This is a genomic window from uncultured Stenotrophomonas sp., assembly GCF_963519125.1.
Classification (GTDB): domain Bacteria; phylum Pseudomonadota; class Gammaproteobacteria; order Xanthomonadales; family Xanthomonadaceae; genus Stenotrophomonas.
On record NZ_CAUQLJ010000013.1, the window covers coordinates 1 to 114,022 of the forward strand.

Here is a 114,022-nt window from a genome sequence, read left to right on the forward strand (position 1 = left end):
TCTTGTACAGCTCCATCATCGCGGTCTGGAACTTCTGGCGGTCATCGCCATAGCGCTCCTTGAGCTGCGCGATGCGCGGCTGGAAGCGACGCATCTTCGCGCCGCTCTTGTACTGCACCGCCGACAGCGGGTACAGGACCAGCTTCAGCAGCACCACCAGGCCCACGATGGCCCAGCCCCAGTTGTTGACGACCTTGTGGACCTGGTTCAGTACCCAGAACAGGCCCTGGCCGATCACGGCCATGATCGAGAAGCGGCTGTAGTCGACAACGCGGTCCAGGCCCGGCACGTCTTCCTTGGCGATCTGGTTGACCAGCTTCGGACCCACCCACAGGCGCGCCTCGGTGCTGGCCGTGCTGCCCGGGGCCACGGTGAACGCCGGGCCGGTGGCCTGGATCTGGTCGCGACCGTCATGCTGGGACAGCTGGTAGTTCGCGGCCTGGTCCTTCTGCGGCACCCACGCGGTGAAGAAGTGGTGCTGCAGCATCGCCACCCAGCCACCGGTTACCTGCTGGTTCAGCGGGCCGTCTTCCAGGAAGTCTTTGAACGCACGACGCTGGTACTTGCCGTCGTTGTCGAACCAGGTCGCGCCGTTGAAGCTGAACGAGTCCGGGTTGGTCATGCTGCGCGAGAGGATGGTCGGGGTACGGTCCAGGGTGCGGTACACGTAGCCGCTCCACGGGGTGGTACCGGCATTGACGACCTCGTCCTTGACCTTTACCGCGTACTCGTTGCGGTTGACGGTGAAGGTACGGCGGATGGTCACGCCGTTCGGGCCGTTCCAAACGAACGGGATCTGCAGCTCGTTCTGACCCTTGGCCAGCACGAAGTCCTTGGCATCGCCAACCAGAGTGAAGCCGCTGGCTTCCGGCACCGGCATGCTCTTGTCCTGGCTGGTCCAGCCGGTCACCGCGCGGTACGGGTGGGCCGGGTCTTCGGTCAGCAGGCGGACCGGCGGGCTGCCGTCAGCCTTGGTCTGCGGGAACTGCAGCAGCTCGGCGTCGAGCACGTTGCCGCCATCGAGCACCAGGCGCAGCACGTCGGTGGTCACGGTCACGCGCGGAGCGCCGGCGGCGGCGGCGGCCGGCGCGGTGGCCTGCACGGCCGGGGCGCTGCCCGGGGCCTGCGGCACGTTGGCGCTGGGCACGGTGCCGGCAGCGCCCGGGACGGTGCCCTGGGTCTGGGCGGCCACCGGGGCGGTCGGGGCCGGCGCGGTCTTGTCGCGCCCCCACTCCATCCACAACAGGATGGCCACCATCAGCCAGGCAACAATCAGGAAAACGCGGGTCTGGTTCATCAGCGTGCAGGCTCGACGGGGCTGGCACCAGGTGCCGGCTCGGACTGGGAAGGGGGTAGCGGCGGCATTGTGCCGTCCGCGCCTGGCATGGGCAATGCGCCCAGCCGGCGCAACAGGCGCTCGAAGGCCTGGCGGATCTCGGTATTGCTTGCGGTACGGGCCGCGCTGCGGGCTACCACGACGTAATCGCCGGCAGTCATCCACGGTCGCAGGTGGCGTGTGGCCTCGCGCAGCACACGCTTGATACGGTTGCGACCCACAGCTCGGGGATCGACTTTGCGCGAAACGGCAAGACCCAGCCTGGCCGGCGTGTCGCTCTTCAGCCAGTGCAGGGTCATCAGCGGTTCGGACACACGGCGGGCGCCGTCGAAGACCGTTGTATATTCGGCACGCGTACGAACCCGCGCCGAGCGAGGGAATCGCTTGCGCGGGTCGGAACTGCTCACAGTCAGGATTGCGTCTGCCGCGGGAAGCGGCATCGCAATCAAGCGCTCAGGACTTTACGGCCCTTGGCGCGGCGACGCGACAGGATCTTGCGGCCGTCAGCGGTCTTCATACGGGCACGGAAGCCGTGGTCGCGCTTACGCTTGAGGTTGCTGGGCTGGTAGGTGCGCTTCGTGGCCATTGGGGGCCTCTCGTATGAATGGGACGGAAAGAACCGGAAATTCTAGAGAGGTACCCCGCCCCAAGTCAACCCCTGGCAGCTACGCGAATTCACTGGGCTGTGCAATAGCTGTGGATGTTTTTGTGAATAAGTAGGGGACAAGCATTCCGAAGGCGGGCGCTCGGTGGTAGTCTGAGCCATCCATTTCCCCCCTTTCCGGCCTGTGTTTGGGCGCCTTGTCGCGTCCATGCCCCGGCCACCGGACGATTATTGCTGATGGATGCTTGGTCCCGTAGTCTCGAGCGCCTCGAAGCGGAGTTCCCGCCGGAAGACGTTCATACCTGGTTGAAGCCACTGCAGGCCGATCTGCGCGTGGACAGCCTGGTGCTGTATGCACCGAATGCCTTCATTGTCGACCAGGTCCGCGAGCTGTACCTGGCCCGGATCCGCGAACTGCTGGCGCATTTCGCCGGTTTCAGCGACGTTTTTCTTGAAATCGGCTCGCGCCCGCGTCCCGTGGAGGCGCAGAACGCGCCGGTTTCCACGCCCTCGGCGCATGTGTCCAGTGAACCGCAGGTACCGTTCGCCGGCAACCTGGACAATCACTACACGTTCGCCAACTTCGTCGAAGGCCGCAGCAACCAGCTGGGCCTGGCCGCCGCCTTCCAGGCAGCGCAGAAGCCGGGCGACCGCGCGCACAATCCACTGCTGCTGTACGGAGGCACCGGCCTGGGCAAGACCCACCTGATGTTCGCCGCCGGCAACGCCATGCGCCAGGCCAATCCGGGCGCGAAGGTGCTGTACCTGCGTTCGGAACAGTTCTTCAGCGCGATGATCCGGGCCCTGCAGGAAAAGACCATGGATCAGTTCAAGCGCCAGTTCCAGCAGGTGGACGCGCTGCTGATCGATGACATCCAGTTCTTCGCGGGCAAGGACCGCACCCAGGAAGAGTTCTTCCACACCTTCAACGCGTTGTTCGATGGCAAGCAGCAGATCATCCTGACCTGCGACCGCTATCCGCGCGAGGTCGAAGGCCTGGAAGCGCGCCTGAAGTCGCGGCTTGCCTGGGGCCTGTCGGTCGCGATCGAACCGCCGGACTTCGAGACCCGCGCCGCGATCGTGCTGGCCAAGGCACGCGAACGCGGTGCCGAGATTCCCGATGATGTTGCGTTCCTGATCGCCAAGAAGATGCGCTCCAACGTGCGCGACCTCGAAGGTGCGCTCAATACCCTGACCGCCCGCGCCAATTTCACCGGCCGCGCGATCACCACCGAGTTCGCCCAGGAAACCCTGCGCGACCTGCTGCGCGCCCAGCAGCAGGCGATCAGCATTCCCAACATCCAGAAAACCGTTGCCGACTACTACGGCCTGCAGATCAAGGATCTGCTGTCGAAGCGTCGGACCCGTTCGCTGGCACGTCCGCGCCAGGTCGCCATGGCCCTGACCAAGGAACTGACTGAGCACAGCCTGCCCGAGATCGGCGATGCCTTTGCCGGTCGCGATCACACCACGGTGCTGCATGCCTGCCGTCAGATCCGGACCCTGATGGAAACCGACGGCAAGCTCCGCGAGGACTGGGACAAGCTGATCCGGAAGCTGAGCGAATGATGCACGGATGCCGATGAGGCGTCATCGCACAAAACGGTGCAGAATCCGGTAGCAAGCGCGGGACACGTTGTGGATAAAAATGGCGTTTGAAATCGCGCCGAATTTATCCACAGCTTTCCCCACCCCCTGGGGGTCGGTAATACAGAGGGTTTCGATGTCTGAAATTCTTTTATTTACAAAGACTTAGCGTTGTTTTCCAGCGATTCTGTCTCTACCAGCACCACCAAGCTTTTGATTTATTCCACATTTTTTAAAGCATAGGGGCACGGAACCACATGCGTTTCACACTGCAGCGCGAAGCCTTTCTCAAGCCGTTGGCACAAGTCGTCAACGTGGTCGAACGCCGCCAGACCCTGCCGGTTCTGGCTAATTTCCTCGTCCAGGTCCAGAACGGCCAGCTCTCGCTGACCGGTACCGACCTGGAAGTGGAAATGGTGTCGCGGATCGCGGTGGAAGATGCCCAGGACGGCGAGACCACCATCCCGGCACGCAAGCTGTTCGAGATCATCCGCGCCCTGCCCGACGGCAGCCGGATCACCGTCTCGCAGACCGGCGACAAGATCACCGTCCACGCCGGGCGTAGTCGTTTCACCCTGGCGACCCTGCCGGCCAACGACTTCCCGTCGGTTGACGAGGTGGAAGCCACCGAGCGCGTGGCCATTGGCGAAGCGACCCTGAAGGAGCTGATCGAACGCACCGCGTTTGCGATGGCCCAGCAGGACGTCCGCTACTACCTCAACGGTCTGCTGTTCGACCTGCGCGGTGATGCCCTGCGCACCGTGGCCACCGATGGCCATCGCTTGGCGCTGTGCGAGACCGATCTGGAGAAGGCCAGTGGCGCCAAGCGCCAGATCATCGTGCCGCGCAAGGGTGTGACCGAGCTGCAGCGCCTGCTGGAAAGCGGTGATCGTGAGATCGAGCTGGAAGTCGGCCGCAGCCATGTGCGGGTCAAGCGCGACGATGTGACCTTCACCTCCAAGCTGATCGACGGCCGCTTCCCGGATTACGAGGCCGTGATCCCGATCGGTGCCGACCGCGAAGTGAAGGTGGATCGCGAAGCCCTACGTGCCTCGCTGCAGCGCGCCGCGATTCTGTCCAACGAGAAGTACCGCGGCATCCGCGTAGAGGTCTCGCCGGGCAACCTGAAGATCAGCGCGCACAACCCCGAGCAGGAAGAAGCCCAGGAAGAGATCGAAGCGGACACCACCGTCAGCGATCTGGCCATTGGCTTCAACGTGAACTACCTGCTGGACGCGCTGTCCGCCCTGCGCGACGAGCACGTGGTCATCCAGCTGCGCGACTCCAACTCCTCGGCCCTGGTGCGTGAAGCCAGCAGCGAGAAGTCGCGTCACGTGGTGATGCCGCTGCGCCTCTGACCTGTTCCACGTGGAACAGCGTTGAAAAGAACCCGGCCATGTGTCGGGTTTTTTTTCGCGCACGTTCCACGTGGAGCATCGCCACTCAGGAACGAGGCAAAGCTATCTCGCGTAGAGACACCCATGCGTGTCTGGCGCCCAACCTCAGAAAGCGCACCCCGGTAGAGCCACGCCCTGCGTGGCTGCCCTTCCCGCTTTGGGTTGCCTGGCCCAACGCAGACACGCATGGCGTGTCTCTACGCGACCGGGCTTTCTCACGTCCTTGGATCACAGCTCTATGCTTTAAAAACTGTATATAAATCTAAAGCTAGGTGGTGATGGTAGAGCCAGATTTGGTTGAAAACTACCTTATGTCATTGAATTTAAAGGTAAATGTTGGGTTGAAACCCCCTGTAAAAAGGCCCCTGAAGGTGGGGGTCAGCCTGTGGATATGTTTTCAGGTTCGATTTGGAGCCTTTTTTATCCACAGCCTGCCCAGCGCTTGTGCATAAGTCATACAGAGCGGGTGTGGGTAAGTGCGCGGGCATGCGCCTGGATGTTTCACGATCTGTGGAACCTGGCCTCAGTGAGCGCCGCAGATTTGAACAATCCCGAGCTGCTGCCAATCGGCGCGCCTCGGAGCAGGCCGGCGAAGCCTGAAATTCTTTGAAATCTGCAAGGCAGAGGCCCTGCACAGCTTCCAGATTTCAAGGAATTCGGGCTGTGTCGCACACGCATGGCGTCTCCCTACCCTCATCCTGGGCGTAGTGACACGCCATGCGTGTCTGCATGAACCAAGGTGGCCCGCAACGCCAAGCGCACCCGGGCAGAGATCACCCACGCCGATCGGCCAAGCGCTGCATGCATCCACGTGGAACAGCGGCCACGCGGGGCGTGGCTCTACAATGGTGGGATGCATATCCGCCGTCTCTCCCTGCACAACGTTCGTCGCTTCAACAACGTGGAACTTGCTCCACAACCCGGCATCAACCTGATCACGGGCGACAACGGCGCCGGCAAGACCAGCGTGTTGGAGGCCCTGCATGTGATGGCCTATGGGCGAAGCTTCCGTGGTCGGGTGCGCGACGGCCTGGTGCGTCAAGGGTGTGAGGCGCTGGACGTTTTCGTCGAATGGGACGAACAACGTGTTGGTGCCGACTCCCCCACCCGCCGCAAGGCCGGCCTGCGGCACAGCGGCCAGGACTGGAAAGGCCGGCTGGATGGCGAAGATGTGGCCCAACTGGGAAATCTTTGCGCAGCCCTTGCGGTGGTTACGTTCGAACCTGGCAGCCACGCACTGGTAAGTGGCGGCGGTGAGCCACGTCGGCGTTTCCTCGATTGGGGACTGTTCCACGTGGAACCAGACTTTCTGGCGCTGTGGCGGCGTTACTCGCGCGCGCTCAAACAGCGCAATGCCCTGCTCAAGCAGGGAGGACACCCGCACGCGCTGGACGCATGGGATCATGAGCTCGCCGAGGCCGGCGAACCGCTCACCAGCCGCCGCCAGCACTATCTGGACAGGCTGCAGGACCGGGCGGTCAGCTTGGCGCAGGAACTGGCCCCGAACCTGGGCATCCAGTCGCTCAACCTCAGCCCCGGCTGGCGGAAACAGGATCTTTCACTGTCCGACGCGCTGCTGTTGGCCCGCGACCGTGATCGTTTGGCGGGGTACACCTCAGTAGGTCCGCATCGCGCGGACTGGAGCGTGGGGTTCGCCAGCATTCCCGGCCGGGATGCGCTCTCGCGTGGGCAGGCGAAGCTCACCGCGCTTACCTGCCTGCTGGCCCAGGCCGAGGATTACGCCGAGCAGCGCGGCGAATGGCCGGTGATTGCCCTCGACGACATCGCTTCGGAGCTCGACCGCACCCACCAGGCTCGGGTCCTGGAGCGTTTACGCACCGGCCCGGCGCAGATATTCATCACCGCTACCGAAACCCCCGCTGCGTTGGAGGGACCTACCGATATCACCCGGTTCCACGTGGAACATGGGCAGGTTCAGCCTGTGCCATAGTGCGGACAGGGGCGGAAGCCCCCTACTGGTATAATTGCTTCTGCAACCCCTAATCCATCGGTGCCCCGCCCCACGGCGGCGGCCCGACCTGCGGAGCCTATGGCAAGCGCGATGACTGAAGAACAGAACACTCCGGCACCTACCGGCAATTACGACGCCAACAGCATCACCGCACTGGAAGGCCTGGAGGCGGTCCGCAAGCGCCCCGGCATGTACATCGGCGACGTCCATGACGGCACCGGTCTGCACCACATGGTGTTCGAAGTCGTCGACAACTCGATCGACGAAGCGCTGGCCGGCCATGCCGACCACGTGGCGGTGACGATCCACGCCGACGGTTCGGTCTCAGTATCCGACAACGGTCGCGGCATCCCCACCGGCAAGCACGCGCAGATGAGCCAGAAGCTCGGTCGCGAGGTCTCTGCTGCCGAAGTGGTCATGACCGTGCTGCACGCCGGCGGCAAGTTCGACGACAACAGCTACAAGGTTTCCGGCGGCCTGCATGGCGTGGGCGTCAGCGTGGTCAACGCGCTGTCGCAGAAGCTCACCCTGGACATCTTCCAGGGTGGCTTCCACTACCACCAGGAATACGCCGATGGCGCGGCGGTCAGCCCGCTCGCCCAGGTGGAAGCCAGCAGCAAGCGCGGTACCACCCTGCGCTTCTGGCCGTCGGTCACCGCGTTCCACGACAACGTCGAGTTCCACTACGAGATCCTGGCGCGCCGCCTGCGCGAACTCTCGTTCCTGAACTCCGGGGTCAAGATCGTCCTGGTCGACGAGCGCGGCGATGGCCGTCGCGACGACTTCCACTACGAAGGCGGCATCCGCAGCTTCGTGGAGCATCTGGCGCAGCTGAAGACCCCGCTGCATCCCAACGTGATCTCGGTAGTGGGCGAATCCAACGGCATCACCGTGGACGTGGCGCTGCAGTGGACCGATTCCTACCAGGAAACGATGTACTGCTTCACCAACAACATCCCGCAGAAGGACGGCGGCACCCACCTTGCCGGCTTCCGCGGCGCGCTCACGCGCGTGCTCAACAACTACATCGAACAGAACGGCATCGCCAAGCAGGCCAAGATCAACCTGACCGGCGATGACATGCGCGAAGGCATGATCGCGGTGCTGTCGGTGAAGGTTCCTGATCCCAGCTTCTCCAGCCAGACCAAGGAAAAGCTGGTCAGCTCGGACGTGCGCCCGGCCGTGGAAAGCGCGTTCGGCACCCGCCTGGAAGAGTTCCTGCAGGAAAATCCGAACGAAGCCAAGGCCATCGCCGGCAAGATCGTCGACGCCGCCCGTGCCCGTGAAGCGGCGCGCAAGGCGCGCGACCTGACCCGCCGCAAGGGCGCGCTGGACATCGCCGGCCTGCCCGGCAAGCTGGCCGACTGCCAGGAAAAGGATCCGGCGCTGTCCGAACTGTTCATCGTCGAGGGTGACTCCGCAGGTGGTTCTGCCAAGCAGGGCCGCAACCGCAAGAACCAGGCGGTGCTGCCGCTGCGCGGCAAGATCCTCAACGTGGAACGCGCGCGTTTCGACCGCATGCTGTCCTCCGACCAGGTCGGTACGCTGATCACCGCGCTGGGCACCGGCATCGGCCGTGACGAGTACAACCCGGACAAGCTGCGTTACCACAAGATCATCATCATGACCGACGCCGACGTCGACGGCGCCCACATCCGCACCCTGCTGCTGACGTTCTTCTACCGTCAGATGCCGGAGCTGATCGAGCGCGGTTACGTCTACATCGGCCTGCCGCCGCTGTACAAGATCAAGCAGGGCAAGCAGGAGCTGTACCTGAAGGACGACCCCGCGCTGGACGCCTACCTGGCCAGCAACGCGGTGGAAAACGCCTCGTTGGTTCCGGCTGAAAACGAGCCGGCCATCGAAGGCGTGGCGCTGGAAAAGCTGCTGCTGGCCTACGCCTCGGCGCAGGAAGCGATCGGCCGCAATGCCCATCGCTATGACCGCCAGCTGCTCGAAGCGCTGGTCGACTTCACCCCGATGGACCTTGAGCACCTGCGCAAGGCCGGCGAAGGCGAAGGCCTTGCCGCACTGGCTGCGCGTCTCAACCAGGGCAGCCTGGGCTCGCCGCGCTTCAGCCTGGAACTGCAGGAACCTACCGAAGAGCGCCCCGCCGCCGTGCTTGTCACCCGTCGCCACATGGGCGAGGTGCTGATCCAGGTGCTGCCGTTGGCCGCCTTCGAAACCGGCGAGCTGCGTGCCCTGCACCAGTCGTCGCTGCTGCTGCATGGCCTGATCCGCAGTGGTGCGAAGATCGTGCGTGGCGCCAAGTCGTCGGAGATCACCGGCTTTGCCGACGCGCGCAACTGGCTGCTGGACGAAGCCAAGAAGGGTCGCCAGATCCAGCGCTTCAAGGGCCTGGGCGAAATGAATCCCGAGCAGCTGTGGGACACCACCGTGAATCCGGATACGCGTCGCCTGCTGCAGGTCCGCATCGAAGATGCCGTGGCCGCCGACCAGATCTTCAGCACCCTGATGGGCGATGTGGTGGAGCCGCGCCGCGACTTCATCGAAGACAACGCCCTGCGGGTTGCCAACCTGGATATCTGACACAATCGGTTCAAGGCCGGCCGGTTGCGACCTGCAACCGGCCTGGCCACCGCCTTTTGCTGCCAGGAACCCGATGTCCGCTACTGCCCCGGCGTCCACGACGCCTCCGCTGCCCCCTGCCGTTCCCAAGGCGCCTCAACGGAAGCCCGGTTCCCCGATCGCGGGGTTCCTGATCGATCTCGGTATCGGCACGCTTGCGCTGCTCGGGTTGAGCATGGCCAGCGGCCTGCTGTGGGGCATGTACCGCGCCATCATCGTAGTGCGCGACACCGGCGCACAGCCCGCGGAAGCGCTCGCCCAGCACGTGGGCCAGCCCGGCGCACTCGCGCAGATCCTGATGGCCCTGTTCGCTACCGGTGGTGCGGCGGTGTTCCTGTATTTCCTGCGCCGGCGCGCCGATGCCGCCGAACGCAGCGCCTCGTTCGAGGCCGCGCGCCGTCCCTCGACCTGGGGCTGGACCCTGCTCGTGGCCACGTGCGTGGTGATCGGCAGCAATGGCATTGCCTGGTTGGCCCGGCAGGCCGGCATCGAACCGGTGCCCACCAACCTGGCCCTGATGGAACAGGCGCTGGCCCGCTTCCCGTGGTTCCTGGCCCTGTTCGCGATCGTGCTGGCACCGGCCTACGAAGAGCTGCTGTTCCGCCGCGTGCTGTTCGGTCGCCTGTGGAAGGCCGGTCGGCCGTGGCTGGGCATGCTGCTCAGCAGCCTGGCGTTCGCACTGGTGCATGAAGTGCCGGGCACCAGCGCAAATGGCCCCTGGGAAATTGCCCAGTTGTGGCTGGTATACGGCGGAATGGGCGCCGCGTTTGCCTGGCTGTACCAACGTACCGGCACCCTGTGGGCGCCAATCGCAGCACATGCACTGAACAACGCGATCGCCTTGGCTGCGCTGGTTTTCCTGGGCATTCACTGACATGACACCGGCTTGACGAAACCTTACGTACGGTCAGCGACACTGCTGACATGAACACGGGAGTTCCGCCTTGAAACCGTTGCTGCTTGGACTGGTCATTACCCTCCTGGCCACCGCCTGCGCCACTACCACCTCGCCTACAGGGCGCAGGCAGATGGTGGGCGGTGTTTCCCAGGCCGACTTGGACCAGCTCGGCGCCAAGGCGTTCGCGGAAACCAAGCAGAAAGAAAAAATCAGCACCGACGGCCGCCAGAACGGTTACGTGCAGTGCGTGGTCAATGCGCTGGTTGCGCAGTTGCCCCCTCAGTACCAGGGCGTACGGTGGGAAACCGCCGTGTTCGTCGATGCCGAGCCAAACGCGTTTGCGTTGCCCGGCGGCAAGGTCGGGGTGAACACCGGCATCTTTACCGTAGCCAAGAACCAGGACCAGCTCGCGGCCGTCATCGGGCACGAGATCGGCCATGTCATCTCGCGCCACCACGAAGAGCGCCTGACCCGCCAGATGGGCGCGCAGACCGGCCTGGCCGTGCTCGGCGCGCTGGCCGGAGCCGCCTACGGCGACGGCGCCGCCAGCACGGTCAACCAGCTCGGTGGTGCAGGTGCCCAGGCGGCGTTCCTGCTGCCCGGCTCACGGACCCAGGAAAGCGAAGCCGACGTGGTCGGCCAGCGGCTGATGGCCGAGGCGGGCTTCGACCCGGCGCAGGCGGTCAACCTGTGGCAGAACATGATGGCGGCCAGCGGTGGTCGTTCCCCACAGTGGCTGTCCACCCACCCCGACCCGGCCAACCGGATCCGTGAACTCCAGCGCGACGCACCGGCGTTGACCGGCGTATTCCAGCAGGCGCAGGCCGCGGGACGGCGCCCCAAGTGCGGGTGATTAGACCAAAGGATGCTGTGCTGCAGCATCGGAAACGATTTCTCACGCCAGCGGTTTCTGATACGTTTGGCGGCTCAGATTTTTCTGACAGTCCGTTTTGATGCCGCCACGGCGGTTTGACCGAGGTGAAAGATGATTCTCCGCAACCCAAAGCAAGCCGTGCTTACCGTACTCATCGCGACCGCCCTCGGTGGCGTCGTGGTTACTGACGCCATCGCGCAGTCCCGCGGCACCGACCGCAGCGCCGATCGTCGGGGTGGCAAGAAGGACCAGGCCAAGGCCGAAGTCCTGTATCCCAACGCGACGCGCGAAGAGCCGAGCGTCAAGGCCTCGCCGAAGCTGGGCAAGCAGCTGCAGAAGCTGATCGACAGCTACAACGATCAGAAGTTCCCGGAGACCCTGGCTGCGGCCAATGAAGTCCTGGCCAACAGCGCCGCCAACACCTATGACAAGTCGCTGGCTGCGCAGCTCGCCTCGCAGGCGGCGTACCAGTCCGACGACAGCGCCGCCGCCATCGGCTACCTGAAGCAGGTTCTGGAATTCAACGGCCTGGACAACAACGGCCACTTCCAGTCGATGCTCATGCTGGGCCAGCTGCAGATCCAGGACGACAAGACCGCCGAAGGCCTGGCCACCTTGGACAAGTACTTTGCCGAGTCCAAGTCCAACAAGCCGGAAGAACTGATCATCAAGGGCCAGGCCCTGTATCAGCTCGAGCGCTACCAGGAAGCCATCCCGGTGATCAAGGCGGCCATCGCCGGCAGCACCGCGCCGAAGGACAACTGGAACCAGCTGCTGATGGGCGCCATGGCCGAAGCCGGCCAGACCGGTGAAGCGGTCAAGGAAGCCGAAGCGCTGGCAGCCAAGAACCCGAACGACAAGAAGGCCCAGATGAACCTGGCCAGCATGTACCTGCAGGCCGACCAGATGGCCCAGGCGGCCACGGTCATGGACAAGCTGCTGGCGGCCGGTCAGCTCAGCGAAGAACGTGAGTACAAGCAGGCCTACTCGATCTACGCCAACACCGAAAACCAGGAAAAGAAGGTCATCCAGGTGATCGACGACGGCCTGGCCAAGGGCGTGCTGAAGCCGGATTACCAGGTCTACCTGGCCCTGGCGCAGGCCAACTACTACATGGACCCGCCGCAGGTGGAAAAGGCGATCGACGCGTGGCAGAAGGCCGCCCCGCTTTCCAAGGACGGTGAAACCTACTTGAACCTGGCACGCGTCTTGCATTCTGAAGGTCGTGTTGCAGAGGCCAAGCAGGCCGCCCAGCAGGCGCTGGCGAAGGGTGTGAAGAATCAGGCCGATGCGAAGAAAATCATCAACCTGAAGTAAGTAGGAATAACGCCTGAACGCCTGCGACAGTGATGCGCAGGCGCTCAGGATTGGTATAAGCTTGGAGGTTCCTGCGGTGTCATGCACCGCTGATCAGGGATTCCGCCCCCGGCATCCCGGCCCCACTATTGAGCTCTTGGCGCATGACGGAACAACTAGTCGTTCACCGGTACGAACAACCCGATGACAAGGGGCTGAGCTGGCCTCGCATCGTCGGCATCGCGTTTGTAATTGCCCTGCATCTGGCCGCGTTCATGATGCTCCTGATCCCCGCCGTGGCTCCCAAGGCCGTGGCTGAGAAGGAGCGCAACGTCATGGTGACGATCGTCGACGCCCCGCCGCCGCCGGTGAAGAATCTGTCGCCGCCGAAGCCGTCGCCGGTCCCGCCGCCGCCGCAGGCGCCGGTCGTGGACGTGCCGGAACCGCGCCCGAACGACATCGTCACCCCGCCGTCGCCTCCGGCGCCGCCGGCACCGCCGACCTCGATCGAGGCCAGCGTGGACATCTCGTCGAAGGCCATGAATCCGCCGCGCTACCCGCCGGCAGCCTTCCGCGCGGGTATCCAGGGCGAAGTGATCCTGATCATTGATGTCGATGCCAGCGGCAACGTCACCAATGTCACGGTGGAAAAGTCCAGCCGTAACCGCGACCTGGACCGTGCTGCGATGGAAGCGGCTCGCAAGTGGCGCTTCAACGCCGCTGAAGCAGGCGGTAAGAAGACGGCAGGTCGCGTTCGCGTTCCGGTCAACTTTGCGCTGAACTGATGCGCCCGGGTGGCCGCCGGCCACCCCCGCTCCCGGTTCGATTGTTTAGCTTAGCTACACCCTTTATCACCACACACAACAAAGGTAAGCGTCATGCTGCAGGAAATTTTCATCGCCGCTGCTGCCGGGGGCAATCCGTCCAACGCCCTGTCGCAGATGGGCTTCGAGCACCTGATCCACGAAATGACCACCAAGCCGGGTGATTTCGCGGTTTCCTGGGTCGTGCTGCTGACCCTGGTCGTCATGTCGGCCATGTCCTGGTACTGGACCGTCATCAACATCTTCCGTGCTACCCGCCTGAAGAGCGCCGCCGATCGCGTCGTCAGCCTGTTCTGGGACACCCCGAACGCGCAGGACGCCATCCGTGCGATGGAAGAACAGCCGGCTTCCGAGCCGTTCTCGAAGATCGCCCTGGACGCTGCCCAGGCGGCTGCCCACCACCAGCGCGCTGAAGGCGGCGCCACCGGCGGCGTGGGTGAGAACCTGAGCCGTTCGGAGTTCGTCGACCGCGCCCTGCGTCAGGCCGTGACCCGCGAAAGCAACAAGCTGCAGTCGGGCATGACCCTGCTGGCCACCGTCGGTGCAACCGCTCCGTTCGTCGGTCTGCTGGGTACCGTGTGGGGCATCTACGGCGCGCTGATCAAGATCGGTGCCACCGGCTCCGCTTCGATCGACGCCGTTGCCGGCCCGGTGGGTGAAGCGCTGATCATGACCGCGATCGGTCTGTTCGTCGCGATCCCGGCCGTGTTCGCCTTCAACTTCTTCAGCAAGATCAACAGCGCGACCATCAGCAAGTTCGATACCTTCGCGCACGACCTGCACGACTTCTTCGCCACCGGCTCGCGCGTCCGCTAATTGCGGCGCGCGTCACCCAGCGACGAACGTAAGTAGTCACCAAGATCTAGACGGAGCCCGTTATGGCTTTCAGTAGTGGTAACAGCGGCGGCCCCATGGCCGACATCAACGTTACGCCCCTCGTGGACGTGATGCTGGTGCTGCTGATCATCTTCATCATCACGGCGCCCCTGATGTCCCACAAGGTCAAGGTGGATCTGCCGGAAGCCAACCTGATCCAGAAGCCGGAAGATGCTGAAAAGCGTTCCGGACCGATCACGCTGGCAGTCAAGGAAGACGGCTCGATCTACTGGAACGACGAAGAAATCAACAAGCAGACTCTCGAGTCCCGCTTGGCGACCGCCGCACAGCAGACCCCGCAGCCGCCGCTGAACCTGCGTGGTGACCGCACCACCAAGATGCGCGTCATCAACGACCTGACCAAGGTCGCGCAGGAACAGGGCATGCTGGACGTCGGCTTCGTCGCGACCAAAGAAAAGGGGCAATAAGCCATGGCATTCAGTAGTGGTGGTGGCAAGGGCCCCATGGCAGACATCAACGTCACGCCCCTCGTGGACGTGATGCTGGTTCTGCTGATCATCTTCATCGTGACCGCGCCGATCATGACGTACCCGATCGCCGTGGACCTGCCGCAGCGCGTGCTCAACCCACCGCCGCAGCTGGTCGAGCCGCCGCCGCCGATCGAGCTGCGGGTGGACGCCAGCAACCAGGTGTTCTGGAACAACAGCCCGGTTGCAGTGGGCGAACTCCAGCAGCGCATGGAGCAGGAAGTGCAGCGTGACCCGACCAACCAGCCCGAGCTGCGCATCGACGCCAGCCCGGACTCCGAGTACGACGTGATGGCCAAGGTTCTGGCCGCCGCGAAGAACGCGCAGATGAAGAAGATCGGGTTCCAGCAGCAGCAGTAATACGCAACACCAAGTCATGACGCGACTGGAAAGCGCCCCTGGAAACAGGGGCGCTTTTTTTATGCGCGCACCGGACACCCGCGTCCGGCTATGATCCGCGCATGCTTCCTACCTACCCCGCACTGGCCGACTGGCTCCACTGGATGGACGCGATTCCCAACCTGCGTCCGTGGATGATTGCAGCCTACGTGTTGTACCTGCTTTGGCTGATCGGCTGGATCATGCTGCAGAAACGCGAGCCGGTGGCCACGCTGAGCTGGATCCTGTCGCTGGCCGCCCTGCCCTACCTGGGCCTCTTCATCTATTACCTGCTGGGCCCGCAGAAAGTGAAGCGGCAGCGCCTGCGGCGCGGTCGCGCACGCTCGGGCATGGAGCACTACAACAGCGTCTGTCCACCGGATGCGGACTGCACCGAGCTGGCCAAGATCGGCCAGGCCACCACCGGGCTGGCGCCGAGTTCGGCCACCGAAGTCGAATGGCTGGTCGACGGCGCGCAGACCTACGCCGCGCTGCTGAAGGCGGTCGCACAGGCACGCGACCACCTCCATGTGGAGTACTACATTTTCAACCCCGACCATGCCGGCACCGCGTTGCGCGATGCACTGGTCGAACGCGCCCGCGCCGGTGTACGCGTGCGCCTGCTGCTGGACGCGGTCGGTTCGTCGTCGATCCGCAAGCGCTTCCTCAAACCGCTGCTCGAGGCGGGCGCGGAAGTGGCATGGTTCCACCCGCGGCAACTCCTCAAGCCGTTCAAGCGGCCATGGATGAACATGCGCACGCACCGCAAGCTGGTGGTGATCGACGGCCGTGTTGCGTTCACCGGTGGTATCAACATCACCGATGAGGAAGACGAAAGCCGCAACCCGAATGCCTACCGCGACCTGCACATGCGCCTGGCCGGGCATGTGGTGCGCAGCCTGCAGCTGGTGTTCGTCGAGGACTGGATCTACGCCACCGGCGAGCCCAAGGACCGCTTCAACATCGCGCAGCTGTGGCCCAACGACATGCCGACGCGCCAGGATGGAACGATCACCACGCAGGTGCTGGTGTCCGGGCCGGATTCTTCGTGGGAAACCATCCATCGCCTGCAGGTTGCAGCCATCCACGAAGCGCGCGAACGCGTGTGGCTGGTCACCCCGTACTTCGTACCGGGCGAAGCCGCGCGCATGGCGCTGACCTCGGCCGCGCTGGGTGGCCTGGACGTGCGCCTGCTGGTACCGAAGATGAGCGATTCCTGGTTCGTCACCCAGGCCGCGCGTTCCTACTTCGACGAGCTGCTGCAGGCTGGGGTGAAGATCTACGAGTACGGCCCGCGCATGCTGCACACCAAGGCCTTCATTGCCGACCGCGACGTGTGCATCGCCGGCAGCGCCAACTTCGATCACCGCAGCTTCCGGCTCAACTTCGAGCTCTCGATGATGATCAGCAACGAAGCGTGCGTGGCCGAACTCGAGAAGATCCTCATCGCCGAGTTCGCCGCTTCCAGCCCGGTCCGCAACGACCGTGGCCGCTCGCTGTGGCTCCACCGGGTCCCCGAGGCCTTCGCCCGCCTGGCCTCGCCGCTGCTGTAGGCGCCCCCACGTGGAACCGCGCCGTGCAGCGGCGCTACACTGGCGCGGTCAACCGGGGAGAATGACAATGTATTGGCTGTTCATGCTGCTGGCGATCGGCTGCTTCGCCTTCGCCGTCAAGACGCCCTCGACCGGGCTGATGATGCTTTCACTGTTCGGCGCCCTGCTGTTCCTGCTGGCCTGGGTCCGCGGTCGCTATGTCGCCACCTTCGGCAGCGGCCAGCGCGATACCGGCAGCGAGATGTACAACGCCATCGACCCTACCGAACTGCGCCGGCTGCGCGAGCAGGCCCAGGCCCGCCGCGACGCCGAACGCGACCAGAACGACCTGCCCCCGCGCCCATGACCCAGCTCAGCGTCAACGTGAACAAGATCGCCGTCCTGCGCAACTCGCGCGGCGGCCACGACCCGGACGTGGTGCGGGCGGCAACCGCCTGCCTGGACGCCGGTGCGCACGGCATTACCGTGCACCCGCGGCCGGACCGCCGGCATATCCACGCCGAGGACGTGCTTGCACTGTCGGCACTCACCCGCGCCCGTGGCGTGGAGTTCAACATCGAAGGCAACCCGTTCGCCCCGCCCCGCCCGGGCTACCCCGGGCTGCTGCCGCTCTGCGAACAGACCCGCCCGGCCCAGGCCACCCTGGTGCCGGACGGCGACGGCCAGCTCACCTCCGACCACGGCTTCGACTTCGGCCGCGACGCCGAACGGTTGCGGCCACTGATTGCCGCGCTGAAGTCGTATGGGTGCCGGGTCAGCCTGTTCGTCGACGCCGGCAACCCGGACATCGCCCAGGCAGCCGCGATCGGCGCCGACCGTATCGAGCTCTACACCGGTCCGTACGCCGAGGCGCACGCGGCGGGCGATGCGACGGTGATGCTGGCGCTGTTCGCCGAGGCGGCCCGCACGGCCCAGGCCGCCGGGCTGGGCGTCAATGCAGGACACGATCTGTCGCAGGAGAACCTGCGGGACTTCCTTCAGGCGGTGCCGGACGTGCTGGAGGTTTCGATCGGGCACGCGCTGATCGGGGAGGCGCTGTATGCCGGGCTGGACGCCACCGTGAAGCGGTATCTCGCGTTGGTTTGAGAAGAATTCCTTCCTGTGGATAACCATGGGGAGAAACCCCAACCGGTTCATCCAGAACCCAACCAGCCCAACGAATCCGCTTCCAAACTCCCCTGTGGTTAGTAATACTACTAACCCATGAACACCCGCTTTCCGCCCCCTCCCACCGCCCCGACGTCTCAATCAATGAGACGCCTCAGCCCTACCCTGTGACCCACATGGGTATCGCAATCAAAGGCCGGGGCTCCACCACGCACCTCGCAGGCCGCTTCGAGGTCACCGTCAGCGAGGCCATCGACGACGGCTGGGAACCGGACACCGGCGAAGAATTCGCCGCCCCGCGCCTGCGGACCGAAGTCCGCGCCGAAACCGCGCGCAGCATCATCAGTCGCAACAAGTCCCCGGACGTAGGCTTCAGCCAATCGGTGAATCCCTATCGCGGCTGCGAACATGGCTGCTCCTACTGCTTCGCCCGCCCCTCGCACGCGTTCCTCAACCTCTCCCCGGGCCTGGACTTCGAAACCAAGCTGTTCGCCAAGACCAACGCGCCGCAGCTGCTGCGCAAGGAACTGTCGCGCCCGGCGTATACCCCGCAACCGATCGCGCTGGGCATCAACACCGACGCGTACCAGCCGATCGAGCGCAAGCTCAAACTGACCCGCCAGCTCATCGAGGTGATGCAGGAAACCCAGCATCCGTTCTCGCTGATCACCAAGAACGCGCTGGTGGAGCGCGACATCGACCTGCTCGCGCCGCTGGCGGAAAACAACCTGGTCAGCGTGCACTTCTCGGTCACCTCGCTCGACCCGCATCTTTCGGCACGGCTCGAGCCGCGCGCCTCCGCCCCGCACGCGCGCCTGCGCGCCATGCGCCGCCTGCATGATGCCGGCATTCCTGTCGGCGTGATGGTCGCCCCGGTCATTCCCTGGATCAACGACGCCGAACTGGAAGCGGTGCTGGAAGCCGCGCGCGACGCTGGCGCCAGCACTGCCGGGTACGTGCTGCTGCGCCTGCCACTGGAAGTCGCCCCGCTGTTCCGCGACTGGCTCGACACGCACCACCCCGACCGCGCCGCACACGTGATGAGCACCATCAACCAGCTGCGTGGCGGCAAGGACTACAACAGCGAGTTCGGCACCCGCATGCGCGGCGAAGGTGTCTACGCCGACCTGCTCTCGCATCGTTTCAAGCTGGCGCGAAGAAGACTGGGTTTCGACGCCCAGAACAGCCACTGGCCGAAACTGGACTGCACGAAATTCGTGCGGCCACTGCCGCCGCGTGAAGCTTCACCACAGGGATCTCTGTTCTAGCCGCGCATGGATCAGCCGGGCTTCTGCGCCTGGTCGCGACGGAACAGCTCCCATTCGTCGATCCGGGTGCCGTCCGGCAGGTGGCAGATGCCCTTCTGGTTCCCCTGTGCGTCCTTCTCGATCTCCACCTTTCCGCCGACCTTTTCACAGTGCACCGAAGCCGGGTTGGCCATGCCCACCTGGGTCTCGTGCACTTCCTGGCTCTGCTGGGAACACCCCGCCATACCGACCACGGCAAGTACCGCCAGCACGATCACATTGCTACGCATGACGCTTCTCCAGTGTGGCCGCCATCGGCTGGCTGCAGTCTGGAGTCGTCTGCGTGAACGACCTGTGCCCTACCAGTAAATCTACTGGCTGCCGGAATGCACCGGTGCTGCGGCGGTATCCTTTCCCCATCCAGCCTCTGCGGGTCCGTCCTTGGGAGTGCATGTATGGGTCTGCTCGCGATTCTGATTTCCCTGGCGCTGTTGATGTGGCTGGCCTACAAGGGCTGGAGCGTACTGTTGCTGGCGCCGGCCGCCGCGCTGCTTACCGCGATCCTCTCCGGCGAAGTAGTGCTCGCCAACTGGACCACCACCTTCATGTCCGGCGCCGGCAGCTTCGTCATACGCTGGTTCCCGCTGTTCCTGCTCGGCGGGATCTTCGGCAAGCTGATGGACGACACCGGGTCCATCACCTCGATTGCGAAGTACCTGACGAAGCAACTCGGGGTGAAGCGCACCATGCTGGCCGTGGTGCTGGCCTCTGCGGTGGTCACCTATGGCGGTGTCAGCGTGTTCGTGGCGTTCTTCGTGCTGGTGCCGATGACCCGCGAGATGTTCAGGGCTGCGAACATTCCATCGCGGCTGATGCCGGCAGCGATCGGCCTGGGCGCCTTCACCTTCACCATGTCGGCAATGCCGGGCAGCCCGTCCACCAACAATGCCATCCCGATGCCGTACTTCGGCACCACCACCTTTGCCGCCCCCGGCCTTGGCATCGTGGCTTCGATCATCACCCTGGTGTTCGGCATGTGGTGGCTGCACCGAGCTGAAGCCAAGGCGCGTACCGCCGGCGAGTCGTACACCGAAGACGACGGCAAGATCGTCATTCCGGAAAAGACCCGCGAGCAGGCCACCAACGCCGGCGACTTCGATCCGGCCGAACTCGATCACGGCAAACGCACGGACGACTACCCTCCTTTCATCGTGGCCGTCATGCCGCTGGTCGTCGTCATCGTGGTCAACTTCCTGATGGCGTTGATCGTGCTGCCCCGTGTGGACTTTTCCGCACTGGAAAGCGCGCCATGGGGAATCGACGTCAACGCTTCCATCGGCGTCTGGGCAGTGCTCATAGCGCTGGCAACAGCCAATCTCACCGCCATCGTGCTGAACTTCAAACGCCTGCTTTCCCTGCGCGAGAGCCTGGACGCCGGCGCCAATTCGTCTGCACTGCCCATTCTCACCATCGCCAGTCTGGTCGGCTTCGGCGCGGTGGTCGCGGCCATGCCCACTTTCGAAGTGGTGCGCGACGCCGTGCTGCACATCCCGGGCGGACCCTTGGTATCGCTGGTGGTGGCGATGAACTCGCTGGCCGCGTTGACCGGAACGGCCTCGGGCGGCATGGCCATCGCCCTCAACGCACTGGGCAGCGAGTACATGCGGATGGCGGCCGAGTACGGCATCGATCCGGCGTTGATGCACCGGCTTACCGTGGTGAGCGCCGGCACGCTCGATGCACTTCCGCACAACGGCACGGTACTGCTGCTGCTGCAGATCAGCAAGCAAACCCACGCCAACAGCTACTTCGACATGTTCATGACCGTGATCGTCGGCGTGCTGATCTCGCTGGTGGCGATCTTCTTCCTTGGTGCCACCTTCGGCTCCTTCTGATTCCAACCTCGCTTCCGTATCTGGAGAGTCAGTCATGAAAACGTTGGTGAAGTTCCTCGCGGCCACATCGCTCCTGCTGGCCTTCCCCGCGTTCGCGCACGTCAGCGCGACCGACCACGCACACAGCGACTTCGCTGCTGGGCTGGCGCATCCCTTCCTGGGTGTCGACCACATTCTGGCCATGGTCGCAGTGGGTCTGTGGGCGAGCACCCTGGGCAAACGCGGCCTGATCGCGGTGCCTGCCGCGTTCGTGGGGGTGATGGTGCTGGGCTTCCTGGCTGCAGTGGGCGGCCTGTCGCTGCCCTTGGTGGAGCCGGTGATCCTCGCCTCGGTGGCGGTGCTCGGGCTGGCCATCGCCTTCGCGCTGCCGGTCTCCCCGCTGTTCGGCGCCGCAGTCGCCGGCTTCTTCGGGTTCTTCCACGGTTATGCGCATGGCGCGGAGATCGGCGGGGCACACATGCTCACCTATGGCGCCGGGTTCGTGCTCGCGACCGTGGTGCTGCATGCGGTTGGCCTGGGCCTCGGCGTGGGCGCCGGGCGCCTGATGAACGCAAAAGCGGGCCGCCTCTCGCTTCGCGTGGCGGGGGGTGCCATCGCCGCATGGGGCCTGCTGATGATGGTGGGCTGAAGCGGATTCCAGAACGTGGACTGCTTCGATCCCTCCTCTGCACTGCCCCTGCACCTGCTGCGGCTGATCAGCCCCAGCCAGCCGGTCGGCAGCTTCTCTTATTCGAGGGGCCTGGAGCCGGCCGTGCACGCCGGCGTCGTGCACGATGAAGGCACGGCGTCCCGCTGGATACTGGGCGTTCTGGAGCACAGCTACGCGCTGCTCGACGGCGCCCTGTTCTGGCGCATGGCCCACGCCCTGGAGCAGGACGACGACGCAGCGTTCCGATCAGCCAATGCGTGGCTGGCCGCCGGGCGCGAGAGCAGAGAGCTCGAGCTGGAAGACCGGCGCATGGCCGAGTCGCTGCTGCGCCTGCTCATCGACCTCGGCGTGAAGCGAGCCAGCGACCCTGCCAACGTGCGCCTCACCTACCCCGCGTCCTTTGCGCTGGCCTGCGCGCACTGGGATGTTGCGCCACCCACGGCGCTGCGTGGACTGATATGGAGCGTGGTGGAAGCCCAGGTCGCTGCCGCGATGCGGCTGGTGCCGCTGGGACACACCTCCGGCCAACGCATCCTGATCGCCTCGATGCCGGTCATCGAACGCGCCGCTGGCCGGGCGATGACTGTAAGCGACGACGATGTCGGCAACGTCTCCCCTGCGCTGGCGATGATGAGCGCGTGGCACGAAACCCAGTACAGCCGGTTGTTCCGCTCGTAATCAGCGGGGGGACTGCGCGACGTGGCGCCGCCGGTTGTCTTCCGGCGTGGTTGACTCCGCCGGTGGCACCGGTACCAGCGCCTTGAACGCGTACTGCCCGACCAGCATCAACCAGGTGACGATCACGAACGACGAGGTCAGCACCGGCATGCCGATGGGTTTGAGGAAGATCGCCACCGACGCCCATAGCCACGCAGACACCGCCGCGCCGAACAGCGCGTAGCAGAAGCTGCGCCAGGTCAGCACCAGGAAGACGCCACCGAGCGCCATCGCAGTCAGCGCCGCGTTGTAGCCGAACAGGCCATCGCGGATCGCCCCTTCCGGACCACCGAACAGGGCGGCGACCACCGTACCCGTGATGGCACCCAGCAGGCACATGCCCGCCGCTATGCGCGAATGCAGCGCAATGCCCAGCAGGATGATGTACCCGGTGATCCAGTTGTCCTGGAAGAAGATCTGGCCTATCGACGCGCCGATCCCCATGTACCAGGTAGGCAGCACATACGGTGCGACGTATGAGAACTGATCCGGCGACACCGGCTTGGCCATCGGGCCAGCCTCGATCGCGTCGAACTTCAGGATCGCGAACAGGAACAGCCAGCCGATCAGCACGAACGGCATGGTCAACGGCGCGACCTTGTGTGGGCCCAGCAGTGCGGCCAGGCTGGCAAAGGCCATGCTGCTCATGGCCGCGCCACAGACCAGGTAGACGAACATCGCAAAGGACGGGACCGCGCCGGTCTGGAAGTCCTCACTGGTGAACGCAATCAGCGCCAGGGCCACCAGCGCACCGTTGAAGCCGAACAGCCCATCGCGGATCAGCCCGCGGTCGGCCTTGAGGACGACCGCCGTCAATGTGCTGGCCAGCACGCCGACCACGCAGATCGCCGCGTAGATCCACGAGTTGAACGCGATACCCAACAGGATGACCAGGCCGCTCCAGGGATTGTTCTGGAACACGACCTGGCCGATCCCGCGCAGTGTCCAGCTGACCACGTTCATCGCGCTGGCCTAGAACAGGAAGTAGCGCTGGGCCATGGGCAACACATCCACCGGTTCGCAGGTGATGAGCTCGCCATCCACGCGGACCTGGTAGTTCTGCGGATCGACTTCCAGCTTGGGGGTCAACCCGTTGTGGATCATGTCCTTCTTGCGCAGCGAACGGATGCCCTTGACCGCCACCAGGTGCTTGTTGAGCTTGAGCTTCTCGCCGATGCCATCGGCCAGCGCACTCCGGGACACGAACGTGACCCCGGTGGAGGCGCCCGCACGGCCCATGCCGGCATACATGGGCCGGTAATGCACCGGTTGCGGCGTGGAGATGGAGGCATTCGGATCGCCCATCGGGGCCACTGCGATCATGCCGCCAATAAGCACGGCCTTGGGTTTCACCCCGAAGAAATCGGTCTTCCACAGCGCCAGGTCGGCGCGCTTGCCGACCTCGACCGATCCCACCTCGTGCGCCAGGCCGTGGGTGATCGCCGGGTTGATCGTGTACTTGGCCACGTAGCGCTTGACCCGGAAGTTGTCATTGCGTGCGTTGTCCTCAGGCAGTGGTCCGCGCTGGACCTTCATCTTGTGCGCGGTCTGCCAGCAGCGCAGCGTGGTTTCGCCAATGCGCCCCATCGCCTGCGAGTCCGAGGACATCATCGAGAACACGCCCATGTCGTGCAGGATGTCTTCGGCGGCGATGGTCTCGCGGCGGATCCGCGACTCGGCAAAGGCCACGTCTTCGGGTACCTGGGAACTGAGGTGATGGCACACCATCAGCATGTCCAGGTGCTCGTCCACGGTGTTGATCGTGTATGGCCGGGTCGGGTTGGTCGACGAGGGCAGGATGTTCTCCTCGCCGGCGGCGGTGATGATGTCCGGCGCGTGGCCACCACCGGCACCTTCGGTGTGGAAGCTGTGGATGGTGCGGCCTTTCATCGCGGCGAAGCTGTCGCGCACGAAGCCACTCTCGTTGAGCGTATCGGTGTGGATGGCGACCTGGATGTCTTCCTCGTCGGCCACGGTCAGACAGTTGTCGATGGTCGCCGGGGTGGTGCCCCAGTCCTCATGCAGCTTCAGCCCGATCACGCCCGCGCGGATCTGCTCACGCAGCGGTTCGGGCTGGCTCGCATTGCCCTTGCCCAGCAGGCCGATGTTGAGCGGCAGCACATCGGCTGCCTCCAGCATGCGATGGATTGCCCAGGGTCCGGGCGTCACGGTGGTGGCCAGGGTGCCCACGGTGGGGCCAGTGCCGCCGCCCACCAGTGTGGTGGTTCCGCTGGCCAGTGCCTCGTCGGCCTGCTGCGGGCAGATGAAGTGGATATGGGTGTCGATGCCACCGGCAGTGACGATGTTGCCTTCGCCGGCGATGACGTCGGTACCTGGACCGATCACGATGTCCACGCCGGGTTGGATGTCGGGATTGCCGGCCTTGCCGATGCCGGAAATGCGTCCATCCTTGATCCCGATGTCGGCCTTGATGATGCCCCAGTGGTCGAGAATGATCACGCTGGTGATGACCACGTCGGCCACTTCGCTGGCCAGGCGTTGGCCTTGGCCCATGCCGTCGCGGATGACCTTGCCACCGCCGAAGATCACCTCCTCACCGTAGATGGTGCGGTCTTCCTCGATCTCGATGATCAGCTCGGTGTCGGCCAGCCGTACACGGTCGCCCTTGGTCGGGCCATACAGATTCGCATACGCTTCGCGCGTGATGGTAACCATGTGCCTGCTCCTAGAGTTTGCCCATGATCCTGCCGTTGAACCCATAGACCTCGCGCGCACCGGCGAGCGCCACCAGCTCCACGACGCGGTCCTGGCCCGGTTCGAAACGCACCGCGGTGCCGGCCGGAATATTCAACCGATAGCCACGGGCCTGATCGCGGTCGAACAACAGCGCGGTATTGGTTTCGAAGAAGTGGTAATGCGAGCCGACCTGGATGGGACGATCGCCGGAATTGCTCACCTGCAGGCTGCGCCGCTCGCGGCCCTGGTTGAGCTCGATCGAACCTTCCTCGATGAAATACTCTCCGGGAATCATGGCAACCACCTCACGGGATCGGATTGTGGACGGTGACCAGCTTGGTGCCGTCGGGGAACGTGGCTTCCACCTGGATGTCGTGGATCATCTCCGCCACGCCTTCCATCACGTCGCTACGGGTCAGCAGCGTGGCGCCATAGGACATCAGATCGGCCACCGTCCTGCCGTCGCGCGCGCCTTCCACCACCGCCGCGGAAATGAATGCCACCGCCTCGGGGTAGTTGAGCTTCACGCCACGCGCCTTGCGGCGTTCGGCCACCAACGCTGCAGTGAACAGCAGCAGCTTGTCTTTCTCGCGTGGCAACAGGTCCATGGCTCTGCTCTCGTTGGTTGTTTCAGGTCGCCCAGATGCGCGGTGCGACGCCGCCCTTGCCGATACCGCCCTCACGCAGCACGTGCCACGCCCTGCGGAACAGCGACTTGGCCTGCGACATGTGGTCGCCCAGATAACGGCAGACCACCACCCGCTCCAGCGCGCTCACCGAGAACACGTGCTGCGCATCGTCGCCAAGCGTGTCGCGAACGCGCGCGGCCGCGTCTTCAATGGACGGTCCGGCGTACACCAGCGTGCCCATGATCGGTTGGCCTGCCAGCACGAAGGGCTGGTCCTTCACCGCCTCCGGTCCGGACACGCAGAAGCGTTCGAACCAGATCGGTTCACCCGCACGCACGATCTCCACGCTCTGCCTGAAAGTGCCCGCGCCGAAGCGCTCGCCCGCAGCAGGTCGACCGAAGCTCACGAAGTCCCAGCCGATATAGACCGCGTCAGCCGCAAGCACGGCCTGGGTCTTCATGGAAGCACTCGCACCGGCAAACACGATGGTCTCCTGGGGCAGGTATTCACAGACCGCTCCCGCGGCGACGTCGATACGAACCTGCTGCGTGCTGGTGCGCTCTTCGCTGCGGTAGAACTTGGTTGCGCCCGGTGTAGTCAGCACCGTCCGCGCCTGCTCGGCCAGATGGCAATCGATCGCCAGCTGGTCGCCACCGGCAATGCCGCCGGGTGGGTGCAGTATGTACACATGTGCGGATCCGTCGGTTTCTGGATAGAACGCGCGCTGCACAGCCAGTGGCCCAACATGCTGGCGTCGCATGAGGCGGGTCTTGCCTTCCTGGTGCTCGAACCACAGCTCAAGCTTGCCACGCCAATCGTTCGCAGCCATCAAGGACTCCCTGTGACTTGCAGGCCAACGACGCATTCGAATCGACTGCGCTAGAGTAGATTCATTGGACACCCGCCATGTTCAGCCGGAGTGAAAGATGCTTAAGGCCATCGCGGTAGAAGACGGTTCCATCGAGTCCGGCTGGTTGCCCCGCGTTTCTCTGGGGACGCTGGTACTGAGTTATGACGAACGCCATGTGCGCAGGCGCGCACTCACATTGCCGACCGGCGAGAAGATCCTTCTGGACCTGCCTGAGCCGGTGGTGCTCGCCTCCGGTGCGCAGCTGCTGTTGGAAGACGGTACCGTCGTCCACATTCATGCTGCGGAAGAAGCACTGCTGGAAGTGACCGCGAAGACCCCGCTGCACCTCACTGAATTGGCATGGCACATCGGCAACCGGCACCTCGCCGCTGCCATCTATCCCGACCGCATCCTGATCGCGCGTGACCATGTCATCACCGCCATGCTGGAAGGCCTGGGTGCGGTGGTGCGCGAGGTCAATGAGCCGTTCAGTCCGGCGCGAGGCGCGTACAGCCATCAACACTCGCATTCGCACGGACATACCCCATGAGCTCACAACATGGTCCCCTGCGCATCGGCATCGGCGGGCCGGTCGGCTCCGGCAAAACCACGCTGACCGAGAAACTGTGCAAGGCGCTGCGTGATCGCCTCTCGATTGCGGTGATCACCAACGACATCTACACCAAGGAAGACGCGATGATCCTGGCGCGTCGCCAGGCGCTGTCCGAAGACCGGATCATGGCGGTGGAAACCGGTGGCTGTCCACATACCGCGATCCGCGAGGATGCCTCGATCAATCTGCAGGCCATCGCCGAAATGAACCGGGCGTTCCCCGATCTGGACGTAGTGTTCATCGAATCCGGTGGCGACAACCTGGCCGCGACGTTCTCGCCGGACCTGGCCGACCTCACCCTCTATGTCATCTCGGTCTGCCAGGGCGAGGAGATTCCACGCAAGGGCGGTCCCGGCATCACCAAGTCGGATTTCCTGGTCATCAACAAGAGCGACCTGGCGCCGTACGTGGATGTGGATCTCGAGGTAATGCAGCGCGACGCGCTGAAAATGCGCGGCAACCGTCCGTTCGGATTTACGGACCTGTCGAGAGGAAAAGGCCTGGATGAAATCGTCGACTTCATCATGGAAAACGGCGGGCTCAACGCCTGACGCGGCGACGCCGGGCAACGCGACCGCGCTGCCCGATACCGCGGTCGAGGTGGCGCAGGTGTTCGGCTTCGACAGCCGCATGCGTGTGCCTGCCTACGCGACGGCGGACGTGCACGTTCCGGAGATCGATCCGGACTACGTGTTCCATCGTGAAACCACCCTGGCCATCCTCGCCGGCTTCGCCCATCGGCGCCGGGTGATGGTTTCGGGCTACCACGGTACTGGCAAGTCCACGCATATCGAGCAGGTTGCGGCGCGGCTCAACTGGCCGTGCGTGCGCATCAACCTGGACAGTCATGTCAGTCGCATCGATCTGATCGGCAAGGATGCCATCGTGGTCCGCGACGGTCGGCAGGTCACCGAGTTCCGAGATGGGATCCTGCCGTGGGCCTACCAGAACAACGTGGCGCTGGTACTCGACGAGTACGACGCCGGCCGGCCGGACGTCATGTTCGTCATCCAGCGCGTGCTGGAGTCGTCCAGCCGGCTTACGCTGCTTGACCAGGCGCGCGTGCTGCTCCCGCATCCTGCGTTCCGCCTGTTCGCTACCGCCAACACCGTGGGTCTCGGCGACAGCACCGGCCTGTACCACGGTACGCAGCAGATCAACCAGGCGCAGATGGACCGCTGGTCCATCGTCGCCACGCTCAACTATCTGGCGCAGGACGATGAAGTGGCGATCGTGCTGGCCAAGGCCAGCCATTACCGCAATGACGCAGGGCGCGAGACAGTCGTGCGGATGGTGCAGGTTGCGAACCTCACCCGCGCCGCGTTTGGCAATGGTGACATTGCCACGGTAATGAGCCCGCGCACGGTCATCACCTGGGCCGAGAACACGGAGATCTTCGGCGATACCGCGTTTGCCTTCCAGCTCACCTTCCTCAACAGATGCGACGAACTGGAGCGCGGCATCGTGGCGGAGTTCTATCAGCGCGTCTTCGGCGATGAACTGCCGGAGTCGGTGGCCAACCTGCAGCAGCCGTAAGATGAACGCACGCCGGGGATCTTCCCAAGAGGCTGTCCGGCGCGCCTTGGACGCATGCTCACGAGCCCTTGCAGGGCAGCGGGGTGTTGAAGAATCATATTCGCGTAGCGGCGTGGCATTGAGCCGGGTTGCTGTAGCACGCGGCATGAGCGATGCCCGTGCGCTGCGCCGTGCGCACCACGACGCGCGCATTCACGAGGCCTTTGCGCCGAACAGTCCGCAGGCGCGCGTGCTGTACGACGCATTGGAAGACGTTCGCATTGAAGCCCTGGGCACGCTTCGCATGCGCGGCGTTGCCCGCAACCTGGCCGCCGCACTGGAGCATACGTTGGCCGAGCGCGAGGCTGACGCAGCAACAGCACTTGCGCTGTTCGCGCGAACGCGACTTACCGGCGAACCGACGCCCGAGAGCGGCGCGCGGGTACTTGCCAGGTACGGTGAGTGGGTGCAGATCCAGTTCGGAACGATACTGCAGGAACTTCCCGTTGTTCTGCACGAGCAGGCAGCCTACGCACGCCTCGTCACGGCGCATCTTGCTGGACTGGCAGTGGAGGTGTTGCCGGACGCGCAGGTCATTCGCGCGCCCTTGGTTCACACGACAGACAAAGGCGCAGACGACGCTGGCCAGACCGAGGCGGAGCATGACGAACAGCATGACCACACCGTCGAGGCGTCTGGCCTCGCAGAACCCGCTGTTGCAGATGCGCTTGAGGGCCTGGACGGGTGCGATGACCCTCCGTTGCATCCGGCACGCCTGCGCGCGGCGGATGCAATGGCGGGTGCCGCAACCGGGTATCGCGCCTTCACCACCGAGTTCGATCAGGTCGCCAACGCGCGCGAACTCCGCAGCCCGCAGCAGCTGCAGCGGCTACGCGGCGTGCTCGACCGACATCGCGCCGCCCAGCGCGTCACCGTGGGTCGGCTGGCCGCTCGCCTCCAGCGGCATCTGATGGCGCGGCAACAGCGCAGTTGGGCATTCGACCTCGAGGAGGGTGAGCTGGACACTGGCCGGCTTGCGCGCATCATCATCGACCCCACGCAGGCGCTGACGTTCAAACGGGAGCGCGAGAGCCGCTTCCTCGATACTGCGGTCACCCTGCTGATCGACAACTCCGGCTCCATGCACGGCCGCCCCATCGCGGTGGCTGCCGTGTGTTGCGACATCCTTGCTGCCACGCTTGAGCGCTGCGGTGTCACCGTTGAGATCCTGGGCTTCACCACAGGGACCTGGAACGGTGGACAGTCCCGGGAGAAGTGGTTGAAGGCGGGAAGGCCCCCTGCTCCTGGCCGATTGAACCAGACCCGCCACATCATCTACAAATCCGCGCAACAGCCTCTGCGCCGTGCGAGAGGCAGCCTCGGCCTGATGCTATGCAACGAGCTGCTCAAAGAGAACATTGACGGCGAAGCGCTGCTATGGGCACACCAACGCCTGCTCACCCGGCCGGAGCAGCGCCGACTTCTCATGGTCATTTCCGATGGCGCGCCCGCCGACGACGCCACGCTATCAGCAAATCCACGCGACTATCTTGAGCGCCACCTCCGGGCGGTGATCGGCATGATCGGGAAGCACTCTCCGGTGGAGCTGGTGGCGATAGGCATGGGCCATAACGCTGGCAGGTACTACCCACGTGCCGTAGCCATCAGCGAGCCCGAGCAACTGGCGGGTGCGCTGACGGATGAGCTGGGCGGGCTGCTTGTCGGCCGCCCTGCAGGGCAGCATCACGGCGCCGACGTTGGCGCCACATCCAGCCGCAGCACCAGGTAACGCATGAAGAACTGCGTGATCGGCCCGACGCACAACGCGAACACCACCGTCCCAACCCCGGCGATGCCACCCAGCGCGAAGCCCAGCGCCAGCACTACCAGTTCGATGCAGGTGCGGACCCGCTGGATGGACCAGCCCGCACGGCGGGCAAAGCCGGTCATCAGGCCGTCGCGCGGACCGGGGCCCAGCTGCGCGCCAACGTACAACGCGGTTGCGATAGCGCACATCACCACGCCGGCAAGCAGATAGAGCCAACGCAGGCCCAAGCCTTCGGGAGGGTCGAACAGGTGCAGGTTGATGTCGGTGAATGGCCCCAGCAACAAGGTGTTGGCCAGCGTGCCCAGCCCGGGCATCTGCCGCAGCGGAATCCACAGCAGCAGCACCCCCAGCGCTACCAGCACCATGATCGTGCCCAGCGACAGCGGCAGATGCCGCGCGGCACCCTCGTGGAACACCACCCACGGAGATCCGCCCAGCGTGCTGCGCATCAGCAGCGCGTTGGAAATGCCATACAGGTACAGCCCGACCAGCAGCCGCACCAGGCGTTCGGGCAGGCGGCCGGCACGGAGTTGATCGAGAGGGCCGAGGTTGGCCAGTCCGAGCGGAGAGGTATTCAGGTTCATGGGGCCAGTATCCGCACCAGTGGCACTTCCACGTAGAGCCAGTTGAGCCATAGTGGCCCCATGAATCGCGCCCTGACTCCCCAGCACCTGGCCACTCTGGTCGGCCAGTTCCCACGCAAGCCCGCCTATCGCGGACTGCGCCAGGTCCTGCAGGAACTCATTGGTGACGGTCGCATTCCGCTCGACACCCGGCTGCCGAGCGAGCGGGCTGTCTCCGTGCAGCTTGGCGTGTCCCGCAACACGGTCACGCGTGCCTATGCCGACCTCGTCGCTGCCGGCTTCGCCAGCACCCGACACGGCGCCGGCACGTTCGCCGCAGTGCCTGCTGACCGCCGCCGCGCGCACGACCATGCACTGCGTTCGGTCGCCAACCCGCACGACACGGAAGGCAGCATCGACCTCACCTGCGCTTCCACCACGGCCATCCCTGGCATAGGCGCCGCCTATCAGCGAGCGATGGAGCGACTGCCAGGGTATTTCGGCAGTGATGGCTATCGTCCCACCGGCCTGCCGGCGTTGCGCGCCCTGATCGCGCACCAGTTCGCCCAACGCGGGCTGCCCACCGATCCCGACCAGATCATGGTGTGCTCGGGCGCACTGGCCGCCACCGCCGTGGTGGCGCGGGCGCTGTCGCGCCCCGGCGACCGGGTGATGATCGAATCGCCGGTGTACCCCAACGTCATCGAAGCGCTTCGGCTGGGCGGCGCGCGGCTGGTGGCCTCTCCCATGGGCGACGCGCTGGGCGAAGAAGGCTGGGACCTGGACGGCGTCGCCGCCACCCTTACCCAGACCCGGCCGCACCTGGCGTACCTCATTCCCGACTTCCAGAATCCCACCGGCTTCATGATGCGCGACGACCAGCGCGCACGCTACGCCGCCGCGCTGCGGGCCACGCGCACCGTGCCCATCGTCGACGAATCGCTGCAGGCACTGTCGCTCACCGACACGCCAATGCCGCTGCCGTTCGCCGCGCACGCCCCGGAGACGATCACGTTGGGCAGCGTGTCCAAGCTTTACTGGAGTGGTCTGCGCGTGGGCTGGATCCGCGCGCCGCAGGGAATGATGGACACCCTCATCAAGGCGCGACTGCAGCTGGATCTGGGCACTGCCCTGTTCGACCAGCTGGTGGTGACCGAACTGCTGCAGGACGAAACGTTGCTGGACGTCCGCCGCAGCCAGCTGCGCGAGCGCCGCGATGCGCTGGCCAACGCCATGCGCGAACACCTGCCGGAGTGGCGCTTCCGCCTTCCACAGGGCGGCATGACCCTGTGGTTGCAGTTGCCGACGGCCGTCAGTGCCACCCAGTTTGCGACCCGTCTGGAAGCCGCCGGCGTACACATCCCGCCTGGCCCGATGTTCAGCGTGGAAGGCGGCGGCGACCAGTGGCTGCGCATCCCCTTCGTGCGGCCCGAGGCGGACCTTATCGAAGCCGTGCGGCGCATCGCTGGGATCTGGTCCAACGCCCCGTCACGGCCATCGGCGCGTAGGCATGGCGCACAGGTAGTGATTCTCTGATTGGTTCACCGCACTCAACACGACGTTTCCCGTCCACTGTCTACCGTACGTCCGCGCGCCTGCCTATCGTGCCCGGAACCCCCACGTTCCGGACACACCATGCAGACCCTCCATGGCAAAACCGCTCTCATCACCGGCGGCAGCAGCGGCATTGGACTGGCGACTGCCAGGCTTTTCGCAGCACAGGGCGCCAAGGTCATCATCACCGGGCGACGCAAAGACATCGTAGACGCTGCAGTGGCCTCCATCGGCAGTGCGGCCACGGGTCTTGTTGGAGACGTCGCCGATATCGCCCACCACGACGCTGTGGCGGCCGAGCTGAAGCAACGCCTTGGCGGCCTGGACATCTACATGGCCAACGCTGGCCTGAACACCATCAACGAGTCGGCCCGCGTCAGTCCCGAAGAATTCGATGCCCAGTTCAGCGCCAACACGCGTGGCGTGTTCTTCGGCGTGCAGAACATTGCGCCGATCATGCGCGACGGCGGCGCCATCATCATCACCAGCTCGATCGCCAGTCAGAAAGTGCTGGACGGGCACGCCGTGTACGCAGGTTCCAAGGCCGCCATCGAAGCCTTCGCGCGCAGCTGGATGGTCGAGTTCCGCGCACGCCGCATCCGCGTCAACGTGCTCAGCCCGGGCCCGGTCAACACGCCCATCCTGGACAAGCTCGGCATTCCGCCCGAACAGCGCGGTGATTTCGAACAGCAGGTGGCAAGCGCCATCCCGCTGGGCCGGTTGGGCGAGCCGGATGAACTGGCAAGCGCCGCACTGTTCCTGGCATCGGACGCGGGCAGCTTCGTCAACGGCGTGGTGCTGCGCGTGGATGGTGGGATGTCGGTGCTGTAGGCACGTCAGATTTCCCTGATACTGCGCCTTCCGCGAACCCGCTAGCATCGGAAGCTACGCCCAACACCACGGCCTACCGATGACAAGCATCAAGGCAATGAAGCTGCTGTTCGCCGGGTTGGTCCTGGCAGCGGGAGTGTTCTTAGTCGGCTACCACGGCGGCAAGCAGCTGGCGAAGGCCGAGATCGCCGCGCAGAGCGTGGCAACCCGGAAGTGATGGGGAACTGACGGCGCCCCTGCGTCACTCGCCCGCTTTACTTTCTCGCGCGTTGCGCATCGCGCAACGACGGCTTTGCGCACAGTATTCAAGAACAGACAAGATTCCCCTTTCCACTGTCATCGGCCAAGATCGGCCGATCCAGACAGCGGGAAACGGGAATGAATGCATGGATCTACCTGGCGGTGGCGATCCTCAGTGAGGTCATCGCCACCAGCGCATTGAAGGCCAGTGAAGGATTCTCACGGGTGGGTCCATCCATCCTGGTCGTGCTCTTCTATGGCATTTCCTTCTACTGCCTTTCGCAGACCCTCAAGAGCGTTCCAGTAGGAGTGGCCTATGCCATCTGGTCCGGCGTCGGCATCGTGTTCATCACACTGGTGGCTTGGGTTCTGCATGGTCAGAAGATCGACCTGTGGGGCGTGATCGGCATGGCGATGATCACCGGCGGCGTGGTGGTGATGAACACGCTCTCCAAGACGTCGGGCCATTGATGAGGAAGATGTATGGTTCAGGGAAATCCCGTTGAGCTGCGCGGGTCCACCGGACACACTGGCTTCCAGACCACCCACTGACGTATCGGAATCTGCATGTTGAAGCGGCCCCGCGTTCTACTGGTCGAAGACCAGCCGGACCTGCGCGATCTGATCGGTAATGCACTGGCAGACCACGGCGTCGACGTCGTCCTGGCAGAGGATGGCCGATGCGCCGAGGAGCTGATCAGGCTCCACGGCGATTTCGACGTGGTTTTCAGTGACATTGAAATGCCGAACGGTGTATCGGGGATTGAACTGGCCGAGACCGTCGCACGCTACCTGCCCCAGGCGCAGGTAATACTGGCCTCGGGTTACGCCCGAAGCCAGCTGCCGCCACTGCCGGAGGGCGTCACCTTCCTTTCCAAACCCTATCGTCTCAAGCAGCTGATGGCGCTGTTCAATGCTGTCACGCGTGCCGAGGGTGGAAGCAACGCTGCAGGAACCGATGCGTTCGTTTCGAGACTGGGATAACGCATGCAAGCGTCCGTCGATGTGTTCACTGCCCTTCGGAACCTTCTGCTCCCCTATCGGCACCGGCTCCTCGTGGTTCACGATGAAGACGGCCACTTCTACGCCAATTGCCAGAATACCGACGCCAAAGGAAAGGCTCAGTTCTTCGGTGCGGTGAAGGCATCAGGGCGCAAGCTCGTACTTCACTTCATGCCCGTGTACGACTTCCCGGAGCTGCTGGACAACATCAGCCCTGCGCTGAAGAAGCGCATGCAGGGGAAATCCTGCTTCAACTTCGACGCTTACGATCCCGCGCTCCTGCAAGAGCTGCAGACGTTGATTGAGCAGGGCGTGGCGCGCTACGAAGGTGCCGGCAAACTTTGAAAACCCGCTAAGGCGGGGATCCATTGATGACCGCTTCAATGCGGTGGCCATCCGGGTCTACAAGGAAGGCTGCGTAGTAGTGGTCCCCGTAATCCAGGCGTAAGCCGGGCGCGCCGTTGCAGGCGCCGCCGACCTTGAGCGCGGACGCATGGAAGCTCTGGACGGCGGCACGTGACGGGGCTGCAAATGCGAGATGGAAGCCCTCGCCTGGCGGTTGTGCATTTACCCGCAGCTTAAGGCACAGCAGATCCTCGCCATCGACCAGCCCGTACCCGACCGCCGTGTCGTCCTCGAAGACACGGCGGTAGCCCATGGCGCCAAGGGCAGCATCGTAGAAACGCGCCGAAAGGTCGATGTCGCGAACGCCAATGGAAATGTGGTGGAGCATTATCGATTACCTTGCTTGGAGGCGTTCTTCCATGTTCACAGAATCCGCACTTACGCTCCGCATGCAGGCAAGACTACCGGGGCAGGACTCATGTAAGTGACCTGGCCAGCACAGATACGGTAAGCGAAAGAAATGCTGGCGATGCCGGCATCAGGGACGCTCGCCGTGTGCACGACCTTGCCGTCGGGCGAAAGCAACTTGATGCGGGCGCCATCCGGGCTGGCCGGGTTGCCAGGCGTTGCGAGCTCCAACGCATAACCACTGGAGAGCTGTAGCGTAGCGGCCTGGCTGGAAGGAAGCTGCAGGTCAACGGCGACTGCCGGCAACGCATCCCGCTGCAGGCTGCCGGTGAATTGCACCCGCTGCGGAGCAGCCGCAGACGAGGAGAACGAAACGCAACACAGGGACAGTAAAGCGGCTGCGACCTTCATGGTGCACCTCCAATGTGTGGGATATCCGTTCTGAATCAGGGTTTCACTCGACCACCCGCGCAGCGTCGCCGCTGCCGCGCGGAGAATCAAGTGCCGTCAGGCGGCCATCCCGCCCGCGTTGTCCCGCAGCTCCTGCCGGTAAGTCCGGCTGCACGGCAAGGTGGTGCCATCGCGCAGGTGGACGCGCGCATCGCCGGTCTCCAGCGGCTCGATCGAGGCCACGTGCGGCAGGGCCACCATGTAGCTGCGGTGGATGCGCACGAAACGCTGCGGGTCCAGCCGCGTTTCCACGCCGGCCAGGGTGCTGCGCAACGGGTAGTCATGCCCCCGCACGCGCAGGTTCACGTAGTTGCCGGCCGCCTGGACCCACTCGATGTCATCGGCGGAGATGAGGAACTCGCGGCCCAGCTTGCGGACCAGGAACCGCTCCGGGCGGTCCACCGGCTCCACCGGCGGGCCTTTGTCCGGCGCACTCAGCAGGCTGACTTCGCCCTGCCAGCGCCGCATCACGAACCGGTAGCCCTCCATCACCAGCACGATGGAGATGAAGCTGCGTACGTCCTTCAGATACTCGTAGGCCAGCTCGCGCGGCCATGGGCCGAAATCGTACTCCTGCCCGACCGTGCGGTACGCCAGCATCCGCAGCGCGACCATGGCGGTTACGTGTACCAGGCACACGACCATGCTCACCGGGATGTACTGCAGCAGGCGCCGCCGCCAGTTGTCCCAGAGCAGCGGGAAGCGGCGGGTGTACCAGGCCAGGAAGGGGATCAGCACCAGCAGCCAGACCACCGCGCTGCTGGCCTCCCATACCACCGGCTTCCAGGTCTCGAAACCGGCATTGAGCCGGCGCAGGTCGATCACCGTGGTGATGCTGTTGCCCAGCAGGTTGGTACCCACCAGCAGCACCCAGAACCCCCACTCCACCCAGCGTCGCCAGGGCAGATACCGTTCGTAGGGCATGGGGTCGGGATGGGTCATCGGGAAAGTGTAGGCCGCAGGTCGGTGGCACACCATTCCGGTTCGTCCCCCGGGGCCCCCGGTTCGTCCCTCAGCCCTTGCGGGCCGGCCCTTCGCGCTGGCGGGGCCAGGTACCGAGGTGCAGCGTAGTCCTACCTGCCCACTGGAGAGTGCCATGCAACGCCGATATGACCTGGACTGGGTGCGCGTGTGCGCCTTTGGTGTGCTGGTCCTGTACCACGTGGGCATGTACTACGTGACCTGGGACTGGCACGTAAAAAGCCCCAACGCCAGCCACGCGCTGGAGCCTTTCATGGTGCTGACTGCGCCGTGGCGGTTGTCGCTGCTGTTCCTGGTCTCCGGCGCAGCCACGGCCTTCATGTTCGGAAAGATCGACGCCAGGGCGGGGTCGGTCGGCAGTCGGCTGCGGCTGCTGGGAACCCGCTCGTGGTTCCTGCTGGTACCACTGGTGTTCGGCATGGTGGTGGTGGTTACGCCGCAGTCGTACTACGAGGTGGTAGAGCAGCTGCCCGGTGGCTACCACCACGGCTACCTGACCTTCTGGGGTCAGTACCTGTCCGGCTATGAGGGCTTCTGCGACGCGGACGGCTGTCTGGCCGTCCCCACGTGGAACCATCTGTGGTTCGTCGCCTACCTGTGGGTGTACACCGTGGTGATCTGGCTGCTGTGGTGCCTGGCGCCCGGCGCCCTGCAGGGGATGGGAAGGGGGTTGGAGCGCGGGCTCTCCGGTTACGGTGCGCTGATCTGGCCGGCCGTGCTGCTGGCGGTGCTGCGGGTGACACTCTCCGCCCGCTTCGAATCGACCCATGCGCTGGCGGGCGACTGGTACAACCACGCCCAGTACGGGGCGGTGTTCCTGCTGGGCTTCCTGCTGGCGGGGGCGGAGGCGTTCTGGAACGCCTTGGCCCGCCTGCGTTGGACCGCGCTGATCCTGTGGTTGGCGAGTTGGGCGGCGCTGATTGCCTACTTCGTCACCTACTACGCCGAAGGTGAGCCGCTGCCGGCGCTGCGCATGACCATGCGCGCGGTGTGGGGGGTGAATCAATGGTGCGCCATCGTGGCGGTGCTGGGCTTTGCCCGGCATTGGAACCCCGGCGACAACCGGGCGCTGCGCTATCTGGTGCCCGCCGTGTTCCCGGTCTACATCCTGCACCAGACCATCATCGTGGTGGCGGCGCACAACCTGAAGCCGCTGGGCCTCGCACCAGTGGTGGAGGGACCGCTGCTGGTGGTGATGACGTTTGCGCTGGCCTTTTTCCTCTACGAGGTCATCAAACGGATGACCTGGGTGCGTCCGTTGTTTGGTCTGAAGATGCACCGGCCCACTGCGGCGGCTCCACTGCCATCGTCGCTGGTCAAGGTGACGCCAGCAACGGCGGCATCACCTCCACCAGCCAGTCGATGAAGACCCGCAGTCGATGCGTCACGTGTCGGTTGTTGGGATAGACCACATGGAACGGATATGTGGCCGGCCGCCAAGGTTGCAGCACCTCCACCAGTGCCTTGCTGCGCAGCGCGGGACCAGCTGCGTAGCTGAAGGTCTGCACCAGTCCCATGCCGGCAACGGCCGACGCCAGATGCGCGTTGCTTTCATTGACGCCGAGGCGGTGCTCGGCCTTGATCTCGAACGGACCTTGTTCGCCCCGGAATCGGAACGGCACCGCGCGCCCGTTCGAGGGCAGCAGGTAACTCACCAGACGGTGCCCGTTTCGCAGCTCATCAGGATAGGCCGGTACCCCATGTGCCTTGAGGTAGCTTGGGCTGGCGCAGGTGATCAGGTGCGCATTGCCGAGGTGGCGGGCCACCAGTGACGAGTCGTCCAGCGCGCCGCCGCGGATCACGCAGTCCACGTTTTCGCTGATCAGGTTGATCGAACGGTCGGAGACGCCCAGCTCGATGCGGATGTCCGGGTAGCGCGCCATGAAGTCCGGCAACGCCGGGATCAGCAGGTCGCGTGCGGTGGAACCGCCGATGTCCACGCGCAGCAACCCGCGCGGCGCGCCACGGGCGGCACTGAAGGAGGCGTCGACGTCCTCCAGGTCGCGCAGCAGTCGTCCCGTCTTCTCGTAGTACGCCTGGCCTTCGGCGGTAACAGACACCCGCCGGGTGGTCCGCTGCAGCAGGCGCACGCCAAGGTGGCCTTCAAGCTCGCGCACGAGCTTGCTCAGGGTGGTCACCGGCATGTCCAGCGAATCGGCGGCCCGGGTGAAGCTGCCGGCTTCGACGACACGCGCGAAGGCGCGGATGGCAATGAGTTGGTTCATGGCGTTGGATTATGCATCCCCGTGCATAGTCAATGTAATTCGGCAGCATTTATCCAGATATTCCCTGCGCCCATGATTCTTCCACCCCGCTGCCACCTTCCGGCAGCCCCTAACGGAGAACATCATGAGCACTACCTTCAACGGCAAGGTCGCACTGGTCACCGGCGGCACCACCGGCATCGGCCTGGCTACCGCCCAGCACCTGGCCACGCTGGGCGCCAGGGTCTTCATTACCGGCCGCCGCCAGGCTGAACTGGATGCTGCGGTCGCCGCGATCGGTCCGGCTGCAACCGGCATCCGCGCCGACGCATCACGGCCCACCGACCTTGACGCGGTCTATGCGCAGATCGCCAGGCAGGCCGGCAAGCTGCACATCCTGTTCGCCAACGCCGGTGGTGGCGACATGCTGCCGCTGGGTGCCATCACCGAAGAACACTTCGACCGCATCTTCGCCACCAACGTACGCGGCGTGCTGTTCACTGTGCAGAAGGCGCTGCCGCTGCTGGTAGACGGAGCATCGGTGGTTCTCACCGGTTCCACGGTGTCCATCCAGGGCACCGCCAACTTCAGCGTGTACAGCGCCAGCAAGGCGGCCGTGCGCAACTTCGCCCGCTCCTGGGCGCTGGACCTCAAGGACCGCCGTATCCGGGTCAATGTGGTCAGTCCCGGCCCGATTCGCACGCCCGGCCTGGGCGACCTGGTGCCCGACGAAGCACGTCAGGGGCTGTTCGATCACCTGGCAGCGCAGGTGCCACTGGGTCGGCTGGGCGAGGCGCAGGAAGTAGCCAATGCCGTTGCCTTCCTGGCCTCGGACGAGGCGAGCTTCGTCAACGGCATTGAGTTCTTCGTTGACGGCGGCATGGCGCAGGTCTAGGCATCCGGGCGTGCTAGCCTGCGCGGCTGCGCCCAACCTGTTGCCCGCCGATGCCTTCGTCCCAAGCCCGCCCTGCCACCCGGGACACCGGATCCGCCCTGCGTACTCTCTGGCCGCTGCTGGCGGTGATGGTGTTCTTCCTCGGCAGCGGGTACCTGGCCGGCAAGAACATCCAGACCATCCGCGAAGGCAGCGCGCTGGTGATTCGCTCCCAGGAGACGATGAACGCCATGGGCGACGTCCTCTCCGCCGTACAGGACGCCGAGACCGGCCAGCGCGGTTACCTGCTCACCGGGGACGAGAGCTATCTCGAGCCCTACCGGACCGCGCTGGCCGTGGCGAGCACACGGCTGGAGGCCATGGAAAGCGCGCTCGCAGACGATCCCGCACAGCGGGATCGGCTCAAGCTGCTGGCGCGCCGTGTCCAGGACAAGCTGGACGAGCTGCACGAGACCATCGAACTGCGCCGCACCCAAGGCTTCGAAGCGGCCTTGGCCGTGGTCAACTCCAACAGCGGCAAGGCGGCCATGGATGACATCCGTGCCCGCCTTGCAGCCATGCGCGCGATCGAACTCGACAAGCGGGCCGAGCGCCTGGCGGAGATGGAATCCGCCTACAACACGGCGCTGAGTTCGGGCACCGCAAGTGCAGTGCTGGGAACGGTCCTGACCATCTTCATCGCCTTCCTGCTCCGCCGCCACACCCGCGCACGCGAACGCGACGCCTGGCTGCAGCGTGGTCGGCTCGAGCTGGCCACCGCGACGGGGGGCGATCTGGACAGCGGCACCCTCGCGCGGACCAGCCTCGGCTTCCTCGCCCGCTTCACCGGCGCCGAAGCCGGCATGCTGTTCGTCCCGGAGGGTACCGGCTTCAGGCAGATCGGTGCGGTGGGTACCGCCTCTCCGGCCGACGCGCCGGAGGCGGGCGAGCAGCGTGGCAGCGGCAGCCTGCTCGGCCGTGCCGTGGACGAAAAGCGCGTGATCGTGGTCTCGGACGTGCCGCCGGGCTACTTCACCGTGGGCTCCGGCCTGGGCCAGGCCCAGCCGCGCCATCTTGTGATCGCGCCCAGCGTCCACGAGGGCGAAGTCAGCGGCGTGATCGAGCTGGGCTTCTTCGGCGCGGTGCCACCGGAGGTGGTCGAACTGCTTGAGCGTGCCTCCGGCGACATGGCCGTCGCCCTGCGGTCCGCCGCGTATCGCGCCAGGCTCTCCGAGCTGCTGGCCAAGACCCAGCGGCAATCCGAAACGCTGCAGGTGCAGAGCGAAGAGCTGCGCGTCTCCAACGAGGAGCTGGAGGAACAGAGCCGCGCGCTGCGCGCCTCCCAGCACGAACTCGAGGAACAGCAGGCCGAACTGGAACAGACCAACAACCAGCTGTTCGACCAGTCGCAGCAGCTGGAAGACGAGCGCGACAAGCTCGCCCGCGCCAATGCGGCCATCGTGGCCGAATCCAACAACGTGCAGCGCGCCAGCCAGTACAAGTCCGAGTTCCTGGCCAACATGTCGCACGAGCTGCGCACGCCGCTGAACTCCGCGCTGATTCTCTCCAAGCTGCTGGGCGACAACCGCGAAGGCAACCTCAGCGCGGAGCAGGTGAAGTTCGCGCGCACCATCCACGCCTCCGGCACCGACCTGCTCAACCTGATCAACGAGATCCTGGACCTGTCCAAGATCGAGGCGGGCCATATCGAGGTGCACGCCGAGCGCTTCGGGGTGGAGAAGCTGCTGACCGACATCTCGGCGCTGCTGGGTCCGGTCGCCAACGAGAAGGGACTCACGTTCGATGTCTCGGCAACGGCTGACTGCCCGTCCATCATCGAATCGGATCGCCAGCGCATCGAGCAGATCCTCAAGAACCTGCTGTCCAACGCGTTGAAGTTCACCGAAGTGGGCGGAGTCAGCGTGGTCGCTTCGGCGACCCGCGACGGCAAGGTCGCGTTCGCGGTGACCGACAGCGGCATCGGCATCGCACCCGAACAGCAGGCGCGCATCTTCGAAGCATTCCAGCAGGCCGACGGCTCGATCAGCCGGCGCTATGGGGGTACCGGCCTGGGGCTGTCGATCTCGCAGGAGCTTGCCCGCCTGCTCGGTGGCGACATCAGCGTGGAGAGCGAGCCCGGCAAGGGCAGCTGCTTCCGCCTGGTGGTGGCGACAACGTTGGCCAACGTGGAGCGTCCGGCGGCAGCTGCAGCAGCACCGGTATCCGTGCCTCCCACGATGGCGGCCCCCGCCCGCCCGGCCAGGACGCAGGACACACGCGCCGCGGCGGTCGGCAGCAATGGTCGCGGCCTGATCCTGATCATCGAAGACGACCTCGCCTTCGGTGAGATCGTCAGCGACCTGGCGCACGAAATGGGCTTCCGGGCGCAGCTGGCACGTACCGCGAGCGAAGCGCTCGCTGCGGCCCGCACGGAGCTTCCGCACGCCATCGTGCTGGACATCGGCCTGCCCGACCAATCCGGGCTCTCGGTACTAGACGTGCTCAAGCACGACATGCGTACCCGCCACATTCCCATCCACGTGGTTTCTGCGATGGACCATTCGCACAAGGCGCTGTCGCTGGGTGCAGTGGGCTATCTCGGCAAGCCGGCTACCCGCGAAGAACTGGCCGGCGTGCTCGACTCGCTGGAGCGGCGTCTGTCGCAGCGCCCGCGCCGGGTGCTGGTGGTGGAAGATGACGCCGTGCAGCTGGACGCCGTGCGCGAACTGCTCGCGGTTGCCGACGTGGAGACCATCGGCGCGCGCTCTGCTTCGGAATGTCTGCAGGCGCTGGAGCAACACAGTTTCGACTGCATGGTGCTCGACCTCACCTTGCCCGACGCCTCCGGTTTCGAGCTGCTGGAGCTGCTCACCGAGAAGAGCGTGCACGCGCTGCCGCCGGTGATCGTCTACACCGGCCGCGTACTCTCGCAGGCCGAAGAGATGCGACTGGGCCGCTACTCGAGCACCATCATCATCCAGGGCGCCCGCTCACCCGAGCGCCTGCTGGATGAAGTGACCCTGTTCCTGCACAAGGTGGTCAGCGACCTGCCGGAATCGCAGCAGGGCATGATCCGCACCGCGCAGCATCGAGACACCGCGCTGGAAGGGCGCCGCGTGCTGATCGTGGAGGACGACGTGCGCAACATCTACGCACTGATGAACGTGCTGGAGCCGCATGGCTGCAAGGTCACCATCGCGCGCAACGGCCAGGAGGCCATCGACACGCTGACCAATGCGGTCGAAGGCCCCGCACCGATCGAGCTGGTGCTGATGGACATCATGATGCCGGTCAAGGACGGCCTGACCGCCACCCGTGAGATCCGCCAGGATGGCCGCTTCAGCAAGTTGCCGATCATCGCCCTCACTGCCAAAGCGATGCCCGACGACCAGCAGCAGTGCATCCAGGCCGGTGCCAGCGACTATGTTGCCAAGCCGCTGGATGTGGACAAGCTGGTGTCGCTGATCCGGGTGTGGTTGATGGCGTGAGCTTCACTGCCTTGCCAGGGCTCAGGAGCGCAGCGCCAGCTCCGAGCCCTTGATATCGGCGATTGGCCCAAGGATCGACGCGTCGAACTGCCGAAGCGGCTCCCCGTTCTGGATTCGACGGGGCAGGTCTGGATTGGCGAGGGCGCCGCGGCCGAGCGCAACAATGTCTGCCCCTTGATCGAGCAGTTGCCCGGCGCGCGCCAGGTCATGGAGGCCGCCGTTGGCGATCAGGGGTACACCCGGCGCATAGCGGCGAGCCAGCGCCGCCAGTGATTCGGTCTCCCCCACGAACGCCGGTTGCCACGCTTCAAACTCCGTCACGTGCAGGAAGTCCACGCCGGCATCAGCGAGGCTGCCAAAGATGACTTCCGCATCCTGCTCGCCGCCCTCCCACTTATGCAGGAAGTCGTTGACCTTGCCCTGGGAGATACGCATGCCCACTGGTGCCCGGCCGGCCACCTTTGCCTTCACTGCATTGAGTACTTCCACCAACAGTGCCACCCGGTTGTAGATGGAGCCGCCCCAGCGGTCGAGTCGGGTATTGGTGTGCCGGGTCAGGAACTGGTCCAGCAGATAGCCGTTGGCCCCGTGGATCTCCACCCCATCAAAGCCGGCAGAGCCCACCGCCCGTTCGGCCGCGTCGACGAAACCCTGGATGGCGTTCTCGATCTGGGCGTCGGTCATCTGCACCGGCAAGCGATAGGCACCCTGTCCGTAGTAGAAGGACATCTGCTCGCCCTTGGGCTGCACCGCTGCAGCGCCGACGGTACCGTCGCGGAAAGGATTGCCTTGGGACAACGCACCGGCATGCATGATCTGGGCGAACGTCACCGCGCCGTGGTTGCGCATCGCGGCGGTCAGCGGGGCCCATGCTTCCGCCTGTGCTTCGCTGGCCAGGCCGGGCTGATTGAGATATCCCTGCGAGTGAGCCTGATCGCTGTACAGCCCTTCGGTGATGACCAGACCGAACCCGCCGGCCGCGAAGCCGGCGTAGTAGTCGCCCATGGTCGGGGTGGGCAGCCCGTCTGCGGTCGCAGTGACCCGCGTCATCGGCGCCACAGCGAGCCGGTTGCGGAGTGCCATACCGGGAATATCGAACGGCGTTAGAATCGTGGGGCGTGAAGTCGACATCGGAAGCAGCCTATACGTATGGGATTGGCCACGTGTTCCGGCCTGTGAAGCCATGCTATCGGCTTGAATCCTCCTGCCCAGTCCCGTAAAAGAGATGCCGTCATATCTTTCTGGGATATAAACCGTGCAGATCTCCGATGTGCGTATCTTCTTGGCCGTGGTCGCAGCCAAGGGACTCGCCGCTGCATCAAGGCAGCTGGATCTCGCGCCCATGCAGGTCACTCGACGGGTCGCCGCGCTTGAGGACGAACTGGGCGTCAGGCTGTTGCACCGGACCACCCGGTCGGTGTCGCTGACAGCGGAGGGTGAAGCTTTCCTGTCTTATGCCACCGCGATGCAGGAGGCCGAAGACAGTGCCAAGCGCGAGCTCGGGCGATCGCCCAAGCAGGTCACCGGCCACTTGAAGGTTTCCGCACCCACCGTGTTCGGGCAGGCCGTGATCGTGCCGCTGCTCGGCCCCCTGCTTCGCGAACATCCGGAGCTGCGCATCGAGCTGGATCTATCGGACCGCATGCTCGACATAGTGGCGCAGGGATTCGACCTCGCGATCCGTATTGCAACGCTGCGCGACTCTGAGCTGGTGGCGCGGCGCATGGCGGACAATCCGCGCGTGCTCTGCGCCTCGCCGGGGTATCTGGGCCTGCGTGGCCTGCCCCGGATCCTCGCAGACCTCGAACGCCACGACTGCATCCAGCTCAGCGCCGTTTCGCACTGGCCCTTCATCGTCGCCGGAAGCGTCACCCGCAAGCGGCTCCATGGGCGCGTCGCCACCAATAGTGTTGAAGCTGCGCGCAGCGCAGCACTTCAAGGGCTGGGCATTGCCATGCTGACGTACTGGGACGTGCAGCAACAGCTTCTGGACGGCACGCTGGTGGAAATCACTCTGGACGATGCCGGAACCGAAGACCTCGCTGTATGGGCGGTCATGCCAACCCGGCGCTTCGTGCCCGCCAGGGTGAATGTGTTCCTGGATGCGTTGGCGCAGGCAATGACTGCACCAACGCCATAACCTACCCGGCCTGCGGCGCTTCTAGCCCGTCGCTGTACCGGCTGTCGGCCCCGCCAGATACTGCTCGTCACTGACGTGCTCCAGCCATTCAACGTTCTTGCCGTCGAGGGCCTCCTGCACCGCGATGTGGGTCATCGCCGTAGTGGGCGACGCCCCGTGCCAGTGCTTGTGACCGGCCGGGCACCAGATCACATCGCCCGCGCCAATCGCCACGATCGGGCCGCCTTCGCATTGGGTCCAGCCAAACCCGGCAGTGACGATGAGCGTCTGACCCAGCGGGTGCGTATGCCATGCCGTGCGCGCGCCCGGTTCGAAGGTGACGGCGGCGCACGACACGCGTGAAGGCGCAGGCGCCGCATTCAGCGGGTCGATGCGAACGGTACCGGTAAACCAGTCCGCCGGCCCTTTTACCGACGCCTGGGTTCCAACGCGTTTGATCTCCATGGGACTACCTCATTGTGGGGTGGAAGATGATGCAACCAGCACAGGTACCGATTCGGCAGCCGTGAGATACGCAAGCAGCGCGGCGAGTACCAACAGCCCGGCGCTGGCGAAGAACGTGCTGGCAAAGCCAAAGCTGTCGAACAGCAGGCCGCCAACGCTGGAGCCCAGCGCGATGCAACACTGCACCACCGCCACCATAAGCCCGCCCCCCGTTTCGGCGTTGTCAGTGAAGGTGCGCGCCAGCCAGCTCCACCAGCCCACCGGTGCTGCCGTGGCCAACAGGCCCCAGGTGGAGAGCAGTGCAGCTGTGGGCCAGAGTTTCGGGCCAAGTGGCACCAGGGCCACGGCAATCACCGCCATCAGGGCGGGAAGCGTGATCAGCGTGCGATAGAGCCCACGTTGCAGGAATGCGCCGATGGTCAACGTGCCCACGAAGCCGCTCACCCCAATCGCCAGCAGCACGAACGGTACGCCCGAGTCACCCGCATTGGTCACTCTCTCGAGGAACGGTCGCACATAGGTGAACAGCGCAAACTGCCCCATGAAGAAGGCACCGCAGGCAGCCATGCCCAGTACCACCACGCGCCGTCGGAACAGCGCGAGCACACCCCCCTGCGGCTGCCGCCCTTCCGCAGCCATGGACGGCAGGCACACCCACTGCCACACGAGCGCGACGGCCGCGACCGGCAACAGGCAAAGGAAAGCGCCACGCCAGCCGATCAGGCCGCCCAGGTAGCTTCCGAGCGGCGCGGCAATCACCGTCGCCAGCGCATTGCCACTGTTGAAGATTGCCAAGGCACGCGGCACCTGCGCTGCCGGCACCAGCCGCATGGCCGTGGCCGCAGACAGCGACCAGAAGCCACCAATCACCACGCCGATCAGCGCACGGCCGATCATGTAGATCGTGTAACTCGGTGCCAATGCAACCACCAGCCCGGAGACCGCCATCAACGCGGTCAACGCCAGCAGCAGCGTTCGCCGGTCGATGTCCCCGGCCACCCGGGAAATCGAAAGGCTGGTCAGCACCGCGAAGGCACCGGAGATGGCGATCCCATACCCGGCCAGGCCCTCGGTAACACCCAGATCGGCCGCCAACGGCGTCAGCAGGCTCACCGGCATGAACTCCGATGCGATCAACGCGAAGACGCACAGCGTCATTGCGAGCACGCCGCCCCAGTTGGCCCGTTGTGCAGTTGCTTCGGCGCAGCTCATTTCGCGGCCAGGCCCTGCTGGAAGAAGGTCGCCAGCTTGGCGAACGGGATCAGGTCGGTACGGTCGTAGAGGTCCACGTGGCCGGCACCCTTTACCCAGTACAGCTCCTTTGGACTGCCCGCGCGGCGGTACGCGTCTTCGCTGAACTCGCGTGAGTGCGCGGTGTCGCCGGAGATGAACAGCATGGGTCGGGGCGAGATGGTCTCGATATCGTTTAACGGGTAGAAATTGGCGAACTTGGCCAGGCTGCTGAGCAGCGGCTGCGTGGTCAGCTCGCTCTTCTCGCCGTCGGCTGCGAAGGCGCCGCGCGGGGTACGGTAGAAATCGAAGAACTCGCGCTGGACCTCCGGCGTGTCCGCGTCCAGCCTGTTGACCGTGCCTGGCACGAACATGGGCTGGCCACCGTTGTACTCGACCAGCCTCTGAGCGGTCGCGGCCTGGATCACGTCGCGGCGTTGTTCAAGCGACTGCGAACGGCTCAACCCGTTGCGGAACGCCGCGCCCATGTCGTACATGCTGACCGTGGCGATCGCCTTGATGCGCGGATCGATCTTCGCTGCACTGATCACGAAGCTGCCACTGCCACAGATGCCCAGGCCGCCAATCCGTTCCGGGTCCACGAACGCCTGGGTGCTCAGGAAGTCCACGGCCGCGCTGATGTCGTCGGCGTAAATTTCCGGTGACACCAGGTGCCGCGGCGCACCCGCGCTCTCGCCCCAGAAGGACAGGTCGACCGCCAGCGTAACGAAGCCCTGTTCGGCCAGCTTCTGCGCGTACAGCTGGGAGCTCTGCTCCTTCACCGCGCCCATCGGATGTCCGACTACCACCGCCGGCGCGCGCTGACCGCGGCCCGGGCCCTGCGGCCGGTAAAGGGTGCCCACGACCTCCATCTGGTACTGGTTGCGGAAGGTGACGCGCTCGCCCGTTACCGTGGCGCTCTTGTAGAAGTTGTCAGCCTTGGCTGGCGTCGGCACGTCTGCGGCGAAGGCCGCGTGCGGAACCAGGTGGCCAGCCAGCAATGCCAGCAGGAGCGTGGTGCGTTTCATGTGCGGGGCGCCTGTGTGGGGATTCGGAAGGCCACGATAGGCGCCGGCTGCTACTGCGATAAGCCGGCTGAAAGTTGATGGATTGCTGAGTTCGGCTCACAATTGATCCATGAGCACCGTGAAGACCAACGACCTGCAGGCCTTCCTGGTGGTGGCCCAGGAGCAAAGCTTCACCAAGGCGGCGGTGCGACTGGGGGTAACGCCCTCGGCGCTGAGCCACTCCATGCGCCTGCTGGAAGAACGGCTGGGCATCCGCCTGCTGGCCCGGACCACCCGCAACGTTTCGCCCACGGAGGCCGGCGAGCGCCTGATGCGCTCCATCGCCCCCCACTTCGAGGCCATCGGTGCCAGTGTGGAAGCCTTGGGCGACCTGCGCGACAGGCCTGCCGGCACGCTGCGGATCTCCTGCACCGACGATTCCATCGAAACCATCATCCGCCCGCGCCTCGCCGGGTTCCTCGCCGAGTACCCGGACATCACGCTGGAACTCTATGTGGACTACGGGTTCACCAACGTGGTGGAACAGCGCTTCGACGCCGGCATCCGCCTGGGCGAGGCGCTGAGCAAGGACATGATCGGGGTACGGGTCGGTCCGGACTGGCGGCTGGTGGTGGTGGCATCACCCGAGTACTTCGCGAAGCACCCCAAGCCCAGGAAGCCGGCCGATATCACCCAGCACCGTTGCGTGCACATCCGGCATCGCCCGAACGGCGCGATCTATGCGTGGGAGTTCGAGGAAAAGGGCAAGGAGTTCACCGTGCGCGGCGATGGGCAACTGGTGTTCAACAGCATGACCCACGTCATCAATGCCGCATTGGATGGCCTGGGTCTCGCCTATGCACCGGAGCCTATGGTCGCTGAGTACATTGCGCAGGGTAAGTTGGTGGCGGTGCTGGACAAATGGTGCCTGCCCTTCCCGGGCTATCACCTTTACTACCCGAATCGGCGGCAGCCTTCGCCGGCGTTCTCCGCGCTTGTCGCCTGGTTCAAGCGCGACGCGTAACGCTCGCGCTACACCTGCTTACCCCGTCCTGTCTGCCGGATGGTGGACCCCATCCTCAACCGGCACGTCCGCAATGGCGAACGGATTGACGCCTTCCAGACAACCCACGTTGAAGCCGTACTGCTCCGGGTTCGAACGGCGCTGGTGATGCGTGTAGATCCCACAGATGCCACAGAAATAGTGCTTGGCCGCGTGGGTGTTGAACTGGTAAAGCTTCAGCTGTTCCGCACCCTTTACAACGTGCAGCCCGGCCAATGGCACGGATGCCACTACGGCCCCCTTGCGCCGACAGATCGAGCAGTCGCAGCGGCGCGGGCTTACGATGCCATCAGGAAGATCAAGCGAAAGCTCCACCGCGCCACAGTGACAGGTGGCGCGGTGCTTCGGTTGAATCGGGACGCCGCCTACTTCTTTAAGCATGTCTGGAATCTCCGTCGCTCATCGAAAATCTACCAGACCCACGTCTCTTCAGCTTGCCGCACCCAGTTTTCCATCGACGGCTTGCCGCGACGCGCGCAGATACCGGCAGTACTTGCCAATGAAGATGCCGGTGAAGCCACCGGACAACAGCAGGTAGGCGGCACTGAACGTGGCATTCGCGCTCAGCGAAGGAGACACTGCCAGGGCGGACTCGAAGCCATACTTCACTGCAAACGTGATCAGCAGCAGCGGCAGCAAGGTGAAGTCCGCGCTGCGCCACAGCTTGCCCGTAGCCGGGTTCAGGGTCAGCGTGGCGCGACGCAGCAGCATCCAGCCAATGCCCATGCCTGCAGCGATGCCGACCAGCCATTCGCCCCAAGCGACCCAGGAAGCGCCGTAGCGCTGACTGATCGACCAAAGGCCCCAGACGGTGAACAGCGCGGGCACGATCGCCAGTTTGGCCAGCGAGGTTTCCCCCGGCTTCATGGCGGCGATGCCACGGGTCAGCAGGAAGATGAGAAGCGCCCAGACCCAGAGGGGGGTGTGCGAGGCAAACTGCTGCAGCATGTTCATGGGACGTCCTTGGCTTCGGTGGGGGCGCCGGTACAGCGCCATGCGGTGTAGGCAGATTCTCCCGTTGCGCTACCCCACGGCCAAGTGACAGCTGTCAGCCATCGGGGCGTACACCCGTTGGGTTTCAAGCCACCCGGATGTCCCGGCGGATCGTCCTCAGGGGCCGAACCGCTCTACTACAGACCTGCAGGCAGGGAGTGCCATGGGCGTTGCCCATTCAACCGCAGCCGCGATCTCCGGTTCCAATGACGCGAGGGCTGCCGGAGCCCAGTACTTCAACCCCTGCCCGGAAGGCACTTTGTCGGTCTCGCTGGAAATGAAGGCAAAGACCCGGAAGTCTTCATCGCCTTCCTCGATTTCCATGTCCGTGCGAAGCGAAGCCAGCTGATAGCACGCATCCAACACATCGATGGATCCCCCCAGAACCCCATTACAGATCTCGACCGCGCGAGCACGCACGGAAGTAACCCAGTCCTCATGGCTCATGTGTTTGATCATGCGCTGCATACTGCCATGAGGTGAGCGGACGAGCTGCATGGGAAATCCCACCGTTACAGGTACTTCAACCACGCAATATCACGCCGGGCCGCCTTGAAGCGGGAGAACCAGGCGGTGGGGATGTACAACGGAATGATCAGTGCCGCATACCAAACCAGCACCCAGCCGTAGTTCTCGACGCCGAACACGCTCCCCTGGTTTGGCCCCCAGATGGCAAGGGCACTGTGATACAGCACCCGCAGCACGCTGAGGTGGAGCAGGTAGAAGAACATCGGCGCGGCCCCGAACACCGCCAGGGCTGCCGTGATGCGGCCTTGGCGGAGAAGCTCGAAGCCGGCGAGCAGCAACGCACCCACGCCCAGCGTAAGCAGCAGGAACAGCAGCGAAGGCGGGTACTTGGTCAGTGCCAGGAAGCTCATCACCGTGCGCATCGGGTCGCTCTCGACCACGAACCACGGCGTATCGCCGTAACCGTTCCACAGGCGCAACAGGAAGAACGCCAACAGCATGGCCGCGCCAAGCCCGACCAACTGACGCCGGCGCGTCGTGGCGTCCACGTTGGGCGAGAACCACGGACCGATTGCGAACCCGAGCACGATTACGCCGATCCACGGCAGCACCGGGTAGGTCGTCTTGGCGACAAAGCCAAACGGCAGGTCGATGACATCACGCTGGTGCAGCATGGCCCACGGCGCGAACAGCGGATGACCCGGCTCCAGCCGTATGCCATCCAGCAGGTTGTGGCCGCATACGATCAACAGACCACCGGCAATCAGCAGACGGCGCGGCAGGCCGATCAGCAGCGCCAGCACGATCATGCACACGCCGATGCACCAGATCACCTGCAACCAGAAGGTGGGCGCGGCAATGCCCCAGTACAGCTCGGAAAGGAAAAATACTTCAAGCGCCATCAGCACCAGGCCACGCTTGATCAGATACATGCGTGTTTCGGCCAGCGTGTGCTTGGTGCTGAACAGGTATGCAGAGACGCCCGTCAGCGCCACGAAGATGGGGGCACACAGACTCACCGCCAGGCGCGCCCAATACATGGCCGGCAGCGCCGTGTTGGCATCGATGGGGTCCGCCACCGGTACGTGCAGGAACCACGTCTCGCGCAGATGGTCGAGGAGCATCAGGACCATGACGAACCCGCGCAGCGCGTCGATGCTGTGCAGGCGACCCGCACCCGTCTTGGCGCCGAGGCGAGCGTTCACCCCCATCGGCATGGAAGTCGGGGTACCGGTCATCTGTTCTCCTACGCGGGGAAAATGGACCGGAATGTTATAATATTCCAATTGCGCAGACAAACCTTGAGCGGTTTGCCCCGCTGAACCAACGCGGACGTGCGCCAGGCGATCTGCCCGGCGCACGTTGACCACCTCACATCAGGTGCGGGCGCTCCGAACCGAACAGCAGGCGCTTGGCGCCTTCGCGCCACACCTGCGGGCACGACTGGCCGCGCACTACGGCCGCAACGGCATAGGCGTAGCCGCGGTTGCTCGGGTTGACGTGGCCAAGAACTGCCTCGGCCTGCTGTACGGAGGCATTGGCGCGTACGGCATCGACGAACGCCACCATGCGCGCCGCCTCGTCCGGGTCGGTGGCCAGGACCTTCTCGCGCCACGCCGCTTCATCGCGGCCGTGCCGCAGCGCAAGCGCCCACATGCTCCAGGTGGAATCCCCGTCCACACCTGCCTCGGCCGGGAGCGCCAACGCCTTCTCAGCCACGTCGGGCGACGCGCCATCAGACGCGGCAACCAGACGAAGCATGCGTGGCAACAGTTCCGCATCGGCCTGCGCCAGCTCCAGCGCCTGCTCGTACTCACCCCGCCCAAGCGGCAGATAGGCATCGTACGGGGAGCCGGTAGCCTCTCCGCTGTCGAGCGCCAACATGTTGGTCAGGTAGGCCGACTGGGCCGCCAGCGACTCGATCTCGCCTTGGCTGGCGCCGAGCATGCGCTTGATGCGCGCCAGCTCCGGTGCCACGAACTCCGCCGTCTGCGCCGACATCGCCGACTTCGACAGGACCTCGTTGGCGCCGGCCCAGTCGCCGCGCGCGGCAAGCACGTAACCGGTCGCAAGCGCGAACCAGGGCTCCTGGGGCCAGCGTTTGTGTCCAGCGAAGAAAGCCTCGTCCTGCTCCGGACCATCGGCCATGCAGCGCACCGCCAGATACGCCAACGATGACGATGCGGGCTTCTGTTCGGACATCTGTCGCTGGCGATCACACACGGCATCGTGGGCCTGGCCCTCGCCGAGCTCCTGCTCCATGCGAAGCGCCGCCACGTCCTCGGGATACCGCGTCAGCCGATCTGCGATGAGACCCTGCATGTTGTCCGAGTACATCGCGGCTGCAGACAGCCAGGTTGTCAGGTGGCGCGAGCCCGGCGCATCCCAGCGCGCATGGGCCATGGCCATGGCCGCACGCTGCTCGTCGCTGTTTACAAAGCCAAGCTGCTGTTGCGGAGACAGGTCGCCCATGGCCGTCAGCACCGAACGCGTGCCGCCGCTTCCATGCTTGGTCGATATGGAGGTCGGCGGCGCTTCCAGCACGACGTCGGCGTCGGTGGCCGACCAGCGCTGCGCCCCCAGCTTGCGCTCAGGGCCGCCCTCTGCACCGCCATATACCGCCGTCCACTCCACCAGCGGAGACGCACCGGCAACGTTGTAGGTGAAGTGCGAACGGCCGGGCATCCGTTCGCTGTCGAACGACTCGATCAGCTGCCCGTCCGCGCTGTGCGTGACCACCTTGTGCGCGGTCCCCGGTTCCACGTCCACGGTAGCGCTCTGCTGCGGCTGCAGCGCAACCGTATTGCCGTCGACGGTCACCCGCACCGGCGTGGCCAGGCCGTTGTACAGCGAGACCGTCGCGGTGCCGGTGTGCATGCCGAATACCAGGACGCCCACCACGATGGCCGCCGCAACCGACGCGCGCACGATGCTGGCCGCCCAACCGTCGGCGGTCTGGAATCGATCCCACCAGCCCAGCTTGGTCTGCAGCTTGCGCTCCTGCCCGGGGACCAGAACCGGGTAACCCTTGGGAACCCGCGACGGCGTCGGCGCGGCGGGCGCCGCCTCGCCGGAATCCAAACGAGCGACCACGGCGTCTTCGCTCGCCAGCAGCGCCTCCAGCGCCGCCGCGCGTAGCACTGACAGCGTGCCGCACGTATGCGCGACCCAACCGCCCGCGCGCTGCACCCAGTCGTTGATGTTCTGCTGCGACGGTCCGAGCAGGCCCAGCTCGCCAAGTGCCTGCGCCAGCGGCTGCCCACCATGCTCGATCACGGTCGCGTCGACGACGCAGTCACCGGCGCGGTCGTAGATGAATCCCAAAGCGCGCTGCACGCGGTCCGCGTCACCAAGCAGTCGGCGCATCTCCTTGTCGGAAACGCGCTTGTCGGCCGTCACCACGTGCAGGGTGTTGACGAAGACCCCGTACACATCGCGCAGGTCAGCCTCGGTGTGCTCGCAGAAATGCAGCAGCGAAACCTGGCTCTCCAGCAGCGCCTCCCAGCCTTCGCTGCTGCGGCGCGCGGCCAGTCTATGCAGGCTGCGGCACTCCTGATCGTGCTGGACCACGGCCTGGCGCAGCGGCGCGATCTCCGCATCCAGGGTCGCAATCGCCGGGCCGAGGCGCCGGGCGTCCAGCACCTGGCCGCGCCAATGCACACGATTTCCGGAGGCGCGCAGGTGGCCCAGACGGGCTGCATCCAGCGTCGCGCGCTCCTCTTCCAGTACGCGCAGCTGCTGCAGTGCCTGTCCGTGCCGGGCTGCATACAGACCGGCGATGCGCTCGCGCACCTCGGTGTTGTCCAGCGGTGTGAGCGTGCGCAGGAACAGTTCGGCGGGCGTGGCGACACCGCGCACGAATGAGCGCCGCAGGTAGGTTCCCTGGTAGCGCTGGTGCATGGCGCGGATGTCGAACTCGGCGTCGAGCCGGGTCAGGGTCTCCGCACCGTCGGCGAATGCCGGCGGCGTCTCGCGGAGCATGTCGCGGGTGATCTGGTGCCGGAGCGCGTCCGCATCGCGGAACAGCAGCATGGCAGGGCGCTCGTCGATGGCCGCGGCCACGTAACGTCGCTTCAGGTTGTTCTCGCGGTCGGCGTTGGCCGGATGCGTGGACCACATCTGCGGCACGCGCACCATCGCACTGCGGAACACGCGATGCTGCTCGCGGTCGCTCTCCGGCAGCTGCGGCGGATCGGCATACAGCGGGTCGGGCGACACCCGGCGCAGGTTGGCCAGCATCCGCGTCTGCACCGCGAACAGATCGGCCACGGCGCGGCCGGCCTCGAACTCGCGCGAGGCGAAGGCGACCGACCTGTCCCAGGCTTCGTCCGCCGCGCCCAGCCGGTGCAGGGCATGCACCAGCGCATCGCTGCCGGCCAGCGAGGCAGCCACCAGGTCGGCCTGGTACTCCATCTCGCGCGACAGGGCACGCTCGGAAAGCGCCACGACGCTGAAGGCCGTGTCCACCAGCGAGCGGATGGCCCAGACCACGAGCGACAGCAGCCAGCCCACCCAGGCGATGCGGAAGTCCGTGCGCGAAAGGCCGGCCAGGAAGGTATCCAGTGCATCGCGCCGGGCCACCAGCTGGCTGGCGATCTGGTGGGCCACGTAGACCCAGCGCCCGACCGCCATGGTGCGCTGCGCGAAGTGGCCAAACTCATGACCCAGTACCGCCTTGAACTCGGTCAGGTTCAGCGCATTGACCAGCGCCAGGCCGATGTCCAGGTTCTTGCGCGAGGGCAGCAGCAGGTTGAACAGCGAAAGATCGTAGAAGACCCCTGCGTTGACCCGCGAGGACAGATACACCCGCTTGGGCCGCGGCGCGCCGGCCTCGTCAGCGAGGCGGTGCAGGAACGCGAACAGCTCTGGCTGGTCGGCCGGCTTGAGCTCCAGCTCCTTGGAGGCCTGGCCACGCTTGAGGAAGATCAGGCCCTTGGCCATGAACGCAGCCAGGAACAGGGCGCACACGCCCACGATGATATTCACCAGCGTGCTGCCGCCCTCGCCGGACACAAGCGTGCGCAGTACACGGAACGCGGTCCAGCCAAACCAGCCCATCAGGGCAAAGTAGGCAGCGGCGAAACTGAGCAGGCCCGCCACCGCAAGCCATGCGTGGCGTCGGTAGGCAGAGCTGGGTGCGATCAACTGAGCAGGCACGGCCGAAGGCCCCGCCGGATAGAGCGAATCCAACATGATCATCCCCCTGTTGTAGTGCCCCGCGCGGTCCCCCCGGACATGGCGCGGAACGTACCCGGCGTCATGCCCGGTCCCGGGGCGATTGTGCACCTTGTGGGGCGGGTGGGATATACCCCTGCTCAGATAATCAGCCGGAATGAATCTCGCCAGCGCAAGGAAGGTTCCCTACCCGAATCCAATCTGATGCGCGGTTCGAAGCCACGTCGCATCAGCCGGGCCTTTGAACCCAACCACCGCATCAACACCGCAGCGCGGGCACAGCGCGGTCTGACCCTGGTCCTCGCCGTCGCACCATTCTTCAACAGCGCTCGGCGGAAACTCCGAAAAACAGTAGTAGCAGGCCGCTACATCGCTTGCCAGCAGCGCTTCGCGGTGCATGGATGATTCGCAGGTTCTTACCACTGTGTCGTCTCCAAAGGTTCGGGAGTGGAAACTGCGCCAGGACCTTTCACCGAATCAGGTGGAACTTGTCCACAGCGACGGCTATTGCCGTAACCACGCCAAGAGCCAAGTAGAGCCACGGGCGAGCCCTCTCTTCGGACGCATGCGGCTTTTTCGGTCGCATCATTCGCCACCACCCAATGCAAAGGACGACCGAAACAAATCCAAGAAATCCGACAAGAATGGCATCCATCTGCACTTCGCCCATCGGAAAGCCCAGCGCGATCATGGTCAGCAGGCCAACAATCAAGCTCGTCATAACCACCAAGGCACCCCACGGGGAGCCTTGGGAGACACTGACGCCCTGTTCGGACGCGAGGGCTGAGCAGACCAGGAACGGCCAGGCAAAACTCAATGCCAAGAATAAGTTCGGCGAGCTCACTGGATCGCTCCCTATCAGTCGGAGCAGGATCAAAATAAAGAGTGCACCCAAACCAGCTTTGAAAGACCAATTGCCGAACAATTTCATGCAGTTCACTGCCGATCTGGTTGACAATAGTCGAGTTCCAGTGGGCGCTCTGAGGCGTCGATACTGGCCTACGCAGCTTGACCGTAGCCTATCGAAAGGGGTTCAGGCATAGGAGACCCAGGTTTTTGCATGCCGGATCCTTTTCAGAAGCTCCGGATCCTGCACCTTCTTTGCGGCAAGCACCTCAATAAGTGAGATGGCTTCTTGCTCAATCCGGCTGCCGCGACGAAGAAAGGCAGCGTCAGACTGAGACTCGTACGAGCCGTAGCAAAGGCGGCCTAGAAAGCGGTCAAAGAAGAATGGGTACAGCCTGCCTCTAGAATCCACCAGGTCAACATAGTATGTGCCGCCTTGCGGACCAGAGTCCCTCAATCTACCGCAATTGGAAATATGGACAGGTGGCGCTGGGGCGGTTGGCCAGTCGTTGAGCTCAGGGTAGCCGGGAACTGAGGTATCGATACTCATCGCACGTCCTGCCAATCATCATTGAATGGAGATTGAACACGATCTCAATAGTAGCCGGGCCGGGAAGGGCCGCCAAGTCATAGGGCTGGGTTGGTGCTGAGAGCCTGGATCGGACACTGTTGCCAGGCCCTAATCAGCTGGCCAACATCAGAACAAAGCAACAGCGAGAGAGAGAAAGAGAGAGAGCACCTTATGAGCACACGATTGATCCTGACGATAGCAGCGGCGCTGATCGCCGTTGTTGGCAATGCGACAGCCGCGCCCAGCGAATCCGCGCGCCGAGAAATCGCTTCGTTGATCGGCGCGCTGGACGGTTCAACCTGCCGCTTCCAGCGCAACGGCAGCTGGCACGACGCTGCCGAAGCCCGAGAGCACCTGCAGCGGAAGTACGATTACCTGCTCAAGAAGGACAAGGTGGATACCGCCGAGCAGTTCATCGAGCGGGCGGCGAGCCGCAGCAGCATGAGCGGCAAGCCCTACCGGATCGCCTGCCCGGGGCAGCCCGAGCAGAGTGCGGCGTCGTGGTTTGGTGCGCGGCTGCAGGCGCTGCGGGCGCGCTGAACCCGCGCTTCTTTCAGTCCGCGACGTCGCCGTATCTCACGGCGAGCACTTTGGCATTCTCGGCGGGCGCATCGCGCCAGTTCGGCCTCACCGTGATCTCGTCGACCCTGCCCTCGATCCTGATCTCCGACCCCACCTCGAACCCCAGTCCTCGCAGCCAGGCGCCGCGGATCATCACGAAGGGGATGGGACCGTACTCGTCGCGGTCGAGGGCGTTGATCTGCGGCACCGCGCGTACGCTACGTAGCTGGACGGCCTTGAGGGTCTCGTCGCGGGGAGTAAGCCGGCTGTCGTCCGGGTGGACCTGCTTCAAGTTCGCGTTCATGGATGTACCTCCAATTCCAATAGGGAATGGCCCTCGCCGGTAAGGGCGAGGGCGTCGGGAGGTCAAAAACCGTGTAAGACCAGACGGCGGGCGTATTCCCCCGTTGAGGGTGTTGTATTAGCCACCCTCCCGACATGGGGCATCCAGTATTTTGGTCTTACGGAGTTTTTGAGCCCCGTCCGGCAACCATGCAGACATCGCGACGCCAGCACAAAGTGTTTGTTTCTGTTGAGTTTTAGGTTTCGATAGACGGCGCCTACTAATTGACGCGTCTGACCCGCGCAGCATCCCGAATGCTGTATTCACATGTGAACGTGGTCGCAGTTCTTACCCAGCCCCAAACAGCTTCTGTGCGTTCTGGAACAGGATCCAGCTTGTCGCGATGAACTTGTCCCCGCCCTCGGGGCGATTCCCCCGGTGGGTGTGCGTGAAGGCCGTGGGCGCGATCAGCAGGCTGCCGGTGCGTGGCGCGATCTTCCGCTCCTGGAACAGGAACTCGGTCTCTCCGGCCTCGAACTCGTCGTTGAGGTACAGCGTCCACAGCAGGTGGCGATGCAGGGTTTCACCTGCCGGATCGCGCGGATACAGCTCGCAATGCCAGTAGGGGTAGCCGCCCTCGCCTGCCGCATACCACTGCAGGTTGATGGCGCCCGGGCGCAGGCACGTACGGGCCAGTTCGGAGAGCGCGTTGTCGTCCATGCTGGGAAAATCTTCGGCGCGCAGGCGGCGTGCGCTGCCATCGTTGTCTTGGACCTGCAACATGAGCGGAGAAATCAGCGCCTGTGGATAACGGCGTAGATAACTCAAAACCCCGCTGAATACTGCCTGCTGCAGCTGGATTTCCACCTGGCGCCATTCCGGGCGGCCGCTGATGCGGAGATCCTTGCTGTGCTTGAGTTCCGGGAAGACGCCGCTGCCAACTTCGCCGGGCACCAACTGTGCGCTGGCTCGCATCTGGGCCAGGATGGCGGCGCAGGCGTCGGCGGGAATGGCGTTGTGGATTACTTCGATGAAGTCGCGCGGTGTTTCGGCCGTCATGGGGTCATCCGTGGGCGTTTGAGCCCGATGGTGACCTGTGTTGGTGCACGTGTCACCCCGTTGCCATGTGGCAACGGGGCGAAGCGCGATCAGGCCTGCGCGTCGTGCTCGCGGTGGTAACGGGTGGCTTCGGCCACTTCGTTGCGCGAGCCCAGGAACACCGGCACGCGCTGGTGCAGCTGGTCCGGCTGGATGTCCAGGATGCGCTCGCGGCCGGTGGTGGCGGCGCCGCCGGCCTGTTCCACCAGCAGGCCCATCGGGTTGGCCTCGTACATCAGGCGCAGCTTGCCGGCCTTGCTCGGGTCCTTCTTGTCCCACGGGTAGATGAAGATGCCGCCGCGGGTGAGGATGCGGTGCACGTCCGCCACCATGCTGGCGATCCAGCGCATGTTGAAGTTCTTGCCGCGCGTGCCTTCCTTGCCGGCCAGCAGGTCCTGCACGTAGCCCTGCATGGGGGCTTCCCAGTGGCGCTGGTTGGACATGTTGATGGCGAATTCCTGGGTGTCTTCGGGAATCTGCATGCCGCGCTGGGTCAGCACGAACTCGCCGGTTTCACGGTCCAGGGTGAACGAATGGGTGCCGTGGCCGGTGGTCAGCACCATCTGGGTACTGGGGCCGTAGATGCAGTAGCCGGCGGCGATCTGGGCGGTGCCCGGCTGCAGGAAGCTGGCGTCGGTGGGCTGTTCGGTACCGGCCGGGCTGCGCAGCACGGAGAAGATGGTGCCCACGGAGACGTTCACGTCGATGTTGGAGCTGCCGTCCAGGGGATCGAACAGGAGCAGGAAGTCGCCGCGCGGGTAGGTGTCCGGCACCGGCTGGCAGTGGTCCATTTCCTCGGAGGCGCAGGCGGCAAGGTGGCCGCCCCAGGCGTTGGCTTCGAGCAGGATCTCGTTGCTGATGACGTCCAGCTTCTTCTGCGCTTCGCCCTGTACGTTGCCGGTGCCTGCATCGCCGAGTACGCCGCCCAGCGCGCCCTTGCTGACCGCGATGGAGATGTTGGTGCAGGCGCGGCCCACCACTGCAATGAGCTGGCGCAGGTCGGCGTTGATGCGGCCGGCGTGCTGCTCTTCAATGAGGTACCGGGTAAGCGACGTACGGGACATGGAATGGCTGCCAAAGACATTTCGGGGGCCGTATTGTGGCCCGTCGCTGGCGGTATTACGAGGCAGCTTTTCCCGTAAACGGTTTCATGGCAGCCAGACACAACAACGGCCGCACTGGGCGGCCGTTGTGTTCAGACGACTACGACGCTCAGCCCTTGGCGACGGTCGCCACGGCCTTGGCCACGTATTCCAGGTTGCCCTGGTTGAGCGCGGCCACACAGATGCGGCCGGTGCCGACGGCGTAGATGCCGTACTCGTCGCGCAGGCGGTCCACCTGCGGGCGGCTCAGGCCCGAGTACGAGAACATGCCGGCCTGGTCGTTGATGAAGGCGAACTCCGGTGCACCGGCGGCCACCAGCTTGTCCACCAGGCCGTGGCGCAGGGCGTGGATGCGCTCGCGCATCTCGGTCAGTTCCTGCTCCCACAGCTGGCGCAGCTCGGGGCTGGTCAGCACGCCGGCCACCAGTGCAGCGCCGTGGTTGGACGGGCTGGAGTAGATGGTGCGGATGATGCGCTTGACCTGCGACTGCACGGCCTTGGCCGCGTCAGCGGTGGGTGCCACGATCGACAGCGCGCCAATGCGTTCGCCGTACAGCGAGAACGACTTGGAGTACGAGTTGGCGACCACGAAGCTGTCGATACCGGCTTCGGCAATGATGCGCACGGCGGCGCCGTCCTGTTCGATGCCCTTGTCGAAGCCCTGGTAGGCCATGTCGATGAAGGGGAACAGCTGGCGTTCCTTCAGCAGGTCGGCCACCTGCTTCCACTGGGCCACGGTGAGGTCGGCGCCGGTGGGGTTGTGGCAGCAGGCGTGCAGCAGCACCACGGTGCCCGGCTGCAGCTTGTTCAGATCGGCCACCATGGCGTCGAAATCAACGCCATGGGTCGTCGGGTCGAAGTAGCTGTATTCCACCACCTCGAAGCCGGCCGCGCCGAACACGGCGCGGTGGTTTTCCCAGCTGGGGTTGCTGATGGCAATGGTGGCGTGCGGCAGCAGGCGGTGCAGCAGGTCGGCGCCAACGCGCAGGGCGCCGCTGCCGCCGATGGTCTGCGAAGTCGCCACGCGGCCAGCGGCCAGCAGCGGGGAGTCCTTGCCGAAGACCAGTTCGCGGGTGGCCTGGTTGTAGGCGGGCAGGCCGTCGATGGGCAGGTAGCCGCGCGGCTTGGCTTCGTTGGCCAGCTGCTGCTCGATCTGCTTCACTGCGCGAAGCAGCGGAATCCTGCCGCTTTCGTCGTAGTAGATGCCCACGCCCAGGTTGACCTTGGTGGGTCGGCTGTCGGCGTTGTACGCTTCGGTCAGACCCAGGATCGGGTCGCCCGGGACCAGTTCCACATTTGCAAAGAAGGACACGGCGGTACTCTTTCGATGACGGAGGGGGGGACCGCATCGTAACAAAGCCGCAGCGGGGGCGCGGCGCCTGCCGTCACGTTGAAGTCCGTACCCTGTCGTGCGGTACCTGTTTTCCGGAGAGCCCCCTCTGAACATCTTTCGTTTGACCCCCCTGGCGCGTGCGTGTGCGCTGCTTTCGGCCACCGCCCTGCCGAACCTGGCACAGGCCCAGTCCAGCCCGCCTGCAGCGGCCGCCATCGAGCGCCTGCCCACGGTTCAGGTGCAGGCTGCGCGGGGCCAGCAGGTGGCCGACGTGGACCTGCCGGCGTCGATCAGCACGGTCTGGCTGGATGACGAAACCAATGGAAACCTGGCCCAGATCGCTGACGCGTTGAGCGGGGTGCCCGGCGTGGTGGCGCGCGATCGCCAGAACCTGGCCCAGGACACCCAGCTTTCGATCCGGGGGTTTGGCGCGCGCTCCACCTTCGGCGTGCGCGGGGTGCGGGTGCTGGTGGACGGGGTGCCGGCCACCATGCCCGACGGCCAGGGCCAGCTTTCCCACGCCAGCATGTTGTCGGCGCAGCGGGTCGAGGTGCTGCGTGGGCCGTTCTCGGCCCTCTACGGCAACTCGTCCGGCGGCGTGGTACAGATCTGGAGCGCCGACGGCCAGGCCGGGGACCCGTGGCGGGTGCGGATGGCCGGCGGCAGCGACGGCACCCTCAGCACCGGCGCGCAGCTGCGCGGTGAGCAGGGCCCGGTGCGCTATAACGTGGCGGCCAACCATTTCCGCACCGACGGCTGGCGCGACCACAGTGCGGCGCGGCGCGAGTCGGTGAATGCGCGGTTGGGCACGGACGTGGCGGGTGGCCAGCTGGACCTGGTGCTCAACTACTTCGATTCGCCCGACGCGCAGGACCCGCTGGGCCTGACCCGCGAGCAGGTGCGGCAGGACCCGCGCCAGGCCACGGCCGTGGCCACCCAGTACAACACCCGCAAATCGGCACGCCAGGCCCAGGCCGGGCTGGTGTTCACCCGCACCGAGGGCGCGCAGACCTGGCGTGCCATGGGCTATGCCGGTCAGCGCAGCGTTGAACAGTACCTGGCGATCCCGCCGGGGCCGCAGGCCAATCCGCTGCATGCCGGCGGGGTCATCGACCTGGACGGTGGCTACGGCGGGCTGGACCTGCGCTGGGGCTGGCAGGGCGACTGGGCCGGGCGGCCGCTGGAAGTGGTGATCGGCGCCAATGCCGACCAACAGCAACAGGATCGGCGCGGTTACGAGAATTTCGTTGGGTCCGAGCTGGGCGTACGCGGGGCGCTGCGCCGTGACCAGAGCGACCGGGTGCGCAACGTGGACCAGTTCGCGCAGGCGTTCTGGCAGTGGGCGCCGCGCTGGTCGCTGCTGCTCGGCGTGCGCCACAGCGAGGTGCGCTTCCGTTCCAACGACCACTACGTCACCGCACGCAACCCCGACGACAGCGGTTCGCGCGATTACTCGGCCACCACCCCGGTGGCAGGCGTGGTGTTCCATGCCAGCGACGCGTGGCGGGTGTATGCCTCGGCCGGACGCGGGTTCGAGACGCCCACCTTCAACGAGCTGGGCTACCGTGCCGACGGCGCGGCCGGGCTGGCCCTGAACCTGTCGGCGGCGCGCAGCCAGAACCTGGAGCTGGGCACCAAGTGGCGTAGCGATGGCGGCGCGGCATTCGAGGCGGCGGTGTTCCGCGCCGATACGGATGACGAGCTGGCCGTGGCCAGCAACACCAACGGGCGCAGCACCTACCGGAACATCGGGCGCACCCGCCGGCAGGGGATTGAAGCCAGCCTGCTCTACCCCATCAGCACAGAACTGGAGGCCAGCCTGGCCTACACCTACCTGGAGGCGACGGTACGCGAGCCGTATCTGGTCTGCGCCAGTACCGGCTGCGCCACGCCGAACACCGTGGTGCCGGCCGGCTCACGCCTGCCCGGCGTACCGGAGCAGCAGTGGTTCGGCCGCCTGCAGTACCAGCCGGGTGCGTGGCAGTGGGCCGGTGAGGTGGTGGCCTCCAGCGATACGGTGGTCAACGACCTGGCGACCGACAGCGCGCCGGGCTACGCCTTGCTGAACCTGGAAGCAGCGCGCCGCTGGACGACCGCGCAGGGCGCGCTGCGGGTATTTGCGCGGGTGGACAACGTGCTGGACCAGCGCTACATCGGCTCGGTGATCGTCAACGATGGCAACCAGCGCTACTTCGAGCCGGGTCCGGACCGTCGCTACAGCGTGGGCGTGCAGTGGGCCTGGCTGTAATCCCCCGGTAGGGCACGACCCTGGGTCGTGCCGCTCCGGATGTCCGCATTCACTTCGGAATCTTGGCCGGGACAAACGGCGAGGTGGGATCACTGGCGGGGAAGGTCTCCTCCAGTGCCTCGTCCTGGTTGTCGCTCTCATGCGCCTTGCGCGCGGCGCGGTGGTGCGGGTGCTCCTCGCAGTCAGCATTCGGCTGGCCGGAAGGATCCTTGCGGTCGCGTGAGGCGTGCACCTCGTCCACGCCGGTGCGCAGGTGTTCAGGGGCTTCGGAAGGCGACATGCCGGCGCCGCGGTCTTCGGCATCCTGCAGGTCATGTTTGGCGCGCTGTTCGCCGGGAACCGGGGTGGTGGCTTCGCGCAGGGGATCGCGTGGCATGGTGATTGGCTCCACAAACAAAGGGTGAAACACGGCCCGATGCCGTGCGGAAAAAGCATACGCACCACGGGTGGATGGCCGACGTGAAGCAATGCCAAGACCGCCACAACGCATCTGTCACGGCTGGATAACGGCGCCGGGGCTATTCCTGCCAGCCCCACCCTCGCCGGAGACGTGTCATGCCCCGCCTGGATCGCCGCAACGCCCCCGTGCTGTTCAACGCCTACCTGCAGCCGGACCGGAGTGCGCGGCGGGGCCGCCGCCCGCGCGCTGAAGAGCCCGAAGCAGTGGCGCAGGACTACCTGCAGTACATGCGCAACGACTACGAACGCCGCCGCAGTCAGGGAAGGCGCAGCTGGAAAGACCTGTACCCGGCCTATACCTTCGCGCTGACCACCCACTACGCTGACTGGCCGCGTGGCGACGACGACGACACCGACGGCGAGCTGGCCGAACACTGGGAGCAGATGCGTGGGCAGTCGCGGCTGGGCTGGCCGCAGGCGCGCGCCATCGTCGAAGACGCCTGGATGGCGCTCGACCACATGCCCGCAGCCGCCGTACACGGCGCCCTCCAATAACCCCACGCCGACCACGCGGTAGCGACACGCCATGCGTGTCCCAAGCGGTCCAGGACACACCCGATACACAGCCCCACCACAACCGTTTCACGCCACCCGAGCTAAAGCTGGCGCATCTCTCGAACTGGAGTGGCGCCGCCATGGCCCGACCGATCTGGACCGGAACCCTGTCATTCGGGCTGTTGAACGTGCCGGTCTCGCTGATGTCCGGAGAGCGCAAGATCGACCTGCAGTTCCGCATGCTCGATTCGCGCGACAAGAAACCGATCCGCTTCGAGCGGGTGAACGCGGACACCGGCGAAGAAGTGCCGTGGAAGGATATCGTCAAGGCCTACGAGTACGACAAGGGCAGCTATGTCGTACTCGAAGAAAGCGACATCAAGTCAGCCGCGCCGGAAAGCCATGAAACGGTGGAAGTGGAAACCTTCGTCGACGCGTCCCAGATCGACCCGCGCTACTACGAGAAGCCTTACCTGCTGGTACCGGGCAAGAAGGCCGAAAAAGGCTACGTGCTGCTGCGCGAGACCCTGCGCAGCACCGGCAAGGTCGGCATCGCGCGCGTGGTGGTACGGACCCGCGAGTACCTGTGTGCGGTGATGCCCAATGAAGACGCGCTGGTGCTGATGATCCTGCGCTACCCGCAGGAGCTGGTGGACCCGGAAGAGCACAAGCTGCCCACCGGCTCGCTGGCCGACTACCGGATCAGCAGCAAGGAAACGGCGATGGCCGAGCAGCTGATCGAATCGATGGCCGGCGAATGGAAGCCGGACGACTATCACGACGAGTTCCGCGAACGCCTGCAGACGTTGCTGACCAAACGCATCAAGTCCAAGGGCGGTACCACCAGGGTGGAAGACGAAGCGACCCCACGCGAAGACGCCGCCACCAACGTAGTCGACTTCATGTCGCTGCTGCAGAAGAGCCTGGACGCCAAGAAGCGTACCCCGGCCAAGAAAAGCGCGGCGGTTTCGAAGGTGGTGAAGAAGGCGGCCCCGGCCAAGAAGGCGGCGAAGTCCACAAAGACCGCGAGCAAGGCCACCAAGGCAACCAAGGCCACGAAAAAGCCCGCAGCCAAGCGCGCGCCGACGCGCAAGGCGGGGTAAGCGGCTGTGTCGCTGCAGGAATACCGCCGCAAGCGCCGCTTCGGGGAAACGCCGGAGCCGGACCATGACCCGCAGGGCGCTACGGCGCGCCGACCGATCTTCGTAGTGCAACTGCACCATGCCAGCTCGCGGCATTACGACTTCCGACTGGAAGCCGACGGCGTGCTGAAGAGCTGGGCGGTGCCGAAGGGTCCGTCCCTGCGCGTGGGCGAGAAGCGGCTGGCGGTGGAGGTGGAGGACCACCCCATTTCCTATGCCACGTTTGAGGGCGACATCCCGAAGGGACACTACGGGGCCGGGCACGTAGACGTGTTCGACCATGGCACCTGGGCTTGCGAGGGCGACCCGCTGGAGGCGATCGCCGCCGGCAAGCTTGACTTCGTGCTGCACGGAACCCGGCTCAACGGCGGTTGGAAGCTGGTGCGCACGGCGATGAAAGGCCGCCAGCACCAGTGGCTGCTGATCAAGCGCGATGATGACGAGGCGCGCGATGCCGATGCCGACGCACTGCTGGAGGAACCCGTGGCGAAGATGAAGACCACTCGATCCACGAGAACCTCGACGACGTCCAAAACTACAAAGAAGACCACGAAGACCACCACGACCCGGACCTCAAAACCCGCTTCCCGCCGCAACGCGGACGCGCGCTGGGCCAAGCGCGCGCTGCAACTCGAACACGCCCGGGAGAAGCCCTATCCCCATGACTTCAAACCGCAGCTCACCGACCACCGCGACAGTGCGCCCAATGGCGATGCCTGGCTGCACGAAATCAAATGGGATGGCTATCGGCTGCTGGCCGACGTTGCCGAGGGCGTGGTGTCGCTGCGCTCGCGCGGTGGACTGAACTGGAGCAACGATTTCCCCGAGGTCGTGCAGGCCATCACCGCCCTCCCTGTCACCGACCTGCGCCTGGACGGCGAACTGGTGGTGCTGGATGCCGAGGGCCGCAGCGACTTCACCGCGCTGCAGAAAGTCATCGACGGCACCAGCAAGCAGCCGCTGCGCTATGTGGTGTTCGACACGCCCGGCATTGCCGGCGTGGACATCAGCCGCTCACCGCTGCTGGATCGGAAGGAACTGCTGAAGGAATTGCTGGGCGATGTGCCCGGCACCCTGGCCTACAGCGACCACGTGCTCGACCATGGTCCGGAGGTATTCGCCGCCAGCGGGGCTGCAGGGTTTGAAGGCATCGTCAGCAAGCGGGTGGACGCGGCGTACGTCAACGCACGTTCGCCGAGCTGGGTGAAAGTGAAGCACGAGAACACTGACGAGTTCCTGATCGTGGGCTACACCGAGCCCAAGGGTTCGCGCAGCGGCTTCGGTTCGCTGCTGATGGCATCGCCGGAGAAGGACGGCCTGCGCTACGTGGGCCGCGTGGGCACCGGCTTCGACGACGCAAGGCTGGCGGCCATCCATAAGCAGCTCAAGGCGCTGGCCACCGACAAGGCGGCGGTGGCGCTGCCGTCGCATGTACCGTTCAAGGCCAGCAGCGTGCACTGGGTGAAACCCACCCTGGTGGCCGAAGTCGCGTTCCGCGGCTGGGCCAAGGAAGGATTGCTGCGGCAGGCCAGCTTCAAGCGCTTGCGCGAAGACAAGCGCGCGAAAGATCTGGGCGTGGCTTCGACGACGCCGGCCGGCACGGGCAGCAAGGCGAAGGCCCCTGCTGCCAACGCCGCGCCAGGGAAATCACCGGGCAACGCCAAGCCCCGGGCCGATGACACGGCGGAGGTGACCATCAGCCATCCCGAACGCGTGGTCTTTGCCAAGGCCAAACTCACCAAAGGCGACGTGGCCGAGTACTACCGGCAGATGGCGCGGTGGATCCTGCCGGAAGTGGCGCGCCGTCCGCTGTCGCTGCTGCGCTGCCCCGATGGCGTGGACAAGCAGTGCTTCTTCCAGAAGCATCACGGTACCGGCCTGGGCGACGCGGTGCAGGCGATACCGCTGCAGCAGAAGAGCGGGCGCGAAGACTACCTGTACATCGAAGACGTGGAAGGCCTGCTGCAGCTGGTGCAGATGAACACCCTGGAGCTGCATCCGTGGGGCGCGACGGTGGACGACCCGGAACACCCGGACCGGCTGGTTTTCGACCTGGATCCGGGCGAAGGCGTGACCTGGGCCGCGATAAAGTCCGCAGCCCGCGACATCCGTGCGCGACTGCAGGAAATCGGGCTGGAAAGCTTCGTGCGCCTCTCCGGCGGCAAGGGCGTGCACGTGGTGGTGCCGTTGAAGCCGAAGGCGGACTGGGCGCAGGCCAAGGACTTCTGCGAATCGTTCGCGCAGGCCATGGCCGAGCACGCGCCAGAGCGCTATGTGGCCACGATGAGCAAGGCCAAGCGCAACGGCGTGATCTTCATCGATTGGCTGCGCAATGCGCGCGGCGCCACCAGTGTGTGTTCGTGGTCGCTGCGGGCGCGCCCTTCAGCAGGCGTGGCGGTGCCGCTGCGCTGGGAAGAGTTGGGCCGGATTGCTGCCGCCGATGCATTCCCATTGCCGAAGGCGCTGCAGCGGGCGCAGCGGTTGAAGGCAGATCCGTGGGAAGGAATTGAGGACGTGGAGCAGGTGCTGCCGACGCTGTGAGCCTCACCGCGGCCGATAACGCGCCCCGATCCAGATGCCCAGCGCCTGTACCGGCAGCGACACCAGCAACGTCACCACGAACCAGAACGGGAAGTCATTCCCCAGATCCCATGCCGCGAAGGCAGACGCGCCGGCGATGAGAAACCACACCACCCCGCCATGCACATACGGTGCGTTCGGCGCGTAGCGCGCGGCGAACGCCGTGGCCGCTACCCCACCGAGGATGGTCCAGGCCAGGTCCCACGCCAGCCGCAACTGGCTGTCGCCCAGTCCCACCCACGGCGCGGTCCAGCCGGCGATGCCACTTACCATGCCCAGCACGAACAGCGCCACCACCACCGACAGCACGGAGAGCACTACGGTTTTTGCGATCGACAAAGCAGACATGGGTCACACAGACGGCAGCGGAACTGCCGTCATTATGAGCGCCTCAGCCGACCAGCGCAGCCGATGCCTTTGCCAGTCCTTCAATGCCCGCCCAGTCCTTCGCCTGCAGCAGTGCACGCGTGGTCAGCCACGAACCGCCCACGCACAGCACGTTGGGCAGGTGCAGGAAATCGCGCGCGGTCTGCGCGCTGATGCCGCCGGTGGGACAGAAGCGCACGTCGCCGAACGGGCCGTTCCACGCCTGCAGCATGCCGATGCCCCCGGCCTGCACGGCCGGGAAGAACTTGAAGGTATCCAGCCCGTGCTCCAGGCCCAGCATCAGCTCCGAAGACGTGGCCACGCCTGGCAGGAACGGCAGGTCGGTATCGCGCGCGGCCGCATACAACGTCGGCGTCGCGCCCGGCGCCACCGCAAACCGCCCACCCACGGCCTTCACTTTCTCCATCTGTGCCGCGGTCAGTACGGTTCCTGCGCCAACCACTGCGTCCGGCACGGCTTCCACCATGGCCTGGATTGCATCCATGGCCACGGCGGTGCGCAGGGTCACTTCGATCACCGGCAGGCCGCCGTTGAACAGCGCCTGGGCCACCTGCACGGCCTCGTCCACGCTTTCCGGGGTGTACACCGGAATCACCGGGGCCAGTTTCAATACTGCGCGTACGCGCGGATCAGCGCCGGACATCGAATCGCTCCTCGCCCGTCAGGGCCAGTACGTCAGCTTCACTGACGGGGTTGAAATCACCGGGGACCGAATGCTTCAGGCTGGCCGCAGCCAGGCCGAAACGCACGATCGCGTCCGGTTCGAAGCCCTGCATCATGCCATGCAGGATCCCAGCGGCGAACGCATCGCCGCCGCCAATGCGGTCCACGATGCCGATCATCTCGCGCGTGGGCGCCACCGCACGCGTGCCGTCGCGGCCCAGCAGCATCGCGCCCAGCGCGTGGTGGTCCACGCTGTGGGTGGTGCGCTGCGTGCACGCCATCCACTGCAGGCGCGGGAATGCGGCGAAGGCCTGCACCGCCGCGGCATCCACGCGCTCTGCCAGCGCGGCCTGCTCGAACTGCCCGCCCAGCACCACGCCGATGTCGCGGTAGTCGGCGAAGGCCACCGTGGCGCAGGCGAACAGCTCGCGCAGGATGGCCGGCGCATCGCCGTCCCAGCGCGCCCACAGCGAGGGCCGGAAGTTGCCATCGAAGGACACCTTGACCCCACGCTCGCAGGCGGCACGCGCGGCCACCAGCGTGGCCTCGGCCATGGCCGGGTTCAGCGCAGGGCTCACCCCGGAAAGGTGCAGCCACTGCACGCCGCGCAGCAGGGTGTCCCAGTCGTAGTCGCTGGCCTGGCCCAGCGAGAACGCCGAGTCCACGCGGTCGTAGACCACTTCGCTGGCGCGCTGCACCGCCCCGGTGGTGAGGAAGTACACGCCCATGCGGCCCGGGCGGGTCTGCACGTGGGCGGTGTCCACCCCGTGCCGGCGCAGTTCGCCGGCCACGTACTGGCCGAGCGGGTTGGCCGGCAGCGTGCTGACCATCTGCACGCGGTGCCCGAAGTGGGCCAGCGATACGCCCACGTTGGCCTCCGCGCCGCCAGCATGCACCGCCAGCTGCGGCGTCTGCAGCAGCAGTTCACGGCCTGGCGCACTCATGCGCAGCAACAACTCCCCGAAACAGACAACACGACTCATGGCGATGGATCCCTCGTGGTGGGCATGACCCGGGGACAGGCCCCGAATCGCAATGGCTAGCGGTGTCATTCTAGCCGTGTGGCGCGCTCCGTCCAGCGGCTCGACGGGCAGAAACCTTTGTCCCGCAGGCGTCTACGGGACATTGCAGGTCTGTTGCGGTGCAAGATGCTCGATTCCCAACGGACTGTTAACGTCGGCTCTGACCAGCGGTGTCATTGCACTGACATGTCGCCGGATAGCTGTTTCATGTAGCACCTTGGGAGAGGGAAAACATGCAATATCGAAACATCCATAAAAAGACACCGGTTACCTTGCTCGCCCTGTCGATCGGCCTGGCGCTGAGCGGAACCACCCTGGCGCAGGACCCGGCCCCGGCTTCGGCCACCGACCTGGACACCGTCACCGTCACCGGCTACCGCGCCAGCGTCGAGAAGGCGCTGGACATCAAGCGCGGCGAAGCCGGCGTGGTTGACGCCATCGTCGCCGAAGACATCGGCAAGTTCCCCGATCTGAACCTGGCCGAGTCGCTGCAGCGCGTGCCCGGCGTGGTCATCACCCGCGAAGCCGGCGAAGGCCGCAACATCTCGGTGCGCGGCCTCGGCCCGGACTTCACCCGTGTGCGCATCAACGGCATGGAAGCGCTGACCACGGTGGGCGCCGGCGACCAGAGCGGCGGCACCAACCGCGGCCGCGGCTTCGACTTCAACGTGTTCGCTTCGGACCTGTTCTCGCAGCTGCTGGTGCGCAAGACCGCCTCGGCCGACGTGGAAGAAGGCTCGCTCGGCGCCACCGTCGACCTGCGCACCGCGCGCCCGTTCGACTATGACGGCTTCACCTTCGCCGCCAGCGGCCAGGCCAGCTACAACGCGATGGCCGAAAAGGCCGACCCGCGCGTGGCCGCGCTGATCTCCAACACCTGGGCCGATGGCACCTTCGGCGCGCTGCTGTCGGTCGCCTACTCCGAGCGCCAGGCGCTGGAAGAAGGCTCCAACACCGGCCGCTGGGCCAATGGCCCGAGCAACGGCAACTTCAATGCCGCCTCGCCGTTCACCCAGGCGCGTTCGGCCAGCGTGTACCACCCGCGCTTCCCGCGCTACGTGCAGATGGAGCACGAGCAGAAGCGCCTGGGCGTCACCGGCACCCTGCAGTGGAAGCCCACCGACGCCACCGAAATCTCGCTGGACACGCTGTACTCGAAGATCGACGCCAAGCGCGACGAGCACTACATCGAAGCCATTTCCTTCAGCCGCGGCACCAGCACCACCCCGCGCCTGGTCGGCAAGCCGGCGATGATCGTCAAGGACGGCGTGATTGAGAACAACGCGCTGGTCTACGGTGAGTTCGACAACGTCGACATCCGCACCGAGAACCGCCACGACGAGTGGAGCACCGAGTTCAAGCAGATCGCCCTGAACGGCCAGCACCGCTTCGGCGACGACTTCACCTTGTCCGGCAAGGTCGGCATCTCGCGCTCCAAGCACGAGAACCCGATCCAGACCACCATAATCATGGACAAGTACGATGTGGACGGTTACAGCTACGACTACCGTGGCAACAGCCGTTTCCCGAAGCTGAACTACGGCATCGACCCGACCAACCCGGCGGGCTGGGAACTGGCTGAAATCCGCCTGCGCCCGCAGTACGTGGACAACGACTTCGACACCGGCCAGATCGACTTCAACTGGAACCTGAGCCCCGGCTTCCGCCTGAAGGGCGGCATCCTGGCCAAGAACTACACCTTCGATACCGTGGAACTGCGCCGCGCCAGCGAACTGGCGGTGCCGAACTTCCCGAACGGCACCAAGATCGTGCCGGTGGACATGACCCAGCAGGCCGGCCTGAAGGGCATTACCGGTACGCCTGACCAGTGGGTGGTGCCGAACCTGGACGCCATTGCCGACCAGTTCGACATCTACAGCAACAGCGGCATCTTCGCCGTCGCACCGCGCGCCAACAACTCGCGCAGCGTGGAAGAAGAAGACCGTGGCGGCTACCTGATGGGCGAGTTCTCCACCGAACTCGGCAGCATTCCGTTCTCGGGCAACTTCGGCGTGCGCTACGTAAAGACCAAGCAGAGCTCCACCGGTCTTTCCACGCTGGCCACCGGCACCGTGGCGACCACGGTGGATCGCGAGTACGACGACACCCTGCCCTCGTTCAACCTCGTGGCGGAAATCACCCCGGACTTCCTGATCCGCCTCGGCGCGGCCAAGGTGATGAGCCGCCCGGGCCTGGGCAGCCTGACCCCGGGTGCCACCGTGGCCGTGGCCGGCGGTGCGCGCACCATCTCCAGCGGCAACCCGTACCTGGATCCGATCCGCGCCAAGAACGTGGACCTGGGCTTCGAGTGGTACTTCTCCGAAGGCGCGATGGCCGGCATCGGCCTGTTCTACAAAGACATCGAAAGCTTCGTGCAGACCACCCGCGAAGTGGCACCGTACAGCGCCAGCGGCCTGCCCGATTCGCTGCTGATCGGTACCGGTGCCTCGCCGGCCGATGACTTCACCTACACCAAGCCGGTCAACACCCCGGGTGGCGAACTGCACGGCGTGGAAGCGAACTACATCCAGCCGTTCACCTTCCTGCCGGGCAACTGGTCGAACCTGGGTGTGCAGTTGAACTACACCTGGGTGGAATCGCAGATCCAGTACATCAACTCCAGCGGCCAGCCGGTGATGAAGGCCGACCTGACCGGCCTTTCGAAATCGTCCTGGAACGCTACGCTGTTCTATGAAGGCAAGATGTGGAGCGGCCGCGTGTCGGCGACCAACCGCGACGACTACCTGACCCAGGTGCCGGGCACCGAAGCAGGCTTCAACGTAGACGGTACCCACGGCATGACCGGCACCACCTTCATCGACGCCTCGATCCGCTACGCGATCAGCGACCAGCTGGAGCTGAGCCTGGAAGGCATGAACCTGACCAACGAAGCCAGCGACGAGTGGGTGTACTCGCCGGCCACGGGTCGACTGCCGCTGCAGTACACCGAGACCGGCCGGCAGTACCAGCTGGGTGTTCGTTACAAGTTCTGAGTGCGCGTAACCGGCAGCGGCGTGGGTGACCACGCCGCTGTTGCGGCGCAAGATGCCGCACTGCTTCCCGTTTGCTAGTTTCTGGCGGCCCTGCGTAACGCTGCGGCCGCAGTGATGTGTGGAAAGGAAAGTCACATGGTGCTTTGTGGTGGGGTGGTTCGGGCTGATTCGGGCGTTGTCGGTTGTGTGCGGGTCGGCCAACGGCCGACGCTACCGCGAACGTTGGCACTGGCAGTGTTGCTGGCCTTGTCCGGCTCCGCCGCTGCACAGACCGCGCCACACCTCCTGTTCCATGTCTCGGCTGAGCACGGCCTCGAGGCCGACCATGCCGAAGGCGATGCCGTTCCCAACTTCGTGGACAAGGTCACCACCGTGGCCGACGGTGCCCGTGGGCGCGCCATCCAGTGGGCCGACGACGGCGTACTGTCGTGGAACGCACCGGGCAACATCCAGGCGCAGCGCGGCACCCTTGGTTTCTACTGGCGCCCGCGCTATGCGGTAGGCGAAGCGCCGTTCGTGATCTTCCGGGTCGGCTATGCCGACCACAGCAGCTGGGACATGGCCTGGCTGCGCATCGACTGGAACGGGCACGGCTTCGACGCTTTCGTGACCGACGCCAACCTGGCGCGCACCCGCGTGTCGTTCAAGCTCGACCAGAATCCCTCGCCCGCCCAGTGGCAGCACATTGCCTTTGGCTGGGACGAAAACCACGGCGTGCGCCTGTACGTGGACGGCAAGGAGGTCGCCCGCGCGGAGACCACGGCCGACTACGACGCGGCGCTGGACCAGCTCGGCCTGGCCGGGCGGGTGATGGCGCCCTACCAGGTGCAGAGCCGCTACAACTTCCTGCGCGGCAGCGACTTCGACGAGATCCGCGTCTACGACCACCTGCTCGATCCGGCCGGCATGGCGGCGCTGGCGGCCAACAAAGCGCCGACGACCAGCGTGGCCGACGCCGGCCCGATGCGTGCCTGGAACCACCGTTTCGGCTGGGACAGCGCCGCACCGCCGGCACTCACCGCGCCCGCGACGACCATCCGCAAGATCGAATTCGCCGACACCAGGGACCACAAGCAGTGGATGTGGAAGGCGACCGATGGCATCGCCGAGACGACCTGGCCGGGCGTGTACAACCGCTCGCGCCTGCCCGGCCGCAACGACTACTTCCAGCTGCCGGACTGGAACACCTACGTGGAAGGCGGGCAGCAGCTCGACCTGACCGTGCCGGCCGGCGAGACCGTCAACCGCATTGAAGTGCGCGGTGCGGCCTTCGGCGGGCTCAGCCACAGTGCGGGTGATACCGGGGCCACGCCGCTGCTGCAGCGCCCGCAGGGCGTGGTGCGCAGCGTGGACGACATTCCGGTGCAGAGCGGCGGCGTGCTGCACTTCCGCAACACCGCGCAGGAAACCCCGATCCAGGAGATCTGGGCCTATCAGGTCAGCGACGCCGCCGAGCCGGACGGCACGGTGAAGCAGCGCTACCTGATCGACAGCCAGGCCCTGCCCGACTACCTCAACATCACCACGCTGCGCGAGTACATCGATGGCCGCTATCCGGCTGCCGAACGCAGCACGGTGATGGCGCTGCCCAAGGGTGCCGGCTCGCGTCGTCGTGGTGCGGACACGCTGCCGGCGCAGCCACTCCCGATCGTGCACGTGCTGATCCCTTCCGGCGTGGGCGACGCACCGGCGGCGCAACCGCTCATCCGCAGCTGGGCGCACAGCTGGGAAAACATGTACGACGGGCTGGACGGCGTGGCCATCGACCTGCCGGCGCTGGACCTGCCTGCCGCGCGCGATGGGCTGATTCCGCTCAACATCCGCATCAAGGACCCGATCTGGCCCGCGCGCGACATGATCGATGTGTCGGTCTCGGTGAAGCCGAACGAGAAGCGCACGCTGTGGCTGGACCTGCGCGACCGCATCCTCACCGCTGACAGCCTGTGGATCAGCATCGCCTCGGGCGCGCCCGGCTTCAATGCCGGCTCGCTCGACGGCGCGGAAATCCGCATGGTCTACAAGGACCGCGCCGAGGCGAAGAAGGAACACGTGGCCGACCGCTTCAACCAGGTGCGGGACAACTGGGGCTTCCTGGTCGAAGAGCACACCACCTCCAAGCGCCAGCGCCTGTACGCGCGCGTGTATGCGGACCTGAGCGACCTGCTGCGGATCGACCCGGACCACGAACTGGGCCGGTTGTACTGGAACTACATCAGCTACAACAGCCAGGGCAAACCGCCGTTCACCCAGCCCGAAGCGCCCAAGGGCGCGCCGTTGTGGGCATTCCGCCAGACCGAAGACCTCAAGTACGTGCGTCGTTTCGTGGACTGGTGGATCGACAACCGCCAGATTGCGTACGGCGATTTCGGTGGCGGCATTTCCGACGACACCGACCTGACCCAGCAGTGGCCAGGGCTGGCGCTGATGGGCGTGGAGCCGGATCGCTTGAACCGCTCGCTCACCGCGCTGTCCGACGCGGTGTACCGCAACGGCATGTTCTCCAACGGCCTGAGCACCATCGAGACCGATGAGCTGCATTCCTATGAGGAAGGCATCAACGCCAACAGCGCGATGCTGTACCTCAACTGGGGCGATCCGCTCACCCTGGAACGGCTCATGGAAACGGTGAAGGCGTTCGACGAGCGCATCATCCTGCCCAATCCGCAGGGCAACCTGTTGTTCTCCAGCAACTGGTTCGGCGGCAACAAGGTGTACCGCGAGCCGAACTGGCAGTGGCAGAAGCCGTACTCGTTCCCGGCGCTGCACCCGGCCTTCCTGGTCGGCCAGTACAACGCCGACCCGACCGGTCGCAAGCTGGTCACCGGGCTGGCCGACAGCTACCTGGCGCACGCCTACACCGACGACAAGGGCCGCTGGGCACTGCCCAACGAGATCAACTGGGCCACGGGCAAGGTGCGCGGCGGCGAGCTCAACAACGGTTCCGGCGGTGGCGATGTGATGCACACCTTCTGGGCAGCATGGCGCTGGAGCGGCGACGACAAGTACCTGAAGGCGCTGGACTACCGTGTGCAGCGCGGCGGGCCCGGCGCGCTGGCCAATCTGGGCGAGAACTTCGTCGAAGTACTGGGCAAGGGCGCCGAATGGAACCCGAAGCTGGTCGCTGACGCAGACGCCGGCAACACCGGCTTCTCCAGCCTGATGGCGTGGCAGGCCACCGGCGACAAGAAATATCTGGAAGCGCTGCACGGCGATGGCATACAGGCCAAGGCGCAGCGCGAGTACATGAACACCGAGGGTCACTGGTGGTCCGACCGCGTCGAGGCGCCGAGCGAGTTCCTGCAGCGGGCGCGCCTGGGCGGCATTGCGCTCAAGCGCAACCAGAGCTGGCCAGGCCACACGGTGAGCTGGCGCTTCGCGCAGCCGGACGCGGCCGAACAGGTGGCACTGCTGGTGCATGCGCCGTCCACCGAGCGCTTCACGGTGATCGGCTACAACCTCGGCACGCATGCCGCTGATGCGGAGATGAGTACCTGGAACGTCACCGCCGGGCAGTGGCGGATGACCAGCGGCGTCGACCGTAATGGCGACGACCGCATCGACGGCAAGGGCGAAACGCGCGAGGTGACGCTGGAGCGCAGCGCCTCCCTTCCGCTGCGGTTCGCACCGGGCGTGGCACAGGTGTTCGAGTTCGAGCTGATCAACGCCGGCACGCCAGTGGAGCTGCGCCCGGACCTGGGCGTGGGCCGTGGCGACGTGCGCGTGGACGGTCGCCAGGTGCACGTGACCGTGCACAGCCTGGGGCACGTGGGCACGCCGGTGGGTACAGCGGTGCTGGAGGATGCGAACGGGCGTGAGCTGGCGCGGATTGAGATCCCGGCGATGGAAGCGCCGGTGGATCTGGTGCCCAAGACGACCACCGTAGGCCTGCCGTTGCCGGCCGGCAATCGCAGTGGGTTGCGGGTGCGCGTGGAGCTGCAGGATGGCGGCGCGGAAGTGACCCAGCGCAACAACAGCGTGACGCTGTAGGGCGCGCGGCTCGCCGAGGCGTGGCTGTCGGCATGACCCAGAAAAAACGCCGCCCTAGAACGTAACGCTACCCTCAACGCACGTCACGCACGCACCACCAATCCACAACGCATCCCCCTCGTGCTCCACCTGCACGCGCCCCGCGCGTCCCAACACCGTGCCCTGGCTGATTACGTACCGCGCCGGTGCCTCCCCCAGCAACCACCGCGCGATGCCCGCATTGAGGCTGCCGGTCACCGGATCCTCCGGCGCCGCCTCCCCCGCGATGAACGCACGTGATTCGTACTCCGCATCCACCCCATCGCCTTCACGGCACGCGGCGAACACACCCACCATCAACCCATCCAGCGCGGCGTAATCCGGCCGTACCGCCAATACTGAAGCACGGCTGCGCAGGCGCACCGCCAACCACGGCGGCCCGTTGTCCACCCACCGGGCGTCCACCACGTCGTCGTCGGCAACGCCAAGCCCGGCAATGACACGCTCGCGCAGCGCAGGCTCCAGCGGCCCGGCACGCAACAGCGGCGGCGCATCGAAGGCGAATCCGGTGTCACTGCGGCGAATCCGCACCAGGCCAATCCCGCACTCCTGCACGATCTCCGCACCCTGCGGCACGCCGCCGTTGACCAACCACGCATGGCAACTGCCCAACGTGGGATGCCCGGCGAACGGCAATTCGCCCAGCGTGGTGAAGATGCGCACGCGATAATCCGCACGCGGGTCGCCGGGCGCGCTGACGAAGGTGGTCTCGCTCAGGTTGGTCCAGCGGGCGAAGGCGGCCATGCGCTCCTCGGACAGGCCTTCGGCGTCGAGCACCACCGCAAGCGGGTTGCCGGACAAGGGGTCGGTGCTGAAAACGTTGACCTGGAGGAACGGGCGGGTCGACATCCGGGGTCCTGCGCGGTGTGGGGTTCCACATCATCGCGTGCAGGCGGCGGCGGGTCGAGCGTCAGCGGGGCTGGATGAACCACAGCACGTCCTTGCCGTTGCTGTAGCGCATCAGGATGAAGTTGGAACATTCGTAAACCTCAGCCGACGTGCAGCCTTCCGGCAGCTTCAAGCGCCAGTTGGGCAACGACACCCGCGCCGTGGGAAACCCGATCGGCAAGGCCCAGTACAGCTCGGCGGCATTGGCGATGATGACCTGCAGGCAACCGCTGCGGTCGCGGATCTCGACATGGGCGATGCCGTCATCGAGGTATTCCCTCGCACGCCAGCCCTCGGTCACGCGGGACTGCCCACGGGAGGTCCGGCGCGTGGTCTGGCGGGCGGTCCGCGGGGTCAGGGCGGCGGCGGGGGTATCCAAAATGGGCTGTATCCGCAAGGAAAGGTCGTAAGACGTTTCGATGCTATCTGCGTCATTCGGGAGGGTGCTTTGAGGATGTTCCTAGATTTGATCCGGGGTTCACCCGGGCTTGCGCCAGGCACGCATGGCGTGTCGATATGGCGTCAGGTCGATCAGGCCTCGTCGGTCTCAAGCTCTTTCAGGCGGCGTTCGTACCAGCCGTTGCCGTCGGGTTCGAAGATGGCGGTGCGGGCCATTTCGCCCTGGTAGACGTGCACGGATACCGCCAGCTCGGTGTCGCTGGCGTTTCGGATGGTGTGGTACTCGTGCGGCGGGATGAGGCTGCCGGCACTGCCGCAGCCACCGACCACCGCGGGCTCGGCGCGGAAGCGGAAGCGTTCGCCCTCGCGTTCGAGCAGGGCGTACTGGGTGACTTCCAGCTGGCCCAGCCATACCCCCTCCACGCACCACAGGCCGCTATGGTCGTGCAGGGGCGTGCCCTGCCCCGGTGCCCAGCTCATCGCCACGATGCTGTAGCCCAGGGTCGGGCTGCGGTAGAGCTCACGGCGGGCGTAGTGGTCGCTGATTGGCTGGTGCACGCAGGCCGGCAGCTGGATGCGGCTGTCGGCGATGGCCTCGCACAGCGCCCCACGCAGGGTCGCAGCGATCTGCTGCGGATCGTCATTCTGGACCGCGCGATCCACGGCGGCGATCAGTCGATCGCGCCCATGGAACCGCGGGAAGGCATCGCAATAGGCTTGCATGCCGCCAGTCTAGGCGAAGAACGTTAAGGCGGTGTTTGATCTGAATCACGACAAATCGCCGCACGTTGGCCGGAAAATCAATCGATTTCCGTTCTTTGGTTGACCCTGCCTATCGGTACGCGTTGTAACCGCGCCATTCGCGACACACCATGCGTGTCCCACGGATTGCCGGCCACGTTCGAACACGCATGGCGTGTCCCTACGCGGTGCCGCGTTGTACGAACGGCGCCTGCTGGTACAACCTGCGTTCGCCACCACGCGGATCATCTTCCTGCCTGGAACGCGCGTCGAACACCATCGTCTGCCGACGCTCCAACCCGTACTGCTCCCACTGCGGCAGGCCGCCATGGTTCGGGTTCCCGGTGCGGGCGAATGCCAGCAGCGCCTCGCTCATGACATCGGCCATGCGCTGGGCATCCGCATCGTTGCCAGTGCGCGAGCCCGCTGCCCGGGTGTTGTCGAACACCAGCGGGATATCCAGGGTATGGAAGGCGCCGAGCTTGCCACCGTCCAACGGCGAGCCCCAATCCAGCTGGTAAGCCCAGGTCGGCGCCCCTTGGCGTGCGCGCGCCTCCAACTCCTCCACCGCGCCACGCCAGGACCGTCCGGCAGTTGTAGCGGCGAAAAACACCTCTGACGGTGTGTAGTGAGGATACAGGCGCCGATATTCGGCGATCACCACCGAAGGCAGCAGGTCCACGAACTGCTCCTTTTCCAGCTTGGCCGGCAGCGTCTCCCACGTGAGCGCGAAGTTGCCCGGATCGTTGCCGAGGAACGCACGGGTTTCGTCATGGGTGTTGCCGATCACCATCGGGATCCGCGCGGACTGCGCCGGCGCCTGCGGCCAGAACGGGTGCACCGGCAGGCTGCCGCCGTCCACCACCGGGCCGAAGTACAGCGAGGTGCTCTCCACCCGCGAGGGATCACGCGCGCGGGTCGCGGCCAGCAGGGCGTCGGCCGGCAGCGCCAGCAGCGCGTCCACGTCACCGGCCCCTACGGCCTCCATCGCGATGCGCGCGCGCTGGGTGGCGGCACGTGGACCGGCGGCGGTGACCTGCTGACCGCTCATGGTCCAGGCGCGCTGGAACAGCCCACGTGCGGCCGGCATCGCCATCAATGTGGCGATCTTGGCGCCACCACCGGACTGGCCGAACACGGTGATGTTGTTGGGGTCGCCGCCGAATTCGGTGGCATGTTCGCGCACCCACTGCAGCGCCTGGATGAGGTCGAGTTGGCCGACATTGCCCGAATCCGCGAAGCGTGCATCGCCGAGCTGGGCCAGGTACAGATAACCAAACACGTTGAGGCGATGGTTCACGGTCACCACCACCACGTCACCGCGCCGACACAGCGCGCTGCCGTCGTACTGCGGGTCGCTGCCCGAGCCGTTGTTGTAGGCGCCGCCGTGGATGTAGAACAGGATCGGCCGTGGCCTGCCGTCGCGTAGCGCCGGGGTCCACACGTTGAGGTACAGGCAGTCTTCGCCGCCGGGCCCATCCTCTTTGCTGCCCTGTGGCGCTGCGGGCCCGTAGGCAACTGCGTCGCGCACCCCGCGCCAGGGACGTTCGGGAAGGGCTGGCTGGAAGCGGCGGGTGGCGGTGTCGGCACCGTAGGGCACGCCCCGGAAGCTGTGCACACCCTGCGCGTAGCGGCCACGCAGGCGCCCGCTTCGCACCTTGGCCAGTGAATCCGGGGCCGCGCCGGCAACGGGTGCGCTGGCCAGTGCCGACACCATTGGCAACGTGCCCGCCAGCATCAGCGCGTAGCGCGCGCTGTCGCGCAGGAAGCGGCGACGCTGCAGGTCGGCTGGCGTCATGGCGTGCCCTCCGCGCGCTGCGCCTGCATCCAGCGCAATGCGAGCGCGGGCCACTGCGTGGTGGTCAGTGCGGGCGGAATGCGCACGCCAAAGCCATGGCCGCCGTGCGCGAACAGGTGCATTTCACTGGGGACGCCCGCGTCGAGCAGGGCCTGGTAGTACAGAAGGCTGTTCTGCACTGGCACCACGGCATCGTCCTGCGCGTGCACCACAAAGGTGGGCGGCGTCTGCGCGGTCACCTGGGTCTGCTGGGAAAACTGCTGCACCAGCGCGGCGCTGGGCCGTTCGCCAAGCAGCCGCGTACGCGAACCGCTGTGCGCATGCGCACCCATGTCGATCACCGGATACAGCAGCAACGCGAAGTCCGGCCGCGCACTGACCGCGTCCACCGCATCCCCGGCGCCTGGCAGCGCAATGGCAAACCCGGTGCTCAACCGCGCGGCGACGTGGCCGCCGGCGGAAAAGCCCATCACCCCGATCCGGTGCGGGTCCAGCTGCCAGCGTGGCGCATTGCTGCGGATCAGGCGCAGGGCGCGCTGCGCGTCGGCCAGCGCCGCCTGGCGGTCACCCCGCCCGGCGGGCAGGCGGTAACGCAGGACGAACAGGGTGACCCCGCCCTGTTCCACGAAGGCCGGCACCAGGGCGGTGCCTTCCTTGTCCAGCACGATGCGCTGATAACCGCCGCCGGGGATGACCAGCAGCGCGGTGCCGTTTGGCCGCGTGGGGCGGTACGCCACCAGGTAGGGGGCACTGACGTTGTCGATGTAGCGGTCTGGAAGTGCGCTGTTGTCGCTGCGTTCGACGACGTTCGGCGCAGTCGGCCCGGAAGGTTCACCCGGGACCTTGCCGTCCGGCCAGAGTGCGATGCTGTCGGACGCGCCCGGAGCGGGCTCGGTCTGCGGCACCGGTCGTTCGGCGGCTTGGACCGGTGCCGGAGCAACGGCGAGGGCGGAAAGCAGGCAGCCTGCCAGCAGGGGCATCAATACGGGACAGCGCATCCGGGATCCTTTGGCTTGGAAACGACCACGTGCCGGAGGCTGGCAGCGTCTGATGCGCTGCACATTGCCAATGACACCGGTTTACCATATACAGCTCATCCAAGCACTGTCGATGGGCAGTGCAACAAAACAACGGGAGACCCGCTTGAGCAACGATCAGGGCAAACAGGATCTGCCAGAACAGGGATTGGGCGACATCGCCCAGGCGTTCGTTTCGGCCCGCCAGCAGGGCCGGTCACTGCCGGATTTCCCGGGAACCATCCCGGACGACCTGGTCACCGCCTACCAGGCGCAGGACCACGCCATTGCACTGTGGAACGCTGACGTCGTGGGCTGGAAGGTCGGCTTCATCGCCGCCGAGCGGCGCGATGCCTCCGGCGACGACCGCCTGCTGGGCCCGATCTTCTCCAATCGGTTCTGGAATGCTACCGGTGGAACAGTCGATATCCCGGTGTTCGTTGGCGGCTTTGGCGCGGTCGAGGCCGAGTACGTGTTCCAGCTGACCGAGGATGCTCCGGCCGACAAGCTGCACTGGACCCCCGAAGAGGCCGAAGCCCAGCCGGCGCGGCTGTTCATCGGCGTGGAGGTAGCCAGCAGCCCGCTGGCCACGATCAACAAGCTGGGTCCGCTGGTGGTGGTCTCGGACTTCGGCAACAACAACGGCCTGGTGCTGGGCCCGGAAATTCCGGACTGGACCACGCTGGACGACGCCGACCTGCGCGCCGAAACCCGCATCGAAGGCGAGGTGGTGGGTACCGGCGGTGCCACCCTGCTGCCGGGTGGGCTGCGTACCGCATTCGCGTTCGCGCTGGGCCGTTCCGCCCAGCGTGGGCGCCCGCTGAAGGCCGGCGATCTGATCGCCAGTGGCAATGCCACCGGTATCCATGACATCGCCGTAGGCCAACAGGCACTGATCCGTTTCGCCGGTTACGGCGACATTACCTGCAGGGCCATCGCCGCCGGGTAACCCGGTCGGCCATGGCGAGTACGCTTGGGAGGGCGCAGATGATTACTCGCAGAAAGTTCCTGGCTACCGGCGTGGGCGCGCTCAGCGTGCCCCTGTTGTCGGCTGGGTGTTCCCGTTCCACCGGTGCGGCGCCCGACGGCGCGCGCCTGCTTACCGCCACCGACGTGCACGTGGCCGACTATCCCACCGTGACGGCGGTGAAGTGGATCGGACAGCAGCTGGAAGAAAAAACCGGCGGCCGGCTGAAGCTGCGCCAGTACCACTCCGGTCAGCTGGGCCGCGAGTCCGAGGCGATCGACATGGCGCGCTTCGGTGCCATCGACATCACCCGTGTGTACTCCGGTGCGCTCAACAACGCGTTCCCGCTGACCCAGGCGCTGTGCCTTCCCTACGTGTTCGAGTCGGTGGCGCACATGCGTCGTGCACTCGATGGCGGCATTGCGGACGAAGTACTGCGTGGCTTCGAAAGCCGCGACCTGGTGGGCCTGGCGATCTATGACTCGGGCGCGCGCTGCTTCTACAACACCAAGCACCCGATCGTCGAACCGAAGGACCTGCACGGCCTGAAGCTGCGCGTGGCGTCGTCGGACATCTTCATCCAGCTGATGCGCCTGCTCGGCGCCAACCCGACCCCGATGTCGCTGGGCGACACCTTCTCCGGCATGGAAACGCACATGATCGACGGTGCGGAAAACAACATGCGCAGTTTCCATTCCAGCCGCCATTTCGAAGCGGCGCGCTACTGGTCGCAGAGCGACCACTCCTATGCGCCGGACGTGCTGCTGATGTCGCGGCGCAGTTTCGAGGAACTCAGCCCGGCCGACCGGCAACTCCTGCTGCAGACCGCACGCGAGTCGGTGGGCGTGATGCGCCAGCAGTGGGATGCGTCGGAGAGCACGGCCCGCCAGGCCGTGGCCGACTTCGGCATCCAGTTCAACGAGGTCGACATGCCGGCCTTCCGCAAGGCTGCCGATCCGCTGCTGCAGCAGTACCTGCAGCAGCCGGAACTGGCTGCGCTCACCCGTCGCATCCGCGACTTCGCCTGAGGACCGCCGCGATGTCAGAGACGACTTCCGAAACCCTCGTAGACGTGCGCTCGGCGCCCCAGCGTGCGCTGGACCTGATCGCCGACATCACCATCCACATCGCCGTGCTGGCCCTGCTTGGGCTGGTCGTGGTGCAGGGCTGGCAGGTGTTCGCGCGCTATGTGATCAACGATTCGCCGAGCTGGACCGAGCCGGTCACGCTGCTGCTGCTGGCCACGGCGATGAGCCTGGGTGCGGCCACCGGCGTGCACACGCGCCGGCACTTCGGCTTCTTCCTGTTGGCCGCACATATGGGCCCGGCCCTGCGCCGCGCGGTGGATGTGTTCGGGTCGCTGGTGGTTGCCGTGCTGGGCGTGGTGATTGCCTGGTGGTCCGCTGTGCTGCTGATGGACGGGCTGGACATCAAGGCCGCCGGCGCCAACCTGCCACAGAGCATCAACTACCTGCCGCTGTGCATTGGCGGCGCGCTGATGGCGATATTCGCCGTGAACCAGATGGTGCAGGCCGTGCAACCGGCCGCTGTCGACGCAGAGGGAGATCGCTGAGTCATGGGTATTACGATTCTATTCACTGTCTTCGCAGTGCTGCTCCTGCTGGGTGTGCCGGTGGCGTATGCGCTGGCCGCTGCCGCGCTTGCCACGCTCTGGTACCTGGACCTGCCTACCCTGGTGCTGGTGCAGCAGATCTCGGCTGGTACGGGTTCCGCGTCGCTGATTGCGATTCCATTGTTCATCTTCGCCGGCGAAATCATGATGCGCGGCGGAATCTCCGAACGCCTGATCGCATTGGCATCGTCGCTGGTCGGCCGCATGCGCGGTGGCCTGGGCCAGGTCTCGATCCTGTCGTCGCTGTTCTTCGGCGGTGTGTCCGGTTCGGCGATCGCGGATGTGTCGGCGGTCGGCGGCACGATGATTCCGCAGATGGTCAAGCGCGGCTACGACCGCGACTTCGCGGTCAACGTGAGCATCACCGCCGCGCTGGTGGCGCTGCTGGTGCCGCCCTCGCACAACCTGATCCTGTTCTCGGCCGCGGCCGGCGGTGGCCTTTCCATCGCTGACCTGTTTGCAGCGGGCATCGTGCCGGCACTGCTGATGACCGTGACGCTGATGGTCACCGGCTACGTGGTGGCACGCCGTCGCGGGTATGGCGTGGAAGTGTTTCCGGGCTGGCGCGCAGTGTTGCTGCGCATGGTCTCTGCCCTGCCCGGCCTGGGCCTGGTGGCGCTGATCTTCATCGGTATCCGCGCCGGCATCTTCACTGCGGTGGAGAGTGCGGCCATTGCGGTGGTGTACGCGTTGCTGGTGACCACGGTGCTGTATCGCCAGCTCAACTGGCGCGAGTTCATGGGCACCGTGACCCACGCTGCGCGCAGCACCGGTGTGATCCTGTTCGTGATCGCCACGGCGGCTGTGTTCGGCTGGCTGCTGGCCTTCCTGCAGGTGCCGGCGGCCGCGGTGGACTTCCTGCAGTCGTTCGCGCACAGCCAGTTCATGGTGCTGCTGATGATCGTGGTGATGCTGCTGCTGCTGGGCACCTTCATGGACCTGGCGCCGATGATCCTGATCTGCACGCCGATCTTCCTGCCGGTGGCCAAGGCCTACGGGATCGACCCGATCCACTTCGGCCTGGTGCTCGTGCTGACCGGCGGCCTGGGCCTGGTGACCCCGCCGGTGGGCTCGGTGCTGTTCATCGGTACCGCGATCGGCAAGATCAGCGTGGGCGAGAGCATGCGCTCGATCTGGCCGTTCTGGTTCGCCGCCGTTGGCGTGCTGCTGATCGTGACCTTCTTCCCGCAGCTGTCGCTGTGGCTGCCGGCGCTGCTGCGCGCCTGATTGGGTGGCGGCTTCGGCCGCCACGCTGTTGATGGAGAAACACCCATGCATCTGAAGACCCTGCTGGCCGGGCTGGTGACCGCTGGCCTGTTGCTCACCGGCGCCGCACAGGCGGTCGACGCCGCTGCACCCACCTGGAAGCGCGGCATCGAAAACCAGCGCCAGGCCGACCTCGGCAACGGCACCTTCCTCAACCCGGTGTTCGCCGGCGACCGCCCGGATCCGTCTGTGCTGAAGGACGGGGACGACTACTACCTCACGTTGTCCTCGTTCGACGCCTACCCTGGCCTGCCAATCTGGCACTCGCGCGACCTGGTGAACTGGCAGCCGCTGGGCCATGCGATCACGAAGAATGTCGGCGCGATCTGGGCGCCGGACATCGTCAAGCATGATGGCCGCTACTACATCTACTTCCCGGCGCGCACCGGCGAAACCCGCAGCAACTTCGTGGTCTGGTCCGACAGCATCCGCGGGCCATGGAGCGAGCCGATCGACATCGGCCTGGGTGGCTACATCGACCCCGGCCATGCGGTGGGCGAAGACGGCAAACGCTACTTGTTCCTGAGCGGCGGCGCCTATGTGCAGCTGGCCGACGACGGCCTGAGCGTGGTCGGCAAGCCAAAGCACGTCTACGACGGCTGGAAGTATCCGGAAAGCTGGGACGTGGAGGCCTACGCGCAGGAAGGCCCGAAGATCAATTTCCACAACGGCTGGTACTACATGACCACCGCCGTGGGCGGCACCGCCGGCCCGCCGACCGGGCACATGGTGATCACCGCGCGCTCGCGCTCGATCCATGGGCCGTGGGTGAATGCCCCGAACAATCCGATCACGCGTACGAAGTCGGCGGCCGAGCCGTGGTGGTCGCGCGGCCATGCCACGGTGGTGGAAGGCACCGACGGGCGCTGGTGGATGATCTACCACGGCTATGAAAACGGGTATTGGACGCTGGGGCGCCAGGCGCTGCTGGAACCGATCGAGTGGACCGACGACGGCTGGTTCGTGGCCAAGGGCGGCGACCTGGGCCAGCCGCTGGCCAAACCCTCCGGCGAGTCGGTGGGCCAGCACGGCATGGCGCTCTCGGACGACTTCAGCGGCAGCACGCTGGGCGCGCAGTGGAGCTTCTTCAATCCTGCACAGGACGAGTACAAGCGCCTCGGCTTCGGTGCCGACGGCATGACCCTGCAGGGCAAGGGCGACACCCCGCGCGACAGTTCGCCGCTGACTGCCATTGCCGGCGACCAGGCCTACCAGTTCGAGGTCGAAATGGACATCGAACCCGGCGCGGTGGGCGGTGCCCTGCTCTTCTACAGCGACCGGCTGTACGTGGGCGTGGGCAGCAACGGGGAGAAGTTCATCATGCACCGCTATGGCGAGGAACGGCCCACCCGGCTTGAGCCCAGTGCCAAAGGCGGCAAGCTGTGGCTGCGGGTGACCAACAACCGGCACATCGTCACGATCCATTCCAGCACCGATGGCAAAACCTGGAAGAAGTACCCGGTTCAGATGGAAGTCTCCGGCTACCATCACAATGTGGCCGGGAAGTTCCTCGCCCTGAAACCGGCCCTGTACGCAGCCGGCGACGGCAAGGTCCACTTCCGCCAGTTCCGCTACCGCGCCCTCGACTGAGTGGCCCGGTAGACTCTTTCGACCTCTCTCGGTTTGAACACATGTCACTGCGCAGCAAGAGCGACCCGGCAACGAACGGGTTGACCAAGGGCAAGGCCGCCACGATCAACGACATCGCGCGGCTGTCGGGTGTTTCCAAGAAAACGGTTTCGCGGATCATCAACAACTCGCCGCTGGTGCGCAAAGACACCCGCGAGAAGGTCGAAACGCTGATGCGCGAGGTCGGCTACACGCCCGACCCGCTGGCCCGTGGCCTGGCCTTCCGCCGCTCGTTCCTGATCGGCATGGTCTACGACAACCCGACCGCGCAGTACATCGTGGACATGCAGTACGGCGCGCTGGACGCGCTGCGCGGCTCCAGCTTCGAGCTGGTGGTGCACCCGTGCGACTCGCGCAGCCCCGGCTACATCGAAGGCGTACGCCGCTTCGTGCAGCAGCAGAAGCTGCATGCGGTGATCCTGGTGCCCCGCGCCTCCGAAGACCAGGCGCTGGTGGACATGCTGGATGAGATCGGCTGCCGCTTCACCCGCATCGCCTCGGCGGCGCTGGATGAAACCTCGCAGATGGTGGTCACCCACGATCGCGACGGCGCAGCCGAAGCGGCCGACTACCTGCTCTCGCTGGGCCACCGCGACATCGCGCTGGTTACCGGCCCCAGTGCCTACCGCTCCGCCCACGACCGCACCGCCGGCTTCGTGGAGGCGTTGGCGCAGCGTGGCATCGAGCTGCCGCCGGGGCGCATCATCGAGGCCGGCTACACCTTTGAGTCCGGCGTGGCCGCCGCCGAGAAGCTGCTGCTGGGCAAGACCCGCCCGACCGCGATCTTCACCGGAAACGATGAAATGGCCGCCGGTATCTACAAGGTGGCGCTGCGCACCGGGATCAGCATCCCGCGCCAGCTGTCCATCATCGGCTACGACGACAGCCCGCTGGCCTCCCGCCTTTGGCCGTCGTTGACCTCGGTGCGCCGCCACACGCGCGACACCGGGCGCACGGCGGCAGCCATGCTGATCCAGCCCGAGGACCAGGCCGCGCTGCAGATCGCCAGCGTGCGCCCACACCTGATCGTTCGGGATTCCTGCCAGCCGCCCGAGGACTGATCACAGGGTGATCAGTCCTCGGGACCCGTCCGCACGACGGTGCACCGCAAAATGACACCGGTTTCCTGTCTCGCTACAATGCAGGAAATCGCGCCGGGGCCGACCCGTCGGCCCACCCCTGCTCTGGAGACGCCATGTACTGCAAGACCCACTACGCCACCCATCCCGACGCCATCAAGGGCGCCAGCAACGACGACCTGCGCGAGCTCTATCTGCTCGACGGCCTGTTCAATGCCGACTCGGTGACCCTGAAGTACACCCACTACGAGCGCTTCGTGCTGGGCGGCGCCGCCCCGGTGAAGGGCCCGGTATCCCTGCCGAAGCAGACCGAACCGGCCTCGGCCGCCGGCCATGCCTTCCTGGAGCGTCGCGAGCTGGGCGTGATCAACGTCGGCGCCGGCAGCGGCACCGTGACCGTGGACGGCACGGTGTACAAGCTCGGTCCGAAGGACGGCCTGTACGTGGCGATGGGCAGCGAAGACGTGGTGTTCGCCTCCGACGACGCCGCCACCCCGGCACAGTTCTACCTGGCATCGACCCCGGCGCACGCGCGTTTCGAAACCAAGCAGCTGTCGATCAAGGACGCGGTTGCCCTGGAGCGCGGCGCGCTGGAAACCAGCAACGAGCGCACCATCTACCAGTACATCGTGCCGGCCACCTGCCAGAGCTCGCAGCTGCTGCTGGGCCTGACCGTGCTCAAGCCGGGCAGTGTCTGGAACACCATGCCGCCGCACCTGCACGACCGCCGCAGCGAAGTGTATTTCTACTTCGACCTGGGCGAGAACGACCGCGTGTACCACTTCATGGGCGAGCCGGACGCGCAGCGCCACATCGTGATCCAGAACAACGAAGCGGTGGTGTCGCCGCCGTGGTCGATCCACATGGGCGCCGGTACCAGCAACTACGCCTTCATCTGGGCGATGGGTGGCGAAAACCTGGATTACACCGACATGCACGTGCTGGACATCTGCCAGCTCAAGTGACCCACACCGCGCCGTCCGGAGCACGCCGGCGGCGCGTCCCGCATTGGATAAGGAACTACCCGTAATGGCTAATCCGTTCAGTCTGGAAGGCAAGATCGCCCTGGTCACCGGTGGCAACACCGGCCTGGGGCAGGGCATCGCCGTCGCGCTTGCACAGGCCGGCGCCGACGTCGCCGTGGCCGGCATCGCGCCGCCCACCGAGACCATCGCGAAGATCACCGCGCTGGGCCGCCGCTGCCTGGCGGTGGAAGCCAATCTGATCAGCATCGAGCCGGTGGAGCGGGTGATCCGCGAAACCGTGGAAGGGCTGGGTGGGCTGGATATCCTGGTCAACAACGCCGGCCTGATCCGTCGCGCCGACGCGGTGGACTTCAGCGAGCAGGACTGGGACGACGTGATGAACGTCAACATCAAGTCCGCGTTCTTCATCTCGCAGGCGGCCGGCCGTCATTTCATCGCGCAGGGCCGCGGCAAGATCATCAACATCGCCTCGATGCTGTCCTTCCAGGGCGGCATCCGCGTGCCGTCGTACACCGCCAGCAAGAGCGGTATCGCCGGCATCACCCGACTGCTGGCCAATGAGTGGGCCAACAAGGGCATCAACGTCAACGCGATCGCCCCGGGTTACATGGCGACGGACAACACCGCCGCGCTGCGCGCCGACCAGGACCGCAACAAGTCGATCCTTGATCGCATCCCGGCTGGGCGTTGGGGTACGCCGGAGGATCTTGCGGGTACCGCGGTGTTCCTGGCGTCGAGCGCTTCGGATTACGTCAACGGTTCTGTAATTCCGGTCGATGGCGGCTGGCTGGCTCGGTAACACCATCGCTGACGCGCTGGCGCTCCCACGGTTTGCGCTGCAAACCGTGGGCCCCGAGCGACGTATGCTTCCAGACCCCCACCGCTTCGCGGTCGCCCCCTGACTCAGGGGGCTCTCCTCCAGATGCATTGCGGCAGTGCCGGCCGCCGGCCGGCTCCTCAAGGAGCCCGAACATGCGCGTCTTTCTGCTCCCGCTTCTCTTGCTGTTCAGCACCGCCACCAGCGCACACGCCGCACCACACCGCATTTTCATCGCGGGCGACTCCACTGCGGCCGAGTACGGGCCGGAACGTGCACCGCTGACCGGCTGGGGACAGGCGCTTCCAAGCTACCTGGACCCTGCACAGTGGGACGTACGCAACCACGCCAAGGCCGGGCGCAGCGCACGCAGTTTCATCGAGGAAAAGCGCCTCGACGCGATTGCCGCGGATATCCAGCCCGGCGACGTGCTGCTGATCCAGTTCGGCCACAACGATGCCAAGTTCGAAGACCCCACGCGTTACGACGACCCGGACACCGCCTATCCGCAGTACCTGATGCGCTATGTGCAGCTGGCCCGCGACAAGGGTGCTACGCCGGTGTTGATCACCCCGGTGGCGCGGCTGCTGTACGACTTCGGTTCGCTGCTGGACACGCACGGGCTGTACACCCAGGCGGTGAAGCAACTGGCGGCGCGCGAGCAGGTGCAGCTGATCGATCTCAATGCCAGCTCCACCCGCTGGATCCGCGCGCTGGGCGAGCAGGGCGCCAAGCCGTACTTCATGTTCGTGCCGGAGCAGAACAAGGCCGATGGCACGCACTTCAGCGCGGCCGGTGCGAATGCGGTGGCGTGCCTGGTGGTGCGTGACTGGCTGGTCCTGAAGCCCGAGCTGAAACCCGCCTTGAAACGCGACATCGACTGCGACGTGGGCCAGCCCGTGGGGCAGGGCAGCGACGCGGCCAGGCCGTCGCGGGTGGTGCATGAGCGCGACATCGCGATCAGCCAGCCTGGCCCGCATGGCGGCGCCGGCCCGACCACCGCGTACCCATTCTTCGCTGACGACAAGGACCTGCCGTTCGTGCTGCGCAAGCGCGTCCTTCACAAGGGCGCGGGCATCGGCCTGCATCCGCAGCACAAGGACGAAATCTATTACGTCGTGAGCGGGCAGGGCAGCTATGTGCTGGATGGCAAGCAGTACGACGTCGCCGCCGGCGACGCGCTGCTGACCCGCGTGGGCAGCATGCATGCGCTGCAGCAGCGCGGGGAGCAGGATCTGGTGGTGCTGCTGGCGTATCCGCGGTAATGCCCCTTCCGGGCAGAGCCCGGCGCTACGTCTGGGCGCACCGCTAACCTTCAAAAGCCTTGGCGAGAAACGTCAATCGCAGTGGAAAAAGAGGGACGAATCAGACGTCGCCGCCATCTGCCCAGCCTTCGCCGGTGCCCTTCTGGAACACGCGGTCGTCGGGCTGCACCTCACCTGCCGGCAGGTGCTCCTGCGCTTCCAGCGCCGCATAGATGGGCGTGAAATCCGGCGAGGTCGCTTCCATCAACTGCTCGTAACTGTCGATGACGAAGTAGGTCTTCTGGAAGGTATCGATGCGGTACTTCGTACGCATGATGCGCTCCAGATCAAAACCGATCCGGTTCGGCGCGGCCGATTCCAGCGAGTACAGCGATTCGCCCTTGGACGAGACGATGCCGGCGCCGTAGATGCGCAGGCCTTCCGGCGTGTTGATCAGACCGAATTCCACCGTGTACCAGTACAGGCGGGTGAGGTGCTGCAGCGCTTCCGGGCCGATGGCATGGGCTTTGACGCCGCCACGGCCGTACGCCGCCATGTAGTCGGCGAACACCGGGTTCATCAGCAGCGGCACATGCCCGAACAGGTCGTGGAACATGTCCGGTTCGGCGATGTAGTCGATCTGGTCAGGGCGACGGATCCACCAGGTCACCGGGAAGCGGCGGTTGGCCAGGTGGTCGAAGAAATCCAGTTCCGGCAGCAGGCCTTCGACGCCGACCAGGGTCCAGCCGGTGGCCGCGCCCAGTACTTCGTTGAGCTGGTCGAAGCGCGGAATCATGTGCGCGTTCATGCCCATCTCGTCCTGGGCCTGCAGGAACTCCCTGCTGGCACGGCCCTCGAGCAGCTCGCGCTGGCGCTGGTACAGGGTGCTCCAGGTGGCGTGGTCGTCGGCGGTGTAGCTGTCCCACGGCTGTTCCACCACGGCGGTGGTGTACACCGGCACGTAGCCCTTGTCGGTCTGCTGGTGTTCGACGCGGCGCGGGGCGGTGGCGGTTTCCATCACGGTGGGCTCCTGGAAGGTCATCCCTTGATGCTAGGGCAGGGACCGCGCAAGAGGTTTGCAAAGTTGCATGGATATGCCGAGTTGGCGCAAGATCGTTGCGTCCATTCAATGTTGCGGAGCAGCAATGTCCGGGGATAACCAGTTCGACCGCACGGATCTGCGTCTCCTGGCGGAGATCCAGCAACACGGGCGCGCCACCAACGCCGAGCTGGCGGCGCGGGTGAACCTGTCCCCGTCAGCCTGCCTGCGGCGGGTGCAGCGGCTGGAGAGCGAAGGGGTCATTGCCGGGTATGGCGCGCGCTTGGAGCCGCGGCGGATCGGCCTGGGCCTGCAGGCGTTCGTGCGCGTGCAGCTGGAGAAGCATGACCAGCACGCCATCGGGGTGTTCGCCGAGAGCGTGGTGGAGTGGGATGAAGTGGTGGCCTGCCATGCGCTCACCGGCGACATGGACTACCTGCTGCACATCTACGTGCGCGACCTGGAGCATTTTTCCAGCTTCCTGCTGGACAAGCTGCTCAACGCGGCCGGCGTGGCCGACGTGAACTCCAGTTTCGTGCTGCGCACGGTGAAGGATTTCAGGGCGCTGCCGTTGTCGCAGCTGGAATGAAGCGGCGCGTTACGCGCACTTCTCCTTGCGCCCCATCAGCTTGCCCACGCGCGAGGGTTCCTCGCACTTCGGTGCGGGCGGCGGCGGTGCGATGGCCGCGGCACGCGCGCGCTGCAGCTGCTGGATCTTGTTTCGGATCTGCGGCATCGCCGCCATCGCGGCCTTCTCGCCTTCCAGGATCGCGTTGTTGCGCTGACTGAAGTCGGCCGCGCCGATGTCCAGCACCTTGGGGCGGATGATGATGTCCGCGCGTGCCAGTTCCTGCTCGCCCAGGCGCTGGCCCATGATCGAAATGGACTGGTTGACGATGCCCAGCATTCCGGTCGGCGACTTGCCGCTGGCCTTGCTGGAGATGTCCACGGCGATGACGAAGTCTGCACCCAGCTGGCGCGCGGCGTCGACCGGCACCGGGCTGACCACGCCGCCGTCGACGAACAGGTTGCTGCCGATCTTCACCGGCTCGAACACGCCGGGAATGCTGCTGGAGGCCCGCACGGCCTGCCCCACGTTGCCCCGCACGAACACCGCGCGGTCGCCGGTGTCCAGGTTGGTGGCCACGGCAGCGAAGGGCTTCTTCAGCTTCTCGGCCGGGCGGTTGTCGACCTGCGCGTTGACGTAGTCCTGCAGCTTCTGGCCCTGAACCAGGCCGCCGGAGAACAGGCGGACGTCGCGGATGCTGGCTTCGTCCAGCGCCACCGCCTTGGACTGCATCTGGAACGCGTCCATGCCGCTGGCATACAGGGCGCCGACCACGCTGCCGGCGCTGGTGCCGGAGACGACCACCGGCTCAAAGCCGTTGGCTTCCAGCATCTTGATCACGCCGATATGCGCGAAGCCCTTGGCCGCGCCGCCGCCGAGCGCAATGCCGATCCTGACCGGCTTGGCCTGCGCGGCCGGGACCACGACCGGGGAAACCGGGGTCGGGCGGGCGTTTTCACCACCGCAGCCGGCCAGCAGGCCGAGCAGGGCAACGGACAACGTCAGGCGGGTGCGGCGGAAGGCAGTCATGGGCGGCAGATAAGTGAATAGGGACCTGGGAGGTCGCCAGCATACCGGTAGTGCCGGCCGCCGGCCGGCAACCGCGCGATGACGTTTATCCGGGCGCGGGGGAGTTTACGCCTGAAGATGTTCAGTTTGGTTCGTATCTGGTTTTACATTTCCGGCCCGGGATCTTGGTAATCAATGATCCGCATTTGCGACGGTGTTGTTGTACTGCAACAATTGTCTGGTAGCGCCGGTCCACCACCCCTCCCAACACAGCCTAATCGCCATGTTCTCGAACCGCACTGCCCACGGCCGTACTCCGTCCGTGCACCCCCTCGTTCTCGCTCTCGCCGCCCTGCTGCCATTGACGGCCGCAGCCCAGGACGTCCCCGCCACCAAGGATCCGGTTGCGCTCGATACCCTGCAGGTCACGGCGCAGCGCCGTGTGGAAAACGCAAAGGATGTGCCGGTTTCGATCTCCGCGATCCAGGGCGAGAAGCTCGACGTGCTCGGTTCGGCCGGCGACGACATCCGCTTCCTGTCGGCGCGCGTGCCGAGCCTGAACATCGAATCGTCCTACGGTCGTGCCTTCCCGCGCTTCTACATCCGCGGCCTGGGCAATACCGACTTCGATCTGAATGCGTCGCAGCCGGTGTCGCTGGTGTATGACGATGTGGTGCAGGAGAGCCCGCTGCTGAAGGGCTTCCCGCTGTTCGACCTGGCCGGCGTGGAAGTGCTGCGCGGCCCGCAGGGCACCCTGTTCGGGCGCAATACCCCGGCCGGTGTGGTCAAGTTCGACTCGGCCCGTCCTTCGCAGGACGCCGATGGGTATGTGAAGGTCTCCTACGGCACCTACGACACCTGGAACACCCAGGCCGCCTACGGTGGCCCGCTGACCGACCGCTGGTCCGCGCGCGTGTCGGCGCTGTACCAGCGCCGCGACAACTACGTCGACAACACCCGCCCGAACGCCCCGGCCGAGGGTTTTGAAGGCTACGACGAGTCTGCCGGCCGCGTGCAGTTCCTGTACGAAGGCGATGAGTTCGAAGCGCTGTTCAACCTGCACAAGCGCAAGCTCAACGGCACCGCGCGCCTGTTCCGCGCCAACATCATCCAGCCGGGCAGCAATGCACTGGTGGAAGATTTCGACCGCGACAAGGTGGCCAACGACGGCCAGAACTTCTCCGAACTGGAAACCTGGGGCGGCAGTGCGCGCCTGCAGTGGAACCTGGGCAGCGTGACCCTGCACTCGATCACCGGCTATGAAACCGCCGAGTCGCTCAACCACGGCGATATCGACGGCGGCTACGGCGCCAGCTTCCTGGGCGCCGGCAACTACGGCCCGGGCTTCATTCCGTTCCCGTCCGAGTCGGCCGACGGCCTGCCGCACCACCGCCAGTGGACCCAGGAATTCCGCGTGGAATCCAACGAATGGGGTCGCTTCGACTGGCAGGCCGGCGTGTTCTACTTCGATGAAGACGTCACCATCGACAGCTTCAACTACGACTCGCTGACCCCGGGCAATCCGCAGACCGGCCACGCCGTGCAGAGCCAGCGCAACAAGGCGTGGGCCGCGTTCGCGTCCGGCGACTTCGACGTGACCGACAAGTTCAAGCTGCGCGGTGGCGTGCGCTATACGCAGGACAAGAAGGACTTCACCGCCAGCGTGCTGCAGGCCGTCCCCGGCGGTACCCCGGTGAGCGGTCCGTACATCGCCAACACCGATGTCGATGACGTGAGCTGGGACCTGAGCGGTGTCTACCAGATCACCGACAACGTCAACACCTACGCACGCGTGGCCAAGGGCTTCCGCGCCCCGTCCATCCAGGGCCGCCTGGCCTTCGGTGGCGTCTCGCAGGCCGACTCGGAGAAGGTGATCTCGTACGAAGTGGGCGTCAAGGCCGACCTGTTCGACCGTCGCGCGCGCCTGGGCTTCAACATCTTCCGCTACAACGTCGATGGCCAGCAGTTGATCGCCGTGGGCGGCAGCAACAACACCGCCACCCTGCTCAACGCCGACAAGACCATCGGCCAGGGCGCGGAGCTGGACTTCGAGGCCTACCTGACCGACCACGTGCTGTTGACCCTGGGCAGCAGTTACAACGACACCGAGATCAAGGACCGCGACCTGGCGGTGGCGATCTGCGGTGGCGGCTGCACCATTACCGACCCGACCACGGTGATCAATGGCGGTACCTACGCGCTGGTCAACGGCAACCCGCTGCCGCAGGCGCCGAAGTGGATCCACAACATGACCCTGCGTGCGGGCTTCCCGCTCAGCGACGCCAGCGAACTGTATGTGTACACCGACTGGGCCTACCGCAGCCCGGTGAACTTCTTCCTGTACGAGTCGCCGGAATTCCGCAGCCGCTCGTCGCTGGAAGGCGGCCTGCGCCTGGGTTACAACTGGGAATACGGCCAGTACGACGTGGCGGTGTTCGGTCGCAACCTGACCAACCAGACCCGCGTGGTGGGTGCGATCGACTTCAACAACCTGACCGGCTTCCTCAACGAGCCGCGCACGTTTGGCGTGGAGTTCACCGCGAAGTTCTGATCGCGGTGTGATCGGATGAAACGGAAACGGCGCGGAGAGATCCGCGCCGTTTCTGCTTCAGTCACAGCGCGCTGGCAGGCCTGATCTTCAGCACGGTCTCTTCGGCCGCGCAGTCGCGGCTGGAACCCATGCCCGCCTTTCGTGCCGTTGCGATTTCCTTACGGGCCGCCAGCAGGTCGCTCTTGAATTCTGCGTTGTCGTGCAACCTTGCCACCGCCGCCGCACCCATGAACCGGCCTTCCAGGATGTCGCTCTGCCAGTGCACGTTGCACACCAGACGGCTTTCGCCGTAGTTGCGGCCGCGGGCCTGGATGGCGTCGGCACGCTCGGGCACGATCTCTGAAAGGATCAAGGCCCACGCCCAGCCGATCGAGGTGTGGCCGGAGGGGTAGGAGCCGTTCCTGCGCAGGCCGTCCTCATCTTCGGGCGTGCAGGTCGGTTCGCCGTTGACCATGAACGGCCGTGCGCGCTGGTACTGGTGCTTGGCCGCGCGCGTGGCGGCGCTGGCGTCGATCCGGCTGCGCTCGAGCATGCGGTAAAGGGCCGGCGTCTTCCGGGCATCCACGTCCAGCCCGATCGCGCAGCTGAACTGGTTGGCGCCTTCCGGGAAGCCCAGTTCGGCGTCGCGGTGCGCCTGTTCCCAGCGCGGGCTGCCGCGCAGCGCGCGGGCCTCGCGGCTGACCTGTTCGTCCAGCGCAAACCCGGCCGAACCCGCCAGCGGCGGCGACGGCACCAGGGCCAGGCTGGCCGGCACGGCATCGGCGGCAAGGTAGCCCACCGCCTTGGTCACCACTGAGGCCTCCACCGGCGTGGCCGGGGCCGGCGCCGAGGCGCAGCCGGCCAACACCCCCAGCAGGGCAGTGGTCAGCAGGGGACGGAGGAGGGCAGTGGCGGAAGGCATGGACGGGTCTCGGCGTGCGCGTGAAGCCGGCATGATCGCAGCTTCCTGCCCGCCTGCCAGCAGCCGCAGGTCATGCCGCCAGACCCGGCACGGCGCGCTGCGCCGCAGCAGTGGGATTCGTTTCAAATGCTACGAACCCGCGACTGGGTCACGGACTGCAATGGCCAGCCGACATAGCTTCTGCATCGGCGCCGCCTTCCGTCAGCGGGTTCTTCATCGATACGGCCAATGACAAAGGGCGCCAGCAATCAGGGGGTAATCACTGGTAGAGCGGGGCTCTGCCCCGCTGACCAAACGGAGACGAAAGAATGCAAACCACTGCAGTGGGGAAGGGCATCGGCCTCGCCCTGGGAATCATGCTGGCGTGCGGCAGCGCACACGCCGCCGATGTGCTTGGCGTGGCGTTCGTGCACGGCACCGGCAAGCAGACCGATGCGCGCGCCGACTACTGGCAGCCCGGCATCATCGACACGGTGCGCCAGGGGCTGCCCAACAGCGCCAACTACACCGTGGTCAACTGCGACTTCGAGCAGTACATGTGGAAGCCCGAGGCGGCCGGCTGCCTGGCCGGGCAGCTCACCACCTTCATCAATGCGCGGGGCATCACCAAGCTGGTGGTCATCACCCATTCCAATGGCGGCAACGTAGTGCGCTGGATCCTGTCCAACCCGACCTACGACAGCCGCTACCCGAAACTGATCCAGACCATCAGCAAGGTCACCGCGCTGGCGCCTTCTTCGGCCGGCACGCCGTTGGCCGACGCGGTGCTCAACGGCAACGCCTTCGAAGCTTCAGTGGGCTGGCTGCTGGGCTACCAGAACGATGCGGTACGCATGCAGCAGGTGGGCTGGATGGCCACCTACAACGCGCAGAACCTGTACGGCACCGCCGGTCGCCCGGCACTGCCCCGACCGTTCCGCGCCGTGGTGGGCTCGGACGTGGAGTCGGCGGTGTGGGACAGCAACAGCTACTGCGGCGGCTACGCGCAGAACGTGGGGCTGGAGCTCACCCAGAACTGGCTCAACAGTTGTTCCGACGGCTTCCTGGAATGCAGCAGCCAGAAGGCAGCGGGCAGCGTGCTGTTCACCGACAAGGCGCGCACCCAGGGGGCCGAACCGCTCAGCCACAACCAGAGCCGGCGCGAATGCTTCGGCCTCGGCGCGATCCTGCGCAACGACCTGACCCTTTGAGGAGCACGCCATGACTTCACGACTGAGCTTGGCCATGGCCGTGGCCGCTGCGGTGTTCGCACTGCCGGCGCAGGCCGCACAACCGCTGCAGCCCGCACGCGGCACCGACCAGGTGGCGCCGAAGGTGGAACACGCACCCCTGCCTGATGCGACCATCGAACGCGCCCCGGTGCAGTTCGCCTGGGCGCTGGACCCGAACCAGGCGCTGACCGCGCCGACCCCGTTCACCGCGTTGAGCCGCAGCTATTGGGACACCGTGGATGCGGCCAGCCTGCAGCGCGGCCTGGAGCTGCCGTTGACCGCGCCGGACGCGGTGATCCAGGTCAGCCCGGTGCAGGGTGCCCGCGCGCTGGAGGTGGAACAGCTGCAGGTGCGCGACCCCAGTGGTGCGCCGGCGCTGGACCAGGTGGTTGAGGCCCAGCAGTTGCGTGCCGCCGGCATGGACGTAAACGAGGGCAGCGCGATGGCGCGCACCGGCGCCAGTACGGCGGTGGGCAGCTATCGCCTGCAGGCACCGCAGGCGCAGGGGCGCTACGTGGTGCAGGTGCTGGAACCCAACAGCCCGATCGCGCTGCAGCTGCAGGCCGACCGCCAGCAGGTGCTGGCCGGGGGCCGCGTAGCGCTCAGCGCCCGCCTGCAGAACGATGGCGGCAGCGCGGCGCTGGCGGCAGGGCGCTCGGTGGCGCGTGTGCTGCCGGCCGCAGGGGAGGCCCTGCTGGTGGCGCCGGATGGCCGCAGCTGGCCGGTGCCGCTGATCGCCGGCAAGGACGGGCTGCGTGCGCAGGTGGCGATTCCCGAGGACATCGGCCAGGCGCAGGGCTTGTGGGAGCTGCAGGCCTTCGTGACCGCGCAGGGCGTGCAGCGCGACGCCAAGGTGGCGTTCGCGGTGGCCCGGCCGACCGCACGCTTCAGTGGGCAGGCCGAGGTGGACGCGGCGCAGCGCCAGGTACGGCTGCCGCTGCAGATCGGCGCGCCGGGGCGTTACGAGGCGCGTGGCACGCTGTATGCGACCGGGCCGGGCGGCACGCTGCGTCCGGTGGCGCAGGCGCACAATGCGGCGTGGTTCGACACGACGGGTCCTGGCGAGCTCACGCTGGCGTTTGACACGGTCGCACTGCCCAGCGGCTATGCCGCGCCGTTCGAGCTGCGCGACCTGCAGTTGCAGGACCAAGGCCGGATGGCGCCGATTGAGAGCCGGGCGGTGGCAGTAAGGTTCTGATGGATGGCCGGAGAGCCACGCAGGGCGTGGCTCTACCGGCAAACGGGCTTTACCCCGCGAACGCGGTCAACCGCCCCTCGTGCTCCACCACCTGGATAGGCCCGCCAAACACCTCCGACAGCGGGCCATCACGCAGCAGTTCTTCACGCGTTCCATCGGCGGCAATCCGCCCACCCCGCAACAGCACCACGCGCTCGATTTCCGGAATCACTTCCTCGATGTGGTGGGTCACCAGCACCAGGGTGATGCCCTGCGCGGCCAACGTGCGCATGGTGGCAATCAGGTGCTGGCGGGCCACCAGGTCCAGCCCGCTGGAGGGCTCGTCCAGCAGCAGCGCCTGCGGGCGGTTGACCAGCGCCCGCGCGATCAGCACGCGCCGGGTTTCACCGGCCGACAGCTCGGCGTAGCCCCGCTGCAGCAGCGCCAGCGCGCCGGTCAGGGCCAGGGTTTCACGCACGCGGGCACGCATGTCGTCAGTGACCTCGCGGAAGGCCGGGACCACGAAACTGGCGAAGAAGCCCGACAGCACCGCTTCTTCCACGGTCAGTCCGGGCATGTCCGACAGGTTGCTGCTCAGGTCGCCCGTCACGATGCCCAGTTGCGAGCGCAGCCGGTCCACCTGCCAGCGGTTCTGGCCGAGCACGCGTACCGCCACGGTGCCGTCGGCATGCGCCAGCGGATACAGCTCGCGGGTGATCAGTTTGATGAAGGAGGACTTGCCGCAGCCATTGGGGCCCAGCAGCGCAGTGTGCTGACCCTGCGCGATGCGCAGGCTGAGGTCGTGCAGGACCCGCACCTGGCCACGGATGACGCAGGCCCGGTCCAGTTCGATCAGGGGAGCGGCGGCTGCAGTGGCCGACGGAGGGGTAGCAACAGTCATGAATGCGGGGGCAATGCTCACGAAGGGGGAAAACAACTGAATGACTACGCAAAAATGGCACCAGACGGATGAAGTTTGCAACGTCTGGCCCCATCATGGTGGGAACTTCCCTGTTTCCTGCTGGCCGATACGGCCCGGAGTCCTGCGATGCCTGACGTCCTCCTCAACTTCCTGACCGGCGGCGTCGTCGGCCTGAGCTGGTGGGGCATGGGCCTGGTGCTGCTGGTGTTCACCCAGCTCACCATCTTTGCCGTGACCCTGTACCTGCACCGCAGCCAGGCGCATCGCGGCGTGGACTTCCACCCGGCCGTCGCACACTTCTTCCGCTTCTGGACCTGGCTTACCACCTCCATGATCACCAAGGAGTGGGTGGCCATCCACCGCAAGCACCACGCCAAGGTGGAAACCGAGGAAGACCCGCACAGCCCGGTCACCAAGGGCATCGGCACGGTGTTCTGGCGTGGCGTGGAGCTGTACCGCGAAGCGCGCGGCATGCGCGCGGACATCGAGCAGTACGGCCGTGGCGCACCGGAGGACTGGATCGAGCGCCACCTGTACACCCCGCACGCCAACCTGGGCCCGGTCGCCCTGTTCGCGCTGAACCTGTTGCTGTTCGGCCTGCCCGGCATTGCGCTGTGGGCAATCCAGATGGCATGGATCCCGTTCTGGGCCGCCGGGGTGGTCAACGGGCTGGGCCACTGGTGGGGCTACCGCAACTTCGAATCGGCCGACACCTCCACCAACCTCACCCCGTGGGCGTTCTGGATCGGTGGCGAAGAACTGCACAACAACCACCATGCGTTCCCCAGCTCGGCGCGTTTCTCGATGCGCCGCTGGGAGTTCGACATCGGCTGGGCCGCGATCCGCGGCCTGCAGGCGCTGCGCCTGGCAAAAGTGCTGCGCGTGGCACCGAGCATGGACGTGCGCCCGAACATCGCCGTGCCGGATGCCGAAACGCTCAAGGCGCTGCTCTCGCACCGCTTCCAGGCGATGACCGACTACCAGCGAAACGTGTTCGTGCCGGCCCTGCGTGAAGAAGCCGCGATGGCCGGCGCCAAGCTGCGCCAGCTGCTGCCGCGCCGCATGCGCCGTGGCCTGGTCAACGACGGCCGCTGGCTCAAGCCGGACTGCCGCGCCGAGCTGAGCAGCTGGGTCGAACAGCGTCCGCGCATCCGTGTGCTGGTCGAACACCGCGCGCGCCTGTCGGCCCTGCTTGAAGCCCGCGGCAACGACGCCGCCGAACGCCTCAAGCTGCTGCAGGCCTGGTGCCACGAGGCCGAAGCCAGCGGCATCGCCGCGCTGCAGAACTACGCGGCGCGCCTGAAGGGCTATTCGTTGACGGCGCACTGAGTGGTGCGCCGCACCGACTCTGCCAACGGCAAACGCCGCCTCGCGCGGCGTTTTTCCTGTGCAGCGCTGCTGATGCTGGCCGCCGTCGCGCAGGCCCAGGTCACCGACACCGGCACCTATCTGCAGCGAATGGATGCGGACGGCGATGGCAAGGTGAGCGTTGAGGAATACGTACAGTGGATGATGTACGCCTTCGACCGCATGGACCGCAACGGCGACGGTGTGCTCAGCGCCGATGAACTGCCCGGCGGCAAAGGCAAGCCGATCACCCGCGAGCAGCAGCGCCAGACCATCGAAGAACGCTTCCACAAACAGGACGCCAACGGCGACGGGTTCCTGAGCGCGAAAGAACTGTCCGCGCCCCCGCGTTGAACGCGGCGGCCGGCGGCCCCACAACGGTAGAGCGGGGCTCTGCCCCGCTGCGCACCCGACTGGAACTCCGATGCCCGAACTGCCCGAAGTAGAAACCACCCGCCGCGGCCTGGCGCCGCACCTGGAAGGCCGCCGCGTGCACGGGGTGATCCTGCGCCGGCCGGACCTGCGTTGGCCGATTCCCGACGAAATCGGTGCGCTGCTGCCCGGGCAGGCGATCGAAGGGGTGCGGCGGCGGGCCAAGTACCTGCTGCTGGACACCGCCATCGGCAGTGCGGTGCTGCACCTGGGCATGTCCGGCAGCCTGCGCGTGCTACCGGGAGACACCCCGGTCCGCGCGCACGACCACGTCGACATCAGCCTCGACAACGGCCGCCTGCTGCGCTTCAACGACCCGCGCCGGTTCGGCAGCCTGCTGTGGCAGCCGGCCGGCCACACCCACCCGCTGCTCGCCGGGCTGGGTCCGGAACCCCTGGACGACGCGTTCGACGGCGACTACCTGTTCCAGCGCAGCCGCGGCCGCAGCGCCTCGGTGAAGACCTTCCTGATGGACCAGGCGATCGTGGTCGGGGTCGGCAACATCTATGCGGCCGAAAGCCTGTTCATGGCGGGAATCAACCCGCTGCGCGAAGCCGGAAAAATTTCGCGTGAGCGCTACCAGCGGCTGGCCACGGCGGTGAAACAGATCCTGGGCCATGCCATCACCCGTGGCGGCACCACCCTGCGCGACTTCATCAATCCGGACGGCGCGCCAGGCTATTTCGAGCAGGAGCTGCTGGTGTACGGACGTGAAGGCGAGCCCTGCCGACAGTGCGGCCGGGCCCTGCGCCACGCCACCATCGGCCAGCGCGCCAGCGTCTGGTGCGGACACTGCCAACGCTGAGGCGTAGCGCGAAGGGCACGTGAGGGCGTTATAGTCGGCCAAACGTCACCGGCGGGGGTGTGCGATGGACGAAAGCCCGGATATCACCGTATGGCTCGATTCGGCCCGCGCGGGCGACCGCGCCTCGCTGGACCGGGTGCTGACCCTGCTGTACCAGGAACTGCACAGCATGGCCCGGCGCCAGCTGGCCGGGCAGCAGGGGCGCACCCTCGATGCCACCTCGCTGGTGCACGAGTCCTACCTGAAACTGCTGGGTGCGCGCGGCGCGGCGCGCTTCGAGGACCGCGCGCATTTCTTCGCCTATGCCGCCTCGGCGATGCGCAGCGTGGTGGTGGACTACGCGCGCAACCGGCTGGCGCGCAAGCGCGGCGGTGACCTCAAGCGGGTAGCGGAGATTCCCGAAAACAGCAGCAGTGGCGTGCGCCTGGACGAAGACCTGCTGGCGCTGGACGTGGCGCTGGCGCGGCTGCAGGCGGTGGACAACCACCTGGCCAAGGTGGTGGAGCTGCGCTACTTCGCGGGGCTGTCCGAACAGGAGATCGCCGACCTGTGCCAGCGCTCCGAGCGCAGCATCCGGCGCGACTGGCAGAAAGCACGGATGTTCCTGCTGGCCTCGGTCCGCGAGGACTGAGCACCGCAGTGGTCAGGGTCCCGCGCGGTGGCGCGGGCGGTTCGGCACAGAGGTAACGCAGCGCCCGGGGAAGGGACGATGGACGCAGTGCGCTGGCGGCAGCTGTCTTCGCTGCTGGATCAGTTGCTGGAAATGCCCCACGACCAGCGCAGTGCGCGCCTGGCGCAGCTGCGTGCGGCCGACGCCACGCTGGCCGACGACCTGGAACGGCTGCTCGCGCATGAGCAGGAAAGCCAGGACTTCATGGCCCAGCCGCTGTGGACGGCCGCGCCGGAAGACAGCCGCGCCGGTACCCATATCGGTCCGTACCAGCTGCTGCGCCAGCTCGGCGAAGGCGGCATGGGTGAGGTCTGGCTGGCCGAGCGCGCCGACGGGCTGTACCAGCGCCAGGTGGCGTTGAAGCTGCTGCGCAGCGGCTACGCCGACCCCGGGTTGCGCCAGCGCTTCAGCCGCGAACGCGAGATCCTGGCGCGCCTGCAGCACCCGCACCTGGCGCAGCTGCTGGACGCCGGCGTGGACCTGCAGGGCCAGCCGTACCTGGCGCTGGCCTATGTGGAAGGCGAACCCATCACCGACTACTGCCAGCGCCTGCAGCTGCCGCTGGAGCGCCGCCTGCAGCTGATGCTGCAGGTGTGCGCCGTGGTCAGCCATGCGCATGCCAACCTGATCGTGCATCGTGATCTCAAGCCTTCCAACATCCTGGTCACTGCCGAGGGTGAGGTGAAGCTGCTGGATTTCGGCATCGCGAAGCTGCTGGCTGGTGACGAACTGCCTGCCAACGCGGCGCACCCGCCAACCGAAGCGCGCGCCTTCACCCTGCACTACGCAGCGCCCGAGCAGGTGCGCGGCGAACCGGTAACCACACTGACCGATGTGTACTCACTGGGCGTGGTCCTGTTCGAGGTGATCACCGGGCGCAAGCCGTACCGCCTGCGCCGGCACAGCGACGCCGAGTGGGAACGTTCGATCCTGGAAGTGGACGCGCCGCGCGCCTCGAGCGTGCTGCTGCGTGGCGACGGCAGCGATACCGGCGTCACGCCGGCCACGCGGCGGCTGGCCCGGCGCCTGCGTGGCGATCTGGATACGGTGCTGCTCAAGGCCCTGCAGAAGGATCCCGCGCAGCGCTATGCCTCGGTGGAGGCGCTGGCGCAGGACCTGCAGCGCTTCCTCGAAGGCCGCCCGATCCAGGCGCGCCCGCAGCGCTCGCTGTACCGCCTGCGCAAGTACCTGGGACGGCATCGCTGGGGCGTGGGGCTGGCGCTGGTGGCGGTGCTGGCCCTGCTCGCGCTGGCGGCGCTGGCGCTGTGGCAGATGCAGCAGGCGCGGCGCGAGATCGCGCGGGCGCAGGCCATGCAGGATTTCACCATCGGCTTGTTCGACCGCGCTGCCAGCGTGCGCCACGGCAGTTTCGACGTGCGCCAACTGCTGGCAACCGGGCAGCAGCGCGGCGAAGCCGAGCTGGCCGACCAGCCGCTGCCGCTGGCCGATCTGGAGGGGGTGATCGGGCGGCTGCGGATCGGCATGGGCGATTACGCGCTGGCGCTGGAAACCCTGGACCGCCAACGCGCGTTGCTGGAACAGGTGAAAGAGGTACCGCCGGACCTGCAACTGGAAGCGGTCACCCAGCGCGGCCGCGCGCTGCGCATGCTGGGACGCTCGCGTGAATGCGTGGCGCACATGCTGCCCATGCAATCACTGGCCAGTGATCACCATCAGGCACTGCCCTCGCTGGTGGCCGAATTCCACGCGCAGCTGGGCCGCTGCCAGCAGTTGCTCGGTTTCCGGGATGAGGCGCGACAGGCGTTCCAACAGGCGCTGGCACTGCGCCGCGACGTGGCCCACGACGCCACCGGCATGGCCGAAAGCCTGGCCGACCTGGCGGCACTGGAGAACGACGAGGGGAACGCGCCGGCCGCCCTGTCAGGCTACCGGCAGGCGCTGACGCTGCTGCAGTCCCGCACCACCGACCGCCACCCGCAGCTTGTGACGCTCCGCCGGAATCTGGGCGAAACCCTTGCCGCGCAGGGCGATCTGGATGGCGCCGAACAGGCGCTGCAGGCGGCCGCGGCCGATGCGGTGATGCTGTACGGCGCAGACCACCCCGAAACCCTGAGCATCCGCCGCCTGCGTGCCACGCTGGTGATGCAGCGCGGTGATCTGGCACAGGCCGCGCAGGCGCTGCAGGAGGTGCACCGGCTTACCCGCAAGGCCCTGGGCGAACAGCACCGCGACACCGGCCAGACCTGGCATGCGCTGGGCCGGGTGGCGCTGGAACAGGGCGACAGCACGGCGGCGGTGGACGCCTTCGCGCGCGCGGTGGCGATCTGGCGGCAACCGGACTGCATCGGGCTGCTGCCACAGGGGCTGTTCGACTACGCCAACGCGCTGGCCGACAGCGGGCGCTGGCAGGACGCGCTGGCCGCGCTGCGCGAAAGCCGCCAGTGGCAGGCCGCGCAACGCGGCGACGACGACCCGGACGTACAGCGCGCCGAGCGCCGGATGGCCGAAATCATCGGCGAGTATGTGGACCCCTGGCAGGCCGGCGACCGCCTGGCCGGACTGATGCACCAGTCTGCGCGGGGCGGCCCGGACGCGCGCCTGCAGCAGCAGGCGGTGCAGCTGGCGTGGGGGCGCAACCTGATCCGCATGGACCAGCCGGTGGAGGCGCAGCGCGTGCTGCAGCCGCTTGTTGCGGGTGACGCGATGGACCCACGCAACGTGCACCTGCGCTGGTTGGCCCGGACCGCGCTGGGTCAGCTGGACTGCGTGCAGGCGCCGGCGCGCGGGCGCGCGACTCTGTTGCAGCTGCAGGCCGAGGTCCGCCAGCAGCGCCCGCAGGGCGGCCGCGTGCCGCGTCAGATCGACCGGGCCCTGCGCGGCTGCCAGCCTGAACGGCAATCCCGCACCACAGCGGCGAATTAACGCGGGCATGCCTATGATGGCCGGCCCTTTCCTGCCATCGCTGCCTGCATGCAACGACGCGACTTCATCCGCAACGCTTCCCTGGCCCTGGCGGCCATTGGTTTCCCCGCGCTGCCGGCCTGTGCCGCGCAGGGCAGCCAGGTAGGCCTGCGCCGGCTCGGCGAGCCGCAGCCGTTCGACTTCGCGATCCTCAAGGGGCAGGCGCGCGCGCTGTCCGAGGCCGCCTACAAGACCCACCGGCGAACCCTGCCGGGGCCGCTGGAGGCGCTGGACTGGGACCAGTACCAGTCGATCCGCTACCGCCAGGACCACGCGCTGTGGGCCGACCAGCCCGGGCGATTCCAGGCCAAGTTCTTCCACCTGGGCCTGTACTTCCATTCGCCGGTGCGCATGTTCGACGTGGTCGACGGCAAGGCGCAGGAACTGGCCTATGACCCGGCCGCGTTCGACTACGGCAGCAGTGGCCTGAAGAATGGCCACCTGCCGGCCGACCTGGGTTTTGCCGGCTTCCGCCTCAACACCCGCCAGGACACCGACCGCGACTTTGCCGCGTTCCTGGGCGCCAGTTACTTCCGCGCGGTGGGCAGGGAAGGCCAGTACGGCCAGTCCGCGCGCGGACTGGCGATCGACACTGGCATGGATCGCCCGGAAGAATTCCCGGACTTCATCGCCTACTTCCTGGAGCAGCCGGCCAAGGATTCCAATACGCTGGTGGTGTACGCGCTGCTGGACTCGCCCAGCGTGGCCGGTGCCTACCGCTTTGCGATCACCAACGGCGACGTGTTGCTGATGGACGTGGACGTGGCGTTGTACCCGCGCAAGGCGATCGAACGCCTGGGTATCGCGCCGTGCACCAGCATGTACCAGGTGGGCGAGAACGACCGCCGCATGGCCTGGGACTGGCGCCCGGAGATCCACGACACCGACGGCCTGTCGATGTGGACTGGCGCCGGCGAATGGATCTGGCGGCCGCTGTCCAACCCGCGCCAGCTGCGCTTCAACATGTTCGTGGACAACAACCCGCGCGGGTTCGGACTGCTGCAGCGCGACCGCAATTTCGACCATTACCAGGACGACGGCGTGTTCTATGAGAAGCGCCCGTGCCTGTGGGTGGAACCGAAGGGGCAGTGGGGCAAGGGCTCGGTGCAGCTGGTGGAGATTCCCACCGTGGACGAGACCTTCGACAACATCGTGGCCTTCTGGAATCCGGAGGCCAAGCCGCAGCCGGGCCAGGAAATGCTGATCGGCTATCGCCTGTACTGGGGCGCCGAACCGCCGGCACGCCCGCCGCTGGCCCAGGCCGTGGCCACCCGCACCGGCCTGGGCGGGGTGATCGGCAAGAAGCGCGAGCGTTTCTCGTGGCGTTTCGCGGTCGACTTCCAGGGCGGCGAACTGGCTGCACTGATCGACAAGGGCGACGTCGAAGCCGTCGTCCAGACCAGCCGCGGCACCACCGAGATCGTCTCGGCGCGTCCGCTGCGCGAGATCAAAGGCTACCGCGCCATGTTCGACCTGGTCCCGCCGGATGAAAGCACCGACCAGATAGACATCCGCCTGTACCTCCGCAGCGCCGGAAAAACGCTGACGGAAACCTGGCTCTACCAATACAACCCGCCGCCAGCCGGTGCGCCGGAACGCACGTTGTACTGATCACAACGGCAGCGGGGCCTGCATCGGATCGATGCGGCCCTCGCCGCGGGTGATCTTCTTGAACTCCGCGCGGCTGACCGATACGTAGCGTTCGTTGCCGCCGATCTCCACCTGCGGGCCGTCCTGCACCGCGTGGCCGTGTTCGTCCACGCGCACGGTCATGGTGGCCTTCTTGCCGCTGTGGCAGATGGTCTTGATCTCCTGCATCTCGTCGGCCCAGGCCAGCAGGTACTGGCTGCCTTCGAACAGCTCGCCACGGAAGTCGGTACGCAGCCCGTAGCAGAGCACCGGGATGCGCAACTGGTCGACCACCTCGCTGAGCTGCCAGACCTGGCTGCGGCTGAGGAACTGCGCTTCGTCCACCAGCACGCATCCGAGCGGCCCGTGGGCGGCCAGGTCGTCGCGGATCAGCCGTTCAAGATCGGTTTCGCGGTCGAAGGCCACGCCCTCGGCCTTCAGCCCGATCCGCGACGCGACCACGCCACGCCCGGCGCGGTCGTCCAGGCGCGGGGTCAGGATCGCCACGCGCATGCCGCGTTCGCGGTAGTTGTGCGCCGACTGCAGCAGCGTGGTGGTCTTGCCGGCATTCATCGCCGAATAGTAGAAATAGAGCTTGGCCATGGGCCAATTCTAGACCGCCGCTCAACGCCCGTCGCCGGGGTTCACCGTTTCCGGCGCGCCCACGTCGATCTGCTGCTGGCGCAGCGGTGCCTTCCAGTAAGTGTCCTGCAGGCACCAGTACAGCTCGGGCTGCCAGTAGACCGGATCGTAGTAGTCCGCACCGGTGCGGATTTCACCGGCCGCCGCGCCTGTCTTCTGTTCCACCTGCAGCCCACTGTGCACGTGTCCGACCCGGCTTCCGGTGATCCTGCCAAGCCGTTCGCGCATGGCCTGCTCCAGCCGCGGCTTGGCCACCGCGTCGGCGTACTGGGCAAACACCGGCTTGGCGCGCTCCATCGCGCGCTGGCGCTGGCCCTCGTCGAGCTCGGCCCACCAGGCCGCCCGCAGCAGCACGAAGTCGTGGTATTCGCGCTCGGCGGCAAGGTCCATCCAGACGTAGGCCAGCTCGGGGTCGCGCGCTACGCCGAGGCCTTCGCGGTACATGATCGCCACCCGCAACTGCGAGTACTTGTCGCCGTACTCGGCGGCCTTGCGGAAGCGGGTGAACGCCTTGGGCAGGTTGCCGCGATCAAAGTACTTCAGGCCCAGGCTGCGCCAGCGCAGGTCCGGGTGGCCGTCCAGGAAGCCGTCGGTCATCAGCGTGGACGGTATGGTCCGGGCGGGCTGTGGCGGGCAGCGCGCGGGTTCGGCAGCGGCCGGTGTTGCAGGCGGCCCCAGGGCCAGGCCCAACAGGGCAATGGTCGTGCTGCGCATGAATCCATTCATGGTCAAGCTCCACGGAACGTTCCATCGGAATACCGCAACCCCTGGTGACGGTCAAGCCGGGTCCGCGCCGCCGCCGCCCGCTACAATGCGCCTCCGACGGAGAAGGCATGCACGGTCTCAATCCCCCCCAGCAAGCGGCAGTGATGCACTGCGAAGGTCCCCTGCTGGTACTGGCCGGTGCCGGCAGCGGCAAGACGCGCGTGATCGTGGAAAAGATCGCGCAGCTGATCGGCAGCCGGCGGTATCCGGCCAAGCGCATCGCGGCGATTACCTTCACCAACAAGTCCGCCAAGGAAATGCGCGAGCGTGTGGCCAAGCGTCTGCGCGGCGGCGATGCGGACGAGGTGACCATCTGCACCTTCCATGCGCTGGGGCTGAAGTTCCTGCAGATCGAGCATGCGGCGGTCGGGCTCAAGCGTGGCTTCTCGATCTTCGACGCCGATGATTCCACCTCGCAGGTGAAAGACCTGATGTACGGCGCCAAGCCGGACGACATCGAGGACGTGAAGAACCTGATCTCGCGCGCGAAGAACGCCGGGCTTTCGCCCGAGCAGGCGATGCAGGCTGCGCGCAGCAACCGCGAGAAGGAGGCGGCCAGCGTCTACGAGCGCTACCAGCTGCGCCTGACCGCGTTCAATGCGGTCGACTTCGACGACCTGATCCGCCTGCCGGTCCAGGTGCTGGAGGAAAACCCGGAGATCGCGCTGGCCTGGCGCGAGCGGATCGGCTACCTGCTGGTCGACGAATGCCAGGACACCAACGATGCGCAGTACCGGCTGCTCAAGCAGCTGGCCGGCAGCGCCGGCAACTTCACCTGCGTGGGCGACGACGACCAGTCGATCTACGCGTGGCGCGGTGCCAATCCGGAAAACCTGCAGCAGATGGGGCGAGATTACCCCGCGCTGGAAATCATCAAGCTGGAACAGAACTACCGCTGCTCCAACCGTGTGCTGCGCGCGGCCAATGCGCTGATCGCCAACAACCCGCACGAACACCTGAAGAAGCTGTGGAGCGACCAGGCCGACGGCGAGCGCATCCGCGTGTGGGAGTGCCGCAACAGCGAACACGAGGCGGAAAAGGTCGCTGCGGAGATCGCCTACATCGCACAGGCGAAACAGGTGCCATGGAGCGATTTCTGCATCCTGTTCCGCGGCAACTTCCAGTCGCGGCCGCTGGAAAAAGCGCTGCAGCTGGTGCGCGTGCCGTACCACATCACCGGCGGCACCGCGTTCCTGGAACGGCAGGAAGTGAAGGACACGCTGTCGTGGCTGCGGCTGCTGGTAAACCCTGACGACGACACCGCGTTCATGCGCGCGGTGCAGTCGCCCAAGCGCGAAGTAGGTGCCGGCACCCTGGCCAAGCTCGCAGAGCTGGCCTCGGAAAAAGATCTGCCGATGGCGCACGCAGCCGAGGCGATCGGCGCGCTTGCACAGCTCCCACCGCGCGCAGCCAACAGCCTGAGCCGCTTCACCGACATCCTGCGCGACCTGCGCGCGGAGATGCCCAAGCTGAGCTCGGGCGATCTGGTGCGGCGGCTGGTCAAGGACTCCGGGCTGGTCTCCGAACTGCGCGGCGCGTGCAAGGAGGAGTCGGTGTACCAGCGTCGGCTGGCCAACCTGGAAGAGCTGGCGCAGTGGTTTGAAGGCGGCCCGCGCGGTGCCTCCACGGCCGACCTGGCCGCGCAGCTGGCGTTGTTGTCGCGCAACGACAAGGACGACGGCGGCAACCAGGTGCGCATGATGACCCTGCACGCGTCCAAAGGCCTGGAGTTCCCGTACGTGTTCATCGTCGGCTGCGAAGATGGCGTGCTGCCGCACCAGGTCAGCCTGGACGAAGGCAACCTGCAGGAAGAGCGGCGGCTGCTGTACGTGGGCATTACCCGCGCGAAGATCCAGCTGTGGATGAGCCACAGCAAGCTGACCCGCAAGTTCGGTGAGCACGTGCGGTTGAAGCCCAGCCGCTTCTTCGACGAGATTCCGGCCGAGGAAATGCAGCGCGATGGGGCCGATCCGGTGGCGGATGCCGCGCGCAAGAAGGAACGGGCCAGTGCGGGGTTGGCGGCGATCCAGGCGTTGTTTGATTGATCAACCACCATGACCGGTAACGACATGTCCAACCTGATCCAGACCGAACGCCTGCACCTGCGCCTGATGGATCCGGATCGGGACGCGGCCGACATGCTGGCCCTGCTCAACGAGCCGGGCTTCATCCGCAACATCGCCGACCGCAACGTACGCACCGTGGCGCAGGCGCGCGACTACACCGCCGAGCGGGTGCTGGGCAGCTACACGCTCAACGGCTTCGGCATGTACGCGATCATCCGCCGCAGCGACGGTGCGTGGCTGGGCAATGCCGGGCTTGTGCGTCGTGCCGAGCTGCCAGGGCCGGATATCGGCTATGCGTTGCGGGCGGAATATGAAGGGCAGGGCTACGCGCTTGAAGCCGCGCGCGGAGTGCAGCATTACGCGCGCGACGTGCTCGGATACCCGGAGCTGTACGGCATCGTTGCGCCGCATAACGAACGTTCTGCAGCGTTGCTGCGCAAGCTGGGGATGGAGGCACGCGGTACGTTGCAGCTGCCGCCGCCGGTGGATGAGCAGGTATTGCTGTTCGCGACGCCGGGCGCGGCACCGCTCGCGTAGAGCCGGGCTCTGCCCGGCTGCGCTTCAACCGCCAAGCTGCGCCCGCAGTTCCGCCATCTGCTCCTGCAGCGCGGCCACAACGGTCTCCAGCTCCTGCACGCGCGCTTCCAGCGCCGCGTTGCCACCGCCGCCGCCACCCGGCGCGCTCTTGAACGCCTCGGCCAGCGCTTCCACATCCACCGGCCCGCACAGCAGATGCATGTAACGGTCCTCGCGCTGACCACCGGCGCGCGGCACCTGCACGGCCAGGCCGCGCTGGATCATGCGCTCCACGTGGTGGCGCACTTCGTCGGCGTCCTGGAACTGGAACTGGCGTTCGCTGCGGGTCTGCAGTTCGTTCACGGTCTGCGGGCCTCGCAGCAGCAACAGGCCCAGGATCGCCAGCTGCTGCCGGGTCAGGTCCAGCGCGGTGGCGGTGCGGTGCTCGTAGCGCTCGGCACGCGAGGAAAACTGCTGGCGCGCCAGGCCCAGCGTCTCCAGCTGGCGCAGCGCATGGTGCACATCGCCGGCCGACAACTGCATCACCGGCTCGCGCGCGGTTTTCTGGTTGGCCGCCACCTGGGTGGCATTCACGGTCAGCGGGTAGGCGTCCGGGGTGGTCGCTTCCTTCTCGATCAGGCAGCCCAACGCGCGGGCCTGGGCCGCGCTGAGCACGGGCAGGGCAGGGGTCTGGGTGTC

The 114,022-nt window shown here is 66.0% G+C and carries 106 protein-coding genes (1 of these 106 cut by a window edge); 61 read left to right on the forward strand and 45 right to left on the reverse strand.

Annotated features, from left to right (window positions below; translation table 11 throughout):
* The 3 genes from yidC to rpmH form a co-directional block, all read right to left on the reverse strand.
* Positions 1 to 1,297: membrane protein insertase YidC (yidC, locus tag RYM47_RS12465; RefSeq protein WP_315388294.1), on the reverse strand; the 1,297-nt coding region annotated here is incomplete at its 3' end.
* Positions 1,297 to 1,776, reverse strand: coding sequence for a ribonuclease P protein component (gene rnpA, locus RYM47_RS12470; protein WP_102947109.1), 480 nt, complete (start codon positions 1,774 to 1,776; stop codon positions 1,297 to 1,299). The genes rnpA and yidC, both read right to left, overlap by 1 nt.
* A 5-nt stretch (positions 1,777 to 1,781) precedes the next feature.
* On the reverse strand, positions 1,782 to 1,922 hold the full coding sequence (rpmH, locus tag RYM47_RS12475) for a 50S ribosomal protein L34 (protein WP_005411729.1): 141 nt from the start codon (positions 1,920 to 1,922) through the stop codon (positions 1,782 to 1,784).
* Positions 1,923 to 2,177: 255 nt separating this feature from the next.
* Between rpmH and dnaA the strand changes: the two genes are divergently transcribed.
* From dnaA to RYM47_RS12550, 15 genes are all read left to right on the forward strand, one after another.
* The gene (dnaA, locus tag RYM47_RS12480) at positions 2,178 to 3,509 is read left to right on the forward strand and encodes a chromosomal replication initiator protein DnaA (RefSeq protein WP_005411730.1); all 1,332 of its coding nucleotides are present in this window, start codon (positions 2,178 to 2,180) and stop codon (positions 3,507 to 3,509) included.
* Between the two features lie 275 nt (positions 3,510 to 3,784).
* Positions 3,785 to 4,885, forward strand: coding sequence for a DNA polymerase III subunit beta (gene dnaN / locus RYM47_RS12485; protein ID WP_315388302.1), 1,101 nt, complete (start codon positions 3,785 to 3,787; stop codon positions 4,883 to 4,885).
* A gap of 892 nt (positions 4,886 to 5,777) precedes the next feature.
* Positions 5,778 to 6,875 (forward strand): DNA replication/repair protein RecF, encoded by a 1,098-nt coding sequence (recF, locus tag RYM47_RS12490; RefSeq protein ID WP_315388488.1) that lies wholly within the window; start codon positions 5,778 to 5,780, stop codon positions 6,873 to 6,875.
* Between the two features lie 111 nt (positions 6,876 to 6,986).
* A complete protein-coding gene (gyrB, locus tag RYM47_RS12495; RefSeq protein WP_315388303.1) occupies positions 6,987 to 9,446 on the forward strand; it encodes a DNA topoisomerase (ATP-hydrolyzing) subunit B in 2,460 nt (819 codons plus the stop codon).
* A gap of 73 nt (positions 9,447 to 9,519) precedes the next feature.
* Positions 9,520 to 10,359 carry a CPBP family intramembrane glutamic endopeptidase gene (locus tag RYM47_RS12500; protein WP_070208034.1) on the forward strand — a complete coding sequence of 280 codons (840 nt, stop codon included), beginning with the start codon at positions 9,520 to 9,522 and terminating at the stop codon, positions 10,357 to 10,359.
* Positions 10,360 to 10,429: 70 nt separating this feature from the next.
* A complete protein-coding gene (locus RYM47_RS12505; protein ID WP_315388307.1) occupies positions 10,430 to 11,236 on the forward strand; it encodes a M48 family metallopeptidase in 807 nt (268 codons plus the stop codon).
* Positions 11,237 to 11,368: 132 nt separating this feature from the next.
* Positions 11,369 to 12,574, forward strand: coding sequence for a tetratricopeptide repeat protein (locus RYM47_RS12510; protein ID WP_315388309.1), 1,206 nt, complete (start codon positions 11,369 to 11,371; stop codon positions 12,572 to 12,574).
* 143 nt (positions 12,575 to 12,717) lie between these two features.
* Positions 12,718 to 13,338 (forward strand): energy transducer TonB, encoded by a 621-nt coding sequence (locus RYM47_RS12515; protein ID WP_315388312.1) that lies wholly within the window; start codon positions 12,718 to 12,720, stop codon positions 13,336 to 13,338.
* Positions 13,339 to 13,431: 93 nt separating this feature from the next.
* Complete coding sequence (gene exbB, locus RYM47_RS12520) at positions 13,432 to 14,193, forward strand: TonB-system energizer ExbB (RefSeq protein WP_004132614.1); 762 nt, start codon at positions 13,432 to 13,434, stop codon at positions 14,191 to 14,193.
* 62 nt (positions 14,194 to 14,255) lie between these two features.
* Positions 14,256 to 14,681 (forward strand): biopolymer transporter ExbD, encoded by a 426-nt coding sequence (locus RYM47_RS12525; protein ID WP_005411739.1) that lies wholly within the window; start codon positions 14,256 to 14,258, stop codon positions 14,679 to 14,681.
* Positions 14,682 to 14,684: 3 nt separating this feature from the next.
* Complete coding sequence (locus RYM47_RS12530) at positions 14,685 to 15,101, forward strand: biopolymer transporter ExbD (protein WP_102947117.1); 417 nt, start codon at positions 14,685 to 14,687, stop codon at positions 15,099 to 15,101.
* Positions 15,102 to 15,202: 101 nt separating this feature from the next.
* Positions 15,203 to 16,672 (forward strand): cardiolipin synthase, encoded by a 1,470-nt coding sequence (gene cls / locus RYM47_RS12535; RefSeq protein ID WP_315388323.1) that lies wholly within the window; start codon positions 15,203 to 15,205, stop codon positions 16,670 to 16,672.
* A 67-nt stretch (positions 16,673 to 16,739) separates the two neighbouring features.
* Positions 16,740 to 17,018 carry a hypothetical protein gene (locus tag RYM47_RS12540; RefSeq protein ID WP_315388325.1) on the forward strand — a complete coding sequence of 93 codons (279 nt, stop codon included), beginning with the start codon at positions 16,740 to 16,742 and terminating at the stop codon, positions 17,016 to 17,018.
* Positions 17,015 to 17,758, forward strand: coding sequence for a pyridoxine 5'-phosphate synthase (locus RYM47_RS12545; RefSeq protein WP_315388327.1), 744 nt, complete (start codon positions 17,015 to 17,017; stop codon positions 17,756 to 17,758). Before RYM47_RS12540 ends, RYM47_RS12545 begins: the two co-directional genes overlap by 4 nt.
* Positions 17,759 to 17,955: 197 nt before the next feature.
* Positions 17,956 to 19,047 (forward strand): PA0069 family radical SAM protein, encoded by a 1,092-nt coding sequence (locus RYM47_RS12550; protein WP_315388328.1) that lies wholly within the window; start codon positions 17,956 to 17,958, stop codon positions 19,045 to 19,047.
* Positions 19,048 to 19,058: 11 nt separating this feature from the next.
* Here RYM47_RS12550 and RYM47_RS12555 read toward each other — a convergent pair whose 3' ends face one another.
* Positions 19,059 to 19,316 (reverse strand): DUF333 domain-containing protein, encoded by a 258-nt coding sequence (locus RYM47_RS12555; RefSeq protein WP_315388329.1) that lies wholly within the window; start codon positions 19,314 to 19,316, stop codon positions 19,059 to 19,061.
* Positions 19,317 to 19,481: 165 nt separating this feature from the next.
* On the opposite strand from RYM47_RS12555, the gene RYM47_RS12560 reads away from it, so the two are divergent.
* The 3 genes from RYM47_RS12560 to RYM47_RS12570 are packed head-to-tail and all read left to right on the forward strand — an operon-like array spanning position 19,482 to position 22,248.
* Entirely contained in the window at positions 19,482 to 20,921 is a 1,440-nt protein-coding gene (locus RYM47_RS12560; protein ID WP_315388330.1) for an SLC13 family permease, read from the forward strand.
* Between the two features lie 34 nt (positions 20,922 to 20,955).
* Positions 20,956 to 21,549: a HupE/UreJ family protein gene (locus RYM47_RS12565; RefSeq protein ID WP_315388332.1), complete on the forward strand. Its 594-nt coding sequence runs from the start codon at positions 20,956 to 20,958 to the stop codon at positions 21,547 to 21,549.
* A 15-nt stretch (positions 21,550 to 21,564) separates the two neighbouring features.
* Positions 21,565 to 22,248, forward strand: coding sequence for an urease accessory UreF family protein (locus tag RYM47_RS12570; protein ID WP_315388333.1), 684 nt, complete (start codon positions 21,565 to 21,567; stop codon positions 22,246 to 22,248).
* On the opposite strand, the gene RYM47_RS12575 is transcribed toward RYM47_RS12570, so the two are convergent.
* From RYM47_RS12575 to RYM47_RS12595, 5 genes are read right to left on the reverse strand one after another with little or no spacing between them, the layout of a single operon-like run.
* Positions 22,249 to 23,250, reverse strand: a complete 1,002-nt coding sequence (locus RYM47_RS12575) for an urea transporter (protein ID WP_315388335.1) — start codon at positions 23,248 to 23,250, stop codon at positions 22,249 to 22,251.
* A 9-nt stretch (positions 23,251 to 23,259) separates the two neighbouring features.
* A complete protein-coding gene (ureC, locus tag RYM47_RS12580) occupies positions 23,260 to 24,963 on the reverse strand; it encodes an urease subunit alpha (protein ID WP_315388337.1) in 1,704 nt (567 codons plus the stop codon).
* A gap of 10 nt (positions 24,964 to 24,973) precedes the next feature.
* Positions 24,974 to 25,279, reverse strand: coding sequence for an urease subunit beta (locus RYM47_RS12585; protein WP_315388338.1), 306 nt, complete (start codon positions 25,277 to 25,279; stop codon positions 24,974 to 24,976).
* A 10-nt stretch (positions 25,280 to 25,289) separates the two neighbouring features.
* Entirely contained in the window at positions 25,290 to 25,592 is a 303-nt protein-coding gene (ureA, locus tag RYM47_RS12590; protein ID WP_315388339.1) for an urease subunit gamma, read from the reverse strand.
* A gap of 22 nt (positions 25,593 to 25,614) precedes the next feature.
* Complete coding sequence (locus tag RYM47_RS12595; RefSeq protein WP_315388340.1) at positions 25,615 to 26,442, reverse strand: urease accessory protein UreD; 828 nt, start codon at positions 26,440 to 26,442, stop codon at positions 25,615 to 25,617.
* A gap of 97 nt (positions 26,443 to 26,539) precedes the next feature.
* Between RYM47_RS12595 and RYM47_RS12600 the strand changes: the two genes are divergently transcribed.
* Genes RYM47_RS12600 through RYM47_RS12615 form a run of 4 tightly spaced genes read left to right on the forward strand, consistent with a single transcriptional unit; the run spans position 26,540 to position 30,380 of the window.
* The gene (locus tag RYM47_RS12600; RefSeq protein WP_315388341.1) at positions 26,540 to 27,013 is read left to right on the forward strand and encodes an urease accessory protein UreE; all 474 of its coding nucleotides are present in this window, start codon (positions 26,540 to 26,542) and stop codon (positions 27,011 to 27,013) included.
* Positions 27,010 to 27,627 carry an urease accessory protein UreG gene (ureG, locus tag RYM47_RS12605; RefSeq protein WP_315388342.1) on the forward strand — a complete coding sequence of 206 codons (618 nt, stop codon included), beginning with the start codon at positions 27,010 to 27,012 and terminating at the stop codon, positions 27,625 to 27,627. Before RYM47_RS12600 ends, ureG begins: the two co-directional genes overlap by 4 nt.
* On the forward strand, positions 27,581 to 28,612 hold the full coding sequence (gene cobS / locus RYM47_RS12610) for a cobaltochelatase subunit CobS (protein WP_315388344.1): 1,032 nt from the start codon (positions 27,581 to 27,583) through the stop codon (positions 28,610 to 28,612). The genes ureG and cobS overlap by 47 nt, the downstream gene beginning before the upstream one ends.
* 1 nt (position 28,613) lies before the next feature.
* On the forward strand, positions 28,614 to 30,380 hold the full coding sequence (locus RYM47_RS12615; protein ID WP_315388345.1) for a hypothetical protein: 1,767 nt from the start codon (positions 28,614 to 28,616) through the stop codon (positions 30,378 to 30,380).
* Here RYM47_RS12615 and RYM47_RS12620 read toward each other — a convergent pair.
* Positions 30,335 to 31,003 carry a hypothetical protein gene (locus RYM47_RS12620; protein ID WP_315388347.1) on the reverse strand — a complete coding sequence of 223 codons (669 nt, stop codon included), beginning with the start codon at positions 31,001 to 31,003 and terminating at the stop codon, positions 30,335 to 30,337. The two genes, RYM47_RS12615 and RYM47_RS12620, sit on opposite strands and share 46 nt — an antisense overlap.
* A gap of 60 nt (positions 31,004 to 31,063) precedes the next feature.
* Here RYM47_RS12620 and RYM47_RS12625 point away from each other — a divergent pair, with 60 nt between their 5' ends.
* The 6 genes from RYM47_RS12625 to RYM47_RS12650 all read left to right on the forward strand — a co-directional run bounded on the left by RYM47_RS12625 (position 31,064) and on the right by RYM47_RS12650 (position 34,954).
* Positions 31,064 to 32,518 carry a PLP-dependent aminotransferase family protein gene (locus RYM47_RS12625; RefSeq protein WP_315388349.1) on the forward strand — a complete coding sequence of 485 codons (1,455 nt, stop codon included), beginning with the start codon at positions 31,064 to 31,066 and terminating at the stop codon, positions 32,516 to 32,518.
* Between the two features lie 99 nt (positions 32,519 to 32,617).
* A complete protein-coding gene (locus RYM47_RS12630; protein WP_315388350.1) occupies positions 32,618 to 33,367 on the forward strand; it encodes an SDR family oxidoreductase in 750 nt (249 codons plus the stop codon).
* 79 nt (positions 33,368 to 33,446) lie between these two features.
* Positions 33,447 to 33,584 carry a hypothetical protein gene (locus tag RYM47_RS12635; RefSeq protein WP_315388351.1) on the forward strand — a complete coding sequence of 46 codons (138 nt, stop codon included), beginning with the start codon at positions 33,447 to 33,449 and terminating at the stop codon, positions 33,582 to 33,584.
* A gap of 161 nt (positions 33,585 to 33,745) precedes the next feature.
* Complete coding sequence (locus RYM47_RS12640) at positions 33,746 to 34,078, forward strand: multidrug efflux SMR transporter (RefSeq protein ID WP_315388352.1); 333 nt, start codon at positions 33,746 to 33,748, stop codon at positions 34,076 to 34,078.
* A gap of 96 nt (positions 34,079 to 34,174) precedes the next feature.
* The gene (locus RYM47_RS12645; RefSeq protein ID WP_315388353.1) at positions 34,175 to 34,591 is read left to right on the forward strand and encodes a response regulator; all 417 of its coding nucleotides are present in this window, start codon (positions 34,175 to 34,177) and stop codon (positions 34,589 to 34,591) included.
* Positions 34,592 to 34,594: 3 nt separating this feature from the next.
* Entirely contained in the window at positions 34,595 to 34,954 is a 360-nt protein-coding gene (locus tag RYM47_RS12650; RefSeq protein ID WP_315388354.1) for a hypothetical protein, read from the forward strand.
* Between the two features lie 7 nt (positions 34,955 to 34,961).
* Here the strand turns inward: RYM47_RS12650 and RYM47_RS12655 are convergent, their stop codons facing one another.
* From RYM47_RS12655 to RYM47_RS12665, 3 genes are all read right to left on the reverse strand, one after another.
* Positions 34,962 to 35,342 carry a VOC family protein gene (locus tag RYM47_RS12655; RefSeq protein WP_315388355.1) on the reverse strand — a complete coding sequence of 127 codons (381 nt, stop codon included), beginning with the start codon at positions 35,340 to 35,342 and terminating at the stop codon, positions 34,962 to 34,964.
* A 50-nt stretch (positions 35,343 to 35,392) separates the two neighbouring features.
* A complete protein-coding gene (locus RYM47_RS12660) occupies positions 35,393 to 35,773 on the reverse strand; it encodes a hypothetical protein (RefSeq protein ID WP_315388357.1) in 381 nt (126 codons plus the stop codon).
* A gap of 96 nt (positions 35,774 to 35,869) precedes the next feature.
* On the reverse strand, positions 35,870 to 36,754 hold the full coding sequence (locus RYM47_RS12665; RefSeq protein ID WP_315388359.1) for a LytTR family DNA-binding domain-containing protein: 885 nt from the start codon (positions 36,752 to 36,754) through the stop codon (positions 35,870 to 35,872).
* A gap of 154 nt (positions 36,755 to 36,908) precedes the next feature.
* Here RYM47_RS12665 and RYM47_RS12670 point away from each other — a divergent pair, with 154 nt between their 5' ends.
* The gene (locus RYM47_RS12670) at positions 36,909 to 38,159 is read left to right on the forward strand and encodes an acyltransferase family protein (protein WP_315388361.1); all 1,251 of its coding nucleotides are present in this window, start codon (positions 36,909 to 36,911) and stop codon (positions 38,157 to 38,159) included.
* Here RYM47_RS12670 and RYM47_RS12675 read toward each other — a convergent pair.
* Positions 38,110 to 39,018: a LysR family transcriptional regulator gene (locus RYM47_RS12675; protein WP_315388365.1), complete on the reverse strand. Its 909-nt coding sequence runs from the start codon at positions 39,016 to 39,018 to the stop codon at positions 38,110 to 38,112. The two genes, RYM47_RS12670 and RYM47_RS12675, sit on opposite strands and share 50 nt — an antisense overlap.
* A 124-nt stretch (positions 39,019 to 39,142) precedes the next feature.
* On the opposite strand from RYM47_RS12675, the gene RYM47_RS12680 reads away from it, so the two are divergent.
* Positions 39,143 to 39,892: an SDR family oxidoreductase gene (locus tag RYM47_RS12680; RefSeq protein ID WP_315388367.1), complete on the forward strand. Its 750-nt coding sequence runs from the start codon at positions 39,143 to 39,145 to the stop codon at positions 39,890 to 39,892.
* A gap of 50 nt (positions 39,893 to 39,942) precedes the next feature.
* Positions 39,943 to 43,359 (forward strand): response regulator, encoded by a 3,417-nt coding sequence (locus RYM47_RS12685; RefSeq protein WP_315388368.1) that lies wholly within the window; start codon positions 39,943 to 39,945, stop codon positions 43,357 to 43,359.
* Between the two features lie 21 nt (positions 43,360 to 43,380).
* On the opposite strand, the gene RYM47_RS12690 is transcribed toward RYM47_RS12685, so the two are convergent.
* Positions 43,381 to 44,490: an NADH:flavin oxidoreductase gene (locus RYM47_RS12690; protein ID WP_315388369.1), complete on the reverse strand. Its 1,110-nt coding sequence runs from the start codon at positions 44,488 to 44,490 to the stop codon at positions 43,381 to 43,383.
* Between the two features lie 124 nt (positions 44,491 to 44,614).
* On the opposite strand from RYM47_RS12690, the gene RYM47_RS12695 reads away from it, so the two are divergent.
* Positions 44,615 to 45,499: a LysR family transcriptional regulator gene (locus RYM47_RS12695; protein WP_315388370.1), complete on the forward strand. Its 885-nt coding sequence runs from the start codon at positions 44,615 to 44,617 to the stop codon at positions 45,497 to 45,499.
* 21 nt (positions 45,500 to 45,520) lie between these two features.
* Here RYM47_RS12695 and RYM47_RS12700 read toward each other — a convergent pair whose 3' ends face one another.
* The 3 genes from RYM47_RS12700 to RYM47_RS12710 are packed head-to-tail and all read right to left on the reverse strand — an operon-like array spanning position 45,521 to position 48,201.
* On the reverse strand, positions 45,521 to 45,943 hold the full coding sequence (locus tag RYM47_RS12700) for a cupin domain-containing protein (protein WP_315388371.1): 423 nt from the start codon (positions 45,941 to 45,943) through the stop codon (positions 45,521 to 45,523).
* A gap of 9 nt (positions 45,944 to 45,952) precedes the next feature.
* The gene (locus tag RYM47_RS12705) at positions 45,953 to 47,155 is read right to left on the reverse strand and encodes an MFS transporter (protein ID WP_315388372.1); all 1,203 of its coding nucleotides are present in this window, start codon (positions 47,153 to 47,155) and stop codon (positions 45,953 to 45,955) included.
* Complete coding sequence (locus tag RYM47_RS12710; protein ID WP_315388374.1) at positions 47,152 to 48,201, reverse strand: alpha/beta hydrolase; 1,050 nt, start codon at positions 48,199 to 48,201, stop codon at positions 47,152 to 47,154. Before RYM47_RS12710 ends, RYM47_RS12705 begins: the two co-directional genes overlap by 4 nt.
* Positions 48,202 to 48,310: 109 nt before the next feature.
* Between RYM47_RS12710 and RYM47_RS12715 the strand changes: the two genes are divergently transcribed.
* Positions 48,311 to 49,204, forward strand: coding sequence for a LysR family transcriptional regulator (locus RYM47_RS12715; RefSeq protein ID WP_315388376.1), 894 nt, complete (start codon positions 48,311 to 48,313; stop codon positions 49,202 to 49,204).
* 18 nt (positions 49,205 to 49,222) lie between these two features.
* Here RYM47_RS12715 and RYM47_RS12720 read toward each other — a convergent pair whose 3' ends face one another.
* The 7 genes from RYM47_RS12720 to RYM47_RS12750 all read right to left on the reverse strand — a co-directional run bounded on the left by RYM47_RS12720 (position 49,223) and on the right by RYM47_RS12750 (position 57,275).
* Positions 49,223 to 49,624, reverse strand: a complete 402-nt coding sequence (locus RYM47_RS12720; protein WP_315388377.1) for a GFA family protein — start codon at positions 49,622 to 49,624, stop codon at positions 49,223 to 49,225.
* 48 nt (positions 49,625 to 49,672) lie between these two features.
* Complete coding sequence (locus tag RYM47_RS12725) at positions 49,673 to 50,197, reverse strand: DUF6622 family protein (protein ID WP_315388378.1); 525 nt, start codon at positions 50,195 to 50,197, stop codon at positions 49,673 to 49,675.
* 156 nt (positions 50,198 to 50,353) lie between these two features.
* Positions 50,354 to 50,734, reverse strand: a complete 381-nt coding sequence (locus tag RYM47_RS12730; RefSeq protein ID WP_315388379.1) for a hypothetical protein — start codon at positions 50,732 to 50,734, stop codon at positions 50,354 to 50,356.
* A 14-nt stretch (positions 50,735 to 50,748) separates the two neighbouring features.
* Positions 50,749 to 52,074 (reverse strand): heparan-alpha-glucosaminide N-acetyltransferase domain-containing protein, encoded by a 1,326-nt coding sequence (locus RYM47_RS12735; protein WP_315388381.1) that lies wholly within the window; start codon positions 52,072 to 52,074, stop codon positions 50,749 to 50,751.
* Position 52,075: 1 nt separating this feature from the next.
* A complete protein-coding gene (locus RYM47_RS12740) occupies positions 52,076 to 55,897 on the reverse strand; it encodes a M48 family metallopeptidase (RefSeq protein WP_315388383.1) in 3,822 nt (1,273 codons plus the stop codon).
* Between the two features lie 451 nt (positions 55,898 to 56,348).
* The gene (locus RYM47_RS12745; protein ID WP_315388384.1) at positions 56,349 to 56,810 is read right to left on the reverse strand and encodes a hypothetical protein; all 462 of its coding nucleotides are present in this window, start codon (positions 56,808 to 56,810) and stop codon (positions 56,349 to 56,351) included.
* Positions 56,811 to 56,912: 102 nt separating this feature from the next.
* On the reverse strand, positions 56,913 to 57,275 hold the full coding sequence (locus RYM47_RS12750) for a hypothetical protein (protein WP_315388386.1): 363 nt from the start codon (positions 57,273 to 57,275) through the stop codon (positions 56,913 to 56,915).
* A 192-nt stretch (positions 57,276 to 57,467) separates the two neighbouring features.
* On the opposite strand from RYM47_RS12750, the gene RYM47_RS12755 reads away from it, so the two are divergent.
* Positions 57,468 to 57,836 carry a YfeK family protein gene (locus tag RYM47_RS12755; protein WP_315388388.1) on the forward strand — a complete coding sequence of 123 codons (369 nt, stop codon included), beginning with the start codon at positions 57,468 to 57,470 and terminating at the stop codon, positions 57,834 to 57,836.
* A gap of 13 nt (positions 57,837 to 57,849) precedes the next feature.
* Here the strand turns inward: RYM47_RS12755 and RYM47_RS12760 are convergent, their stop codons facing one another.
* The 4 genes from RYM47_RS12760 to RYM47_RS12775 form a co-directional block, all read right to left on the reverse strand.
* Positions 57,850 to 58,161 (reverse strand): SymE family type I addiction module toxin, encoded by a 312-nt coding sequence (locus RYM47_RS12760; RefSeq protein WP_315388390.1) that lies wholly within the window; start codon positions 58,159 to 58,161, stop codon positions 57,850 to 57,852.
* Between the two features lie 327 nt (positions 58,162 to 58,488).
* Positions 58,489 to 59,199 (reverse strand): 2OG-Fe(II) oxygenase, encoded by a 711-nt coding sequence (locus RYM47_RS12765; RefSeq protein WP_315388392.1) that lies wholly within the window; start codon positions 59,197 to 59,199, stop codon positions 58,489 to 58,491.
* An 89-nt stretch (positions 59,200 to 59,288) separates the two neighbouring features.
* On the reverse strand, positions 59,289 to 60,302 hold the full coding sequence (locus tag RYM47_RS12770) for a class 1 fructose-bisphosphatase (RefSeq protein ID WP_315388394.1): 1,014 nt from the start codon (positions 60,300 to 60,302) through the stop codon (positions 59,289 to 59,291).
* A gap of 148 nt (positions 60,303 to 60,450) precedes the next feature.
* Positions 60,451 to 61,653, reverse strand: coding sequence for an amino acid aminotransferase (locus RYM47_RS12775; RefSeq protein WP_315388395.1), 1,203 nt, complete (start codon positions 61,651 to 61,653; stop codon positions 60,451 to 60,453).
* 133 nt (positions 61,654 to 61,786) lie between these two features.
* Between RYM47_RS12775 and RYM47_RS12780 the strand changes: the two genes are divergently transcribed.
* Positions 61,787 to 63,922 carry a TonB-dependent receptor gene (locus RYM47_RS12780; RefSeq protein WP_315388489.1) on the forward strand — a complete coding sequence of 712 codons (2,136 nt, stop codon included), beginning with the start codon at positions 61,787 to 61,789 and terminating at the stop codon, positions 63,920 to 63,922.
* Positions 63,923 to 63,971: 49 nt separating this feature from the next.
* Here the strand turns inward: RYM47_RS12780 and RYM47_RS12785 are convergent, their stop codons facing one another.
* Entirely contained in the window at positions 63,972 to 64,298 is a 327-nt protein-coding gene (locus tag RYM47_RS12785) for a hypothetical protein (protein WP_315388397.1), read from the reverse strand.
* A gap of 179 nt (positions 64,299 to 64,477) precedes the next feature.
* Between RYM47_RS12785 and RYM47_RS12790 the strand changes: the two genes are divergently transcribed.
* The 3 genes from RYM47_RS12790 to ligD all read left to right on the forward strand — a co-directional run bounded on the left by RYM47_RS12790 (position 64,478) and on the right by ligD (position 68,559).
* Positions 64,478 to 64,876 carry a hypothetical protein gene (locus RYM47_RS12790; protein ID WP_315388398.1) on the forward strand — a complete coding sequence of 133 codons (399 nt, stop codon included), beginning with the start codon at positions 64,478 to 64,480 and terminating at the stop codon, positions 64,874 to 64,876.
* A 140-nt stretch (positions 64,877 to 65,016) separates the two neighbouring features.
* Positions 65,017 to 65,979, forward strand: a complete 963-nt coding sequence (locus tag RYM47_RS12795) for a Ku protein (protein ID WP_315388399.1) — start codon at positions 65,017 to 65,019, stop codon at positions 65,977 to 65,979.
* A 6-nt stretch (positions 65,980 to 65,985) separates the two neighbouring features.
* The gene (ligD, locus tag RYM47_RS12800; protein WP_315388401.1) at positions 65,986 to 68,559 is read left to right on the forward strand and encodes a DNA ligase D; all 2,574 of its coding nucleotides are present in this window, start codon (positions 65,986 to 65,988) and stop codon (positions 68,557 to 68,559) included.
* 3 nt (positions 68,560 to 68,562) lie between these two features.
* On the opposite strand, the gene RYM47_RS12805 is transcribed toward ligD, so the two are convergent.
* From RYM47_RS12805 to RYM47_RS12815, 3 genes are read right to left on the reverse strand one after another with little or no spacing between them, the layout of a single operon-like run.
* Positions 68,563 to 68,946 carry a hypothetical protein gene (locus RYM47_RS12805; RefSeq protein ID WP_315388403.1) on the reverse strand — a complete coding sequence of 128 codons (384 nt, stop codon included), beginning with the start codon at positions 68,944 to 68,946 and terminating at the stop codon, positions 68,563 to 68,565.
* 43 nt (positions 68,947 to 68,989) lie between these two features.
* Positions 68,990 to 69,628 (reverse strand): bifunctional 4-hydroxy-2-oxoglutarate aldolase/2-dehydro-3-deoxy-phosphogluconate aldolase, encoded by a 639-nt coding sequence (gene eda, locus RYM47_RS12810; RefSeq protein ID WP_315388405.1) that lies wholly within the window; start codon positions 69,626 to 69,628, stop codon positions 68,990 to 68,992.
* Positions 69,615 to 70,637, reverse strand: a complete 1,023-nt coding sequence (locus tag RYM47_RS12815; RefSeq protein WP_315388491.1) for a sugar kinase — start codon at positions 70,635 to 70,637, stop codon at positions 69,615 to 69,617. The genes eda and RYM47_RS12815 overlap by 14 nt, the downstream gene beginning before the upstream one ends.
* A 266-nt stretch (positions 70,638 to 70,903) precedes the next feature.
* Between RYM47_RS12815 and RYM47_RS12820 the strand changes: the two genes are divergently transcribed.
* On the forward strand, positions 70,904 to 73,663 hold the full coding sequence (locus RYM47_RS12820; RefSeq protein ID WP_315388407.1) for a TonB-dependent receptor: 2,760 nt from the start codon (positions 70,904 to 70,906) through the stop codon (positions 73,661 to 73,663).
* Between the two features lie 135 nt (positions 73,664 to 73,798).
* Entirely contained in the window at positions 73,799 to 77,650 is a 3,852-nt protein-coding gene (locus RYM47_RS12825; protein ID WP_315388408.1) for a LamG-like jellyroll fold domain-containing protein, read from the forward strand.
* A 54-nt stretch (positions 77,651 to 77,704) separates the two neighbouring features.
* Here the strand turns inward: RYM47_RS12825 and RYM47_RS12830 are convergent, their stop codons facing one another.
* The 5 genes from RYM47_RS12830 to RYM47_RS12850 all read right to left on the reverse strand — a co-directional run bounded on the left by RYM47_RS12830 (position 77,705) and on the right by RYM47_RS12850 (position 82,513).
* Positions 77,705 to 78,538, reverse strand: a complete 834-nt coding sequence (locus tag RYM47_RS12830; protein ID WP_315388410.1) for a PhzF family phenazine biosynthesis protein — start codon at positions 78,536 to 78,538, stop codon at positions 77,705 to 77,707.
* Between the two features lie 61 nt (positions 78,539 to 78,599).
* Entirely contained in the window at positions 78,600 to 78,956 is a 357-nt protein-coding gene (locus tag RYM47_RS12835) for a hypothetical protein (RefSeq protein ID WP_315388412.1), read from the reverse strand.
* Between the two features lie 152 nt (positions 78,957 to 79,108).
* Entirely contained in the window at positions 79,109 to 79,699 is a 591-nt protein-coding gene (locus tag RYM47_RS12840; RefSeq protein WP_315388414.1) for a cysteine dioxygenase family protein, read from the reverse strand.
* 199 nt (positions 79,700 to 79,898) lie between these two features.
* Positions 79,899 to 81,515, reverse strand: coding sequence for a carboxylesterase/lipase family protein (locus RYM47_RS12845; RefSeq protein WP_315388415.1), 1,617 nt, complete (start codon positions 81,513 to 81,515; stop codon positions 79,899 to 79,901).
* Positions 81,512 to 82,513, reverse strand: coding sequence for an alpha/beta hydrolase (locus RYM47_RS12850; RefSeq protein WP_315388417.1), 1,002 nt, complete (start codon positions 82,511 to 82,513; stop codon positions 81,512 to 81,514). The genes RYM47_RS12845 and RYM47_RS12850 overlap by 4 nt, the downstream gene beginning before the upstream one ends.
* Before the next feature lie 145 nt (positions 82,514 to 82,658).
* Between RYM47_RS12850 and RYM47_RS12855 the strand changes: the two genes are divergently transcribed.
* The 9 genes from RYM47_RS12855 (at position 82,659) to RYM47_RS12895 (ending at position 92,173) form a co-directional block, all read left to right on the forward strand.
* Positions 82,659 to 83,480: a 2-keto-4-pentenoate hydratase gene (locus RYM47_RS12855; RefSeq protein ID WP_315388419.1), complete on the forward strand. Its 822-nt coding sequence runs from the start codon at positions 82,659 to 82,661 to the stop codon at positions 83,478 to 83,480.
* Between the two features lie 38 nt (positions 83,481 to 83,518).
* Positions 83,519 to 84,526, forward strand: a complete 1,008-nt coding sequence (locus RYM47_RS12860) for a TRAP transporter substrate-binding protein (RefSeq protein WP_315388420.1) — start codon at positions 83,519 to 83,521, stop codon at positions 84,524 to 84,526.
* A gap of 11 nt (positions 84,527 to 84,537) precedes the next feature.
* A complete protein-coding gene (locus RYM47_RS12865) occupies positions 84,538 to 85,071 on the forward strand; it encodes a TRAP transporter small permease (protein WP_315388422.1) in 534 nt (177 codons plus the stop codon).
* A gap of 3 nt (positions 85,072 to 85,074) precedes the next feature.
* Positions 85,075 to 86,358 (forward strand): TRAP transporter large permease, encoded by a 1,284-nt coding sequence (locus RYM47_RS12870; protein WP_315388423.1) that lies wholly within the window; start codon positions 85,075 to 85,077, stop codon positions 86,356 to 86,358.
* A 45-nt stretch (positions 86,359 to 86,403) separates the two neighbouring features.
* On the forward strand, positions 86,404 to 87,987 hold the full coding sequence (locus RYM47_RS12875) for a family 43 glycosylhydrolase (protein ID WP_315388425.1): 1,584 nt from the start codon (positions 86,404 to 86,406) through the stop codon (positions 87,985 to 87,987).
* Positions 87,988 to 88,028: 41 nt separating this feature from the next.
* On the forward strand, positions 88,029 to 89,087 hold the full coding sequence (locus RYM47_RS12880; protein WP_315388427.1) for a LacI family DNA-binding transcriptional regulator: 1,059 nt from the start codon (positions 88,029 to 88,031) through the stop codon (positions 89,085 to 89,087).
* 134 nt (positions 89,088 to 89,221) lie between these two features.
* Entirely contained in the window at positions 89,222 to 90,070 is an 849-nt protein-coding gene (gene kduI, locus RYM47_RS12885) for a 5-dehydro-4-deoxy-D-glucuronate isomerase (RefSeq protein ID WP_315388429.1), read from the forward strand.
* A gap of 64 nt (positions 90,071 to 90,134) precedes the next feature.
* A complete protein-coding gene (gene kduD, locus RYM47_RS12890) occupies positions 90,135 to 90,890 on the forward strand; it encodes a 2-dehydro-3-deoxy-D-gluconate 5-dehydrogenase KduD (protein ID WP_070209190.1) in 756 nt (251 codons plus the stop codon).
* Between the two features lie 173 nt (positions 90,891 to 91,063).
* On the forward strand, positions 91,064 to 92,173 hold the full coding sequence (locus RYM47_RS12895) for a GDSL-type esterase/lipase family protein (protein ID WP_315388432.1): 1,110 nt from the start codon (positions 91,064 to 91,066) through the stop codon (positions 92,171 to 92,173).
* A 100-nt stretch (positions 92,174 to 92,273) separates the two neighbouring features.
* Here the strand turns inward: RYM47_RS12895 and phhA are convergent, their stop codons facing one another.
* Positions 92,274 to 93,170, reverse strand: a complete 897-nt coding sequence (phhA, locus tag RYM47_RS12900) for a phenylalanine 4-monooxygenase (RefSeq protein ID WP_315388434.1) — start codon at positions 93,168 to 93,170, stop codon at positions 92,274 to 92,276.
* Between the two features lie 127 nt (positions 93,171 to 93,297).
* On the opposite strand from phhA, the gene RYM47_RS12905 reads away from it, so the two are divergent.
* Positions 93,298 to 93,780, forward strand: coding sequence for an Lrp/AsnC family transcriptional regulator (locus RYM47_RS12905; RefSeq protein WP_315388436.1), 483 nt, complete (start codon positions 93,298 to 93,300; stop codon positions 93,778 to 93,780).
* Positions 93,781 to 93,789: 9 nt separating this feature from the next.
* On the opposite strand, the gene RYM47_RS12910 is transcribed toward RYM47_RS12905, so the two are convergent.
* Positions 93,790 to 94,788 (reverse strand): patatin-like phospholipase family protein, encoded by a 999-nt coding sequence (locus RYM47_RS12910; protein ID WP_315388437.1) that lies wholly within the window; start codon positions 94,786 to 94,788, stop codon positions 93,790 to 93,792.
* A 262-nt stretch (positions 94,789 to 95,050) separates the two neighbouring features.
* Here RYM47_RS12910 and RYM47_RS12915 point away from each other — a divergent pair, with 262 nt between their 5' ends.
* A complete protein-coding gene (locus RYM47_RS12915; RefSeq protein ID WP_315388438.1) occupies positions 95,051 to 97,318 on the forward strand; it encodes a TonB-dependent receptor in 2,268 nt (755 codons plus the stop codon).
* Positions 97,319 to 97,379: 61 nt separating this feature from the next.
* On the opposite strand, the gene RYM47_RS12920 is transcribed toward RYM47_RS12915, so the two are convergent.
* A complete protein-coding gene (locus RYM47_RS12920; RefSeq protein ID WP_315388440.1) occupies positions 97,380 to 98,219 on the reverse strand; it encodes a phosphatase PAP2 family protein in 840 nt (279 codons plus the stop codon).
* Positions 98,220 to 98,527: 308 nt separating this feature from the next.
* Between RYM47_RS12920 and RYM47_RS12925 the strand changes: the two genes are divergently transcribed.
* Entirely contained in the window at positions 98,528 to 99,409 is an 882-nt protein-coding gene (locus RYM47_RS12925; RefSeq protein ID WP_315388442.1) for a hypothetical protein, read from the forward strand.
* A gap of 10 nt (positions 99,410 to 99,419) precedes the next feature.
* Positions 99,420 to 100,628 (forward strand): DUF4785 domain-containing protein, encoded by a 1,209-nt coding sequence (locus RYM47_RS12930; RefSeq protein ID WP_315388444.1) that lies wholly within the window; start codon positions 99,420 to 99,422, stop codon positions 100,626 to 100,628.
* A gap of 49 nt (positions 100,629 to 100,677) precedes the next feature.
* On the opposite strand, the gene RYM47_RS12935 is transcribed toward RYM47_RS12930, so the two are convergent.
* Positions 100,678 to 101,508 carry an ATP-binding cassette domain-containing protein gene (locus RYM47_RS12935; RefSeq protein ID WP_315388445.1) on the reverse strand — a complete coding sequence of 277 codons (831 nt, stop codon included), beginning with the start codon at positions 101,506 to 101,508 and terminating at the stop codon, positions 100,678 to 100,680.
* Between the two features lie 147 nt (positions 101,509 to 101,655).
* On the opposite strand from RYM47_RS12935, the gene RYM47_RS12940 reads away from it, so the two are divergent.
* From RYM47_RS12940 to RYM47_RS12965, 6 genes are all read left to right on the forward strand, one after another.
* Entirely contained in the window at positions 101,656 to 102,858 is a 1,203-nt protein-coding gene (locus RYM47_RS12940) for a fatty acid desaturase (RefSeq protein WP_315388446.1), read from the forward strand.
* Positions 102,859 to 102,930: 72 nt separating this feature from the next.
* Complete coding sequence (locus RYM47_RS12945; protein ID WP_315388448.1) at positions 102,931 to 103,230, forward strand: EF-hand domain-containing protein; 300 nt, start codon at positions 102,931 to 102,933, stop codon at positions 103,228 to 103,230.
* A gap of 70 nt (positions 103,231 to 103,300) precedes the next feature.
* Entirely contained in the window at positions 103,301 to 104,113 is an 813-nt protein-coding gene (gene mutM, locus RYM47_RS12950) for a bifunctional DNA-formamidopyrimidine glycosylase/DNA-(apurinic or apyrimidinic site) lyase (protein WP_315388450.1), read from the forward strand.
* Positions 104,114 to 104,177: 64 nt separating this feature from the next.
* Positions 104,178 to 104,744 (forward strand): ECF-type sigma factor, encoded by a 567-nt coding sequence (locus tag RYM47_RS12955; protein WP_145480584.1) that lies wholly within the window; start codon positions 104,178 to 104,180, stop codon positions 104,742 to 104,744.
* A 78-nt stretch (positions 104,745 to 104,822) separates the two neighbouring features.
* Positions 104,823 to 107,666, forward strand: coding sequence for a serine/threonine-protein kinase (locus tag RYM47_RS12960; protein WP_315388452.1), 2,844 nt, complete (start codon positions 104,823 to 104,825; stop codon positions 107,664 to 107,666).
* Between the two features lie 48 nt (positions 107,667 to 107,714).
* Positions 107,715 to 109,316, forward strand: coding sequence for a glucan biosynthesis protein D (locus RYM47_RS12965; protein ID WP_315388454.1), 1,602 nt, complete (start codon positions 107,715 to 107,717; stop codon positions 109,314 to 109,316).
* On the opposite strand, the gene RYM47_RS12970 is transcribed toward RYM47_RS12965, so the two are convergent.
* Positions 109,317 to 109,937, reverse strand: a complete 621-nt coding sequence (locus RYM47_RS12970; protein ID WP_315388455.1) for a thymidine kinase — start codon at positions 109,935 to 109,937, stop codon at positions 109,317 to 109,319.
* A gap of 21 nt (positions 109,938 to 109,958) precedes the next feature.
* Positions 109,959 to 110,690 carry a sel1 repeat family protein gene (locus tag RYM47_RS12975; protein WP_315388457.1) on the reverse strand — a complete coding sequence of 244 codons (732 nt, stop codon included), beginning with the start codon at positions 110,688 to 110,690 and terminating at the stop codon, positions 109,959 to 109,961.
* Positions 110,691 to 110,809: 119 nt separating this feature from the next.
* Between RYM47_RS12975 and RYM47_RS12980 the strand changes: the two genes are divergently transcribed.
* Entirely contained in the window at positions 110,810 to 112,786 is a 1,977-nt protein-coding gene (locus tag RYM47_RS12980; RefSeq protein ID WP_315388458.1) for a UvrD-helicase domain-containing protein, read from the forward strand.
* 24 nt (positions 112,787 to 112,810) lie between these two features.
* A complete protein-coding gene (locus tag RYM47_RS12985; protein WP_315388459.1) occupies positions 112,811 to 113,344 on the forward strand; it encodes a GNAT family N-acetyltransferase in 534 nt (177 codons plus the stop codon).
* A 24-nt stretch (positions 113,345 to 113,368) separates the two neighbouring features.
* Here the strand turns inward: RYM47_RS12985 and RYM47_RS12990 are convergent, their stop codons facing one another.
* On the reverse strand, positions 113,369 to 114,022 hold the 3' portion of the coding sequence (locus RYM47_RS12990) for a DUF480 domain-containing protein (protein ID WP_315388460.1). The gene runs 9 nt beyond the window's last position; the window shows 654 of its 663 coding nt (coding positions 10–663); its start codon lies beyond the right edge, outside the window — the gene reads right to left on this strand; its stop codon occupies positions 113,369 to 113,371.

Coding starts and splice junctions, on each gene's coding strand:
- RYM47_RS12715 (WP_315388376.1), top strand. CDS start 48,311: ATGAGCACCGTGAAGACCAACGACCTGCAGGCCTTCCTGGTGGTGGCC.
- RYM47_RS12700 (WP_315388371.1), bottom strand. CDS start 45,943: ATGGAGATCAAACGCGTTGGAACCCAGGCGTCGGTAAAAGGGCCGGCG.
- dnaN (WP_315388302.1), top strand. CDS start 3,785: ATGCGTTTCACACTGCAGCGCGAAGCCTTTCTCAAGCCGTTGGCACAA.
- RYM47_RS12575 (WP_315388335.1), bottom strand. CDS start 23,250: ATGAACGTGGTCAGCTGGACACTGCGCGGGATCGGCCAGGTCGTGTTC.
- RYM47_RS12525 (WP_005411739.1), top strand. CDS start 14,256: ATGGCTTTCAGTAGTGGTAACAGCGGCGGCCCCATGGCCGACATCAAC.
- gyrB (WP_315388303.1), top strand. CDS start 6,987: ATGACTGAAGAACAGAACACTCCGGCACCTACCGGCAATTACGACGCC.
- RYM47_RS12860 (WP_315388420.1), top strand. CDS start 83,519: ATGATTACTCGCAGAAAGTTCCTGGCTACCGGCGTGGGCGCGCTCAGC.
- RYM47_RS12640 (WP_315388352.1), top strand. CDS start 33,746: ATGAATGCATGGATCTACCTGGCGGTGGCGATCCTCAGTGAGGTCATC.
- RYM47_RS12510 (WP_315388309.1), top strand. CDS start 11,369: ATGATTCTCCGCAACCCAAAGCAAGCCGTGCTTACCGTACTCATCGCG.
- RYM47_RS12935 (WP_315388445.1), bottom strand. CDS start 101,508: ATGACTGTTGCTACCCCTCCGTCGGCCACTGCAGCCGCCGCTCCCCTG.
- RYM47_RS12910 (WP_315388437.1), bottom strand. CDS start 94,788: ATGACTGCCTTCCGCCGCACCCGCCTGACGTTGTCCGTTGCCCTGCTC.
- cls (WP_315388323.1), top strand. CDS start 15,203: ATGCTTCCTACCTACCCCGCACTGGCCGACTGGCTCCACTGGATGGAC.
- kduI (WP_315388429.1), top strand. CDS start 89,222: ATGTACTGCAAGACCCACTACGCCACCCATCCCGACGCCATCAAGGGC.
- exbB (WP_004132614.1), top strand. CDS start 13,432: ATGCTGCAGGAAATTTTCATCGCCGCTGCTGCCGGGGGCAATCCGTCC.
- dnaA (WP_005411730.1), top strand. CDS start 2,178: ATGGATGCTTGGTCCCGTAGTCTCGAGCGCCTCGAAGCGGAGTTCCCG.
- RYM47_RS12585 (WP_315388338.1), bottom strand. CDS start 25,279: ATGATTCCCGGAGAGTATTTCATCGAGGAAGGTTCGATCGAGCTCAAC.
- RYM47_RS12685 (WP_315388368.1), top strand. CDS start 39,943: ATGCCTTCGTCCCAAGCCCGCCCTGCCACCCGGGACACCGGATCCGCC.
- RYM47_RS12850 (WP_315388417.1), bottom strand. CDS start 82,513: ATGCGCTGTCCCGTATTGATGCCCCTGCTGGCAGGCTGCCTGCTTTCC.
- RYM47_RS12540 (WP_315388325.1), top strand. CDS start 16,740: ATGTATTGGCTGTTCATGCTGCTGGCGATCGGCTGCTTCGCCTTCGCC.
- RYM47_RS12795 (WP_315388399.1), top strand. CDS start 65,017: ATGGCCCGACCGATCTGGACCGGAACCCTGTCATTCGGGCTGTTGAAC.
- RYM47_RS12915 (WP_315388438.1), top strand. CDS start 95,051: ATGTTCTCGAACCGCACTGCCCACGGCCGTACTCCGTCCGTGCACCCC.
- mutM (WP_315388450.1), top strand. CDS start 103,301: ATGCCCGAACTGCCCGAAGTAGAAACCACCCGCCGCGGCCTGGCGCCG.
- ureA (WP_315388339.1), bottom strand. CDS start 25,592: ATGGACCTGTTGCCACGCGAGAAAGACAAGCTGCTGCTGTTCACTGCA.
- RYM47_RS12630 (WP_315388350.1), top strand. CDS start 32,618: ATGCAGACCCTCCATGGCAAAACCGCTCTCATCACCGGCGGCAGCAGC.
- RYM47_RS12530 (WP_102947117.1), top strand. CDS start 14,685: ATGGCATTCAGTAGTGGTGGTGGCAAGGGCCCCATGGCAGACATCAAC.
- RYM47_RS12625 (WP_315388349.1), top strand. CDS start 31,064: ATGAATCGCGCCCTGACTCCCCAGCACCTGGCCACTCTGGTCGGCCAG.
- RYM47_RS12600 (WP_315388341.1), top strand. CDS start 26,540: ATGCTTAAGGCCATCGCGGTAGAAGACGGTTCCATCGAGTCCGGCTGG.
- eda (WP_315388405.1), bottom strand. CDS start 69,628: ATGTCCGGCGCTGATCCGCGCGTACGCGCAGTATTGAAACTGGCCCCG.
- RYM47_RS12905 (WP_315388436.1), top strand. CDS start 93,298: ATGTCCGGGGATAACCAGTTCGACCGCACGGATCTGCGTCTCCTGGCG.
- kduD (WP_070209190.1), top strand. CDS start 90,135: ATGGCTAATCCGTTCAGTCTGGAAGGCAAGATCGCCCTGGTCACCGGT.
- RYM47_RS12925 (WP_315388442.1), top strand. CDS start 98,528: ATGCAAACCACTGCAGTGGGGAAGGGCATCGGCCTCGCCCTGGGAATC.
- RYM47_RS12720 (WP_315388377.1), bottom strand. CDS start 49,624: ATGCTTAAAGAAGTAGGCGGCGTCCCGATTCAACCGAAGCACCGCGCC.
- RYM47_RS12960 (WP_315388452.1), top strand. CDS start 104,823: ATGGACGCAGTGCGCTGGCGGCAGCTGTCTTCGCTGCTGGATCAGTTG.
- RYM47_RS12965 (WP_315388454.1), top strand. CDS start 107,715: ATGCAACGACGCGACTTCATCCGCAACGCTTCCCTGGCCCTGGCGGCC.
- RYM47_RS12705 (WP_315388372.1), bottom strand. CDS start 47,155: ATGAGCTGCGCCGAAGCAACTGCACAACGGGCCAACTGGGGCGGCGTG.
- RYM47_RS12940 (WP_315388446.1), top strand. CDS start 101,656: ATGCCTGACGTCCTCCTCAACTTCCTGACCGGCGGCGTCGTCGGCCTG.
- ureC (WP_315388337.1), bottom strand. CDS start 24,963: ATGGTTACCATCACGCGCGAAGCGTATGCGAATCTGTATGGCCCGACC.
- ureG (WP_315388342.1), top strand. CDS start 27,010: ATGAGCTCACAACATGGTCCCCTGCGCATCGGCATCGGCGGGCCGGTC.
- RYM47_RS12920 (WP_315388440.1), bottom strand. CDS start 98,219: ATGCCTTCCGCCACTGCCCTCCTCCGTCCCCTGCTGACCACTGCCCTG.
- RYM47_RS12500 (WP_070208034.1), top strand. CDS start 9,520: ATGTCCGCTACTGCCCCGGCGTCCACGACGCCTCCGCTGCCCCCTGCC.
- RYM47_RS12830 (WP_315388410.1), bottom strand. CDS start 78,538: ATGTCGACCCGCCCGTTCCTCCAGGTCAACGTTTTCAGCACCGACCCC.
- RYM47_RS12725 (WP_315388378.1), bottom strand. CDS start 50,197: ATGAACATGCTGCAGCAGTTTGCCTCGCACACCCCCCTCTGGGTCTGG.
- RYM47_RS12975 (WP_315388457.1), bottom strand. CDS start 110,690: ATGCGCAGCACGACCATTGCCCTGTTGGGCCTGGCCCTGGGGCCGCCT.
- RYM47_RS12970 (WP_315388455.1), bottom strand. CDS start 109,937: ATGGCCAAGCTCTATTTCTACTATTCGGCGATGAATGCCGGCAAGACC.
- RYM47_RS12655 (WP_315388355.1), bottom strand. CDS start 35,342: ATGCTCCACCACATTTCCATTGGCGTTCGCGACATCGACCTTTCGGCG.
- RYM47_RS12875 (WP_315388425.1), top strand. CDS start 86,404: ATGCATCTGAAGACCCTGCTGGCCGGGCTGGTGACCGCTGGCCTGTTG.
- rnpA (WP_102947109.1), bottom strand. CDS start 1,776: ATGCCGCTTCCCGCGGCAGACGCAATCCTGACTGTGAGCAGTTCCGAC.
- RYM47_RS12790 (WP_315388398.1), top strand. CDS start 64,478: ATGCCCCGCCTGGATCGCCGCAACGCCCCCGTGCTGTTCAACGCCTAC.
- RYM47_RS12560 (WP_315388330.1), top strand. CDS start 19,482: ATGGGTCTGCTCGCGATTCTGATTTCCCTGGCGCTGTTGATGTGGCTG.
- RYM47_RS12825 (WP_315388408.1), top strand. CDS start 73,799: ATGGTGCTTTGTGGTGGGGTGGTTCGGGCTGATTCGGGCGTTGTCGGT.
- RYM47_RS12845 (WP_315388415.1), bottom strand. CDS start 81,515: ATGACGCCAGCCGACCTGCAGCGTCGCCGCTTCCTGCGCGACAGCGCG.
- RYM47_RS12565 (WP_315388332.1), top strand. CDS start 20,956: ATGAAAACGTTGGTGAAGTTCCTCGCGGCCACATCGCTCCTGCTGGCC.
- RYM47_RS12880 (WP_315388427.1), top strand. CDS start 88,029: ATGTCACTGCGCAGCAAGAGCGACCCGGCAACGAACGGGTTGACCAAG.
- RYM47_RS12740 (WP_315388383.1), bottom strand. CDS start 55,897: ATGTTGGATTCGCTCTATCCGGCGGGGCCTTCGGCCGTGCCTGCTCAG.
- RYM47_RS12730 (WP_315388379.1), bottom strand. CDS start 50,734: ATGCAGCTCGTCCGCTCACCTCATGGCAGTATGCAGCGCATGATCAAA.
- RYM47_RS12550 (WP_315388328.1), top strand. CDS start 17,956: ATGGGTATCGCAATCAAAGGCCGGGGCTCCACCACGCACCTCGCAGGC.
- RYM47_RS12595 (WP_315388340.1), bottom strand. CDS start 26,442: ATGGCTGCGAACGATTGGCGTGGCAAGCTTGAGCTGTGGTTCGAGCAC.
- RYM47_RS12840 (WP_315388414.1), bottom strand. CDS start 79,699: ATGCAAGCCTATTGCGATGCCTTCCCGCGGTTCCATGGGCGCGATCGA.
- RYM47_RS12675 (WP_315388365.1), bottom strand. CDS start 39,018: ATGAACCAACTCATTGCCATCCGCGCCTTCGCGCGTGTCGTCGAAGCC.
- RYM47_RS12620 (WP_315388347.1), bottom strand. CDS start 31,003: ATGAACCTGAATACCTCTCCGCTCGGACTGGCCAACCTCGGCCCTCTC.
- RYM47_RS12955 (WP_145480584.1), top strand. CDS start 104,178: ATGGACGAAAGCCCGGATATCACCGTATGGCTCGATTCGGCCCGCGCG.
- RYM47_RS12650 (WP_315388354.1), top strand. CDS start 34,595: ATGCAAGCGTCCGTCGATGTGTTCACTGCCCTTCGGAACCTTCTGCTC.
- RYM47_RS12980 (WP_315388458.1), top strand. CDS start 110,810: ATGCACGGTCTCAATCCCCCCCAGCAAGCGGCAGTGATGCACTGCGAA.
- RYM47_RS12930 (WP_315388444.1), top strand. CDS start 99,420: ATGACTTCACGACTGAGCTTGGCCATGGCCGTGGCCGCTGCGGTGTTC.
- RYM47_RS12770 (WP_315388394.1), bottom strand. CDS start 60,302: ATGTCCCGTACGTCGCTTACCCGGTACCTCATTGAAGAGCAGCACGCC.
- RYM47_RS12665 (WP_315388359.1), bottom strand. CDS start 36,754: ATGACCCATCCCGACCCCATGCCCTACGAACGGTATCTGCCCTGGCGA.
- phhA (WP_315388434.1), bottom strand. CDS start 93,170: ATGGAAACCGCCACCGCCCCGCGCCGCGTCGAACACCAGCAGACCGAC.
- RYM47_RS12895 (WP_315388432.1), top strand. CDS start 91,064: ATGCGCGTCTTTCTGCTCCCGCTTCTCTTGCTGTTCAGCACCGCCACC.
- RYM47_RS12785 (WP_315388397.1), bottom strand. CDS start 64,298: ATGCCACGCGATCCCCTGCGCGAAGCCACCACCCCGGTTCCCGGCGAA.
- RYM47_RS12760 (WP_315388390.1), bottom strand. CDS start 58,161: ATGAACGCGAACTTGAAGCAGGTCCACCCGGACGACAGCCGGCTTACT.
- RYM47_RS12745 (WP_315388384.1), bottom strand. CDS start 56,810: ATGAAATTGTTCGGCAATTGGTCTTTCAAAGCTGGTTTGGGTGCACTC.
- RYM47_RS12945 (WP_315388448.1), top strand. CDS start 102,931: ATGCTGGCCGCCGTCGCGCAGGCCCAGGTCACCGACACCGGCACCTAT.
- RYM47_RS12635 (WP_315388351.1), top strand. CDS start 33,447: ATGACAAGCATCAAGGCAATGAAGCTGCTGTTCGCCGGGTTGGTCCTG.
- RYM47_RS12515 (WP_315388312.1), top strand. CDS start 12,718: ATGACGGAACAACTAGTCGTTCACCGGTACGAACAACCCGATGACAAG.
- RYM47_RS12680 (WP_315388367.1), top strand. CDS start 39,143: ATGAGCACTACCTTCAACGGCAAGGTCGCACTGGTCACCGGCGGCACC.
- RYM47_RS12870 (WP_315388423.1), top strand. CDS start 85,075: ATGGGTATTACGATTCTATTCACTGTCTTCGCAGTGCTGCTCCTGCTG.
- RYM47_RS12750 (WP_315388386.1), bottom strand. CDS start 57,275: ATGAGTATCGATACCTCAGTTCCCGGCTACCCTGAGCTCAACGACTGG.
- RYM47_RS12645 (WP_315388353.1), top strand. CDS start 34,175: ATGTTGAAGCGGCCCCGCGTTCTACTGGTCGAAGACCAGCCGGACCTG.
- RYM47_RS12545 (WP_315388327.1), top strand. CDS start 17,015: ATGACCCAGCTCAGCGTCAACGTGAACAAGATCGCCGTCCTGCGCAAC.
- rpmH (WP_005411729.1), bottom strand. CDS start 1,922: ATGGCCACGAAGCGCACCTACCAGCCCAGCAACCTCAAGCGTAAGCGC.
- RYM47_RS12755 (WP_315388388.1), top strand. CDS start 57,468: ATGAGCACACGATTGATCCTGACGATAGCAGCGGCGCTGATCGCCGTT.
- RYM47_RS12805 (WP_315388403.1), bottom strand. CDS start 68,946: ATGTCTGCTTTGTCGATCGCAAAAACCGTAGTGCTCTCCGTGCTGTCG.
- RYM47_RS12710 (WP_315388374.1), bottom strand. CDS start 48,201: ATGAAACGCACCACGCTCCTGCTGGCATTGCTGGCTGGCCACCTGGTT.
- RYM47_RS12670 (WP_315388361.1), top strand. CDS start 36,909: ATGCAACGCCGATATGACCTGGACTGGGTGCGCGTGTGCGCCTTTGGT.
- RYM47_RS12690 (WP_315388369.1), bottom strand. CDS start 44,490: ATGTCGACTTCACGCCCCACGATTCTAACGCCGTTCGATATTCCCGGT.
- RYM47_RS12555 (WP_315388329.1), bottom strand. CDS start 19,316: ATGCGTAGCAATGTGATCGTGCTGGCGGTACTTGCCGTGGTCGGTATG.
- RYM47_RS12985 (WP_315388459.1), top strand. CDS start 112,811: ATGTCCAACCTGATCCAGACCGAACGCCTGCACCTGCGCCTGATGGAT.
- cobS (WP_315388344.1), top strand. CDS start 27,581: ATGAAATCGTCGACTTCATCATGGAAAACGGCGGGCTCAACGCCTGAC.
- RYM47_RS12820 (WP_315388407.1), top strand. CDS start 70,904: ATGCAATATCGAAACATCCATAAAAAGACACCGGTTACCTTGCTCGCC.
- RYM47_RS12615 (WP_315388345.1), top strand. CDS start 28,614: ATGAACGCACGCCGGGGATCTTCCCAAGAGGCTGTCCGGCGCGCCTTG.
- RYM47_RS12765 (WP_315388392.1), bottom strand. CDS start 59,199: ATGACGGCCGAAACACCGCGCGACTTCATCGAAGTAATCCACAACGCC.
- RYM47_RS12660 (WP_315388357.1), bottom strand. CDS start 35,773: ATGAAGGTCGCAGCCGCTTTACTGTCCCTGTGTTGCGTTTCGTTCTCC.
- recF (WP_315388488.1), top strand. CDS start 5,778: ATGCATATCCGCCGTCTCTCCCTGCACAACGTTCGTCGCTTCAACAAC.
- RYM47_RS12865 (WP_315388422.1), top strand. CDS start 84,538: ATGTCAGAGACGACTTCCGAAACCCTCGTAGACGTGCGCTCGGCGCCC.